Here is an 85,083-nt window from a genome sequence, read left to right as displayed (position 1 = left end):
GGCCAACTCCACGGCTTGGTGCTTGAACTCATCGGTGTAGCTACGACGGGTGATACGGGACATAAGGGGCCTCCAAGTGCGATCAAAGTATCGCTTCTTGGCGTCCGCTGACGGGGGGCCAGATCAGTCCGCGGCATGGATGCCGCGGCCAAGCCCCCAAGGATGGGTTTACGGCGTCCCCCGCAACCGGACCCACCCCGCCAACCCACGGAATGTGGGCCTCTGCTCTTGATGTTGCCGGCCAGCGGCCGGCACTACCGCGGGTGCCGGGTGCAACCCGGCCGATACCCTCCCGGTGCTACGCTGTGACCACCGACAACCACGGAGGCGGGATGGGGGCGATCGTGTTGTTGCCGCTGTGCGTGGACGATGCCGCGCTGGACCGCTGCCTGGCCGCACTGGATGCCGGCACCGCGCCGGGCACTGCGGTCTGGCTGGCCGACGACGCGCAGGCAGGGCCGCGTGCGCAGGCCGTGGTCGAGCACTGGTTGGCGCATACGCCGCTGCAGGCCGAGTACACCCGGCGCGCGCGCCCACTGGGCGAAGTTGCCCATCTGGACGAGATGCTCCGCGCCTGCGACGGCCTGGACGTGGCCGTGCTGGCGCCGGACAGCGTGCCGTCGCCCGGTTGGTTGCAGCAGTTGCAGGATGCCTTCGCCCGCGATGCCGCCATCGCCACTGCGACCCCCTGGTGCAATGCCGGCGAGACCGCGGCGTGGCCACGGCTGGGCGAGATCAATCCCGAACCCCATGACCCGGCCTTGCTGGCGCATACCTGCGCCACGTTGCCGACGCTGCACCCGGAGCTGCCATCGGCGGTCACCCACGCGGTGCTGGTACGTGGCAACGCGCGCCGCCGTGCCGGTGGCCTGGACGTGGACAGCTATGCCGGCTGGAATGCCGCGCTGGTCGACCTCAGCCTGCGCATGGCGGGCCTGGGGTGGCGCAACGTGTTGTGCGAGACCGCGTTCGTCAGCCGGGCAGGGGAGGCGGTCAGCCGCGATGGCGACCTGGAGGCCCTGGCGGCACGCTGGCCGGCCTGGGTGCCGCGGCTGGCCGATTTCCTGATGCACGATCCACTGCACGGCCTGCGTGCCGACCTGCAGCAGCGCATGCGGCAGGCGATAATGCCGAAGGAACAGGGCGACCTGTTTGTCCCGCCCGCGCCGGAGCCTCCCGTTTGAAAGCAGCCATTGCCGCCATCGTCGTCACCTACCAGAGTGGCAGCACCATCGATGCCTGCCTGTCGCGCCTGCGCCAGGGGCAGGATATCGCCGAGATCCGGGTGATCGACAATGGTTCGATGGATGGCACGCTGGACATCGTGCAGCGGCACGCCAGCCATGACCCGCGCGTGCGCTTCGTCGGCAATCCGGACAATCCCGGCTTTGCCGCCGCCAACAACCAGGGCGTGGCCGACTCGCACAGCCCGTGGCTGGCCTTCATCAACCCGGACCTGATGGTCGAGCCGGACACCCTGACCGAACTGCGCAGCCGTGGCGAGGTGCTGGGCGATTGCCTGCTCGGCGTCGAGCAGGTGGACGAGCACGGCCACGCCGATGAAGCGGTGCGCCGTCGCGATCCGGATTTCCTGCTGATGCTGCGCTCGCCGGGCAAGGGCTCGAAGCTGGCGGTGCCGCGTGACCCGCAGCAGGTGCTGCAGCGGGTGCCGGCGCTGTCCGGTGCGCTGCTGATGATGCCGCGTGCCCTGTTCGAGCGCATCGGTGGCTGGGATGCGGGTTACCGCCTGCATGCCGAGGACCTGGATCTGTGCCGCCGCGCACGCGAGGCCGGCGCGGTGGTGGCGATCGCCAACGATCTGCATGTCACCCACGTGCGCGGCGTTTCCAGCCGCTCGCGGCCATTCTTCGTGGAATGGCACAAGCACAAGGGCCTGTGGCGCTACTTCCAGAAGTTCGAGGCGAAGCAGCGGTCGCTGCCGGTACGCGTTGCGGTGTGGGCCGCGATCTGGGCGCATGCGGCGATGCTGGTGCCGCGCCTGCTGCGCAGGTCGTTGTAGAGCCGGGCCCACGGTTCACGCCGCCGGGCGCATAATCCGCCCCATGCCTATCATCCAGTCCCTGCTCGACACCGACCTGTACAAGTTCACCATGATGCAGGCAGTGCTGCACCAGCACCCCGGTGCCCAGGTGCAGTACCGGTTCAAGTGCCGTACGCCCGGCATCGACCTGGCCCGCTACATCGACCAGATCGACGAAGAAATCGACCACCTGTGCAGCCTGCGCTTCAGCGACGCGGAGCTGGACTACATGCGTGGCCTGCGCTTCGTGAAGCCGGATTTCGCCGATTTCCTCGGCCTGTTCCACCTCGACCGCAAGTACATCCAGCTGCGCGCGTCGACGGCCGTGCCCGGCGAGATCGAACTGGACATCACCGGCCCGTGGCTGCACACCATCCTGTTCGAAGTGCCGCTGCTGGCGATCATCAACGAAGTCTGGTTCCGCAACACCACCACGGCCGACTTCGCCGAAGGCGAGCGCCGGCTGCAGGCCAAGGCCGCGCTGCTGCGCGATACCCCCGGCTTCGAGCAATGCCGCATTGCCGACTATGGCAGCCGTCGCCGCTACTCGCGTGACTGGCACGCGCGGCTGCTGCCGCTGCTGCGCGATGCACTCGGCCCGCAGCTGGTCGGCACCAGCAACGTCCACTTCGCGCGCCTGTACGGCATGACCCCGCACGGCACCATGGCCCACGAGTACCTGCAGGCGTTCCAGGCGCTCGGCCCGCGCCTGCGTGATTCGCAGGTGGCGGCACTGGAATCGTGGGCGCGCGAGTACCGCGGCGACCTCGGCATCGCGTTGTCCGACGTGGTCGGCCTGGACGCGTTCCTGCGCGACTTCGACATGTATTTCTGCAAGCTGTTCGACGGTGTGCGCCATGATTCCGGCGATCCGTTCGACTGGGGCGACCGCATGCTGGCGCATTTCCAGCAGCGCCGGGTCGATCCGCGCAGCAAGGTGCTGGTGTTCAGCGATGGGCTCGACATCGCCAAGGTGATGCGCCTGTACGACTACTTCCGTGGCCGCTGCCAGGTCGCGTTCGGCGTCGGCACCCACCTGACCAATGACCTGGGCCCGACGCCGCTCAACATCGTCATCAAGATGGTCCGCTGCAACGGCCAGCCGGTGGCCAAGCTCAGCGATTCGCCGGGCAAGAGCATGTGCGACGACCCGGGCTACCTGGCCTACCTGCGCCAGGTCTTCGAGCTGCCGCCGGCGTAACCCCGCCGGCCCTCAACGGCGCTTACAGGTAGTCGACCACCACCAGGTAGGCGCCCTGCAGCGGCTGCTGCTTCGAAGCCTGCACGCTGTAACGCTCGGAGAAGGCGATATCGCCGGCGCGCATTGCGCTGGCCGACACCGACAGCTTCTGGCCCTGGCGCTTGCCATCGCGCAGCGTCGCGGCCTGGCCATCGGCCAGTGCCGTCACTTCCACCGTCGAGCCCTTGGCCGACGGCGGGCAGGCCGCCAGGCTCAGCTCACCCTGGGACAGGTTCGTCGTGCAGCCCGGCTCGGCGATGCGGCCGCTGAAACGGATGCTGCCGCTGCTGGCATGGGCCAGCGCACTGACGGACATCAGGGCCACGCACAGCAGAATGGAGTTCCTCATGACACGTTCTCTGGTTCGGTGTGTCCTAGTTAGCGACAGGTTCGATCAGCCTTTAATAGGACGATTCCGAATCTGCTAGGGCCATCACCAAGAAAGAGTGATGCGCATCAAACAAAGCGATTTCCGCCTGAAAAAAGCCTGTTTTCGTGCACGCCGAACGCGTCAGCCATTGCGTCATTTACGGTCGCTTGTGACCCGCCCATGGCTGCGTCAATTCTCCCGCGCGCCCAGGGGGCGCGATTTCGCCTATCACGTCACATTTAGGGCGTCAATGAATTGGCGTTCAGAAAAATAATGAGACTTTCATCACAGTTGTGCATATACTTGCGTCACGGATTCAGGGAGAGGTACGTCCGAGTCCGGCCACAGGTGAGACGCAAGGATGGGTCTTGTTAGCCCGGCAGTGCTCCTTGCTTCCTCCTCTACTTCTCATCTCTTCAGTAGGGTTAGGTAAAAGCGAATGCACAAGATCAACCTCATTGCCGCTCTGATGCTGGCCGCCGCTCCGATGGCCGCCAACGCCGCCGACGGCACCATCACCTTCAATGGCAAGGTGACCGACAAGACCTGCACCATCTCGACCCCGGGCGGCAAGGACTTCGCCGTGACCCTGCCGACCGTGTCGAAGAACACCCTGGCTACCGCCGGTGCCGTTGCGGGCCGCACCCCGTTCGCCATCAACCTGACCAAGTGCAGCGCCGGCAACGTCGCCACCTACTTCGAGCCGGGTTCGACCGTCGACTTCAACAGCGGCCGCCTGGTCAACCAGGCCTCGGCCAACGCTGCCACCAACGTGCAGCTGCAGCTGCTGGGCTCGAACAACCAGTTCCTGCCGATCAAGGCTGCCGGCGCTGGCCTGGCCCAGACCAACTCGCAGTGGGTCACCGTCGGCACCGACGGCTCGGCCGACCTGAACTACTACGCTGAGTACTACGCCACTGCCGCCGCCACCCCGGGCGACGTCACCAGCAGCGTCAAGTACACGATCATCTACAACTGATCGTAGCCGTACCCGCATTGGCCGGCGTACGCGCCGGCCAGTGCTCCGCGGCCCCTGGCCACACCCCTCGAGCGTAGTACTTCCGATGAAAGCACTCTTTCCCCGGGCGCTGCTGCTGGCAGCGTTCACGCTGCCCCTCTGCCAGAACGCACTGGCCGGCGTGGTGGTCAATGGCACGCGGGTGATCTACCCGGCACAGGCGCGCGAAGTCACCGTGCAGGTGGACAACGTGGGCGACTCGCCCGCACTGGTCCAGGCCTGGATCGACAGTGGCGACGCCAACCAGACCGCCGATACCAGTGATGCTCCGTTCGTGCTGACGCCGCCGATCGCGCGCGTCGAGCCGGGCCGCAGCCAGGCGCTGCGCCTGATCTTCTCCGGCGCGCAGCTGCCGACCGATCGCGAGACGGTGTTCTGGCTCAACGTGCTGGATGTACCACCGTCGCCGGACAACGCCGACAGCGGCGAGCAGAATTACCTGCAGGTCGCGTTCCGTTCGCGCCTGAAGCTTTTCTACCGGCCGCAGGGCCTGAAGGGCGTCGCCAACGACGCACCGGCAGCGCTGCGCTGGACCCGCAATGGCGACCGCCTGCGGGTGGAAAACCCGAGCCCCTTCCACGTCACCCTGGCCGAAGTGCATGCCGTGACCGGCAGCAGTGAAAAGGCCGTCGAAGACAAGGGCGCGATGGTCGCGCCGAAGCAGAGCCTGGAGTTCGCCGCACCGGCGGGCACGCAGCAGGTGCGCTTCATCACCATCAATGATTACGGCGGCCGGGTCGAGCACACCGTCCGCCTCGACAGCACCGGGGGCTGAACGCGCCGCGCCGGCCATGGGCCTGCGCATCCCGCCACCGCCGCCGTGCGGCGAATTGAAGGAATGTCAGTGTGATCGGAAACAGATTGACATTGTCGATCCATCAGGCGCTTTGCCTGCTGGTTGTTGGCGCGGCCTGCCCAGGATGGGCGCTGGCGGCACCGGCCAATCTCGGCGAACAGGCGCTGATGGCGCAGAGTGGTGCGGCCAACGCGCGCGCACCGGAATCGGCCCAGTTCAATTCCAGCTTCCTGTCGGGCCAGGCCAAGCAGGTCGACCTGGCGGCCTTCAGCAACGGCAACCCGATGGTCGCCGGCAACTACCGTGTCGACGTCTACGTCAACGGTGCCTGGCAGGGCCGTCGTGACCTGCAGTTCAAGGCCGATGCACAGGGCCGTGTCGACGCCTGCCTGCCGCTGCCGATGCTGGAGGAAATGGGCGTGGACAGCGAGGCCGTGCTGCTGCAGCAGGACCCGACGCTGCCGACCGACACCACCAGCTGCGTGCCGGTGCAGCAGCGCATGGCCAATGCCTATGGTGTCTACGACAGCGGCAACCTGCGCTACGACCTCAGCATCCCGCAGGTGTTCCTGCGCCGCGAGGCGCGCGGCTACGTCAACCCGGCGCTGTGGGACCGTGGCATCAATGCCGGCTTCGTCGGCTACAGCTTCAATGCCATCGACAGCAACAGCCGTGTCGAAGGTGGCCAGCGCAACCGCAGTGCCTATCTCGGCCTCAATGCCGGCCTCAACCTGGGCGGCTGGCAGTTGCGCCACGACTCCAACCTGACCTGGTCCGAGGGTGACGGCCGCCATTGGCAGAGCATCGCCACCTACGCACAGCGCGGCATCCCGCAGGTGCGCGGCATGCTCACCATCGGTGAGGCCTACACCACCGGCGAACTGTTCGACTCGATCGGCTACCGCGGTGCCAGCCTGGCCAGTGACGACCGCATGCTGCCCGATTCGCTGCGTGGTTACGCGCCGGTCGTGCGCGGCATCGCCGAGACCAACGCACGCATCGAAGTGCGCCAGAACCAGCAGCTGATCTACTCCTCCACCGTTTCGCCGGGCAACTTCGTCATCGACGACCTGTACCCGACCGGCTACGGCGGCGACCTGGAAGTGAGCGTGATCGAGGCCGATGGCCGCCGCCGCGAATTCAAGGTGCCGTTCGGCTCGGTGCCGCAGATGCTGCGCGAAGGCGTGTCGCGTTACTCGCTGACCGCCGGCCAGGTGCGCAACAAGCTGCTGGCCGACGAACCCTGGCTGGTGCAGGGCACCTACCAGCGCGGCATCGGCAACCAGCTGACCCTGTACGGCGGCAGCGCGCTGAGCGATGGCTACCTGTCGCTGCTGTACGGTGTCGGCCTGTCCACGCGGGTCGGTGCCTTCGCGGCAGACGTCACCCATGCACGCACCTCGTTCGACCACTACGGCAGCCACACTGGCGCCAGCGTGCGCTTGAGCTACAGCAACATGATCGGCGAGACCGGCACCAACCTGACCCTGGCTGCCTACCGCTACTCGACCGAAGGTTTCTACAGCCTGCAGGATGCGCTGTATGGCCGTGACTCGGACAAGCGCGGCATCGATCCGACCACCCGTGGTCGCCAGCGCAGCCAGTTCCAGGTGACCTTGAACCAGCCGCTGGGCCGTCGCGGCGGTGCGCTGTACGTGACCGGTTCGGTGCGTGACTTCTATGACCGCTCCGGCACCTCCAAGCAGTACCAGGTGGGCTACAACAACGCCTGGCGTTCGGTTAACTACGGCTTCTCGGCGCTGCGCACCGAAGAAGGCGTGCTCGGCCGTTCCGACACCCAGTACCTGCTGTCGATGAGCGTGCCGCTGGGCCGGGGTACCCACCCGGTGTCGTTCAGTGCCGATCTCGGCGTGCGCGACCGCGGTGGCTACGACAACAGCCGCGTCGGCATCACCGGTTCGGCCGGCGTCGACAACAACTTCAGCTACGGCGTGGCCCTGTCCGATTCCCGCGAGGGCGGCACCACGGCGGTCGGCAATGCCGAATACCGCAGCCGCTACTCTGCGTTGAATGCCACCTACAGCCACTCGCGTGATTTCCGCCAGGCCTCGGTCGGTGCCAACGGCAGCGTGGTGGTGCATCCGGGCGGCTTCACTTTCACCCCGCAGCGGGGCGACACCATGGTGCTGGTCGAGGCACCGGGCGCGCGCGATGCGATCGTCAGCAACGCCCCGGGCCTGCGCGTCGATGGCCGCGGCTACGCCGTGGTGCCGTACGTGTCGCCGTACCGCCTCAACACCGTCACCCTCGATCCGCAGGGCATGGCCCACGACGTCGAGCTGGAAAGCACCAGCCAGTCGATCGCACCGTTCGCCGGTGCCATCAGCTACCTGCGCTTCGATACCCGCAAGGGCAACGCGTTGCTGATCCAGGTACGCAACCCGGATGGCCGCAGCATGCCGTTCGGTGCACAGGTCAAGGATGAGCAGGGCCAGCCGGTCGGCATGGTCAGCCAGGGCGGCCGCCTGTACGTGCGCAGTGAAAAGAACCAGGGCCGCCTGCTGGTGGAGTGGGGCGCCGGTGCCGACCAGCGCTGCACCATCGATTACCAGGTTCCGGCGGGCGCCGATGCGTCCAAGACCGGCTTCATCCCGCTGGAGGCAGCATGCCGATGATTTCTTCCCGTGGCCGCAAGGCTCTCACGGCCCTTGCACTGCTGGGCGGCGCGTTGCTGGCACAGCAGGCCAGCGCGTCGTGCCGCATCCAGTCCAGCTGGTTCACCGCGCAGGACGTGACCATGGACATGGGCCAGATCGTGATCCTGCCCAGCACGCCGGTCGGCGGCGTGATCAAGGAGATCAGCGAGCCGATCAACCAGCAAAACAGCGTGGCGCGCTGCGACTGGTCCGGTGGCCGTTCCATCGGCGAGTACGTCAACGCCGCGCAGAAGCGTCCGGTGGCCGGCTTCTCGAACGTCTATGAAACCGATGTGGCGGGCGTGGGCATCCGCCTGTACCGCGACTCCGGCGCGATCCAGACCTACTATCCGCACACCATCAACTTCGCCAGCAACGCCACCATCTCGCTGGTCGGAGGCACGTTCCGCATCCAGCTGATCAAGACAGCGGCACAGACCGGCTCGGGCGTGATCGCACCGAACGGTCGCTTCACCACGTACTACTTCGACGGTGATGGCGCCGGTCGCCCGGTGCTGACCTCCACCTTCAAGGGCTCGGGCACCACCGTGGTCAGCCCGACCTGCGAAGTGCAGGCCGGCAGCCGCAACATCGCCGTCGACTTCGGCAGCGTGCCCAACACCACCTTCACCGGTGTCGGTTCGCGCGCGGTCGACCGCGATTTCGAGATCCGCCTGAACTGCCAGGGCAGCAACGTCGCCGCCTACCAGAGCAAGATCGGCATCCGCCTCGATGCCGACCAGGACAGCTCGAACATGCCGGGCGTGCTGAAGCTCAGCGCGGCTGCCAACAGCGCCACCCGCATCGGCATCCAGATGGTCCAGCGCGATGGCACCACCGAGCGCGAAGTGCGCTTCGGCCAGACCATCAACGTCGGCACCACGGCGCCGGGGACCAGCGTCATGGCGCTGCCGCTGCGCGCGCGCTACGTGCAGACCCAGGCCGGCACGGTGGGCGCGGGTGTCGCGAACGGCCAGGCCACCTTCACCATCCAGTACGAGTAAGGCCGCCCGGGCGGCTGCCCCTGCGGGGTTCCGCCGCAACGTCGCCCGTCCCACGGGCGGCGTTGACTGCGTCTTGATCTCCCAACGATGAAGATCAGTGCCACGACGCACGTACCATCAATCGAATGTGATGGACGTCGCGAATTTGGAGTTTCCTCATGAGGTGACCGTCTCCTGCCTGCGGGCATTGGACGGTAACGCCGAAAGGATCCAGACGTGGCTACCGCTCCTGGCATTCTCCAGCACCGTCCTTCCGGAGCACCCCGGTGAAGGTCCTGTCGGTGTTCGGCACCCGACCGGAAGCAATCAAGATGGGGCCGCTGGTGCGCGCCCTGGCCCAGGCCGCGGACATCGAATCGGTGGTCTGCATCACCGGCCAGCACCGGGCGATGCTCGACCAGGTGATGTCGCTGTTCGAGATCACCGCCGACCATGACCTTGATGTCATGGTGCCCAACCAGACCCTCAATGGCCTGTGTTCCAGGCTGTTCGAGCGGCTTGACGCGCTCTACACGCAGGTCCGCCCGGATCGCGTGCTGGTGCACGGCGATACCACCACCGCGATGACCGCCGCTCTGGCCGCGTTCCACCACCGCATTCCGATCGGCCATGTCGAGGCCGGCCTGCGCACCGGCGACATCGACCGGCCATGGCCGGAGGAAATGAACCGGCGGGTGATCGACGTGGTCGGTCATCAGCTGTACGCACCCACTCCCGGCTCGCGCGCCAACCTGGCCCGTGAGCATCTGGGCGGGCAGATCCTGGTCACCGGCAACACCGTCATCGATGCCCTGCAGCAGACCGTGCAGCGCCTGGATGCCGATCCGGCACTGCGTGCCCAGGCTGACGAGCCCTTCCACATGCTCGACCCCGGGCGCCGCCTGCTGCTGGTCACCGGCCATCGCCGCGAGAGCTTCGGCCAGGGCTTCGAGGATATCTGCCGTGCGCTGGCCGAGCTGGCCCGACGGCCGGACCTGCAGGTGCTGTACCCGGTACACCTCAATCCGAACGTGCAGGGCCCGGTCAACGCACACCTGGGCAACCTCGACAACGTTCACCTGGTGCCGCCGCAGGACTACCTGCGCTTCGTGCGCCTGATGCAGCGCGCCGACGTCATCCTCACCGACTCCGGTGGCGTGCAGGAGGAAGCGCCGGCCCTGGCCAAGCCGGTGCTGGTGATGCGCGACGTCACCGAGCGCCCGGAGGCGGTCGAGGCCGGTGTGGTGACGCTGGTCGGAACCACGCCGTGGCGCATCGTCGAGGGGGTCAATGCGGCTCTGGCACAGCCACCGCAGCCGACCCACTTCGACCCCGATGCCAGTCCCTACGGTGATGGCCGCGCCAGCGCGCGCATCGTCGCCGCGCTGCGCGGCATGCCCCTTCCCGAGTTCACGCCCGGTCTCCGCAGTGGCGGTGCCGCCCAGCCCCTTCCGCATGAAGTGACGCCATGACCCTGACCGGCCGCTCCCCCCTGTTTGCCTCCGCCGCCGCGTTCGTGCTGTCGGGCGTGGTCGGTACTGCCCATGCCGCTGACACCGTCGCCGGCCAGTTCACCGAATGGAGCAGCGACAGCACGGTGAGCCGGCAGATGACCCTGCGCGAACTCGGCTTCCGCCAACCGCTGGTACTCAGTGGGCAGGAGAGCCAGCGCGAGGTCTACCTGCCGGTGCCGGCCGGTGTTGCCACCCGCGATGCGCAGCTGCAGCTCGATGGGCGCTATGTACGCGGCCACGCTGGGCGCACTTCAGGCCTGTGGTCGGTGGATGGCGATCCGATCGCCGCGCGTTCGATCACCGATGCCCAGGGCGATGCCAGCCAGCTGCTGGCCATCGATGGCGAACCCCGCCAGAACGGCTTTGTGCGGGTCGGTGTCGGCTGGTGGTCGATCGTGTCCGACTATCAATGTGCCGACCAGAGCGCGCCGGCCAATGTGCTGCGGTTGTCGCCGGATTCGCGCTTCAGCTACCGCTTCGATGGGCGTGCCGTGGATACCGTGGCCAAGGCCTGGGGCGCGCTGCCACCGCAGGTGCGCCTGCTGGTGGATGGCAAGGCGCTGCAGGCGCCAACCTATGATGCCGCCTGGCGCATTGGTACCGCGTTGCAGGCCGCCGGCAAGCAGGTGCAGGTGGTGGCGCTGCCCAAGGTCGGCGACAGCGTCGACCTGGCCGGCATCAGCATCCCGGCCAGCCTGCAGGGCGTGCCGGCCTACGCCGCACTGGCCACGGGCGAGCGCGCGCATGCGATCAAGGACCTGGCTGAAGTCGGCGCGCTGCTGTCGTTGCGTGACAGCGGACCGCTTGCCGCCGATGTGATGATCGGCAGCGATGCATTGCGCGCCGGCGTACGCGCGGCGATGGATGCGCTGGCCGCACAGGTCGGTGCGGCGGGCGCTGATGCGGGCACGGCGTTCGCCGCGTGGCGCGGCACCGGCATGGGCGGCCTGGAGAAGCCCGCCGCCAACACGTCGGTCAGCGTGGTGGCCGTGGCCGGGCGTCCGACGCTGGTGGTTGACCCGGCAGCGGCGGGCAAGGTCGCCGGGTTGTTCGCCGAACAGTGGCGCATCTATGCGCTGGGCCGCAGCCTGCAGGTCAGCGCAGCAGGTACGCCCAAACTTGACGGTGACCAGGTACTGCTGAGCCGGCTCGGAAACATCGCCGGGACCATGGATGTGGTGACCCGTGCCGACCGCAGTGCCAGCTTCGATCTGGGTGCGCTGTCGGCCGATGGCCGCCTGCCCGAGCAAGTGGTGATCGATGTCTCGGCGGCCCCCAACGCGGCCGGTCAGGGCGCAGTGGCCACGATCTACCTCAACGACTACCTGCTGGGCGGCAAGGTGCTGTCGGCCAACGGCCAACCGCAACGGCTGGTGGCCAGGATACCGGCCTACGCGCTGTCGGCGCGCAACGAGATCCGTGTCAGCTTCCTGCGCCAACCGGCACGCCCCTACTGCCACGATCCAGCCACCGGCTACCCGGTCTCGATCCTGCCCAGCAGCCACCTGACCTTGGCCAAGCGCTCGCTGGGCAATGATTTCGTCGGTGCCAGCAGCCAGCTGTCACGCGGCAACCAGGTATTCGTGCCCGGCGCGTGGCTGCAGGACGCGCCGGCCTCGCTGGGCAAGGTCATCGCGGTGGCCAGTGCAGTGGGCGCTTCGCCGGAGGCGTCGGAACTGAAGGTGGTCGACGCCGGTGCCGCGGTCAGCCCGGGCGCGCCATGGCTGGCCTTCGGCGTGGCACCGGCCGGTGTCGATGTGGCCGGCCTGAAGGACGGCCACCTGCGGGTCGGTGGCATGTCGCAACCGCTGCTGGATGTCAGCGGCCTGGATCACGCCGCGGTGGTGCAGGTGGGATCGTCCGGCGGCCAGTTGGGCGTTCTCTACAGCGACCTTGGCGCACAGGCACCGTCGTTCGGCGTGCCGTTCCGGTTGCTGCGCGGCGATCTGGCCGTGCTTGATGGCACTGATGTCGTGCGCGAATTCGACCGCCAGGATCCCTATGGCACGCGCCTCGCGCACGACGGCAATCCGCAATCGAAGTGGGAACGGCACATGGTCTGGTTGCTGCTGCTGGTCGGCGTGATCGTGTTCGCGCTGCTGGCCGCCCGCGTCACCCAGGTGCGCCGCCGCAAGTCCGCCAACACAGGGCACTGATCCGCCGTGGACGGTCTGTTCTGGAACATCCAGCTGGCCAACTACTACGCCGCTCTGGAAACCACGGCGGCGGCGGTGGCCGTGCTGATCCTGATCTCCAGCCTCGATGACCTGTTCATTGATGTCTGGTACTGGGTGCGCGAGAGCTGGCGCGCGCTGACCATCAAGCGCCGCGACGCGTACCGGCCACTGACCCAGGAAGACCTGCTGCAGCGGCCGGAACAGCCGCTGGCAATCATGGTGCCGGCGTGGATGGAGTACGACGTCATCGCGCAGATGGTCGAGAACATGATCAACGTGCTCGACTACCGCGAGTACGTCGTGTTCGTCGGCACCTATCCCAACGACCAGCAGACCATCGACGAAGTCGAGCGCATGCGCCGACGCTACAAGCGCCTGCGCCGCGTGGAGGTGCCGCATGACGGACCGACCAGCAAGGCCGACTGCCTGAACTGGCTGATCCTGGCGATCTTCGACTACGAGAAGCGCCACGACATCGAGTTCGCCGGGGTGGTCCTGCACGACAGCGAGGACGTGCTGCACCCGATGGAACTGCGCTTCTACAACTACCTGCTGCCGCGCAAGGACATGATCCAGCTGCCGGTCACCTCGCTGGACCGTGAGTGGTACGAACTGGTGGCCGGCGTCTACATGGACGAATTCGCCGAATGGCACGCCAAGGATCTGGTGGTGCGCGAGAGCGTGTCCGGGATGGTGCCGTCGGCCGGTGTTGGTACCTGCTTTTCGCGGCGTGCGCTGCTGGCGCTGAGCGCGCAGACCGACAACCAGCCCTTCAACACCGACAGCCTCACCGAAGATTACGACGTCGGTGCGCGGCTGGCAGCCATGGGCATGCAGTCGATCTTCGCCCGCTTCCCGGTGCAGTTCCGCGTGCGTCGGCCGTCATGGTTCGGCTGGGGGCCGGTGCGCGAGCGCACCCAGCAGATGGCGCTGTGCGTGCGTGAGTACTTCCCCGACAACTTCCGTGCCTCGTACCGGCAGAAGGCGCGCTGGGTGCTGGGCATCGGCCTGCAGAGCTGGGAGTCGCTGGGCTGGCGAGGCTCGCTGGCCACCAAGTACCTGCTGGCACGCGATCGCAAGGGCATCATCACCTCGTTCGTCAGCATCATCGCCTACCTCATCTTCCTGCAGCTGCTGCTGTTCTGGCTGTTGAAGATGACCGGGGTGTGGACGATGCAGTTCCCCAGCGTGTTCCAGGCCGGCACCTGGCAGATGAATGTCGCGCTGCTGACCACGGCGGCGCTGGCGACCCGCGTCGTGCAGCGCTTCTACTTCGTCAACCGTTTGTACGGCTGGGAGCATGCGCTGATGTCGATCCCGCGCATGGTGGTCGGCAACATGATCAACTTCATGGCCACCGCCCGTGCATGGAAGGTGTTCCTGGCCTACCTGCTGTTCGGCAAGCGCATGGTCTGGGACAAGACCATGCACGACTTCCCCGATGCGGCACAGCTGGTGCAGACCCGCAAGCAGCTCGGTGAACTGTTGACCACCTGGCAGGCGGTGGAACCGGAGCGGCTGCAGCAGGCGCTGGCGCAGCAGCATGCCGGCCGGCGGCAGCCGCTGGGCCGCATCCTGCTGACCCAGGGCTGGCTGGATGATGAAACCCTGGCCGAAGCCATCGCCTTCCAGGGCGATCTGCCGCGTGCGGTCATCGACGTCGATTACCTGCGCGCGGGCTCATTCCCGGTCAGCGCCGATGCCTGCGTGCAGTGGCGCATGCTGCCGCTACCGCCGCGGCAGCAGGAGACACTGCGGCTGGCCGTGGCCAGTCCATTGCCCGAAGACGCGCTGGCGTTGCTGAAGCAGGAAACCCACAGCGCGCACATCGAACAGAGCATCGCCCGCGAAAGCGAAATCAACGCAGGCCTGCGCCTGATCGGCGGCGACCAGCACTGGCAGCTGGACGACGTGCCTTTGCTGGGCGACCTGCTGGTGGAGATGCGCCTGATCGACCACGCGCGCTTCGAGATTGCACTGGATGCGTACAAGCCGCAGCGCGATGGCCGCATTGGCGATTACCTGGTCAAGCAGGGCATCACCACCGAGGAGGCCGTGGCCCAGGCCATGCAGGAGCAGCGCCGGCGTGCGGCCGCGCTGCAGTCCCCGCCTCCCGGAGCCTTGCCGGCATGAAGACCACGCTGCTGTCCACCGTCATTGCCGTGGCACTGGCCACGGCCGCCGCGCCGGCACAGGCGCTGGCGCAGGCCGATGCGCCGCTGCCGCTGTCCGGTGCGGCCTACCGCGTCGCCGAGCAGGCATTCGCCGCTTACGAGCGCGGCGACTATCAAGCGGCTTACCAGCAGTCCAGCGAAGCGATCCGGTTGCGCCCGGACGTGGTGCGGCTGCGCCTGCTGCAGATCTACGCGCTGCAGAAACTGGGCCGGCCGGCGGACGCGCAGCAGCAGGCGCGCCGTGCACTGGATGCCGGGATGAAGGATCCGGCCTTGCCGGCATTGGCCGCTGCCACCGCTGCGCGCAGCACGCCCCCGGATGCCAGGGGCGGGCGCGCACCCACCCCACCGCGCGCGGCCGGCAGCGGCGCAGACCGCGCCAGGCAGCAGGCCTACGCGCTGGCCACCGAGGCCTATGCTGCCTATGACGCCGGGCGCATGGGGGAAGCGGCCAGCAAGGCCGAGCAGGCCTTCCGCCAGCAGCCGAAGCAGGGCGCCTGGGCGATGCTGTGGGTGGCGGCGCTGGAAGCACAGCAACAGGCCGAACGGGCCGACGCGGCCATCGGCACGGCGCTGCAGCTGGGCGCACCGAACGTCGAGGAGCTGCGCGCGCGGCGCGTGGCGCTGGCCCGCCAGCGCGCGCTGCTGCAGGCCCAGCAGGCCTACCAGTCGCTGTCCACGCAGAACGATGCGGCGGCCGTCGCGCAGGCGCGGGCCGCCGTCGAACTGGCGCCGGATGTTGCTTCGTACCGGTTGCTGTTGATCACCGCGCAGCTGCAGCAGGGGCAGCTGGCCGACGCCGAGCGCAGCGCCGACCAGGCGCTGCAGGCCGACGGCGGGGATCTCAATGCCCGGCTGATGCGTGGTTATCTGCGCCAGCGCCAGGGCAAGACCCTGCTGGCCAATGAAGACTTCGACTTCGCACTGGCCGCGCCGGGGTCAACCATGCAGCAGCGCAACGTGCGCCTGCTGGCCGTGGATGCGGCCCTGGCTGCTGGGGACCGCACACGTGCGGCTGCACTGCTGGCGCCGCTGCAGGCGGCGTTGCCCACGGATGTGGGCGATGCACGCGCGCAGCAGCTTCTGCAGCAGGGCATCGAGCAGCGCGCCAGGGCGACCGGGTCCAGTCGCGAGCTTCCGCGCATGAGTGCGCAGACCTATCCGGCGCCATTCCAGCACTGCCAGCCTGCTGACACCGGTGGTGCCTGCACGCTGATGCCGGTCGACCTGCAGGGCGACGGTGGTGCCGCACAGCGTGCGTATGCGGCCTACGCGCGGCAGGACTACGCCGAGGCGATCGGCGAGGCGCGGCAGGCCGCGCAGCTCGCACCGGAGGACGCGAGCCTGCAGGGGTTGCTGACCACCACGCTGGCGGCAGGCAACCGCAGCCAGCAGGACGAAGCGCGGCTGCGCCTGGAGGCGACGCTGGCACAGCACCCTGATGACGCGGTGGCGCTGATGCAACGCGGCTACCTCAACCAGAAGGCCCGTGAACCGGCGCGCGCACTGGCCGACTTCCGTGCCGCCGAGGCCACCGGCAGGGCACCCAGGAGCGTGGTGATCGACCAGGCGTATGCGAGTGCGGCCAACGGCGATCATCCGCAGGCGGTGACGCTGCTGCGTAGCGCCATTGATCGCGCCGACGCCGGTGAGCTGCCTCTGGATGCGCATCAGCGCTACAACGTGCGCAATGCCATCGCCAACTATTCGCGCGAGTGGGGCGTGATCGTTTCGGCCGGCTTCCGCGGCGCGCGTCAGGCCGCGACCAATGTCGGCGGCGCTGCGATCAGTACGCCGGGCGATTCGGTGTTCAGCACGCTGGAGGCGTTCTGGCGACCCCCGGCGTTCAACGACCAGCATGGCACGCTGGAGCTCTACACCCGGCTGCTCAACACCCTGTACGACGAGGGCGGCACCTACGAATCGATCCGCGCGGTGGACCCGTGCACCGGCGAATCGACACCCGACGCACGTGCACGCGCCGACCGTCTCAGCCGTTCGCGTTCCACCACCGGCTGGCCGTCCACCATCGCCTCGTTCGGCCTGCGCTATGCCTTCGGCCAGACCGGCCTGAGCGCCGGCATCGAGCGCCGCCAGTTCCTCGGCAGTGCCACCCGTTCGGGTGATGTCTATCCGGCATCGGCGGCCGTGCAGTGCCGCCTGCAGCTGGCCCTGAACCCGCCACTGGAAGCCAGCACGCTGGCCCGCTACCGCCTGGCCAGCGGTTCTGGCGGCTGGATGTCCTACCTGACCTATGGCTATTACCACGGCACCGACCTGCGCACCGACGTCAACCAGTGGTGGATGGTCAGCGGCTACGCCCAGGGCGGTTACACCTGGGACGACAACAGCGCCCACTTCACGCTCGATGCGCTGGATGCCAACGGCACGCCGGTGCGGCGGATCGGCGATGCCCACGGGCGGTTGCATCGCGAGCAGTGGTTCGCTGCCGCTGAACTGCGTGCCGGGCGCAGCTTCCGCTTTGGCGCCGGGCAGACCCACTGGGTGGCCACGCCGTATGTGGTGGTGGGGGCGGACTGGCTGGACCAGCGCTCGCGCGTTCGCGACATCCGTTACCCGCTGTTCCCGGCGCAGTCGTTCGCGCTCAACGATACGCAGCGCAGCTGGTCACTCGGCGCAGGACCGGGCGTGGGCGTGCGCTACTGGTTCCGCGAGGACCACTACAACACCCCGCGTTCCTACCTGGACCTGACCGTGCAGTACCGCTTCGCGATCGGCGGCGGAGATACACAGCGCGCCAAGGGCCTGTTCGCCACCGCCATCCTCTATTACTGAGGCAGCCCCCACCGCCGCCGCAGCGCCGCCGCCTGCGGCGTGTCCTGGGTCAGCCACGGCTCCAGCGCATAGACCAGCACGTGCTGCGCACCGCTGTCGCGTGCCCACGCCAGCTGCCGTTGGATCCGTGCGGCATCGGCAGTCTCGCCCTTGAACCCGCTGCCATCAGCGGCGTTGCCGGGCAGTTCGCGGAACAGCTCGACGATGGCATCGAAGCCGATGTCGTGCGCGTGGAAATGATCGAGCAACGGCTGAAGCTGCTGCACGTTGCCGGCGCCGGCAACGCCCACGCCGTCCTGCACCATCGGTCGCAGCGTGGCGTTGGCCAATATCGCCTGCCATAGCGTGACCAGGTCGCCATCGGACTGCAGGCGGCTGAAGTAAAAGGAGATCGCGCAGTCACCGCCGCGCGCGCCGGTGGCGTCTGCCAGCCCGTGCAACCATTGCGCCAGCCATTGCTGGCGGGCCGGATCGGCCCAGTGGTACTGCTCCAGTTCGTAGGGCAGATACCAGCCCCCGAAGGCCGGCTGCTCGGCCCACGGCGCCTGTGCCAACCAGCTGCGCGCGTGCGCCAGGCTGTCGGCCAGGAACGCCTGCAGCGTGGCGTCGTCGGCGCCGATGGCCTGCCACCAGCGTTGCTGGAAGGGCAGGCCAACGCGGATGCGGATGTCGTTCTCGCGGGCCGCAGTGAACAGCTGCTGCAGGCTGCCGTCGGGCAGCGACCAGTCGCCATCACTGCCACCGACGATGCCGGTCCATTGCAGCACCAGCTGCCGGCAGCCCAACGCATGGGCCAGCTTCAACGAGCGTTGCCAGTCGACCAGGCCCCATAGCAGATGGCTGCGCCACGGTTGCAGGAAGGTGCCGTCGACCTGCACCGGCGGCGAACAACCGGGCAGGGTGGCGAGCGTAGCGGCCAACGGCGCCAGCACTGCCGCGCGCAACAGGCGGCGGCGCAACGGCGAAGACGGATCTGCGGGAAGGACGGGCGCAACCATGCCCGCATCATCCCAGAGCACCGTGCGCAGCAGGTGAACCCAGCGACTGGTAGTGCCGGCCGCTGGCCGGCATCGCGCCCCGGGTGGCAGGTGAATCACCACCTGGTAGTGCCGGCCGCTGGCCGGCATCGCCCCCCGATTATTCCAACGCGTAGCGCAGCGCGAACAACACCGCCACCAGCCACACCGCCGGATGCACCTCGCGCCAGCGCCCGGTGCCTGCCTTCAGCGCCGCATACGCGATGAAGCCGAATGCCAGGCCGTTGGCGATCGAATAGGTGAACGGCATCGCCAGTGCACACAGCGCGGCCGGCACCGATTCAGTCAGGTCGCTCCAGTCCACTTCCACCAGTTCGCGCAGCATCAGGCCGGCCACGAACAGCAAGGCGGGTGCGGTGGCATAGCTGGGCACCATTGCCGCCAGTGGCGAGAACAGCAACGCGGCCAGGAACAGTGCCGACACCACCAGAGCAGTCAGGCCGGTACGCCCGCCCACCTGCACGCCCGAAGCGCTCTCGGCGAAGGCCGTGGTGCTGCTGGTGCCCAGCAGCGAACCGGCGACGATCGCCGTGCTGTCGGCCAGCAACGCGCGGCCGAAGCGCTTCTGCGCGCCCGGCAGCTTCAACAGGCCGGCGCGGCCGACCACGCCGTACAGGGTGCCGGTGGCATCGAACACTTCCACCAGCACGAACACCAGCACCACCTGCAGCAGCACCGCGATCGGTGCGCCGCCGTCATGGTGCAGCAGGCCCGGCAGGTCCAGCTGCAGGAAAGTCGGTGCCAGGCTCGGCGGCAGCGAAACCAGGCCCTGGTACTGCACGTCGCCCAATGCCCAGCCCGCACCGGTCACCGCCAGGATGCCGATCAGGATCGCGCCGCGGATCCGGCGTGCTTCCAGCACTGCGATCAACAGGAAACCGGCCAGCGCCAGCAGTGGCGGCGCCGTGTTCAAGGGGCCCAGCGCCACCAGCGTGTCTTCGTTGCCGACGATCACGCCGGATTTCTGCAGCGCGATGATCGCCAGGAACAGGCCGATGCCGGCCACGATCGCCGAGCGCAGCGACGAAGGAATGCCCGACACCAGCCATGCCCGCACACCGGACAGCGACAGCACCAGGAACACCAGGCCGGAGATGAACACCGCCCCTAGCGCCTGCTGCCACGGCAGACCGGCAGCGCCGACCACGGTGAACGCGAAGAATGCGTTCAGGCCCATCCCCGGTGCCATGCCCACCGGGAAGTTGGCCGCCAGCGCCATCACCGCCGAACCCAGCGCAGCGGCCAGGCAGGTGGCCACGAACACCGCACCCGCATCCATGCCGGTGGTGCCGAGGATTTCCGGGTTGACGAAGACGATGTAGGACATCGTCAGGAAGGTGGTGACACCGGCCAGCAGCTCGGTACGCACGGTGGTGCCGTGCTGCTGCAGCTGGAACATGCGCTCGAACAGGGACATGGGGGCGCTCATTGGTAGATGCCGGCCGCTGGCCGGCATGCATGGACCGGGTGTGATGGGTACCGACCCCTGGTCGGTACATTTCGAGTCACGACCAACGGTCGTGACCCACCAGAAGGAGAAAGGCCGCGCGAGCGCGGCCTTTCCGGTTGCCTTACTTCAGCGCCTTGAAGCGCAGGCGCTTCGGCGCAGCGTCGTCGCCCATGCGGCGCTTCTTGTCTTCCTCGTACTCGCGGTAGTTGCCCTGGAAGAATTCCACGTGCGAGTCGCCTTCGAAAGCGATGATGTGCGTGGCGATGCGGTCCAGGAACCAGCGGTCGTGCGAGATCACGAAGGTGTTGCCCGGGAACTCCAGCAGCGCGTCTTCCAGCGCACGCAGGGTTTCGATGTCCAGGTCGTTGGACGGTTCGTCGAGCAGCAGCACGTTGCCACCCTGCAGCAGGGTCTTGGCCATGTGCAGGCGGCCACGCTCACCACCGGACAGCGAGCCGACCATCTTCTGCTGGTCCTGGCCCTTGAAGTTGAAGCGGCCGATGTAGGCGCGCGACTGGATCTCGATGCCGTTGATGTTGAGGATGTCCAGGCCACCGGCGATTTCCTGGAAGACGTTGTGGTTGCCTTCCAGCTTGTCGCGGCTCTGGTCCACGTAGGACAGCTGCACGGTCGGGCCGATCACGATCTCGCCCGAATCCGGCTTTTCCTGGCCGGTGATCATCTTGAACAGGGTCGACTTGCCGGCGCCGTTCGGGCCGATGATGCCGACGATCGCGCCCGGCGGAATCAGCATCGACAGGTTGTCGATCAGCAGGCGGTCGCCGAACTTCTTGGAGACGTTCTTGAACTCCATCACCATGTTGCCCAGGCGCTCGCCCGGCGGGATGAAGATCTCGTTGGTCTCGTTGCGCTTCTGGTAGTCCTGCGACTGCAGCTCTTCCAGGCGGGCCAGACGGGCCTTGCCCTTGGAACGGCCGCCCTTGGCGTTCTGGCGCGACCATTCCAGTTCCTTCTGGATCGCCTTCTGGCGGGCCTTTTCCTGGTTTTCTTCTTGCTTCAGGCGTTCATCCTTCTGCACCAGCCATTCGGTGTAGTTGCCCTTCCACGGAATGCCGCGGCCGCGGTCCAGTTCCAGGATCCACTCGGCGGCGTTGTCCAGGAAGTAGCGATCGTGGGTGACGGCCACCACGGTGCCGGTGTAGCGCGCCAGGAACTGCTCCAGCCATTCCACCGACTCGGCGTCGAGGTGGTTGGTCGGTTCGTCCAGCAGCAGCATGTCCGGCTTCTGCAGCAGCAGGCGGCACAGTGCCACGCGGCGCTTTTCACCGCCGGACAGGTTGGCGATCTTGGCATCCCACGGCGGCAGGCGCAGCGCATCGGCAGCCACGTCCAGCTGGTTTTCCAGGGTGTGCGCATCACCGGCGGCCAGGATCGCCTCCAGGCGCTCCTGCTCCTTGGCCAATGCGTCGAAGTCGGCGCCTTCCTCGGCGTAGGCGGCGTACACCGCCTCCAGCGCGGCCTGGGCCTGCAGCACTTCGCCCACGCCTTCCTCGACCGACTCGCGCACGGTCTTGTTCGGGTCCAGTTCCGGTTCCTGCGCCAGGTAACCGACCTTGATGCCGGGCTGCGGACGGGCTTCGCCCTCGAAATCGGTGTCCACGCCGGCCATGATCTTCAGCACGGTGGACTTGCCGGCGCCGTTCAGGCCCAGCAGGCCGATCTTGGCGCCCGGGAAGAAGGACAGCGAGATGTCCTTGATGATCTGCCGCTTGGGCGGGACCACCTTGGACACGCGGTTCATGGTGTAGATGTATTGCGAGGACATGAGGTCTCCGTAGGCGCGGCCCTGCGCCCGGCCCATCACGGGAACATCCCGTTGTGGCAGCGGGCACAGACTGGAAAGGAATACCGCCAATTATAGCCGGAACCGGTTCCGGGCCGCGCCGGGCAGGCGCCGTCGGCTGGCCGTGGGCTGAATACTGCGTCACAGTCCTGCAGCGGGAAGCGTTTCCAGCCGGAAACGGTTCAGATCGGGTGCGCAATATGGGCTCACCACCACCCAAGCAGAGGTCTGACATGCGCATCAATCGAGTAATGGCCAGCGCCGTGGCCTCTGTGCTGGCGCTCGGCGCGGTGGCCCCCGCCTTCGCCGACAACGACCACCGCCGCGGCCATGACCGCCGCGAGTGGCGCGAGGACCGTCGCGAATGGCGACAGGACCGCCGTGACTGGGAACGCGATCGCCGCGAGGCCCGGCGCGACTGGGAGCGCGACCGCCGCGACTGGCACCGCGACCACGACCGCTACTACCGTCCGGCCCCGCCGCCGCCGCGCGTGGTCTACCGCCCGGCCTACGGCCCGGGCTACGGCTGGAAGGTCGGCCACCGCTACCGCGACTACTACCGCGGCCCGATCTATGTGGTGAACGACTACCCGCGCTACCACCTGCGCCGCCCGCCATATGGGCACCACTGGATCCGCGACGACCGCGGCAACATGCTGCTGGTGGCGGTGGCGACCGGCATCATCGCCGACTACATCATCAACAGTCGCTGAGGATCGCGGCCGGGGTCGGATCCCTTTCCAACGGAAAGGGCTCCGCCCCCACAACATCCCTCGAAACCATACGGGGCCGGATTCCTTCGGGAGTGCCGGCCCCGGCCTTTTCGGCCCCGGCAGGCCGGTGCGGGGCTACAATCAGGGGCTGAGCCGTACCCCTTTCCCTGCCTGCTGGAGTACCCGATGTTCCCGCGTGACGTCCGCATCGAAACCTACGATCCCGAACTGGCCAAGGCCATCGCCGCTGAGACCCAGCGCCAGGAAGACCACGTCGAGCTGATCGCCAGCGAGAACTACACCAGCCCGGCGGTGATGGAAGCCCAGGGCAGCCAGCTGACCAACAAGTACGCCGAAGGTTACCCGGGCAAGCGCTACTACGGTGGCTGCGAATACGTGGACATTGCCGAGCAGCTGGCGATCGACCGCCTCAAGCAGCTGTTTGGTGCCGACTACGCCAACGTGCAGCCGCACAGCGGCTCGCAGGCCAACCAGGCCGTGTACTTCGCCCTGCTGCAGCCGGGTGACACCATCCTCGGCATGAGCCTGGCCCACGGCGGCCACCTCACCCACGGTGCCAAGGTGAATGCCTCGGGCAAGCTGTTCAACGCCGTGCAGTACGGCGTGAACGACCAGGGCCTGATCGATTACGACGAAGTCGAGCGCCTGGCCCTGGAGCACAAGCCGAAGATGGTCGTTGCCGGCTTCTCGGCCTATTCGCAGGTGATCGACTGGGCGCGCTTCCGCGCCATCGCCGACAAGGTCGGTGCCTACCTGTTCGTCGACATGGCCCACGTGGCCGGCCTGGTCGCCGCTGGCGTCTACCCGAGCCCGCTGGAACACGCCCACGTGGTGACCTCCACCACCCACAAGACCCTGCGCGGCCCGCGTGGCGGCATCATCATCGCCAAGGGCGCCGACGAAGACCTGGTCAAGAAGCTGCAGTCGATCGTGTTCCCGGGCATCCAGGGCGGTCCGCTCATGCACGTCATCGCCGGCAAGGCCGTGGCCTTCAAGGAAGCGCTGGAACCGGCCTTCAGGACCTACCAGCAGCAGGTGGTGAAGAACGCCCAGGCGATGGCCAACACGCTCATCGCGCGCGGCTACAAGATCGTCTCCGGCGGCACCCAGAACCACCTCATGCTGGTGGACATGATCGGCAAGGACGTGTCCGGCAAGGACGCGGAAGCCGCGCTGGGCAAGGCCCACATCACCGTCAACAAGAACTCGGTGCCGAACGACCCGCGTTCGCCGTTCGTGACCTCGGGCCTGCGCCTGGGTACCCCGGCGGTGACCACCCGTGGTTACGTCGAACAGGACTGCGTGGACCTGGCCAACTGGATTGCCGACGTGCTCGATGCACCGAACGACGACGCTGTCATTGCCCGCGTGCGCGACGCCGTCAGCGCGCAGTGCCGCAAGTACCCGGTCTACGGCTGATCGAAACAGGGGTCGGATCCCTTCCCGCAGGGCAGGGCTCTGACCCCGGCATTGCAGCGATCGCGCATGGATGAGCGCCGCCTCAAATACCTGTACGCCACCCTGGCCGTGCTGTTCGGCCTGCCCAGCCTGGTGGCCGGCGGCTTTGCCGCACTGATGCTGCTGCTGACGGGGCTGGGCCAGTTCGGCCATGGCACGCTGGCTGCGGTGACCGTGATGCCGCTGTGGGGCCTGGCCGGCATTGCCGGCTGCCTGGCTTGGTTGTGGCTCAGCGCCGGGTATCTGCTGCAGGGGCGTGCCGGGCTGCAGGTGCATCGCCTCTGGTGGTGGATGCTGCTGGCCGGCGGTCTTGCCGCCGTGCCCCCGCTGGGGCTGGCGCTGTGGTGGAGCAGCACCGTCCACGCCGAAGGCATCGCCCTGCTGCTGTTGGGCCCGTCGATGCTGGTGCCGGCTGCGATGCTGGTGTGGATCAAGCGCCGGGCATGACGTGGCCCATGGAAGGACATCGAACGCATGGATGAGCGCCTGCACAAGCGCTGGATGGCGATCGCCGGCCTGCTGGTGGGCCTGCCCACCGTGGCGGCAGGCGGCACGGGTGCCGTGCTGGGGCTGATGGCCGTATGGGACGGCAAGTACCTGACAGGCGACGAGTACACGCTGTTGCTGCTGTGGTCGTCGGCCGGCATCATCGGCCTGCTGTCGTGGCTGTGGCTGAGCGGGCTGTTCCTGTGGCGCGGTGTTGCCGGCCTTCGCCAATCACCGGTCATGGCCTGGGTCGGCCTGGCGTTGGGTGGCTTGGCCGCGTCGGGCGTGGTCGTCGCCACGCTGTACTCCACGATCAGCAATGGCGAGATCTCGACATTGGGCTTCCTCGGGTTTGGCCCGCCGCTACTGGTGATGTCCGGGCACTTGGCGTGGCTGCGCTGGGCACGCATGGCATCGCCGCCACCCGCACCCGGTTGAGCCGGGCATCCGAACTCGCCGGACACGCCGGGTAGCCAGAATGCAGGCGCTTCCGCGCAGGCAGCATTTGCTGCGGCGCCCTTTCTCAGGTACCTTTGCGACGCTGCCATGACCATGGCAATTGCTCCCTGAGCCAGGCGTTCCATGCATTGCCCCTTCTGCCAACATGCCGATACCCGGGTCATCGACTCGCGCGTCTCTGAAGACGGCGCGACGATTCGCCGTCGGCGGGAATGCGAAGCCTGCGGCGAGCGCTTCAGCACCCTGGAAACGGTCGAGCTGAAGCTGCCGGCCATCGTCAAGAGCGATGGCACCCGTGAAGCGTTCGACCAGCGCAAGGTCCGCGCGGGGTTCGATCGCGCGCTGCAGAAGCGCGCGGTGCCCGAAGAAAAGATCGAAGCAGCGGTACGTGCGGTGGTGCACCAGCTGCGTATCAGCGGCGAGCGCGAAGTGCCCTCGATCAAGGTTGGCGAGTTCGTCATGAACGAACTGCGCAAGCTCGACCACGTGGGCTACGTGCGCTTCGCTTCGGTGTACCGCAGCTTCGAGGACGTGGCCGATTTCCGCGAGGAGATCGAGAAGCTCGAGCGCGAGCTGCCGGCCAGTACCGAACAGCTGCAGCTGCTGGGCGATGTGATTGCCCTGACCAAGAAAAAGAAAGGCTGACTGCCTCTGCCTTGGGGGTGCCAACCTTGGGGGGCCCGGTGGCCGCATTCACTGGTGGGTGCCAACCGTTGGTTGGCACTGACGGCATGGATCCACACCGGCGGCGTTACCATGGCCGCATGACCACCCCGTTCTCCGCCCTCGACCACCTGCACATGGCCAACGCGCTGCGCCTGGCCGTGCGCGCTGCCTACACCACCCGTCCCAACCCGATGGTCGGCTGCGTCATCGCCCATGGCGAACGCGTGGTCGGGCAGGGCTGGCACCAGCGCGCCGGTGGCCCGCATGCGGAAGTGTTCGCGCTGCGCGAGGCCGGCAGCGACGCCCGCGGTGCCACCGCCTACGTCACCCTGGAGCCCTGCGCCCACTACGGGCGCACGCCGCCGTGTGCGCTGGCACTGATCGAAGCGGGCGTGTCGCGAGTGGTCGCGGCGATGCGCGATCCGTTCCCCAAGGTCGATGGCGGTGGCTTCGATCTGCTGCGCAATGCCGGCATCGAAGTTGTCGAAGGGCTGATGGCGGCACAGGCGCGCGAGCTCAACAAGGGTTACCTGTCGCGCGTGGAGCGCAATCGCCCATGGCTGCGGGTGAAGCTGGCCGCCAGCCTCGATGGCCGCACCGCGATGGCCGATGGCAGCTCCAAGTGGATTACCGGGCCGGCCGCGCGCGAAGACGTGCAGCACTGGCGCGCACGTGCGGGTGCAATCCTGACCGGCGCCGACACCGTGATTGCCGACGACCCGATGCTGACCGTGCGCCTGGCCGATACCGAGGTGATGCCACCGCTGCGCGTGGTGCTTGATTCGCGCCTGCGTTCGCTCGAATGCAGCCGCGTGCGCGAAGGCGGGGCCCCGACGCTGTACCTGCACGATGCGGCGGTGAGCGCGCCGGATGCGGCCGACGCCGAATTCGCCAGCGTGCCCAGCGCAGAGGGACGGTTGGATCTGGGCGCGGTGCTGGCCCTGCTGGCCGAACGCGGCATCAACGAAGTGCATACCGAAGCCGGCGCGACGCTGGCCGGTGCCTTGCTGCGCGGCGGCTGGGTGGACGAGCTGCTGCTGTACCAGGCCCCCACACTGCTGGGCGACGGCGGACGCCCGTTGCTGACCGGCCTCGGCATCGATGCCATGGACCAGCAGCGCCGCCTGCGGGTGGTTGACCAGCGCCAGGTCGGCGAGGACATCAGGCTGCTGCTGCGGCCGTGAGGGAATGGCGGTATCTCCGGCGTCTTCAGGTGCCCTCGTCCTCGTCTTCGTAGGCGGGGCACTGTTCTTTCCACTGCTGCTTCCACAGCACGTGCAGGTCGCGGCAGTAGGCACTGAACGCTTCCCCCGCCAGCTCTGTCGACTTCGACCGTAGTCTGCGGCGGCTGATGCCGTCGTCGTACTCGTCCGGCAGGACCGTCGGTGCACATCGATCGTGGTACTGCAGGAAGGCGCGGCAGTCGTCGTTCTCGCTCAGCTGTGCATCGATGTCCCTGTCACGTAGCTGGTTCGACTCGAAGGCAACCGATGGACGGACGATGAAGGTCTTGGGTCTGTACGCTTCGGCCTGCCCACTCACCATCAGCGCCAGCAGCATGACGGTAGTCGACGTCGTACGATGTTTCATGCGGTTGCCCCGGTGGAAGAGGGCAACAGCATTGACCATGCGGGCCGCGCAAGGCCATGCAACGGTTCTGAAAGTGCGCTCGCCGTTGCCGCAGGTAACGATGAGCCGAGCGTGGACCCGGCTCTAGCTCGCGCTTACGCGCATTCGTCGGTCCACATCATTTCGGCGATCGGGCGCAGCGCCTTGCACTCCTGCGTCATCTCATCGGCTGACTTCACCTGCGCCTTGGCCTTCAGTTCCTCGGCCATCGCATCCACGCCGCTGATCTGGTCCGGCGCGATCTTCGCCACGCAGGCGCGGTGCTGCTGCAGCAGCAAGTCGCAGCCCGGTACGCCGGTTACTTTCGGCGCGCTGGCGGCCTGTGCATCCTGCATCCAGTCCTCGAACGGCGCCAGCGCACCGGCTACGGTGCCCACCAGATCGTCAAAATTACCGCTGTACCAGTAGCCGTTGTCCTTGGCCGGGTACAGGGTGAAGGTGCCGTTGACCGGCACGCGCATGCCACTCAGCAGTGCCTGGGTATAGGCATCGGTGAACTGCTTGCGCGCGGCCGGGCTGGCATCGTCGGCCAGGCTGGCGGCGAACAGCGGGCGGACCTTGCCCAGGTCGGGCACCTGGCAGCTGTAGCTGATCCGCGCCAGCTTCTGGTCTTCAACGTATTCGTTGTCTTCGATCACGCTCTTGGTCGCGCGGCACTTCGAATCGCGCAGCGCCTTGGCATACAGCGCTTCGGTGCCCGCAGCGTCGACCTTGGCGCCGGTGCTGGCCAGTACCGTCTGCCAGGGTTCGGCCAAGGCCTTGGCCAGCGCACCCGGGTTGGGGGTCACGGCATCCTGGCCCTCGAACGCCGGCTTCAGTGCGTCGTTGAGCGTGCGCGTGGCGGTGGCATCGTCCTCCAGCAGCACGCGCGCATACAGGTCGAAGGCCTGCTCGGGTGCCAGTTGGGCCGGTGCAGCGCTGGCAATCAGCGGGGCGCACAGCAGCACGCTGGCCAGAAGGGTACGGGTGGGGGTCTTCATGACGGCGTTTTACTGTTCCAGAGGCGCGCAAGCCTAGCGCATCTACCCACACTTTCGATGGCGCGATGCAGCCAGGTGACGGTGTGCAGCGGACAAAAAACGGGCCCCTTGCGGGGCCCGTTCGATCGCACGACGAGGAGCGATCGTTGGATCAGAAGCTGGCGCGGACGCCGGCCGAGTACTGGGTGACGTCGCGGTAGCCGGAGATCTCGCCCACCAGACCCCAGGTCCTGGTGAAGTTGATCTGGCCGCCGACGGTGCCGACCCAGGTGCCCTTGAAGTTGTTGCCGCCGTCCATGTAACCGGCCTTGACCCAACCTTCGGTCATGCGCGACGGCTTGCCACGGATGCCCATGGTGACGCGGCCCAGGTTGGTGTGGTCCTTCTGGCTGAAACGCAGGCCGTCGTAGCGGACGGTGGCTTCGGCGTTCTGGCGCACCCATGCGGCATCGGCGGTGAAGTCCAGGCGGTCGGTCCAAGGCATGTGGTAGCCGATGCCGAGCTCCGGCTGGTTCAGTTCCAGCTTCAGCGAATCATTGCCGTAGTGATTGGTCTTGCTGGTGCGCGACCAGCCACCGAACACGTAGACCTGTTCGGCGATGGCCACGGAGCCACGCAGGTAGCCGCCGTCGACCTTGGGGTCGTCCAGTGCGTTGTCGTCAACCTTGACCTGCGTCCAACCGCCTTCGACGTAGGTGTAGCTCAGGGCGTCGGCCGAGGCCGAGAGCGGGGCGGCGGCCAGCAGGGCGGCCACGATCAGCATCTTGCGCATGGGAATTCCTGTGAATTTCAGTCCATTGGCGGGCCAGCCCTCTCGGCTACCCGTGGGCGACCTCATGTCGTCCGCTGCGAATTTTAATGAAAGTTTTACAAATTGCGAGCGACGGCCGTCACAGCTGTGGCATCCAGCCCCGTTCAGCCCGGGCTGGTACACTGGCCACGCCGGTTCGCCGGTACACAAACGTCTTCAGGGCGGGGTGCGATTCCCCACCGGCGGTAGGTGCGCAAGCACGAGCCCGCGAGCGCCCCGGTCCATGGCCGGGGGTCAGCAGATCCGGTCCAATGCCGGAGCCGACGGTCATAGTCCGGATGAAAGAAGACGGTGCCACAGGGCCTTTGCGGCCCTGCGCCCGCCTGTTTGCCTTGCGGCGTTTTTCGCTCACTTTCCGCGGAGAACGTTTCTTGTTTACTGGAATCATCGAAGGCGTCGGCCGTCTGGCCGCACGCGAAGCCATCGGCGGCGATGTCCGCTTCACCTTCAACGTCGGCAACCTGCCGTTCGAACACGTGCAGATGGGCGAGAGCATCGCCATCAACGGTGTCTGCCTCACCGTCATCGCATTCGACGCCAGCAGCTTCCAGGCCGATGCCTCCACCGAGACCCTCGGCCTGACCACGCTCGGCGAGCTGGCTGAAGGGGCCGTCATCAACCTCGAACGCGCCATGCGCCCGACCGACCGCCTCGGCGGCCACCTGGTCAGCGGCCACGTCGATGGCCTCGGCCAGGTCCTGTCCATCCACGAAGATGCACGTGCCCAGCGCTGGCGTTTTGCCGCGCCGGCCGCGCTGCGCCGCTACATCGCCAAGAAGGGCTCGATCTGCGTGGACGGCGTCAGCCTCACCGTCAACGAAGTGGACGATGAGGGTTTTGAAGTCGCCCTGATCCCCCACACGGTGGCCAATACCGCCTTCTCCGCCACCGGCGTGGGCAACGCGGTCAATCTGGAAATCGATCTGGTCGCCCGTTACGTGGAGCGGCTGATCAGCGTGCCGACCAACGGTCAGCACCCCCAGGGAGACGTCGCATGAATTTCGCCCCGATCCCGGAAATCCTGGAAGACATCCGCCAGGGCCGCATGGTGGTCATCGTCGATGACGAAGACCGCGAGAACGAAGGCGACCTGATCATGGCCGCCGAGCTGGTCAAGGCAAGTGACATCAACTTCATGGTCACCCACGGCCGCGGCCTGGTGTGCCTGCCGCTGACCCGCACCCGCGCCGCCGACCTCGGCCTGGCGCCGATGGTGCAGGCCAATACCGCGCAGTTCCAGACCAACTTCACGGTCAGTATCGAGGCCGCCGAGGGCGTCACCACCGGCATTTCGGCACATGACCGCGCGCACACCATCCGCACCGCGGTGAAGCCCAACGCCAAGCCGTCGGACCTGCACCAGCCGGGCCACATCTTCCCGCTGATCGCCCAGCCGGGCGGCGTGCTGACCCGCGCCGGCCACACCGAAGCCGGCGTTGACCTGGCCATGCTGGCCGGGCTGGAGCCGGCTGGCGTGCTGGTGGAGATCCTGAACCCGGATGGCAGCATGGCGCGCCGCCCGGAGCTGGAAGTGTTCGCCCGCGAGCACGGCCTGAGGATGGGCTCCATCGCCGACCTGATCGCCTACCGCCTGGCCACCGAAAAGACCGTTGAACGTGTCGACGAGCGCGAGATCGACACCGAATTCGGCCCGTTCAAGCTGGTGACCTACCGCGACCGCATCGCCCACGACCTGCATTTCGCTCTGGTCCGCGGCACCCCGGACGCGGACACCCCGACCCTGGTACGTGTGCAGGTGGAAAACCCGCTGGCCGACCTGCTGCACTGGCGCCGTGACGACTTCGGCGTGGCGGCCACCGATGCCCTGCGTGCGATCGATGCCGAAGGCGCGGGCGTGATGGTGGTGCTGTCGGCCCCACGCGACGGCGAAGCCCTGCTGGCCCGCCTGCGCCAGCAGCCGGCACCGGTGGTGCCGGGCAAGGACAAGGATGTGGGCCAGTGGCGCCGCAACGGTGCCGGCGCACAGATCCTGTCCGACCTGGGCCTGGGCAAGCTGCGCGTGCTGGGCACCCCGCGCCGCCAGATCGGCCTGGCCGGGTACGGCCTGGAAGTGGTGGAGACGGTCACCCTGTAATGGGTAGTGCCGGCCGCTGGCCGGCAACCGCATTCCCTGGGATTGCCGGCCAGCGGCCGGCACTACCGGTGGGTGCCGACCATGCCCTACCTCGGGTGGGTGCCGACCGTTGGTCGGCACAGCCCTGGGCCTCCGCCAGCCACGGCCGGGGCCCATCCACGCTAGAATTACCCCCTTATCGAGTCCCCAAGCCGCATATGAGCCACTTCGAAGGCGATCTTCGCACTCCCGAATCGGCGCGCTTCGCCATCCTGGCCAGCCGCTGGAATGCCCGCATCACCGACACGCTGGTCGCTGGCGCCCGCCAGAGCCTGGCCGGCAACGGCATCACCGAAGCCAACATCGACGTGATCCGCGTGCCGGGTGCCTGGGAGCTGCCGCTGGTGGCCGCGCGCCTGGCCGCCGCCCACGAACACGCCGCCATCCTCACCCTGGGTTGCGTGATCCGTGGCGATACCCGTCATTACGAACACGTGGCCGACCGCTGCGCCGAGGGCCTGATGCGCGTGCAGCTGGATTTCGGCGTGCCGGTGCTGAACGGCGTGCTGGCGGTGGAACGCGTTGAAGACGCCGAGGCCCGCGCAGGCGGCAGCCACGGCAACAAGGGCGAGGAAGTCGCACTCGCCGCATTGGAAATGGTCAATCTTCTGGAGCAGCTGCCATGAACAAGAACACCCAGGGCAAGCCCTCCGGTAAACCCGTCCGTCGCGATGGCGTCGATCCGGTGCTGCGCTCGCGCGCCCGCCGTCGTGCCGTGCAGGCCATCTACGCCTGGCAGATCTCCGGCGGCAACGCACAGTCGCTGATCGCCCAGTTCGCCCACGAGCAGGCCCGCGAAATTGCCGACCTGGCCTACTTCGAGGCGCTGCTGCACGGGGTGCTCGACAACCGTCGCGACATCGACGAAGCGCTCGGCCCGTACCTGGACCGTGGCATCGAAGAAGTGGACGCGATCGAACGCGCCGTGCTGCGCCTGGCCGCCTACGAGCTGCGCTACCGCCTGGACGTGCCGTACCGCGTGGTGATCAACGAAGCCATCGAATCGGCCAAGCGTTTCGGTTCCGAACACGGCCATACCTACGTCAACGGCGTGCTGGATCGTGCCGCCGTGGAATGGCGCAAGGTCGAATCGGGTCACTGACCCGATTCCTGTAGAGCCGAGCCATGCTCGGCTCACCGTGCAGCGCACGGTTGCGTCCGGCAGTGCGGCGCGTGATCGAACTGCAGCCGAGCATGGCTCGGCTCTACATGAAAGTAGAACGCCCCATGTCCCTGGCCGAATTCGCCCTCATCGAACGCATCCGCGCCCGTACCCTCGAGCGCGACGACATCCTGCTCGGCATCGGTGACGACGCCGCGCTGCTGCAGCCGCGCGCCAACGAGCAACTGGTGGTCACCGCCGACACGCTCAACAGCGGCGTGCACTTTCCGGTGGAAACCCCGGCCTTCGACATCGGCTGGAAGACCCTGGCGGTCAACCTGTCGGACCTGGCCGCGATGGGCGCGCGCCCGGCGTGGTGCACGCTGGCGTTGTCGCTGCCGGAAGCGTCTGAAGACTGGATCGAGGCCTTCGCCGATGGTTTCTTTGCCCTGGCCGACCAGCACGACATCGCGCTGATCGGCGGCGATACCACGCGCGGTCCGCTGTCGCTGTCGGTGACTGCGATGGGCCAGGTCGGGCGTGGCCAGGCGCTGCGCCGCGACCGCGCACAGGCGGGCGATGACATATGGGTGAGCGGCACGCTGGGTGATGCCGCCGGCGCGCTGCGCCTGTGGCAGCAGGGTGCGCTGAACGTGGCCACCGCGACCCTGCTGGCCGACTACGAAAGCCTGCGCCTGCGCCTGCTGCGGCCGACGCCGCGCGTGACCCTGGGCCTGCGCCTGCGGGCCTTCGCGCACGCGGCGGTGGATGTGTCCGACGGCCTGCTGGCCGATCTGGGCCACATCGCCGCACGCAGCAACGTGGCCGCGCATGTGGATGCCGATTCGCTGCCGATCTCGCACGCGCTGCGTGAGCTGCTCGGCCGCGACGATGCACGCGATTGCGCATTGCGTGGTGGCGACGACTACGAGCTGTGTTTCACCGCGGCTGCCGACCAGCGCGATGCGCTGCACTACCTGGCCGAATCGCTGGACGTGGCGCTCACCCGCATCGGCCGCATCGCCGAAGGGCAGGGCGTGCACGTGGACGGCGAAGCCGCCGACGGCGGATACCAGCACTTCGCGTAGCCGCAGCGGTCCTGCTCTGGTGGGTGCCAACCTTCGGGGTGGGGTCAGATTAATGTTGCTCTGGTAGGTGCCAACCTTGGTTGGCACGAATGTGTCAGCCGCCCGTGGCAACACCGTGTCGACCAAGGTCGACACCTACCGAGGTCGAGTGTATCGGCATCGCTCAGTGCTTCGTCGCGTGCAACTGCAGATCCACATACTCTGCCAGCCCACGGCAGGCCAGCAACAGCCCTTCGCGCGCGCCGTCATCCATGTGCTGGTCGATATCCCCGTCCACGCGGGCGCGTTGGTGGCGTGCAGCAGTTCCAGCAGGAAACTCAGCCCCGCATTGGCGCGGTCGATGCGCGCCAACGCCACGCGCTGCCCGGGTGTACGGTTGCTGCCGGGCCCACGCTCGGCTCATCGCGATCAGCACGAAGAGCAGCCGAGCATGGCTTGGCTCCGCTGTCGCTCACAGGCTGGATCGAACCTAAACACCTACCTGCTCTGTCGCGATCGTCCATTGAATGAGTGCGGCAGCGGTGGTGATGCTGTCGGACCGTTTTCCGCTCGTTGCCTGCATGTCCCCTTCCAAACGTTCGCACAACGCTGCCATCGACGGCCTGCGTGCACTGGCGGTGCTGGCCGTCGTCGTCTTCCACACCAACGCCACGTGGCTGCCCGGGGGGTTCACCGGCGTGGACCTGTTCTTCGTGGTGTCCGGCTTCGTGATCAGCCAGTCGCTGGCCTCCCGCACGCATGCGTCGCTGGGCGCGATGCTGCTCGACTTCTACCGGCGCCGCGTGCTGCGCCTGTTGCCGGCGCTGCTGGCGATGTTGATGGCCACCTTCGTGCTGTCGGCACTGTTCATTCCCCGCGCGTGGCGCAATGAGCAGTTCGACCAGACCGGCTGGGCCGCGCTGGTCGGCCTCAGCAACATCGTGCTGGCCGGCCAGCAGGACGACTATTTCTCGCCCGGTGCGGAACTCAATCCGTTCCTGCACACGTGGACGCTGGGCGTGGAGGAGCAGTTCTATCTGGTCTTCCCGCTGCTGTTCTTCGTCTGGCTGCGCGGGCGTGAGCGCTGGCCGTGGTCGCGTTGGCTGTTGCCGGTGCTCACCCTGCTGTCGCTGGCGTGGGCAGGCTGGCAGGCGCAGACGGCACCGGCGGCAGCGTTCTACCTGCTGCCGGCGCGGTTCTGGGAGCTGGCTGCGGGCGCGCTGCTGTACCAGTGGATGCGCACGCGTACGCTGGGCCGGAACGGTGATGCGGTTGCAGTGATCGGTCTGGTGCTGCTGGGTGCAGGCGTGGTGATCGCACCGCAGCTGGCGATGCCGGTTCCGGGCGTGCTGGCCACCGTGGCCGGTACGTTGATGCTGTTGGCGAGCGTGTCGGCACCGGGTACATCGCGCATTGGGCGCGCGCTGGGCTACGCACCGTTGGCCCACCTGGGCCGGCTGTCCTATTCGCTGTACCTGTGGCATTGGCCACTGCTGGTGCTGCTGCGCTGGACGTATGGCCTGCATGGCGTCGCGCTGTGGCTGTATCCGGTGCTGCTGCTGGCGGTCTCCGCTGTGTCGTATCACTTCATCGAGCGTCCACTGCGGAATGCGGCACCACTGCTGCGCCTGGCGCCGGCCAAGGTGCTGGCGATGGCGCTGCCGCTGGTGGCGCTCTGTGGTGCGGGTGCCTGGGCCGCCGTGGAGTACCACGAGCAGGTCTCGCTGAGCGTCACCCGCGACGGCTATGCATGGCAGGCACGCCGCTACCCGGCGTGGCGCCCGCTGGAGCCGGTGAGTGCGCCGGCGCTTGAAGGGCGGCGTCTGTTCGTGGCTGGCGATTCGCACGCGGCGGCGTATCGCACCATGACCAGCATGGTCGCGCGGCAGACCAGCATGGAGGTGCACCAGCAGGATCGCGGCGGCTGCAGCTTCGTCAATCTGCTGCGGGCGAGCCCGGCTGATTGCCAGGACTTCATTGAAGGCACGCTGTCGACCATCGAGCGTGAGGCACGCCCGGGTGACATCGTGCTGCTTGCGGCATTGCGCATGCCGGAGCTGCGCGGATTCGACTGGCAACAGCAGGATGCGCAGCAGGTCTATCGTCAATTGCTTGCCGAGCGTACCCCGACCGATGCGCAGGCCGCGCGCGATGAGGCTGATCATGTTCTTGGGCGTTTGCAGACGCTGGGCGTACACGTGGTGATCGACGCACCGCTACCGCTGTTCAAGGCAGGTGCATACCGCTGTTCGGACTGGTTCAATCGCCGCAATCCGGCTTGTGCCGGCGGTCTGAGCATGCCGCGTGCGGATCTGGAAATGCTGCGCGTGCCGCAGATGGCACTGCTGGCGGACCTGGCCGCAAGTTACCCGTCACTGACCGTGTGGGATCCGCTGCCGTTGCTGTGCGGGCCAGACACCTGTTCGGCGGTGGAAGACGGTGATCCCCTGTTCTTCGACAATGACCATCTGAGCGGGCACGGTAATCGCGTGCTGTTGCCCAGCTTCCGCCAGACCCTCATCGACAGCGTAGGCAGCGCGCCCCGGTAGCGCCGGGCATGCCCGGCGGCGTTCACACCGGCGGCAGCACCTTGCCCGGGTTGAGAATGCCGTCCGGGTCCAGCGCGGCCTTGATCGCGCGCATCGTCGCCAGCGTTTCCGGGGTAAAGGCCTGCGCCATGAAATCGCGCTTGGCCAGGCCAATGCCGTGCTCGCCCGACAGCGTGCCGCCCAGTGCCAGGGTCAGCTCGAAGATCTTCGGCAGCGCGGCATGCGCGCGCGCGTTTTCGTCGGCATCCTCCGGATGGTAGAGGATGTTGACGTGCAGGTTGCCGTTGCCGGCATGGCCGAAGGTGACGATGGTGAGTCTGTAGTCACGCGCCAATGCCTGCACGCCAGCCACAAGCTCTGGAATGCGCGACACCGGCACCACCACGTCTTCATTGATCTTGCCCGGCGCGACGCTGCGCAGTGCCGGCGACAAGGCCTTGCGTGCGGCCCACAGCTGGTCGCGTGCGCGCCCTTCCATCGCCACGTCCAGTTCGATCATGCCGTCACCTTCAGCGGCGCTGGCCAGCGCCTGCAGCAGATAGGGCAGGGTGTCGTGGTCACCATCGGCTTCCACCAGCAGCATCGCGCCAGCGTCGGGTACTTCCGCACCGTTGAGACGTAGCAGCTCAAGGCTGCGGGCATCCATGAATTCCAGGCGCGTGGGTACCACCGGCTGCGACATCAGCCGTGATACGGCGGCCGCGGCCGCATCGGCATCGCGGTACAGCACACGCAGGCCGGCCTGGCTGACTGGCAGCGGGGTGAGCTTGAGGGTGGCTTCCACGATCAGTGCCAGCGTGCCTTCGCTGCCGACCAGCAGGTGGGTGAGGTCGTAGCCGGTGGAATCCTTGGTGTAGGCACCACCGCAGCGGATCACCTCACCGGTGCCGGTCACCGCCACCAGGCCGAGTACGTTGTCGCGGCTGGTGCCGTACTTCACCGCGCGTGGGCCACCGGCGTTGCAGGCCAGGTTGCCGCCCACACTGCAGATCTCCGCGCTGGACGGGTCCGGCGCCCAGAACAGGCCATGCGGGGCCAGCGCCTGCTGCAGGGTTCCATTGAGCACGCCCGGCTGCACCACCGCGCAGCGATCACCGGCGAGGATCTCCACGATGCGGTCCATGCGGGTGAACGACAGCACGATGCTGCCCGGCAACGGCACGGCCGCGCCGGTGGTGCCGGTGCCCGCGCCGCGCGCGACCAGTGCCACGCCATGCGCACGGCAGGCACGCACCAGCGCCTGCACCTGTTCGATGCTGGCGGGCAGCGCGACGGCGGCAGGGCGCTGGTGGCGCCACGAGTTGTCCTGTGCGTTCGCCTCCAGCGCGTTGTCATCCATGCGCCAGCCATCGGCACCCAGCACGGCGGACAGTTCGGCAACCAACGCGGCGGGCAGGACAGTACTCATGATGGATCTCGCGGGACAGCAGGGGCGGGTTGGATCAGTTTCCAGGCAACAACGGCGCCGGCCAGCGGCAGCCAGACCCAGCGCAGTTCAGAGAGCAGGGTGGCGATGCCGCGCGCGCTGAAGAACTGTGGCGCGAACGGTGACACGCGGATCGGTCGCCACGGTGCGAAGAAGCGTTGTTCGCTCCACGGCCAGGCGAGGGCAACGCCGAGGCCACCGGAGGTCATCGCATCCAGCAGTGGATGGCTGGCGGCGCAGACGAAGACGAATGCAGCGGCTTGTACGGTAGACGCCAACCTTGGTTGGCACAGAAACGCCGACCAAGGTCGGCGACTACCGGAGCTGTGCTGCGCCGACCATGGTCGGTCGCTACCAAAGAACGCCAACACCGCGGCCAATGCAGCCAGCACGCCGGCAAACAGCAGTGAATGACTGGCGCCACGATGGCCGAACGCATCGGCATAGGGAATGTGCAGCGCAAAGGCCAGTACATCGGCATCGGGCAGCATGGCGGCCATCACGCCGGCCGCAAGCAGGCGCGGCGGGATGCGGCCACGATCAGCGGCGCACCACAGCGCCAACGGCACAGCGGCATGGGTGATGATCGAAGGCATCAGTCACGCACCGTGGTAGTGCCGGCCAGGCTGCGCGCTGGTAGGTGCCAACCTTGGTTGGACAGAAGCGCCGACCAAGGTCGGCCTCTGCCAAAGGGGACGGTAGGCATCAGCAATCATCCAACCGGAACGCATCGCGCAGCCACTGCAACTGCGGCGGCTCGCCCGTGGCGTCGACCACATCAAAACGGCAGGGTGCATTGGCCAGCGCCGGGTGGTCCTGCAGGTACAGCTGCGCGGCATGGGCCAGGCGCCGGCATTTGCGCGCATCGACTGAAGCGGCGCCGCCACCGAAATCGGATCGCGCGCGGTAGCGCACTTCCACGAACACCACGGTGCCGGCATCGTCCATCACCAGGTCCAGTTCGCCGCCGCGATAGCGCACATTGCGCGCACGCGGCTGCAGTCCGGCCTGTTGCAGGTGCTGCTCGGCGGCGGCTTCCACCGCCGAGCCCCGTTGGCTGCGCTCAGCGACCACCGACGATCGGCATCGGCCGGCCGCCACTGAAGGTCGACCAGGCCGGCTGGCGCAGGATGTTGCCGTTGCTGTCCAGGAACAGGGTGCCGGTGGCACCGTCCAGGCCGCCTTCGTTGGACAGTTTGTCCAGGTAGGCGGTGATCTTCCAGGCGTCGGCACCGAAGGCGAACAGGCGGCCGGCCGCACCGCGTGCGCTCGGCAGGGTGCTGGCCACCTGGCTGGCCGACGGCAGGCCGGACACGCTGCGCACGTTCCAGGCTTCGTTCGGATAGACGATGCCGTCCAGCGCCACGTCTTCTTCCACCTTGCCGCTGCCAACGGTCAGCTGCGAGGTGCCGACGCGGGTCGCGCCGCCTGCACCGGCCAGCGCCAGCTGCGGCGCCAGCAGGCGCGCCTGCGGCGCGCGCACGGCGAGGAACACGGCATCGACCTGGCCGGCGTTACGCACCTGCGCGCCGACATCGCCGACGGCATCGGTGACGCCGATCGTGGCCACCACCTGGCCACCGCGCTGCGCGAAGCGCTGGGCGAAGGCGGCGGCGGCACGGCGGCCGGTGTCGTCAGCGCTGTTGATCACCAGCGCCTTGCTGCGCTCGCGGCCACGCAGGTACTCGGCGGCGACGATGCCGTCGTCTTCCGGTGCGAGCGAAAAGCCCGCACTGCCGGCCGGCGGTGCGTCCTTGCCGCGGTTCAGGGCCAGCACCGGCACCTGCAGCTGCTGGCGGCCGTACACGGCGTCCACTTCGTCGCGGCCCAGCGGACCGACCACGAAGTCGGCACCGGAGGCGACGGCCTTGTCATAGGCGGCCAGGGCACCGGCCGGGGTGCCGGCGGTGTCGAAGAAGTTGATGTCCGGGCGGCGGCGGCTTTCACCGTAATAAGCGCTCAACAGGCCATCGCGCACCGGCTGTGCGGCGGTGGCCAGGCGGCCGCTGAGCGGCAGCAGCACGGCCAGCTTGGCCGGCGGGCGGTAACCGTCGCTCATTGCCGGCGGGCGCTTGCTGGTGTCGAACTGGGCCGCGCCATCGCGGTCGAACGGGCGCGGCAGCGGCAGGCCGCGCGCGATCAGTGCACGGCCGGCGAAGTTGTAGAGCGGGTCGTTGGCCGGCAGGGCGGCGGCACGGCTGCGCAGGGTGGCATCGTCGAGGGTACCGAGCAGGCCGGCAATGGCGGCCTGGTTCTCGCTGCGCGCGCTGCCGGTCAGGCTGGAATGGGCGCGGGCGCGCTCGGTGGCGGCACCGAAGGCATCGCCGGTGCCCTGCAGCGCACTGGCACGGGCCAGGTACCAGCGCGTGCGCAGGGCCGGCAGCACGTTGTCGCCGTGGTCCTTCAGCAGGGCCAGCGCCTGCGCCGGCTGCTTGTCGGCCAGGGCCAGCTCGGCACTGGTCAGCTGGTAGCGCTGCAGGCTGGCGCCGGACAGCTGACGTGCAGTGAGCTGGCCGAGCAGGCTGCGCGCGCGGGCACTGTCACCGGCGAGGTGCCAGGCCCAGGCCGCATCGGCCAGTGCGTTGCTGCGGGCACCGCCGCGCAGGGTGGAGGCCAGGCCTTCCAGCTGCAGCGCGGCATCGCGCGGCTTGCCCTGTTCGATCAGCGCCAGCGCCTGGCTCTGGGCCGGCGAATCGGGCGTGCTGGTCAGGCTGGTGGTGGCACAACCGGCCAACAGCATCAGCGACAACGACAGGGCGGAGATCCGTGCGGCGGGCTTGTTCATGATCGGGTCCATGCGATGAGGGCAGCGGCCTTGGCCGGGTACACGCTACGATTCTACCCTTGCCCCGTGAGTACCGCTGAAATGAGTGTGCCAACCCTGTACGTCGTCGCCACCCCGATCGGCAACCTGGCCGATCTGAGCCCGCGCGCGCAGGAGGTGCTGCGTTCGGTGGCGGCCATCTGTGCCGAGGACACCCGCCGCAGCGGCCAGCTGCTGTCCCATTTTGGCATCCAGCAACCGCTGGTGGCCCTGCACGAACACAATGAAGAGGCCCTGGCGCAGCGCCTGGTCTCGCGTCTGCAGGCAGGCGAGTCGCTGGCGCTGGTCAGCGATGCGGGTACCCCGCTGGTCAGTGACCCCGGTTTCCGCCTGGTGCGTGCCGCGCGCGCGGCGGGTATCAAGGTCAGCCCGGTGCCCGGCGCCTGCGCCGCCATCGCTGCCCTGAGCGTGGCCGGCCTGCCCAGCGACCGTTTCAGCTTCGAGGGCTTCCTGCCGGCCAAGGCCAGCGGCCGCCGCGACCGCCTGCAGGCGCTGGCTGGCGAAGTGCGCACGATGGTGTTCTACGAATCCTCGCACCGCATCGCCGAGTCGCTGGCCGACATGGCGGCGATCTTCGGCGGCGAGCGCCCGGCGGTGCTGGCCCGCGAGCTGACCAAGCTGTTCGAGACCGTGCTCGATGGTGACCTGGCGGGGCTGCTGGCCCAGGTCGAGGCGGACGACAACCAGCGCAAGGGGGAGTTCGTGGTGATGGTGCAGGGTGCTGGTGACGACGAGGAAGCGCAGCTGGCGCATGGTCGCCGTGTCTACGCGAAGCTGAGCGAGCACCTGCCGCCGTCGACCGCTGCCAAGCTGGCTGCTGAGTTGACTGGCGCACCGCGCAAGGCGCTGTACGGGAGTTGATGGATCGTGCGGACCAAGGTCCGCACCCACCAGAGCGGAATCCGCACCACCAGAGCGGTGCGGGTTTCGTCGGCCCTGTCCAGTGAATCGGTAGAGCCACGCCACGCGTGGATGAACCGGATGCCGCGATCGGCACGGCAGGACGGGCGTGCGTAGGCTAGAATGTGCGCTGGCGGAGCCGGCCAGACAGTCGCGTCATCCCTTCGGGGGTGCCGAGGAAAGTCCGGGCTCCATAGGGCAAGGTGCCAGGTAACGCCTGGGCGGCGCAAGCCGACGGAAAGTGCAACAGAAAGATACCGCCTACGTCTTCTTCGGAAGGCCGGTAAGGGTGAAATGGTGCGGTAAGAGCGCACCGCGAGTCTGGCAACAGACCGGCACGGCAAACCCCACCTGGAGCAAGACCAAATAGGGATCCTTTGGCGCGGCCCGCGTTGGATCCGGGTAGGTTGCTTGAGCGTTGCGGTGACGTAACGCCTAGAGGAATGACTGTCCACGACAGAACCCGGCTTATCGGCCGGCTCCGCCTCTTTCTTCCATAGGCATGGACCGCGCATCGGTAGTGCCGGCCTCTGGCCGGCAGCTTCACGATGCCCGCAGCGGCGGACAGAGTGCCGCCGGCCAGCGGCCGGCACTACCTCGACGTCGCGCGGTCCTCAGCCCGGCGTACGGTACTGCCCGGCGGAAATGAACTGCGAGAAGCGCTCGCACCACACCACGACGGTGGTGTAGTCGTCCACGTCCACGTTCGCGGGCACCTCAACCAGGAAGCGGTTGAAGGTCTTCACTTCGCCGATGCGCTGGGCCTGCGCCTTGATCTTCAGGAAGTCGGCCTTGTTGTCGACGAAGTCGCGCACCAGGTACACCTTGTAATCCGGGCCCGGTCCCATCTTCCCGTCGAAGGCGACCTGGGTGGCGCTGACGCTGATCTTGCCTTCGGCCCAGTGCACTGCGTCGCTGCCCTTCAGGTCGCGGCGGAAGGTGGTGCGGTAGGCGGCGTCTTTCATCGCGGCCTGTACCTGGGTGGTCGGCGGGTCATCGGGGGCGATCAGGAGCGGCAGGAAGTAGACGCCCAGGCCGAAGCCCAGGCCGAGGGTGAGCAGGTGGGTGGCGAGCAGAATGAGGATGCGGCGCATGGGGCCTCCTTGTGGTTGCGGTCGATCGCGCGGCGTGCTGCCGGGCGCGACCACCCTGGGAGGTTGCGGGCGGCATTTATAGACACAGTGGCAGACGCAAAAAGGGCACAGTGGGATGGCCGCGGTGGCGCAGGCCCTGTGGTGCGGGCGAGAAGGCGCTGCGCCGGGAAGCTGAATGACGCCGTTGGCAGTCCTGGAGCGGGTAGTGCCGGCCGCTGGCCCGCAGCTGTGTGGCCTGCCTGAAGATCCGGAGGTTGCCGGCCAGCGGCCGGCACTACCCTGCTGGAAAGAGATGCCGGCCAGGGGCTGTCATGACCGGGTCAGAAAATGACGTGGCTCTGTCCGCTGGGGACGCCCTGCGGGCCGAAGCGGCGTTCGTGGATCTCGCCGTGGCCGTCGGCGTCGATCAGCAGTACGGTGCTGGCGCGGGTGCCGTAGTCGTCGCCGCGGATGAAGGCCGGGCTCAACCAGCGCTCGCGTTCCAGGCCGATGCCGGTGTCGGGCAGGTCGCTGTCGGCGGGGCGGTGTTCATCGGCCAGGGCATTCCAGAGCGGGGTCAGGTCTGGGGTCAGATCCCTCTCGCGTTGCGAAAGGGATCTGCCCCCGTCTTTCTGCAGCCAGGCTTCAAGTGCCGCCATCAGCCGCCGGGTCTTCGGCCAGGGGGCGTCCAGCGCGCCGTTGGACATGCCGTGTACGCCCGGGCCAAGCGTCTGCCGTTCGGCGGGATGGTTGCCCAGGTATTCCAAGCTGTCGCTATCGGCCAGCAGGAGATTGAACGGGGCGTAGGCGCCAGCCACGGTCGCCAAGCGGTCGATATGCACGGCCGCCGGGTCGCGGCCGCGCAGGAAGTCGGCCACCAGCGCGCCCCGCGATGGGCCGGTCTGGGCCGCCAGCGGGTCGCGGACGTTGGTGACCACCGCCATCCGGCCCGACGAGGCGCCAACCCCGGCCCAGCCTCCGCCGGAGCGCAGATCGCGACCGCCGATGACAGACGTCTCATCCTGCCAGGGGGCCAGCGCCGCCGTCGGGCGGGCGTGGAACTCATCACGGTTGCCGGCCATCACCAGCCGCCAGCGCGGGTGGTGCATCCAGCCAAGAGCGAGCAGGCACATGGCTTCATTGTGCACGGTTTGCGCAGTCTGGCGCCGTTTCCGGCCCGCTCCGGATGAATGCGCGGCTGATGTTTCACGCCCTGTCCACGCCCCTGAACTTCCGTTCAATCTCAAAAATTGAGACGGATCAGCAACTTGTGGATAAGCCTTGAACAATTCTCTAAAGGTTGTTGCAAGCCATTGATGCGGCTGGCGATTTCCCTGCTGAAAAGTTGTTGACAACCCTCCGCCCGCTGCTAAGGTGGGCATCAGAGGGAAATCCGGGTGTTTTGTGGGTTTTCGTGGTTCAATGTTTCACCGGGCGAAGGACAAGGTGCAGGCGTCGTGTTCCAGGGCGAGACGGCCATCACAGTTGACGACAAGGGGCGCATGGCGGTTCCCACCGCTTACCGCGACCTCGTCGCGCGCGCCAGCAACAACCGTCTCGTGCTGACCTACAACCCGTTCGAAGCCGGCTGTCTGTGGCTGTACGCAGAGTCGGAATGGGAGCGGGTCCGCGACGATGTGATGTCCAAGCCCAACACCCAGCGCGTCGTGCGCCTGTTGCAGCAGAAGCTGGTCGGCTCGGCCGCCCATCTGGAACTGGACGGCAACGGTCGCATCAGCATCCCCGCCAGCCACCGCGGTGCGGTGGGCATTGAGAAGAAGGCGGTATTGCTCGGCATGGGCGACAAGTTCGAATTGTGGAGCGAGCAGGCGCATCGGGCCCTGATCCAGCAGACGTTGTCTGACGAGGATCTGGGTGATGGGTTGCTCGACCTGAAGTTGTGAGCCGGGGTGCCCGGATGCGCCCAGAAGCGCAGGCCGGTCACCTTCCGGTGTCGCAGTCGCCGGCGGTGCACCTGCCGGTCCTGTACACCCAGGTCCTTGAAGGCCTGAGGGTGATCGAAAACGGACGTTATCTGGATGGCACGTTCGGTCGTGGCGGTCATGCACGTGGCGTGCTCACCCAGCTCGGTCCCGAGGGGCGCCTGCTGGTCATGGACAAGGATCCGGAAGCCATCGCCGTTGCCGAGCGCGATTTCGCGCCGGACCCGCGCGTGTCCATCTTCCGTGGCAGCTTCGCCCAGCTGCTGCAGTGGGATGCGACGGCCGAAGGCCTGGACGGCGTGCTGTTCGACCTGGGCGTGTCGTCGCCGCAGCTGGACGTGGCCGAACGTGGCTTCAGCTTCGGCAAGGACGGCCCGCTGGACATGCGCATGGACCCGGACAGCGGTGAAAGCGCCGCGCAGTGGATCAACCGCGTGGAAGAGCGCGAGATCGCCGACGTGCTGTGGACCTACGGCGAAGAGCGGCAGAGCCGGCGCATCGCCCGCGCCATCGTGGCCCGCCGCGAGAAGCAGCCGTTCTCCCGCACCGCCGAACTGGCCGAGCTGATCGCCTCGGTGATGCCGCGTGGGAAGGACAAGATCCACCCGGCCACGCGCAGCTTCCAGGCCATCCGCATCCACATCAACCGCGAGCTGGCCGATCTGGAAGCCGGTCTCGATGCGGCCGTGGAACGGCTCAAGCCCGGCGGCCGCTTGGCGGTGATCAGCTTCCACTCGTTGGAAGACCGCATCGTCAAGCAGTACATGAACCGCCTGGCCAAGGCGCCGCCGGCCAACCGCCGCCTGCCCGAGGCCGTTGCATTCGTGCCGACGCTGGACCTGATCGGCGGCGCCATCAAGGCCACCGACGAAGAGCTGGCCGCCAACCCGCGCGCCCGCAGCGCTGTGCTGCGCGTGGCCCAGAAGCGGGAGGCCGACGCATGAGCCGGCTGCTGCTGATCATCCTGCTGGCCTGCACCGTCGCCTCGGCGATCGGCGTGGTGTTCGTGCGCCACCGCCACCGGCAGACCTTCATCGAGCTGTCGCGTGCCGAGCGCAAGCGCGATGACATCAATCTTGAGTTCGGCCGCCTGCAGCTGGAACAGGCCACCCTGGCCGAAGCCAACCGCGTGGACCGCATCGCCCGCGAGAAGCTCGGCATGAAGTTCCCCGAGGCCGCCGACATCGTGGTGGTGCGCCCATGAGCAAGACCGGCCGCAACCGCCCGCGCAACGCCTTCAACCTGCGCCAGCGCCTGCGCTGGGTCGCGTTGGCGCTTGGCCTGTGCTCGGTGTCGCTGGTCGGCCGCGCGGCCTACGTGCAGATCATCAACAGCGACTTCTACCAGCGCCAGGGCGAGGCCCGCTACCTGCGCGAGCTGCCGATCAAGACCTCGCGCGGCATGATCACCGACCGCAACGGCGAGCCGCTGGCGGTGTCCACGCCGGTTGCCTCGATCTGGGTCAACCCGCAGGACCTGCTGCGTTCGCCCGAGCGCATCCCCGAGCTGGCCCAGGCGGTCGGCATGTCGGTGGATGAGCTGAGCAGCCGCCTGTCGCAGAAGTCGGACAAGGAATTCATGTACCTGCGCCGCCGGATCAACCCGGACGAGGCAGAGAAGGTGGTGGCGCTGAAGATTCCGGGCGTGGCCGCACAGCGCGAGTTCCGCCGCTTCTACCCGCAGGGTGAGGCGATGGCGCACGTGCTGGGCTTCACCAACATCGACGACCGCGGCCAGGAAGGCCTGGAGCTGGCGTTCGACGAATGGCTGCGCGGCAAGCCGGGTGCCAAGCGGGTGATCCGCAACCGCAAGGGCGAGACCGTCGAAAGCGATCTGCTGCGCGCCGCCGAGCCGGGCAAGGACCTGACCCTCAGCATCGACCGCCGCATCCAGTACCTGGCCTTCAAGGAACTGCGCAACGCGCTGGTGGCCAACAAGGCGGCCGGCGGTTCGATGGTGATCATGGACGTGACCACAGGCGAGATCCTGGCCATGGTCAACCTGCCGACCTACAACCCGAATTCGTTGACCGGCGCGATCCCTGATACGCGCCGCAACCGCGCGGTGACCGACCTGGTCGAGCCGGGTTCGACGATGAAGCCGCTGACCATCGCCACCGCGCTGCAGGCCGGTGCGGTGACCAAGGACACCATCATCGACACCAACCCGGGCTACATGACGCTGGGTCGCTTCACCATCCGCGACGTGCCACGCAACAACGGCGTGCTGAACGTGACCGGCGTGATCACCCGCAGTTCGAACGTGGGTGCAGCCAAGGTTGCGGCGAAGATGCCGGACCAGACCTTCTATGACGGCGTGCGCCGCTTCGGCTATGGTTCGGCGCCGCACAGCGGTTTCCCGGGTGAATCGGCCGGTGTGGTGATGCGTCCGGCGCGCTGGTCGGGGACCACCAAGACCACCATGTCCTACGGCTACGGCCTGTCGGTCACGCCACTGCAGATTGCCACCGCGTACTCGGCGCTGGCCAACGGCGGGCGCCTGATCGCGCCGACTTTCGTCAAGGGCCAGCGCAACGAAGGCCAGCAGATCATCGACGAGAACGTCGCCAGGCAGGTGGTGGCGATGATGGAAACGGTGGTCACCCAGGGCGGCGCCAAGCAGGCGGCGGTGCTGGGCTACCGCGTGGCCGGCAAGACCGGCACCGCACGCAAGGCCGGTCCGGGCGGTTACGAGCGCGGCCATTACAACGCGCTGTTCGCCGGCGTGGTGCCGGCCACCAACCCGCGCTTCGCCACCGTCATCGTCATCAACGATCCGCAGGCCGGCAAGTTCTACGGTGGCCTGGTGTCGGCGCCGGTCTATCACAACGTGATGGAAGGCACCCTGCGCTTGATGGACGTGCCGCTGGATGACCTGCAGTCGTGGCTGGCCGCACAGCAGTCGGGCAAGGTCGGCCATTCGGCCTCGATCCTGCCCGCACCGCCGGCCGAGACCGCGCTGCCGGTCGATGCCGCCGCTGAATTCGATGCCGCGCTGCCGAGCGCGCAAGCCCAGACGCCGCCCGCTACGGGAGGCACGCAATGAGTCCTTCGATGTTGCTTTCGCAGTTGCTTCCGGATGTGGCCCTGGCGGGCCATGATCCCGTTCTGACCGGCCTGGTGCTGGACAGCCGCGCCGTGCGCCCCGGCAATGCCTTCGTCGCCATCGCCGGTTTCGGCGCGCATGGCCTGGGCTTTGTCGAGCAGGCCCGTGCGGCCGGTGCCAGCGCCATCCTGTTCGAGCCACCGGCACCGGCCGAGCTCCCGGCGCCGGCCGATGCGATCGCCGTGCCGGGCCTGCGGGCGCGCATGGGGGCGATGGCCGACCAGTTCCACGGCGCGCCGTCGCGGGCGATGGCGATGGTCGGGGTGACCGGTACCAACGGCAAGACCTCCACCGTGCAGCTGCTGGCCCAGGCCTGGCACCTGCTCGGAACGCCCAGTGGCAGTATCGGCACGTTGGGCGCCGGACTTTATGGTGCGGTCGAGCCGACCGGATTCACCACGCCGCTGGTACTGCAGATGCATGCGCTGCTGGCACAGTTGCGCGACGCCGGCGCGCGCGCGGTGGCGATGGAAGTCAGCTCGCACGCGCTGGACCAGGGCCGCGTGGATGCCGTGCACTACGACGTGGCGGTGTTCACCAACCTCACCCGCGACCATCTGGACTACCACGGTGACATGGCCAGCTACGGCGCGGCCAAGGCGCGGCTGTTCCATCGCCCGGGCCTGAAGGCGGCGGTGGTGAACCTGGACGACGCCTTCGGTCGCCAGCTGTTCGCCGGCCTGCCTGCCGGCGTGCAACCGATCGGCCTGAGCTCGCGCGGTGCCACTGACGCCAGCGTGCGCGCGGAAGCGCTGCAGCTGGATGGGCGCGGTATTGCCTTCGAGCTGGTCATCGACGGCCAGCGTGCCGCGGTGCAGTCGCCGCTGCTGGGCCGCTTCAACGTGGACAACCTGCTGGCCGTGGCCGGCACCCTGCACGCGCAGGGCCAGCCGCTGCCGCGCATCGCCGAGGTGCTGTCGGCGCTGCAGCCGATCCGTGGCCGCATGAACCGCCTCGGCGGCGAAGACGGCCTGCCGACCGTGGTGGTCGACTACGCGCATACCCCGGACGCGCTGGAACAGGCGCTGGACAGCCTGCACGGCCATCTGCAGGGCACGCTGTTCTGCGTGTTCGGCTGTGGTGGCGAGCGCGATACCGGCAAGCGTCCGCAGATGGCGGCGATTGCCGAGCGCCTGGCCAACCAGGTCATCGTCACCGACGACAACCCGCGTGGCGAAGACGGCGACGTGATCGTGGCCGACATCCTGGCCGGCTTCCAGCGCGCTGATGCCGTGACCGTGCAGCGCAGCCGCGCGCGTGCGATCGGCCTGGCGGTGAAGCGTGCCGGCGCCGGCGACATCATCCTGATTGCCGGCAAGGGCCATGAGCCGTACCAGGAAGTGAATGGCGTGCGCCATGACTTCGACGACACCGAAGTGGCTGCCGCTGCACTGGCGGCCAAGGCCGGTGTCCTGCAGGCACAGGCCGGGGAGGGCGCCGCATGAAGCGCACCCTGCTTTCGCTGATCGCACACTGGGCCGGTGGCGAGATCCACGGCGACGACGTGGCCATCGATGCGGTCAGCAATGACACCCGCAACCTGGGCCCGGGCAGCCTGTATGTGGCGCTGCGCGGCGAGCGTTTCGACGGCCATGACTTCGCGGCCGACGCGCAGGCGCGCGGTGCCAGTGCGCTGCTGGTCGAGCGCCTGCTGCCGATCGAACTGCCGCAGGTGCTGGTGGCCGACAGCGAACTGGCGCTGGCGAAGATCGCTACCGGCATGCAGCGTGACCGTAGCACCGAGGTGTTCGCGATCACCGGCAGCAATGGCAAGACCAGCGTGAAGAGCCTGCTGCTGTCGATCCTGCAGCAGGTGGCCCAGCACGCGCACAAGGTGGTCTACGCCAACCCGGGCAACCGCAACAACGAGATCGGCCTGCCGCTGGCGGTGATCGATGCCCCGGAAGACGCCGACTACGCCGTCTACGAGATGGGCGCCGGCAAGCCGGGCGACATCGCCTACCTGACCGATATCGCCCGCCCGCGCTATGCGCTGGTCAACAACATCGCCCCCGCCCACCTGGAGCGGATGGGCAGCCTGCTCGGGGTGGCGGTGACCAAGGGCGCGATCTATGCCGCGCTGCCGGCCGATGGCGTGGCGGTGATCAACGCCGACGATGCCTACGGCCGCTGGTTCGAACAGCACTTCGTCGGCACTCCGGCGCGTTGCCGCGTGCTGCGCTATGGCCTGGAACACTCGGCGGACGTGACCGCGCGCGACATCCGCGCCGGTGCGCAGGGCAGCCAGTTCACCCTGGTCGCGCCGACCGGCGAGGCCCGCGTGGTGCTGGGCCTGCCGGGTCGCCACAACGTCAGCAATGCGCTGGCCGCCGCCAGCCTGGCGCTGGCGGCCGGTGTCGATCTGGCGCTGATTGCGGCCGGACTGGCCGAGGCGCAGCCGGTACCGGGACGCCAGATCGCCCATCAGCTGCGCAACGGCGCGGTGCTGGTGGACGACAGCTACAACGCCAATCCCGGCTCGCTGGCTGCGGCCATCGATGCCCTGGCCGCTGCCCCGGAAGAGGGCTGGCTGGTGCTGGGTGACATGCGCGAGCTGGGCCCGGACGGCGAGGCGCTGCATGCGCAGGCCGGCATCCGGGCACGCGCCGCCGGCCTGAAGCGGCTGTATGCACTGGGTCCGCTCAGTGCCGCCGCTGCGGCCGCCTTCGGTGAAGGCGGACGCCATTTCGCTACCCATGGTGCGCTGTCACAGGCGCTGCAGGACGAGTTGCACGCTGGTGTGCGCTGCCTGGTCAAGGGTTCCCGTGGCAGTGCCATGGACCTGATCGTCAAAGCGCTGCTGGCGCAAGGAGAGGAATCCCCGCATGTTGTATGAACTGGCTCGATGGTTGCAGCAGTTGGAGAGCCTGTTCGGGCTGTTCAACTACCAGACGTTCCGCGCCATCCTTGCCGCGCTGACGGCCCTGTTCCTGTCGCTGTGGCTCGGCCCGGCGATGATCCGCAAGCTGGCCCAGTTCAAGGGCGGCCAGCCGATCCGCCAGGACGGTCCGCAGACCCATTTCTCCAAGGCCGGCACGCCGACCATGGGCGGTTCGCTGATCCTGCTCACCATCACCCTGTCGGTGCTGATGTGGGCGGACCTGCGCAACCGCTACGTGTGGCTGGTACTGGCGGTGATGCTGTGCTTCGGCGCCATTGGCTGGTATGACGACTGGATCAAGATCGTCCGCCGCGACCCGAATGGCCTGAAATCGCGCTGGAAGTACCTGCTGCAGTCGATCTTCGGCCTGGCTGCGGGCCTGTTCCTGTTCTACACGGCCGACGTGCCGGCAGCGCTGACCTTCTACATCCCGATGTTCAAGTCGGTCGCGCTGCCGCTGGCCGGCATCGGCTTCGTGGCCATCGCCTACTTCTGGATCGTCGGCTTCTCCAACGCGGTGAACCTGACCGACGGCCTGGACGGCCTGGCGATCATGCCGACCGTGCTGGTGGCCTGCGCGCTGGGCGTGTTCGCCTACGCCTCGGGCAACGTGGTGTTCGCCAACTACCTGCAGATCCCGCAGATCCCGGGCGCCGGCGAACTGGTCATCATCTGCGCGGCCATCGCCGGTGCCGGCCTGGGTTTCCTGTGGTTCAACACCTATCCGGCCATGGTCTTCATGGGCGACATCGGTGCGCTGGCGCTGGGCGCGGTGCTGGGCACGATCGCGGTGATCACCCGCCAGGAACTGGTGCTGGTGATCATGGGTGGCGTGTTCGTCATCGAAACGCTGTCGGTGATGATCCAGGTCGCTTCGTTCAAGCTGACCGGCAAGCGCGTGTTCCGCATGGCGCCGATCCACCACCATTTCGAACTGAAGGGCTGGCCGGAGCCGCGCGTGATCGTGCGCTTCTGGATCATCTCCGTCGTGCTCGTGCTGATCGGCCTGGCCACGTTGAAGGTGCGCTGAGATGAACGACCTGTCCCGCCAGGCAACACGCCTTGAAGCCATCGAAGGCAGCTACGACAAGTGGCTGCTGGGCGCGATCATCGCGCTCACCGGCGTGGGCGTGGTGATGGTGGCGTCCAGCTCGATCGCCTTGATGAGCAGCCCGTTCTACTACCTCAACCGCCACCTGATCTTCCTGGCGGTGGGTATCGTGCTGGCGGTCATCGCCGCCCGCACCGAGCTGAAGTCCATCGAGCAGTACAACCAGATGCTGCTGCTGGGCTGCTTCGTGCTGCTGCTGGCGGTGTTCGCGCCGGGCCTGGGCAGCACGGTCAACGGCGCACGCCGCTGGATCAACCTGGGCATCTCCAAGTTCCAGACGGTCGAGGCGGTGAAGGTGCTGTACATCGTCTGGCTGTCCAGCTACCTGGTGCGCTTCCGCGACGAGGTCAATGCAACCTGGCCGGCGATGCTCAAGCCGCTGGGCGTGGCCGGTGCGCTGGTGGTGCTGCTGCTGCTGCAGCCGGACTTCGGTTCTTCGACCCTGCTGCTGGCGATCACCGCCGGCATGCTGGTGCTGGGCGGGGTGAACATGCCGCGCATGTCGATGCCGGTGGTCATCGGCCTGGTCGGCATGAGCGCACTGGCGATCATCGAGCCGTACCGCATGCGCCGCATCACCTCGTTCCTGGACCCGTGGGCCGACCAGCAGGGCGACGGCTACCAGCTGTCCAACGCGCTGATGGCAGTGGGCCGTGGCGAGTGGACCGGCGTCGGCCTGGGCAATTCGGTGCAGAAGCTGTACTACCTGCCCGAAGCGCACACCGACTTCATCTTCTCGGTCACCGCCGAGGAATTCGGTTTCCTGGGTACCTGCGTGATCGTGGCGCTGTATGCGCTGCTGGTCGGCCGCACCTTCTGGCTGGGCATGCGCTGCGTGGAAATGAAGCGCCACTTCTCCGGTTACATCGCCTTCGGCATTGGCCTGTGGATCAGCATGCAGACCTTCGTTTCCATCGGCGTGAACCTGGGCATCCTGCCGACCAAGGGGCTGACCCTGCCGCTGATCTCCTCCGGCGGCTCGTCGGTGCTGATGACCTGCGTGGCGATGGGCCTGCTGCTGCGCGTGTCCTACGAGCTCAAGCGCGCCGAGCGTCGCCAGGCCGTGCGCATCGGTGGCGCCGAAGAAGCCACTGCCGAGCCGATGGACGCCGCCGCCACGCCGGCGGCCGCCAGCGTGCCGGTGAGCGCCGAGCCGACGGCTGCCGCGGCGGCGAACGCCGCGCGCGGCACCAGCCGCCTGCAGTCGCGCATCGAACCGACCTTCGGGAGGCTGTCATGAATGCAGCCGACGAGAAGGGGCGCCCGGTGATGATCCTGGCCGGTGGCACCGGCGGTCACATCTTCCCCGGCCTGGCCGTGGCCCGCGTGCTGCGCGAGCGCGGCGTGCCGGTCACCTGGATGGGCGCCGAAGGCGCGATGGAAACCCGCCTGGTGCCGCAGCACGACATCGCCATCGACACGCTGGCGATCACCGGCCTGCGCGGCAAGGGCAAGCTGGCGCTGCTGGCGGCGCCATGGCGGCTGATGCGCGCGCTGCGCGCGGCCGGCATGATCATCCGCAAGCGCCAGCCGCGTGCCGTGGTGGCCTTCGGTGGCTTCGCCTCCGGCCCTGGTGGCATGGCCACGCGCCTGCACCGGATGCCGCTGATCGTGCATGAGCAGAACCGTGCGCCCGGCCTGACCAACCGCATCCTGTCGCGCTATGCGCGCCGGCTGCTGACCGGCTTCCCGGGTACCTTCGCCCAGCGCGAGGAATTCGTCGGCAACCCGGTGCGTGCGGAAATCGCCGCCATTGCGCCGCCGGACCAGCGCTTCGCCGACCGTCACGGCCCGCTGCGCGTGCTGGTGGTCGGGGGCAGCCAGGGCGCGCGTGCACTCAACACCGGCGTGCCACAGGCGATCGCCGCGCTGGGCGCCGGCGTGCCGGTGCAGGTGCGCCACCAGAGCGGCGAGAAGATGCATGCCGAAGCGGTCGAGGCATATGCCAAGGCCGGCGTGCAGGCGGAAATCACCCCGTTCATCGCCGACATGGCCGAGGCTTTCGCCTGGGCTGACCTGGTTGTCTGCCGCGCCGGCGCGTCGACCCTGGCCGAGCTGTGCGCGGCCGGTGTCGGCAGCGTGCTGGTGCCATTCCCCGCTGCCGTCGACGATCACCAGACCCGCAACGCGGAGTACCTGGTCGAGCGCGGCGCGGCGGTGTTGCTGAAGCAGGACGGAACGCTGGCCGACGGCATTGCCGCACTGCTGCGCGATCTGTCCGAAAATCCCGCCCGCCGCATGCAGATGGCGCAAGCCGCGCGTGCCCTGGCCAAGGTCGATGCCGCCGAGCGCATCGCCGATATCATTCTCGAGGAAGCTGTATGAAGAAGGCATGCCACCGCGCCTGCCCTGCGCGAGGCCGCGCATGATCCGTCGCCTGCACGACACCAACGACCTGGTGCGCGCGTTCCCGCGCGTGCATTTCGTCGGCATCGGCGGCACCGGCATGAGCGGTATCGCCGAAGTGATGCTGACGCTGGGCTATGAAGTGTCCGGTTCGGACAACGCCGACAACGTGGCAACCCGCCGCCTGGCCAGCCTGGGGGCGCGCATCATGCGCGGCCACTCTGCAGCCAACGTGCTGGGCACCGACTGCGTGGTGGTCTCCAGTGCCATCCGCGAAGACAACCCGGAACTGATGGAAGCGCGCAGCCAGCGCATTCCGATCATGCCGCGCGCGGCGATGCTGGCCGAGCTGATGCGCTTCCGCCGCGGCATCGCCGTGGCCGGTACCCATGGCAAGACCACCACCACCAGCCTGACCGCGGCGGTGCTGAGCGAAGGTGGCCTGGACCCGACCTTCGTGATCGGTGGCCAGCTGCTGGCTGCCGGTGCCAACGCCAAGCTGGGCGGTGGGCAGTGGCTGGTGGCCGAGGCCGACGAAAGCGATGGCAGCTTCCTGCGCCTGAACCCGCTGATGTCGATCATCACGAACATTGATGCGGATCATCTGGAAAACTACGGCAACGACTTTGCCCGCGTGCAGGCGGCGTTCGCCGAATTCCTGCAGCGCCTGCCGTTCTACGGCCTGGCGGTGCTGTGCATCGACGATCCGGAAGTGGCCGCGCTGGCCGCCAAGACCCCGCGCCACGTGATGAGCTACGGCATGAGCCCGCAGGCCGACGTGCGCGCCGAGAACGTGGTGCAGGAAGGCTCGCGCATGCGCTTCACCCTGCGCCTGCCGCAGGGCACCAGCCAGGAAGTGGTGCTGGCGCTGCCGGGCAGGCACAACGTACTCAACGCGCTGGCTGCCGCCGCGGTGGGCTGGCAGCTGGGCGTGGCACCGGACGCGATCGCGCGCGCGCTGGAAGGCTTCGCCGGTGTCGGTCGCCGCTTCAATGATCTGGGCGAAGTGACCACCGCCAGCGGTGCCAAGGTGCGCATCATCGACGACTACGGCCATCACCCGAGTGAGCTGGAGGCGGTATTCGCCGCCGCCCGCGGCGGCTGGGCTGACAAGCGCCTGGTGGTGGCCTTCCAGCCGCACCGCTACAGCCGTACCCGCGACCAGTTCGACAAGTTCGCCGCGGTGCTGTCCAGCGTCGACGCTCTGGTGCTGAGCGAGGTCTATCCGGCCGGTGAGGAACCCATTGCCGGTGCCGACTCGCATGCGCTGGCCCGCGCCATCCGCGCACGCGGCCGCAGCGAGCCGGTGGTGGTGGGCAAGGCCGCCGAGCTGGCCAGCGTGCTGCCGGATGTACTGCAGGACGGTGACCTGCTGCTGATGATGGGGGCCGGCGACATCGGTGCCGTGGCTACCCACATCGCCGTGGAAGGCTTCCAGGGGGAGGGCCAGGCGTGAGCGCGCTGACCTTCCCGCCGCTGCGCGTGACCGACCCGGCCGAGTTCGGCCGCGTCGCCGTGCTGCTCGGCGGCAGTTCCAGTGAACGCGAGGTGTCGCTGGATTCGGGCCACAACGTGCTCGAAGCCCTGCAGTCGCGCGGCGTCGATGCCTTCGCCGTCGATGGCATTCCGGCGCTGGCCAGCGCGCTCGCCGCCGGTGGCATCGACCGCGTGTTCAACATTCTCCATGGCCACAACGGTGGCGGTGAGGACGGCGTCGTGCAGGGCCTGATGGACGCCTTCGGCGTGCCGTACACCGGCTCGGACGTGCTGGGCTCGGCGCTGAGCATGGACAAGATCCGCACCAAGCAGGTGTGGCTGTCGCTGGGCCTGCCGACCCCGCAGTACCGCAAGGTCGACGCGTCGAACGTGCATGCGCTGGCCGCCGAGCTGGGCCTGCCGGTGGTGGTGAAGCCGGCCAACGAAGGCTCCAGCGTGGGCATCAGCCGGGTCACCGACGAGGCGGGCCTGGATGAGGCCGTGGCCCTGGCCGCGCGCTACGACGGCCAGCTGCTGATGGAACAGATGGTGGTGGGCGATGAGCTGACCGTGGCCATCCTTGGCGACGTTGCGCTGCCGTCGATCCGCATCGTGCCCAAGGGCCAGTGGTACGACTACAACGCCAAGTACATCGCCGAGGACACCCAGTACCTGTGCCCGGGCCTGAACGGTGGCGACGAAGACGAGATCCGCCGCATCGCGCTGGCCGCATTCCGCGCCGCCGGCTGCCGTGGCTGGGGCCGCGTGGACGTGATGCGTGACCGGGCCAGCGGCCGTTTCTTCCTGCTGGAAGTGAACACCGCGCCGGGCATGACCAGCCATTCGCTGGTGCCCAAGGCGGCCGGCCAGGCCGGCATCGGTTTCGAGGAACTGGTGTGGCGCGTGCTGGAACAGACCCTGGAGGCCGCGCACGCATGAACGCGCTGCTGCGCATCTTCGTCTGGCTGTTGGCACTGTCGGTGGTTGCACTGCCGGTGGTGGCCGTGGTCAATGGCTGGGTCGGCGCCGAGCGCTGGCCGCTGGCGAAGCTGCGCGTGCATGGTGAGTTCAAGCGGGTGCCGGCCGAACAGCTGCAGCAGGTGCTGCTGCCGTACGCGCGCGCCGGCTTCTTCGCAGTCAAGCTGCAGGATGCGCAGGACGCGCTGGAAAAGCTGCCGTGGGTGGAAAGCGCGCAGGTACGCAAGCAGTGGCCGGATGTGCTGGAAGTGACCCTGGTCGAGCACAAGCCGTTCGCACGCTGGGGCAACGACCGCCTGGTCTCCGAGCAGGGCAAGCTGTTCCCCACGCCGAAGAAACTGTCCGACCTGGAACTGCCGGAGCTGGATGGCCCGGACAGCCAGACCCAGGAAGTGATGAAGCTGTACAGCGACTCGCGTGCATTGTTCGCACCGGCCGGCGTCGACGTGCGCCGGGTGACGATGGATGCACGCGGCAGCTGGTCGCTGGTGCTGAGCAACGGCACCGAAGTGGTGGTCGGTCGTGACGACGCGCGCTCGCGCATGCAGCGCTTCGTCAAGGTGCTGCCGCAGCTCAACCGCCAGGATGCGCCGATCGAGCGCGCCGACCTCCGTTACACCAATGGTTTCACGCTGAGCTGGGGTACCCCGGCCACGCCGGCGAAAGCGCCGGCGACCCCGGCCAGAAGCACGCAGGAAAGGACATGAATCGCAAGGGTGACAAATCGCTGATCGTTGGCCTGGACATCGGCACCTCCAAGGTGGTGGCGCTGGTGGGCGAGTATTCGCCGGGCAACCCGATCGAAGTGATCGGCATCGGTTCGCACGAATCGCGCGGGTTGAAGCGTGGCGTGGTGGTGGACATCGAATCGACCGTGCAGTCGATCCAGCGCGCGGTGGAAGAAGCCGAGCTGATGGCCGGCTGCGAGATCCGTTCGGTGTACGCCTCGATCTCCGGCAACCACGTGCAGTGCAAGAACTCGCCGGGCATCGTGCCGATCCGCGACGGTGAAGTAACCTGGGGCGACCTGGATCGCGTGCTCGACGCAGCCAAGGCGGTGGCGATCCCGGCCGACCAGAAGATCCTGCACGCGATTCCGCGCGAGTACGTGCTGGACGATTCGCAGGAAGGCATCCGCAACCCGGTCGGCATGACCGGCGTGCGCCTGGAAGTGCATGCGCACCTGGTGGTGTGCGCGCAGTCGGCGGCGGCCAACATCAGCAAGTGCGTGCAGCGCTGCGGCCTGCAGGTGGACGACCTGGTGCTGTCCTCGCTGGCCTCCAGCGTGGCGGTGTTGACCGCCGACGAGCGCGAGCTGGGCGTGGTGCTGGTCGACATGGGTGCCGGTACCACCGACATCGCGGTGTTCGTGCAGGGCGCGATCTGCCACACCGCCTCGCTGCCGATCGCCGGCGACCACGTCACCAATGACATCGCGCACATGCTGCGCACGCCGACCCCGGAAGCCGAGCAGATCAAGGTGCGCTATGCCTGCGCCCTGGCCCAGCTGGCCACGGCCGAGGAGAGCATCCAGGTGCCGTCGGTCGGCGACCGCCCGCCGCGCCGCATGCCGCGCCACTCGCTGGCGCAGGCCGTGCAGGGCCGCTACGAGGAAATCTTCGAGATGGTGCAGGCCGAACTGCGCCGCTCCGGCTTCGAGGAACTGGTACGCGCCGGCATGGTGCTGACCGGTGGCGCGTCGAAGATGGAAGGCGTGGTCGAACTGGCCGAGGAAATGCTGCAGATGCCGGTGCGCGTGGGCATCCCGCAGCACGTCACCGGCCTGGGCGAAGTGGTCGGCAACCCGGTGCACGCCACCGGCGTGGGCCTGCTGCTGATGGGCAGCCAGATCGAGCACCCGCGGCGGCCGTCGTTGCCGACCGGGCGCGCTGGAAGCATGTTCAAGAAACTCAAGACCTGGTTCCGCGGCGAGTTCTGACGCGGAACCCGCAACTCCGGGCCCGGCCCGGCGCAACACCCGCAGTACCCGCATCACAACGCAACAACGCACTACACAACCCACACAGCCGCAACGGCAACATGACACGCGAAGGCAGGAGGCCCGACCGTCCATGCCACCGACAAGCGGATACAACGAGGACACGGACATGGCGCATTTTGAACTGATCGAAAAGATGGCACCCAATGCGGTGATCAAGGTGGTTGGCGTGGGCGGCGGCGGCGGCAATGCCGTGGCGCACATGGTCAACTCGGCGGTGGACGGCGTGGAGTTCATCACCGCCAACACCGACTCGCAGGCCATCAAGAATTGTGGTGCCAAGCTGCAGCTGCAGCTGGGTACCAACGTGACCAAGGGCCTGGGCGCAGGCGCGAACCCGGAAGTCGGCCGCCAGGCCGCGCTGGAAGACCGTGAGCGCATCATGGACGCGCTGCAGGGCGCGGACATGGTGTTCATCACCGCCGGCATGGGCGGCGGCACCGGCACCGGCGCTGCGCCGGTGGTGGCGCAGCTGGCCAAGGAAATGGGCATCCTGACCGTGGCCGTGGTCACCAAGCCGTTCCCGTTCGAAGGCCGTCGCCGCATGCAGGTGGCGCTGAAGGGCATCGAGGAACTGAGCCAGCACTGCGACTCGCTGATCACGATCCCGAACGAGAAGCTGATCACCGTGCTGGGTCGCAACGCGACCATGATCCAGGCCTTCCGCGCCGCCAACGACGTGCTGCAGGGCGCCGTGCAGGGCATCGCCGACCTGATCGTGCGTCCGGGCCTGATCAACGTCGACTTCGCCGACGTGCGCACCGTCATGTCCGAAATGGGCCTGGCGATGATGGGTACCGGCACCGCACGGGGCGATGACCGCGCCCAGGCCGCTGCCGAATCGGCGATCCAGAACCCGCTGCTGGACGATGTGAACCTGGCCGGTGCCAACGGCATCCTGGTCAACATCACCGCCGGCGCCGACTTCACCATGGCCGAGTTCGACGAGATCGGCCGCACCATCGACGGCTTCGCTTCGGAAGACGCCACCGTCGTGGTCGGCACCGTGCTGGACCCGGACATGCAGGACGAAGTGCGCGTGACCGTGGTGGCCACCGGCCTGAACCGCGTCTCGGCCAGCAAGACCCAGCGTCCGGGCGAGCGTGCACCGATCAAGCTGGTCCGCAACGCCACCACCGGCCAGCCGGAGTTCGGCGAGTTCGACAACGGTGGCGACGCCGTGTCCAAGGCCGTGGGCGGCATGGGCCTGGGCCTGCGCCGTGCCAGCAGCGATACCGCGGCGGCGTCCGCCCCGTCGGCCCCGTCGGCTTCGGCCCCGGCAGCGGCGGAACTGCCGAACGACTACCTGGACATCCCGGCCTTCCTGCGCCGCCAGGCGGACTAAGCGGGGCGGCCCGGGGTTGTCCTCCCCGGGTTGCGCCACCATGTCCTGAAAATGCGGGCGCCGGGCCAGGATGGGCCCGGCCGCCCTGCTTTAAGCGCTTCCCCAGCGGCGTGCCGGTGTGTCGTGCCGGTGGCTGTCACTGGCGTTTCAGCCAGGGTAGGGGAGTGCGCGTGTTAATCTAATGTGTCACTTCCGGTCCATCCCCATGATCCAGCAACGCACCCTCAAGAACACGATCCGCGCCACCGGCGTTGGCCTGCACAGTGGTGACAAGGTCTACATGACCCTGCGCCCGGCACCGGTCAACCATGGCATCGTGTTCCGCCGCGTGGACCTGGACCCGGTGGTGGAAGTGCCGGCCAAGGCCGAACTGGTCACCGAAGTGACCCTGTGCACCGGCCTGACCTGCAACGACGCCAAGATCCAGACCGTCGAACACCTGATGTCGGCGCTGGCCGGCCTGGGTGTGGACAACATCATCGTCGAGCTGTCCTCGGCCGAGTTGCCGATCATGGACGGTTCGGCGGGCCCGTTCGTGTTCCTGCTGCAGTCGGCCGGCATCGTGGAACAGGATGCGCCCAAGCGCTTCATCCGCGTGCTGAAGACCGTGGAAGTGACCGAGGGCGACAAGGTGGCCCGCTTCACCCCGTACGAGGGTTACAAGCTGGGCTTCACCATCCAGTTCGACCACCCGATGATTCCGGCCAAGCAGTCGCGCCAGGAAATCGAGTTCTCGACGCTGGCCTACACCAAGGAAATCTCCCGCGCGCGCACCTTTGGTTTCATGCGCGACCTGGAGTACATGCGCGAGCGCAACCTGGGCCTGGGCGGTTCGATGGACAACGCCATCGTGCTGGACGAGTTCCGCGTGCTCAACGAAGACGGCCTGCGCTACGCCGACGAATTCGTGCGCCACAAGATCCTTGACGCCATCGGCGACCTCTATCTGGCCGGTGGCCAGGTGTTGGGTGCGTACGAGGGCTTCAAGTCCGGCCACGCGCTCAACAACAAGCTGGTGCGGGCCCTGATGGCCGACGCCAGCGCCTGGGAATGGGTCAGCTTCGACTCGCCGGCCACGCCGGATCCGGTGGAATACGCTACCCCGGCGTACGCCTGATTCCGTAGGCTATTGAATTTAAATATAAAAACGCCGCCTTCCCGGGCGGCGTTCTTGTTTCCGGCGTCGGCGACGCATTCAGCGTGCTTGAAAGACGTCAAGGCTGGTTCAAGGTCACGGTTTTGTGAACCTGTTGGATCAGAAGCCTGAATTTAACGCCGTTTTAACAGCAATCTAACGACAGGCCCCCGGATGGCCGCTAGGATGCGACCCGGCCCCCGAAATGTTTCACGCCGTGGTGACACGCGCGACGGGGAGCGGAGCCGGATGCTCCGTTGCCATCAGGATCGTTTCTTCGGCTTCGAAGGAACGTCCTGCAGGCAAGCCAAGGCGTCGCGTAGCCCTTTGTGCGTGGCGGCTGAAACTGCGTGGGGTCCATTCCGGTTGTCGAGCGCTGGGGAGCGCGTGGGAGTGGGAGACGCAGTCTTGATGGTCACCCTGGTGGCCTTCAGCCCGATGGAACGGGCCGCGTCGAGCAGCTGGGCTTCGGCAAGCCGCAACTTGGCATGCCAGACCGGGGACTCGACGAGAAAAACGAGGTGTTCCCCGTCCACATTGGCCAGCCGGCAACGGCTGCGCAGAGGTGGCGGCAACTGGGGGCGCAACTGACGGTCCAGCGCGTCGAGCCACAAGGCACGCCGCAGCGGGTTGCCGCTTTTGTCCGCCATTACCGCATCCAGCGCCGGTTTCGGTGCCGACGCGGGGCGAACGCTGGATTTCGGCTCAGACATGAAAACTCACTGATGGCATTCAAAAAGATCGTAATCAAAACGCGTGAAGGACAGGCCAAGTCGTCGCCGATCGCGCGTTTGCGGTTCTATTTCGAGGACCGCCCCCGTGCCCTGCTGGGCAGCGTGCTCGGGGTAGGCTGCATTATCGGCCTTGCTGGCGGCATTGGCGCCAGCGCGCTGAATGATTCCCGGCTGCAGGCCAAGGTCGAGCGCCAGGATGCGGAACTGGCCAAGGTCAAGCGTGATGCGCAGACCCAGGTCAACGCGCTGGCGGCTCGCCTCGGCGAGCTGCAGGCGCAGGCGACCCGCCTCAACGCCCTCGGCGAACGGCTGACCCAGATGGGCAAGCTGGAGGACGGCGAGTTCGACTTCAACGAGACCCCCGGCCTCGGTGACGGTGACGCAGGCGGCCCGACCAGCGACATCCCGGTCAAGGACGTCAACGCCGACTTACAGGTGCTGGAGCAGCGCTTCGCTGCTTCAGGCCGCCAGTTGTCGGTGATGGAATCGCTGATGTTCGACCACCAGCTGCAGCAGAACGCCGTGCCGTCGCGCATGCCGATCCGCAACAGCTACGTGACGTCCGGTTTCGGCACCCGTGCTGACCCGTTCGGCCGCGGTGCCGCCACCCACAAGGGCATGGACTTCCACGCAAAGGTCGGTGACCCGGTGATGGCCGTGGCCGAGGGCGTGGTCAGCTTCGCCGGCGTGAAGGGCGGCTACGGCAATGTCGTCGATGTCGACCACGGCAATGGCTATGTCACCCGCTATGCGCACAATTCGCGCCTGGTGGTGAAGGCCGGTGACCTGGTCCGTGCCGGCCAGGAAGTGGCCAAGGCCGGTTCCACCGGTCGTTCGACCGGCGCCCACGTGCACTTCGAGGTGTGGGAGAACGGCAACGTGGTCAACCCGCGCAAGTTCCTCGGCGACGGCGGCAACACGCCGGTCGGCCGGGTCAGCCGCGGCTGATGCCGGGTCGGATCCCTTCCGCGCCGCGGGAGGGCTCTGACCCGATGCGGTTGATCTGGTAGTGCCGGCCGCTGGCCGGCAACCTCATGATCTTCGGCAGCATCGCGGATCACCGGCCAGCGGCCGGCACTACCCCTCGGGGTTGAAACCCCTCGCGCCCGTCCCAAGCTACAATGGGTGTTGCCATCGACAGGGCGCCAGGCGCCCTGTTTCGTTTGCGGCGGACGGATCCCCAGGGGGAGGCCGGGCGTCGTGTCCATCCAACCCGGTTCCTTCAATGATCAACAGCCTGCTTACCCGCGTATTTGGCAGTCGTAACGAACGACAGCTGCGCCAGCTCAACCGCATCGTCGCCAAGATCAATGCGCTGGAGCCGGAGATCGAGAAGCTGTCCGACGAGCAGCTTCAGTCCAAGACGCCGGAGTTCAAGCAGCGCATCGCTGACGGTGAAGCCCTGGACAAGGTGCTGCCGGAAGCGTTCGCGGTCTGCCGCGAAGCCGGTCGCCGCGTGCTGGGCATGCGCCACTACGACGTGCAGCTGATCGGCGGCATGGTGCTTCACCTGGGCAAGATCGCAGAAATGCGCACCGGTGAAGGCAAGACCCTGGTGGCGACCCTGCCGGTGTACCTCAACGCACTGGAAGGCAAGGGCGTGCACGTGGTCACCGTGAACGACTACCTGGCCCGCCGCGACGCCGCGCAGATGGGCAAGCTGTACAACTGGCTGGGCCTGAGCGTGGGCGTGGTGTACCCGGGCATGCCGCACAGCGACAAGCGCGACGCCTACGCTGCGGACATCACCTACGGCACCAACAACGAATTCGGTTTCGACTACCTGCGCGACAACATGGCGCTGTCCAAGGCCGACCGCTACCAGCGCGGCCTGCACTACGCCATCGTCGACGAAGTCGACTCCATCCTGATCGACGAAGCGCGTACCCCGCTGATCATCTCCGGTCCGGCCGACGATTCCCCGGAGCTGTACATCCGTGTCAACCGCGTCGTGCCGCACCTGGTCAAGCAGGAGAGCGAGGACGGCGAAGGTGATTTCTGGGTCGATGAGAAGGGCAAGCAGGTGCACCTGTCCGAAGCGGGCATGGAGCACGCCGAGCAGCTGCTGGTTGAAGCCGGCATCCTCAACGGCGAAACCGAAGGCCTGTACGCGGCGCAGAACCTGACCGTGGTCCACCATCTCAACGCCGCCCTGCGCGCGCACGCGATCTACCAGCGCGACGTTGACTACATCGTGCGCGACGGCGAAGTGGTCATCGTCGACGAGTTCACCGGCCGTACCCTGGCCGGCCGCCGCTGGTCCGACGGCCTGCACCAGGCGGTGGAAGCGAAGGAAGGCGTGCCGGTGCAGCGCGAGAACCAGACGCTGGCGAGCATCACCTTCCAGAACCTGTTCCGCATGTACAAGAAGCTGTCCGGCATGACCGGTACGGCCGATACCGAAGCGTTCGAGTTCCAGAGCATCTATGGCCTGGAAGTGGTGGTGATCCCGACCAACCGCCCGACCATCCGCAAGGACAGCCCGGACCAGGTGTTCCTCAACCGCAAGGGCAAGTTCAATGCGGTGCTGGCCGACATCGAAGAGTGCGCCAAGCGCGGCCAGCCGGTGCTGGTCGGTACCACTTCGATCGAAACCTCGGAAATGCTGTCCGAGCACCTGAGCAAGGCCGGCGTGAAGCACGAAGTGCTCAACGCCAAGCAGCATGACCGCGAAGCGACCATCGTCGCCAACGCGGGCCGCCCGGCGGCGGTGACCATCGCCACCAACATGGCCGGCCGTGGTACCGACATCGTGCTGGGCGGCTCGCTGGAAGCCGAGATCCACGCCCTGGGCGAGGACGCGACCGACGAGCAGAAGGCGGCGGTCAAGGCCGAATGGCAGAAGCGCCACGATGCAGTGAAGGCCGCCGGCGGCCTGCACATCGTCGGTACCGAACGCCACGAATCGCGTCGTATCGACAACCAGCTGCGTGGCCGTTCGGGCCGCCAGGGTGACCCGGGTTCGTCCCGTTTCTACCTGTCGCTGGAAGACAACCTGATGCGCATCTTCGCCTCCGACTGGGTGCAGAAGGCCATGCGCATGATGGGCATGAAGGAAGACGACGTCATCGAGGACCGCCTGGTCAGCCGCCAGATCGAAAAGGCGCAGCGCAAGGTCGAGGCCCACAACTTCGACATCCGCAAGAACCTGCTGGACTTCGACGACGTCAACAACGACCAGCGCAAGGTGATCTACGCCCAGCGCGACGAGCTGCTGGACGCCGAGTCGGTGAAGGCCAACGTCGACGGCATCCGTGACGACGTGATCTTCGACACCGTGGCGCGCTTCGTGCCGCCGAACTCGATCGACGAGCAGTGGGACCTGCGTGGCCTGGAAGCGACCCTGGAGTCGGACTTCGGCCTGCAGATGTCGCTGACCGACCTGGTCAAGCAGCATGAGGAACTGGACGCCGAGGCCATCGCCAGCAAGGTCCAGGAGCGCGTCAACCAGCACTTCGCCGAGAAGGAAGCCAGCCTGGGCGAAGAGACCATGCGCGCGCTGGAGAAGCACGTGATGCTGACCGTGCTGGACCAGAGCTGGAAGGAGCACCTGGCGCGCATGGATTACCTGCGCCAGGGCATCTACCTGCGTGGTTACGCGCAGAAGCAGCCCAAGCAGGAATACAAGAAGGAAGCCTTCGAGCTGTTCTCGGACATGCTGGAGAACGTCAAGCGCGAAGTGGTGACCCTGCTGGCCCGCGTGCGTATCCGCAGCGACGAGGAAGTGCAGGCCCTGGAGGCCGCCGAGCGCCAGCAGGCGCAGGCGCGCCTGAGCCAGTCGCAGTTCCAGCACCAGGATGCGGGCGGCTACAGTGCCGACGAGGAAGCCGCGCAGGTGGAAGCCGCCCAGCAGGGTGTGGCCACGCTGCAGCGCGACGAGCCGAAGATCGGCCGCAATGATCCATGCCCGTGCGGCAGTGGCAAGAAGTACAAGCACTGCCACGGCCAGCTGAGCTGACCCCGGAGGGCCCCGCGCAAGCGGGGCCTTCTGCTTTGCAGCCGGCGTCCGGCCCGGATCCGTGATTGCGCTGGTCGCCCTGTTCTGGGCATGCTGCCCCCATGCATTCCCCCACCCGATCGATCCACGTCGTGGCCGCCGTCATCACCGACGCCCGGGGCCGCGTGCTGCTCAACCGCCGTACCGAGAACCGCGACATGGCCGGCCTGTGGGAATTCCCCGGCGGCAAGCGCGAATCCGGCGAGACCTCCGAACAGGCGCTGGCGCGTGAACTGCGCGAAGAGCTGGGCATCGAGGCCGATGTCGGGCCCTGGCTGATGGATGTGCCGCAGCGCTATCCGGACAAGCACCTGACCCTGGAAGTGCGCCATGTGCGCAGCTGGAAGGGCACCCCGCGCGGCCGCGAAGGCCAGGCGATCACCTGGGTGGCGCAGGACAAGCTGGGCCGCTATTCGATGCCGCCGGCCGACCTGCCGGTGGTGGCCGCACTGCGCCAACCGGACCGCTACCTGATCACCCCGGCGCCGGCTGACGGCATCGGAGGCGTGCAGCAGTGGCACGAGCAACTGTTGCGGGCAGTAGCCGCAGGGCAGCAGCGCATCCAGCTGCGCCTGCCACCGGAACACCCGCAACGGCAGGCCATGATCGAACAGGCCGTGCGCGCGCATCGTCGCGGCGTGCAATGGCTGCTCAACCGCGATGTGGCGCTGGCACGCGCACTGGGCGTGGGTGTGCACCTGGGCAGCGAGCAGCTGCAGGACCTGCAGGAACGGCCGTTGCCGGAAGGGCAGCTTGTCGCCGCGTCCTGCCACGACCTGGAGCAGCTGCAGGCGGCGCAGCGGCTGGGCTGCGACTTCGCGGTGCTTGGCCCGGTGCAGGCCACGGCCAGCCATCCCGATGCGGAGCCGCTGGGCTGGGAGGCCTTCGCCGCGCTGCGCGCGCAGGTGTCGCTGCCGATCTACGCGTTGGGTGGGATGGCCGCCGGCCATATCGCCGAAGCCCGCCGCCATGGTGGGCAGGGTATCGCTGCGATCGGCGGGTTGTGGCCGGCGTGAGCCCTCCCGGTCACAACGTGATCCAGAAACACCCATACTGCCGACGCAACCCCAGCACCGTCGAAGCGCGCGACACGCTGCCGGGCAGCGTCTGTTCCAGGCGCAGGCCGACCGGATGCCGCACGGCCGACGGCTCCGGGTCGGATCCCTGCGCCGCAGCGCTCTGATCCTCATCCTGCGATTGCGGCAGCGCCTGCGAGGCATACACCGGTACCACGTCTACCAGCGGCCGACGGACCAATGATTCCAGCTGGCCGAGGATGCGCTGCGCACCGGCATCGGAGACTGCGCCCCACAGGTACAGCGACGACAACCGGTTCACATCGTTGCTGAGGATGCCGACGCGCAGTGCGTCCACCAGCTCGCTCAGGCGCCGTGGGCAGCGCGCCCCCAGGGTGTCGCGCGGCAGGGTGCTGCCGGTGGGCGCGGGCGGTGGCAATCGCGATCGGGCGCCGACACTGTCGCAGGGGCGGTCGGTGTACACGCTCTGCCCCCGCGCATCAGTGCAGCGGTTCAAGCGTGGGGACTGCGCATGGACCACGCTCGACGCCGAGCACAATGACAGCAGCAACAGCAGGAAGGAAAGCCGGTTCATCGACGCAGGGTAGCGCCGATCGCGGTGGCATGGCGTGCTTTCAGCCGTGCAGCAGCTTCAGCACCGACGTGGTCGGCCTGGCCAGGTTCAGGGTGTAGAAGTGCAGGCCCGGCGCGCCGCCCTCGACCAGCCGCTGGCACAGCTTGGCCACCACTTCCGTACCGAACGCCCGCACCGATTCGGCGTCATCGCCATAGGCCTGCATCTTGCGGCTGATCCAGCGCGGGATTTCCGCACCGCACTGCTCGGAGAAGCGGCGTAGCTGGCTGAAGTTGGCGATCGGCATGATGCCGGGCGTGATCGGTACCTGCACGCCGAGCCGGCGCACGGCATCGACAAAGTGGAAGTACGCATCCGGGTTGTAGAAATACTGGGTGATCGCCGCGTCGGCGCCGGCATCGATCTTGGCCTTGAAGTGCTTGAGGTCGGCCAGTGCATCGGAGGCCTGTGGGTGGGTCTCCGGGTAGGCGCCCACTTCGATGCGGAACGCATCGCCGTGTTCGGCGCGGATGAACTCGATCAGCTCGGCGGCATAGCGCATGTCGCCGGGGAAGCCCATACCGGAGGGCAGGTCGCCACGCAGCGCAACCAGGCGATGGCAACCGATGGCGCGGTACAGCTTGAGCAGTTCGCGGATCTCCTGGCGGGTGCCGCCGACGCAGGACAGATGCGGCGCCGCCTCGAAGCCATGGTGCTGGTTGAGATGGCGCACGGTCTCGGAGGTATAGCTCAGGGTCGAGCCACCGGCGCCGAAGGTACACGACACGTATTCGGGGGCGTAGTCCTTCAGCTTGGCCGCAGCACGGTCCAGCTGGCTGCGCTGTTCGTCGGTCTTGGGCGGATAGAACTCGAAGCTGATGGCAGTCATGGCGCGGATGGCGGCGGTCGGGGCGGGTGAGTATATCGCTTCATCAAGATGGATGTTCAATGATTCTGTGTGCGGGCGCCGCGAGCGTACGGCCGTGCAGGCGCTGCCAGCGGTTACTCTGTGCGGCGGATTCCCAGATCGCGCCGCACCATGTCCATCGTCCTTACCGATTTCGCCCGTCCCCGCCTGTTCCCGCGCATGCCGCGCGGCAACACCATCCAGGACTGCACTGCCGAACAGTTCGAGGCGTACCTCAATGCCCATGAACCGATGAAGGTCCTGCAAGGTTATGCCCCCTTCTGCAAACTGTTCGTCTATGAGAACTGGACCAGCACCCGGTGCCTGACGGTGCCGATCACCGAGGCCAACCGCCATCTGCTGCGCAGTGGTTACGAGGCGCGCAACCGGGAAGAACTGCCGGTACTGGTGCGCTGGTTCGAAGGCGTGGAAGCGCCGCGCGCCAACTATCTGGTCGTCATCCTGTACAGCGCGGAGCAGCTTGCGAAGGAAGGCTCGCCGATCGGGGCTGAGTGGGGCATCGTCGGCTGCATCTACACCGCTGAGCCGGACGAAGTGCCGATGGCCCCGATCACGATGATGCGCAATGCGCTGGGCGTGGAAGAGGGCGGTTCCGGCGTGCCGCTGGACCGCGAGGCGTACCGGCGTGCGGTGGAATTCTGGGAGAACAACGCCAATTGGCGGCCGTAAGGGAAGGACAGGCCAGTACAGCCACGCCATGCGTGGCTGCTTCATCGTTCGACGGTTTTCCACTCCCACCAGGGGTAGTGATACTCGCGGTCGATCGCCTGCCAGTGTTGGCCGCAGTGGGTGCAGGCGACGCGATGGCAGTCGCCCCAGCCATCCTCCGCTGCGTCGAGCGACAGCAGCTGCATCTGCCCGTGTTCGATCAGCCGACGGGGGTCGAAGAACGGATAGCCGGGGTTGAGCGCACACAGGCAGCCGGTGCCCGCGCGCCAGAAGCGCAGCCGCTGCAGCGCCGCCTTCAGGTGCGCCTGGTTGCTGACCAGCATGCCGCCCAGCGCTATGCCTGCGCTGTGCTGCTCGATCAACGTCACGTGCGGTGCCAGCGCATCCAGCGGCGCCGCATCGAACAGTCGGGCGAGCGTACGCGCGGCGTCGGTGATGCGCCCGCCGTCGCCTGACAGCAGGTCCTGCAGCAGCGCCTGGGCGTGGGCATCGTTGAGCATGGGCGTCGCAGTCCAGGGCCAGCGCATCAGCGTGCCTTGCCGATGGCGGCGAAGTGTCCGCCGGTGAGCTGCAGCAGATCGCCCGGTGCCAGTTCCACTTCCAGGCCACGACGGCCGGCGCTGACATGCAGTGTGTGCAGGGATTCCGCACTGGAATCAAGAAAGGTGCGCAGGCGCTTTTTCTGGCCCAGCGGGCTGATGCCACCGACCAGATAACCGGTCGCACGCTGTGCGGCGTCAGCGGCGGCCATCTCGCATTTCCTGCAGCGGGCGGCTTCCGCCAGCGCCTTCAGGTCCAGCTGGCCGGCGACCGGCACGATGGCCACCAGCAGTTCGTGGGTGTCGGTGCTGGCCAGCAGGGTCTTGAACACCTGCGCCGGGTCCAGGCCGAGCTTTTCCACGGCTTCGCCACCATAGGAGGCGGCATGGGCATCGTGCACGTAGCTGCGCACGCTGTGGGCGATGTTCTCGCGCTTGAGCAGATTGATGGCGGGGGTCATGCGCGCATCGTAGCGCGCAGGGAACAACCTGCCTTGACCGAGGCTGCTGGAGGGCCCCTGCGATAATGCGCGCTGTACACCGTCTGGAATCTCATCATGCGCGCACCGCCCCTGCTTCATGACCTGACCCTGGATAGCGAACCGTGCGCGGGTCCGTACCCACCGCAGGGCTTCTGGCCGATCGCCGAAGGTGCACTGGGCAACGGTGATCAGTTCGGTCTGTACTGGCCACTGGGTCGGGAGGCTGAGCCGCCCGTGGTCTGCGAAATGTTCCATGACGAGGGGCGCATGGTCTTCCGCCATTCCTCGTTGGATGTCTTCGCGCAGTGGCTGGATGCCGGTGGCGCGGAACAGGACGACGATGACGGCTGCGAGCCGCGTGAGCACGCGGTACCGGATGCGGGATCGCCGTTGCCCTTGATCGAGCGCGCGCAGCGGCATGTACAGGCCGCCGAACCGGCCCAGGCAATTGCGTTGCTGGAGGACGCCTGCAGCCGCTTTCCGGAACTGCCGCGCGCGTGGGCCCTGCTGGCAGGGCAGCAGATGCGCCTGGGCCAGCACGCGGCGGCCGTGGCGGCGGCACGTGCGGCGATCCTGGCCAACTGGGCTTTCGGCATTCCCGAGCCCGGCGTGCTGCGCATGCTGCGGACCACCGATGCGGCCGGCGATCCTGTGCTGGCGATGGCGCAGCAGATGGGGTTCGCCTTCGGCGGCGCCAAGACCAACCCGGACTATGCGCTGATGCAGGCGTGCATCGATCAGTGCTGGGATGCGGGAGATACGTTGGCGGCACTGCGCGTGAGCCAGAACCGCTGCTACGTGTTGAGCAGCGAGACTGTTTCCTTCCAGCAGCGCGAAGGCTTCGATCTGGAGGCCTGGCGGCGCGACTTCGCCGCACGGTGCCAGCGTGCGCTGCACGACGACCGGCAGCGCATGTAGCTCCGGGCCATGGGGCCGGAGCCCTTTCCCTTGGAAAGGGATCCAGCCCCGCGACGCGGGATCAGCGCGACATCGATTGCTGCGTCTGTATCTGTTCCTGGGTCTGCCGCTGTGACAGCTCGTTGTCCAGCGCCTGGCTCTGCCGCGTGCTGTCCTGCAGGTTCTGGTTCACCGCCTGCGACAGGTCGACGTAGGTGCGGTGCATGGCGGGATCGCCGAGCTGGCCCTGCACCGCGAACACGCCCTGGTTGTCCGGCCGCGCCAGCACGGTATCGACCTGGCTCATGCCGGCTACCTTGGATTCGTAGGCTACCTGGCCTGCGGCGTTCTCGAGCTGGCTGCGGTCATTGAACAGCGGCGACAGGCCGCCCTGGCGACGCTGTTCTTCCAGTGCTTCCAGCTTGTCCACGACCTGCTGGTAGCGTGGGTGGTCGGCGTGGCCCGGGGTGGCCATGGTCGGCTCGGCCGCCTGTGCACGCTGCTGGGTGGCCGCCTCCAGCGCCCCCAGGGTTGCGCCGCCGGCCTTGCCGTCAACGGTGAGCTGGTGGTCACGCTGGAACTGCTTGACCGCTTCCACGGTGCCGGGGCCGAAATCGCCATCGGCCACCAGCGGCTTGCCGTCCTTGCCCAGATAGCCCAGGTCGGACAGCTTCTGCTGCATGGCCTGCACCTCATCGCCCTTGCTGCCGTTGACCAGCACGCCGTTGCCCGCAGGCGTGCCCGGTGACCCGTGCGAGGGAGCATGGGTGGGGGTGATGCCGATCTGGACCATGGCCCGGTCGAAGCGCTCATCGCGGCTGGCTACGGCGGCCTGCGACTGGATGCCGTACTTGGTGGCATCGACGAAGTTCTGCACGTCGCCGCGCGTCGGCGGATTGCCGGCCTGGACGGTGCCGCCCTGCAGCTTTTCCGCATTGCCGGCCAGATAGCTGATGAACTGCGGGCCCATGCTGCCGAACTGGTTGTCATAGTCCGCCATGGCCAGCTGCAACTCCGGGTTGGCGGCGATGGCATCGGCCGCGGCCGGATTGGTTGCACGCACCTTGGCGATGGCCTGATCGACACGCTCGATGGCGCTGTCCAGCTTGGCGTTGGTGAGCTCATCCATCCTGGCCTGCGGAATGGCCTGCAACTTGGCGTCGAGCGCCGCCAGCTGCTGGGTGCTTAATCCTCCCTGCTGGGACAACAGTGCGATGTCACCATCGGTGAAGCCGTTGTCGCGCAGGAAGCGCCTGGCCTGCGGATTGCCGCCCACATCGAACTGCACCAGCCCGAACGAGTAGGTGCTTGCGCCTTTCTGTGCGTATGAGAAGTGGTCCAGGTGGCGGGTGTTGCCGCCCAGCTCGGTGTTGAGGAACAGCGTGGACAGCTGTTCGCGCGTAATGGTGGAATCCGTTGCCATGGTCATCGTCCTTCAATGAGGGTAAAGCGCCGGGCGTGCCCGGCGATTGTCAGCCCGCGCAGTGCTGCTGGGTGAAGCGGAGCAGCTGGCGGATGGCCTGGGTACCGTAAGCAGCCGGCGCCGGTTCGAGGGCGAACTGGCCAACCATCTGGTTGCTGCACAGCTGCACGTTGCGCCTGCCGGCGGAGGTTTCCTGGGTGCAGTTGGCTGCGAGCAGGGCGTTGGGGCCGCCGCCCATGTTCGTGGCAGCCGTGCAGCCCAGCAGGCGGCCTTCCTGGCCGTTCTCACCCAGCAGCGTGTTGAAGTTCGCCAGCTGGCTGTTGGGATCGCGCAGCACCAGCAGGTCCACGCATTGCTGCTGGCCGTCAGGGGCTTCGCATGCATCCTGGTCGATCAGGCCGTCACGCGTGGCGGACAACACCTTGAGGCGATCGGTGTACACCTGCTGCAGGCACTGTGCATCGGTGCACAGGTCGCGGGTGTGCTCCTGCCAGCGCTGCTGTTCGGCGTGCAGCTTGCTCTGCCCTGCTGCATCGAGTGTGGCCTGTGCGGCAGTGACCGCCTTGCCCACGTCCGCATCCAGGCCGGTCAGGGTCGGGTCCCTGCAGACCAGGGTCTGTGCCGGCGACGCTGCATCGGCGCAGCCAGCGCTCGTGTCGGCGACCGTGGCGGGCGCGTCGGCGGCCTTGCCTGCGGGGCTGGCCTGTCCGCTGGCCGCAGCCGGAGCCGTAGCGCCGGCTTCGCCGGCAGGTGGGGTGCAGGCGGCCATCAGGGCCACCCAGCACAGGGTCATCAGGGGCTTCATGGCCCGGTTCAGTCGTTCACGGTTGCGCGGCATGTCCTGTCCTTTGGTGTCTGCGTCCCGGCGCATGGCCTGCCGTTGGCAGCCCACGCGGGCGTAAAGCCTAGCAAGCGGCTTCTTAGTGCTCCGTGACAGGGTGCGCGGATCGGTTGCCGGGTGCCGCAACGCAGAACGGGCGCCCGAAGGCGCCCGTCCTGTCTGCATACGTTGCCGGGGTCAGAGCCCTTTCATGCGGAAAGGGATCCGGCCCCGCCTGCACCGGTAGTGCCGGCCGCTGGCCGGCACCCCGCAGGCATCAGTAGCGGTAGTGGTCCGGCTTGAACGGGCCTTCCACCGGCACGCCGATGTAGTCGGCCTGGTCCTGGGTCAGGGTGGTCAGCTTCACGCCGATCTTTTCCAGGTGCAGGCGGGCCACTTCCTCGTCCAGCTTCTTGGGCAGCAGGTAGACCTTCTTCTCGTAGCTGTCCTTGTTCGCCCACAGGTCGATCTGGGCCAAAGTCTGGTTGGCGAAGCTGTTGGACATCACGAAGCTCGGGTGGCCGGTGGCGCAGCCCAGGTTCACCAGGCGGCCTTCGGCCAGCAGGAAGATCGCGTTGCCGTTCGGGAAGATGTACTTGTCCACCTGCGGCTTGATGTTGACGTGCTTGATGCCCGGGTACGACGCCAGTGCGTCGACCTGGATCTCGTTGTCGAAGTGGCCGATGTTGCAGACGATGGCCTGGTCCTTCATCGCGCTCAGGTGCTCGATGCGGATGATGTCGCGGTTGCCGGTGGTGGTGACATACAGGTCGGCACGGCCCAGGGTCGACTCGATGGTGTTGACTTCATAGCCTTCCATCGCCGCCTGCAGCGCGCAGATCGGGTCGATCTCGGTGACGATCACGCGCGCGCCGTAGGCACGCAGCGACGCGGCGCAGCCCTTGCCGACGTCGCCGTAGCCGCAGACCACGGCCACCTTGCCGGCCAGCATCACGTCCATCGCGCGCTTCAGGCCGTCGGCCAGCGACTCGCGGCAGCCGTACAGGTTGTCGAACTTGCTCTTGGTGACCGAGTCGTTGACGTTGATCGCCGGGATCAGCAGGGTGCCGGCCTGGGCCAGCTGGTACAGGCGGTGCACGCCGGTGGTGGTCTCTTCGGAGACGCCCTTCCAGTCCTTCACCACGCGGCCCCAGTAACCCGGGCGCTCCTTGGCCACGCGCTTGAGCAGGTTCTTGATGACCTGTTCTTCGTGCGAGGCAGAGGGGGTGTTGACCCAGTCGCTGCCGTTTTCCAGTTCGTAGCCCTTGTGGATCAGCAGGGTCACGTCACCGCCGTCGTCGACCACCAGTTCCGGGCCGGTCAGGGTGCCGTCGGCCAGGGTGAAGGTCAGCGCGTCCAGGGTGCAGTCCCAGTACTCTTCCAGGGTCTCGCCCTTCCAGGCAAACACCGGGGTGCCGGTGGCGGCGATGGCGGCAGCCGCGTGGTCCTGGGTCGAGAAGATGTTGCACGAGGCCCAGCGCACATCGGCGCCGATGTCCTTCAGGGTCTCGATCAGCACCGCGGTCTGGATGGTCATGTGCAGCGAGCCGGTCACGCGCACGCCCTTCAGCGGCAGCTCGGCCTGGTACTTGCGGCGGATCGACATCAGGCCCGGCATTTCGTGCTCGGCGATGTCCAGTTCCTTGCGGCCCCAGTCGGCCAGCGTGATATCGCGGATCTTGTAATCACCTTCGGTGGAGAAGGTCTTGGCAACAGCGTTCATTCGTGTGCTCCGGTTGTGGGCGAGCGGGTGCTCGCATCTAGCCGGGCGCCGTTGTTACAAAGCCACCTTACCGAGCCTGGCCGGGCCTCGTCGGATCCGGTCGCAGCGCCCCTCGGCAGGGGAGAACCCCCATTATATCGCGGCCCCGGCGTGACATCGGCATGACCCAACCATCGGCAGATGGGGCCGCGTGCATGGCCTGTTAAGGTCGGTGTTTTCACGCATCACACAGGTGGAACGATGAGCATGCACGCGCGCCGTACGCGGCGGTGGACCGGCCTGGTCCTGTCGATGGGACTGCTGGCGGTGGCCCCGCTGGCCTGGGCGGCAGCGCCGCAGCCCGTTGCCGCGCAGGCGCAGGGCGTCAACGGCTACGAACTGCCGTCGGCCGCGCTGCAGGCAGTGGTCGATGCCCCGCGCGCGCCGTCGCTGTTTTTGTCGCCGCGCCGCGACGTGGCCGCGATGATGCAGATGCCGTCGCTGCCGTCGATCCAGGTGGTGGCGCAGCCGGAACTGAAGCTGGCCGGCCTGCGCATCAACCCGCGCACGTTCTCCGACAGCCGCTTCAGCTTCGGCGAGAAGCTGTGGCTGATGAACGTGGCCGACGGCAAGGAGCGGCCGATCACCGGCCTGCCGGCCACGCTGTCGATCGCCAGCGTGATGTGGTCGCCGGACCAGAAGTGGCTGGCCTTCAACCAGGTCGACGCTGCCAGTGGCGCCAATGAACTGTGGCTGGTGGATGTGGCCGGTGGCAGTGCCCGTCGCCTGGTTGCCGGCCTGAACACGGTGATCGGCAGCGGCTACCAGTGGCTGCCGGACAACCGCGGGCTGGTGGTGTTCACCCGCCCGGCCAACCCGGGGCCAGCCCCGGCCGCCGACGGCGTCCCGACCGGCCCGGCCGTGCAGCAGACCAGCCAGGGCGGCGGCGTGGTGTCGATCCGCACCTACCAGGACCTGCTGAAGAACGAGGCCGACGCCCGCCAGTTCGATTACTACGCTACTACCCAGCCGATGGAAGTCGGCCTGGATGGCAGTACCCGCGCGATCGGTGCAGCCGGCATCTTCATGGGCTTCTCGGTGTCGCCCGACGGCCGCTTCGTGCTGCGCCAGCCGGTGCAGCGCCCGTACTCCTACGTGGTGCCGGTGAGTAGTTTCCCGCGCCGCATCGAAGTGATCGACCGTGCCAGCGGCAAGCTGGTGCATACCGTGGCGGTGCGCCCGCTGGTGGAAGGCCTGCCGACCGGCAACGATGCCGAAGTGACCGGCGTGCGCGACATCAGCTGGCGCGGTGATGCCGACGCCACCCTGGTCTGGGCCGAAGCGCAGGACGGCGGCGACCCGAACCGGGAAGCCAGGGTGCGCGATGCGGTGCTGATGCAGGCCGCGCCGTTCGACAAGCCGCCGGTGACCCTGGCCCAGCTTGGCAGCCGCCTGAGCGGCATCAACTGGGGCCGTGGCGACCTGGCCCTGCTGACCGAGTCGTGGTGGAAGACACGCAAGACCAAGACCTGGCTGATCGCCCCGGATGATGCCGGTGCCGAGCCGCGCCTGCTGTGGGATCGTGACGCGCAGGACCGTTATGCCGATCCGGGGCGGCCGCTGCTGGCCAGCGATGAACGTGGTCGCTCGCTGCTGCAGACCAGCCCCGATGGTGGCAGCCTGTACCTGGCCGGTGCCGGTGCTTCGCCGGAAGGTGACCGTCCGTTCGTGGACCGTTTCGACATCGCCACGGGCAAGGCGACGCGCCTGTTCCATTCGCAGGCGCCGAGCTATTCGCTGCCGGTGGCATTGCTGGACAACCAGGGCAGCTCGCTGCTGCTGAGCCGTGAGAGCCCGGATGAGCCGGCCAACTTCTACGTGCAGTCGCTGGCCGATGCCAGCGCCGCACCGCGCGCGCTGACCCACTTCGCTCATCCGCTGCCGCAGCTGAAGGGCGTGCAGAAGGAGCAGATCCGCTACAAGCGCAAGGATGGCGTCGATCTGACCGCGACCCTGCTGCTGCCGCCGGGCTACGACCCCAAGCGCGACGGCCCGCGCCCGCTGCTGATGTGGGCCTACCCGGGCGAGTTCAAGAGCGCGGCCGCGGCCAGCCAGGTGACCGATTCGCCGTACCGCTTCAACGCGGTCAGCTACTGGGGCCCGCAGGCGTTCCTGGCCAAAGGGTACGTAGTGCTGGCCAGCCCGTCGATGCCGATCATCGGCGAGGGTGACAAGGAGCCCAACGACACCTACATCGAACAGCTGGTGGCCAACGCGCAGGCAGCCGTGGATGAAGTGGTGCGGCGTGGCGTGACCGATCGCGACCACATCGCCATCGGTGGCCATTCCTACGGTGCGTTCATGACCGCCAACCTGCTGGCGCATACGCGCCTGTTCAAGGCCGGCATCGCGCGCAGCGGCGCCTACAACCGCACGCTGACCCCGTTCGGCTTCCAGGCCGAGGAGCGCAACTACTGGCAGGCGCAGGACGTCTACCAGAAGATGGCGCCGTTCAACTACGCCGACAGGATCAAGGATCCGATCCTGTTCATCCACGGCGTGGACGACAACAACTCCGGTACGTTCCCGATCCAGAGCGAGCGCATGTTCGCCGCGGTGAAGGGCCTGGGTGGCACCGCACGGCTGGTGATGCTGCCGAACGAATCGCATGCCTACCGCGCACGCGAATCGATCATGACCATGCTGGCCGAGAGCGAGCGCTGGCTGGAGCAGACCATCGGCCCGGCCGGGCAGGGCACGGCGAAGAAGAAGCGCTGACCGGACCGGGTAGTGCCGGCCGCTGGCCGGCAACCTCATGGACCCACGCAGCCTGAGGTTGCCGGCCAGTGGCCGGCACTACCAGATGAAACCATTTTTGCATCGCAGCACGCTGCCCGTTCTGGTTTAGGCTTGGGGTCTGGATCCGTTGACCGAGGCCTGTGCGTCGCCGATGAACGAGTACCGCAGCAGCATCGAGTTTGCTTCCCCCGATCTTCCGCTTCGCGATGACGTGCGCCGGCTCGGCGCACTGGTCGGTGACCTGTTGGTCGAGCAGGTATCGGCGGCCTTCCTCGACGATGTCGAAGACGTGCGCACCCGCGCCATCGCCCGTCGCGAGAACCAGGCGCCGCTGTCGGAGCTGGCCGAAGGGCTGGCCGGGCGCACGCCGCAGCAGGCCGAGACCATGGTGCGGGCCTTCAGCACCTACTTCCAGGTGGTCAACATTGCCGAGCGCGTGCATCGCATCCGCCGCCGCCGTAACTACCAGCGTGCCGGTACCGCAGGCGCGCAGCCCGATGGCCTGCAGGATGCGCTGCAGCACCTGAAGGCGCAGGGCGTGACGCTGGACGAACTGGCGCAGTGGCTGCCGCGCATCGACATCGAGCCGGTGTTCACCGCGCATCCCACCGAAGCCGTGCGCCGTGCGCTGCTGGAGAAGGAGCAGCTGATGGTGGCCAGCCTGGTCGACAACCTCGACGGCCAGCGCACGCCGGGGGAAGCGGCCGCCGATGCTGCGCGCTTCCGCATGGCGCTGACCGCGTCGTGGCAGACCACTGATTCCTCGCCGGTGCGGCCCACCGTCGATGACGAGCGCGAGCACGTCGGCTTCTATCTGGTGCAGGTGCTGTACCGGGTGATTCCGGTGCTGTACGAGTCGCTGCAGCAGGCGCTGCGCGACACCTATGGCGAAGAACTGCCGCTGCCGCGCCTGCTGCGCTTCGGCACGTGGGTCGGCGGGGACATGGACGGCAACCCGAACGTGGATGCCCACACCATCCGCACGACGCTGGACGCGCAGCGGCAGGCCGTGCTGGGTCGCTACCAGAAGGAACTGCTGCAGCTGGCCAGCCTGCTCAGCCAGTCCACCGAGCGGGTGGGCGTGAGCGAGGCGCTGCAGGCGCGGGTGGCGTACTACCAGCAGCAGCTGCCGCAGGTGCAGTCGCGCCCGCGCCATGCCGACATGCCCTACCGCCTGCTCAACGATCGCATGCGCGCGCGCCTGCAGGCCACGCTGGATGACGGCGAGGGCGCTTACGCCGGTCCGGACGAACTGATCGACGACCTGCAGCTGATCCTCGACAGCCTGCGCGCGAACCGCGGCGAACATGCCGGTGGCTTTGCGGTGCAACGCCTGCTGTGGCGGGTGAAGACGTTTGGCTTCCACTTGGCACGGTTGGACGTACGCCAGGAGTCGAGCGTGCATGCACGCGCGCTGGCCACGGTGCTGGGCGGCGACGCGGCCTGGGACGGTCTGGATGCCTTGGGTCGCGCGCGCCTGCTGGCACCGCATGCCAGTGGTGAGGTGCCGTTGCCTAAGGGCGACGACGAAGGCAACCGGCGGCTGGACGCCGTGTTCGCTGCACTGGCCGATGCGCGCGCGCGCCACGGCGGCGACGCGCTGGGCAGCTACATCATCTCGATGGCACACGACCGCAGCGACGTGCTGGCGGTGCTGGCGCTGGCGCGTCGTGGTGGCCTGGTGGAAGAGGGCGGTTCGGTGCCGCTGGATATTGCGCCATTGTTCGAAACCGTGGACGACCTCAAGCGTGGCACCGCCACCCTGCGTGACCTGCTGGCCGACCCGATCTATCGCGCGCACCTGCAGGCACGCGACGACGTGCAGATGGTGATGCTGGGTTATTCGGACAGCAGCAAGGACGGCGGCATCGCCGCTTCGCGCTGGGGCCTGCAGCGTGCACAGGTGGAACTGCTGGAGGTGGCGGCAGAGGCGGGCATCCGATTGACCTTCTTCCATGGCCGGGGCGGTTCGATCAGCCGCGGTGGCGGCAAGACCACGCATGCGGTCGATGCGTCGCCGCGCGGCAGCATCGATGGCCGCCTGCGGGTGACCGAGCAGGGCGAGGTGATCCATCGAAAGTACGGCATCCGGGCGCTGGCCCTGCGTTCACTGGAGCAGGCCACCGGCGCGGTGCTGCGCGCCAGCCTGCGCCCGCGCGCCGCCGAGCCGCGCGAGGACGGCTGGCGGCCGGTGATGGATGCGGTGGCTGCGGCCAGCAGCGAGGTGTATCGCGCGTTCGTTGGCCAGCCCGGTTTCATGGACTACTTCCGCACCGCTACGCCGATCGACGTGATCGAGCGGATGACGCTGGGCTCGCGGCCGTCGCGTCGTCTCGGCCAGGACGCCGCACTGGGCAACCTGCGTGCGATTCCCTGGGTGTTCGCCTGGAGCCAGGCACGTGCGGTGATTCCCGGCTGGTACGGCGTGGGCAGTGGCCTGCAGGCCGCGGTCGATGCCGGCCACGAACAGGCCCTGCGCGATATGGCGCGGGACTGGCCGTTCTTCCGTACGTTCCTGGACGACATCGCGATGGTGCTGTCCAAGGGCGATATCACCATCGCCGAGCAGTTCTCGCTGTTGTCGGGTGAACTGCACGGGCGCTTCTTCCCGCAGGTGCAGCGCGAACTGGAGCTCACCCGGCGCTGGCTGCTGGCGTTGATGGACCAGAAGACGCTGCTGGACCACGACGCACGGCTGGCGCTGTCGATCCGCCTGCGCAATCCTTACGTCGATCCGATCAGCGTGCTGCAGGTGGACCTGCTGCAGCGCTGGCGGGCCAGCGGGCGCGAGGATGACGATCTGCTGCGCGCACTGGTGGCGTGCGTGAACGGCGTTTCGCAGGGTGTGCAGAACACCGGTTGATCCGCATCCGCCGGGCATGGCCCGGCGAATTCGAAAGGGTAGTGCCGGCCGCTGGCCGGCAACCTCATGATGTCCGGCAGCACGCGCGAGGTTGCCGGCCAGCGGCCGGCACTACCTCATTCCTCCGGCGACGGCGGGTTCGATGCCAGCAGTTCCAGGTGGCGCTGTTCCATTTCCTGGCGCAGCTGGCGGCGGATCTGTGCTGCGGCCTGGCGGCGCTTTTCGTCGGACGTTGCCGGCTGCAAGGGCGGGACAGGCGTCGGTCGGCCTTCTTCATCCACTGCGACCATCGTGAAGAAGCAGCTGTTGGCGTGACGCACGCTGCGCTTGAGGATGTCCTCGGCCACCACCTTGATGCCGATCTCCATCGATGAGGTGCCGGTGTAGTTCACCGAGGCCAGGAAGGTGACCAGCTCGCCCACCGCGATGGGCTGGCGGAACATCACCTGGTCCACCGACAGGGTGACCACGTAGCTGCCGGCATAGCGGCTGGCGCAGGCGTAGGCCACCTGGTCAAGCAGGCGCAGGATGGCGCCGCCATGGACCTTGCCGGAGAAATTGGCCATCTCCGGCGACATCAGCACGGTCATGGACAGCTGGTGGGTTTTCAGTTCGGTCGACATGCGGCGATTGTATCGGCAACCGGTGGTGCCGGACGCTGGCCGGCAACCACGCGGTTGTTTCCGGAGGCCATGAAAAAGCCGGCCAGCGGCCGGCTCTACCAGAAGCAGAAGGGCCGCGTGAGCGGCCCTTCGTGTTGCTTACTTCAGCTTCGCATCGGCGCGCAGGGCGGCGGCGCGGTCGGTCTTCTCCCAGGAGAAGGCCGTGGCGTTGACGGTCTCGCCTTCGCCGTTGAGGTAGCTGAACTCCTTCGGCTTGCGGCCGAAGTGGCCATAGGCCGCGGTCTGCTGGTACATCGGGTGGATCAGGTCCAGCATCTTGATGATGCCGTACGGGCGCAGGTCGAAGTGCTTGCGGATCAGCTTCTCGATCTTGTCGTCGCTGATCTTGCCGGTGCCGAAGGTGGTGACCGAGATCGAGGTCGGCTCAGCCACGCCGATGGCGTAGGAGACCTGCACTTCGCAACGGTCGGCCAGGCCGGCGGCAACCACGTTCTTGGCGACGTAGCGGGCGGCGTAGGCGGCCGAACGGTCGACCTTGGACGGGTCCTTGCCGGAGAACGCGCCACCACCGTGACGGGCCCAGCCGCCGTAGGTGTCGACGATGATCTTGCGGCCGGTCAGGCCGCAGTCGCCCACCGGGCCGCCGATCTCGAACTTGCCGGTCGGGTTGATGTGGAACTTGGTGCCCTTGTGCAGCCACTTGGCCGGCAGCACCGGCTTGATGATCTCTTCGCGGACGGCCTCGATGAGGTCCTTCTGCTTGATGCCCGGGGCGTGCTGGGTCGACAGGACCACGGCGTCGATGGCCGAGACCACGCCGTTTTCATAGCGCAGGGTGACCTGGCTCTTGGCGTCCGGGCGCAGCCACGACAGCGGCGAGTTCTTCTTCTTGCGGATCTTGGCCTGCTGCTCGACCAGGCGGTGCGACAGGTGGATCGCGGCCGGCATGTAGCTGTCGGTCTCGTTGGTGGCATAGCCGAACATCAGGCCCTGGTCGCCAGCGCCCATTTCTTCCGGCTTCTTGCGGTCCACGCCCTGGGCGATGTGCGGCGACTGCTTGCCGATCAGGTTCAGCACGCCGCAGGTGGCGCCGTCGAAGCCGACGTCGGAGCTGTCGTAGCCGATGTCCGTGATGACCTTGCGGGTCAGCGCTTCCAGGTCGATCCAGGCGCTGGTGGTGATTTCACCGGCCACGATGGCAACGCCGGTCTTGACCATGGTCTCGCAGGCCACGCGGGCGCGCTGGTCCTGGGTCAGGATCGCGTCCAGCACCGCATCGGAGATCTGGTCGGCAACCTTGTCCGGATGGCCTTCGGAGACCGACTCGGAGGTGAAGAGATAGCTGGACATCAGGCGTAATATCCCTTGATTCGGATGGAAAGATGGGCGCGCATGATACACGGGGTGCGCCGCCTGTGCATTGTGAACCCGTACCGGTTGCCGGTGGTTAAGCCCGCGTAGGCCCGGCAGCGGCCGTCATGACGGGATTGGGGGCCAGCCTCGAGGCCCAGTGTTCCACCAGCGTGACAACAGACGGGGGCTGGCCAACCCCCGACCGCGCAGGCCGCGACCCGGCCGTCAAGGCGGGGGCCGGCCGTCATCGTTCTGCCCCGAAACCGCCATCTGGCTGCCGCCTGCCGCGCGCAGGCTGTCGGCCAATCCGGCCGCCGGGCATCCGTGGATCCGCCATGCAGGAACTCGAACAGCGTCTCCAGCAACGTTTCCCCGATTGGTTCCATGGCCGCCGTGGTCAGCTGGCACGGCCGCTGCTGCGCAGCGTCGGCCGCTGGTCGCGCCTGGACCAGATCGAGGCCTTCCTGCAGCGCAGTGCAGGATTGCGCGGATTCGGCTTCGTCGCCGCCGGCCTGGAGTTCCTCGGCGGCCAGTACCAGGTGGATCCGGCCGCGCTGGCGAAGATCCCGGCCACCGGTCGCCTGCTGATCGTCGCCAACCACCCCTCCGGAGCGCTGGATGCACTGGCCCTGCTGGACGCGGTCGGCCGTATCCGCCGCGATGTGCGGATCGTGGCCAACGACCTGCTGGGCGCGATCGCGCCGCTGCAGGATCTGCTGTTGCCGGTGCGCATCCTGGGTGGCAAGGCGCAGCGCGGCAGCCTGCACGCGGTGGAGGAAGCATTGGCCGCCGAGCAGTGCGTGATCGTGTTCCCGGCCGGCGAGGTCTCGCGCCTGTCGCTGCGCGGCATCCGCGATGGCCGTTGGCAGCGGGGATTCGTCCGCTTTGCCCGCGCGGCCGGTGCGCCGGTGCTGCCTGTGCGGGTGGAAGCGCGCAACTCGGCGCTGTTCTACGGCGCCTCGACCCTGTTCAAGCCGGCCGGCACCGCGCTGCTGGCGCGCGAGATGTTCACCCGTCGTGGCCGCCCGCTGCGGCTGAGCATCGGCGAGCCGATGCAGCTGGGCAAGGGCGGTGACCCGGGCGCACAGCTGCTGGCGGTGCGCCGCGCGCTGTACGCGCTGGGCCGCAACGGCGCGGCCGGCAATGCCGCTGCGTGCGCAGGCCCTGAGCCGCTGGCCGCCCCGGTGCCACCTTCGCAGGTCGCCGCTGGAATCGCTGCCGCCACCCAGCTGGGCCAGACCGCCGACGGCAAGCAGATCCTGCTGGCCACCTGCACTGCCGATTCGCCACTGCTGCTGGAACTGGGCCGCCTGCGCGAACTGACCTTCCGCCAGGTGGGTGAGGGCACCGGCCGCAGCCGTGACCTCGACAACTACGACCCGCAGTACGAGCACATCGTGATCTGGGACGCCGCCGCGCAGCGCATCGCTGGCGCGTACCGGATCATGCGTGGTGCCCACGCGTTGGCCCGGCACGGCCTGTCCGGGCTCTACAGCGCGTCGCTGTTCCGCTATTCCGACGATGCCATCACCCACATCGCCGAGGGCCTGGAACTGGGCCGCAGCTTCGTGGTGCCCGATTACTGGGGCAGCCGCAGCCTGGACTACCTGTGGCAGGGCATTGGTGCCTACCTGCAGTGCCGGCCGGGGATCCGCTACCTGTTCGGCGCGGTGTCGATCAGCGCGGCCCTGCCACGCGACGCACGCGAGCAGCTGGTGGCGTACTACCAGCGCTACTACAGCGGTAGCGCGGGCCTGGCCGAATCGAACCGCCCCTTCCAGTACTTCGCTGCGCCGCCGAGTTTCGGCGAGCTGGATGCGGGTGCCGCATTCGATGTGCTCAAGGCCAACCTGGCCGCACTCGGCACCGGCGTGCCGACGCTGTACCGCCAGTACACCGATCTGTGCGAACCCGGCGGCGCGCGCTTCCTGGCCTTCGGTGTGGACCCGGACTTCAGCGATTCGATCGATGGCCTGATCGAGGTGGACCTGTGCGCGGTCCGGCCGAACAAGCGCAAACGCTACCTGCGCGGCGCGGGGACGCCGGCATGAGCATGCTGGCGAACCTGTCGCCGAACCGGCGCGCGGTGTTCGTCTCCGATGTGCACCTGGGCTCGCGCCATTGCCATGCCACCGAGCTGGCGCGATTCCTCTCGCAGCTGCGCTGCGAACGGCTGTACCTGGTGGGCGACATCATCGACCTGTGGTGGATGGCGCACCGCCGTGCGACCTGGCGGCAGTCGCACAGCGAGGTCATCCAGGCGCTGCACGCGCTGCGCCGTGCCGGCACCGAGATCATCTACATTCCGGGCAACCACGATGCTTCGCTGCGCCAGGTCTGCGGTCTGATGCTGCCGGCGATGCAGGTGCGCCGCCGCGCCATCCACGTGACCGCCGATGGCCGCCGGCTGCTGGTCGCGCACGGCGACGAGTATGACGGCGTGACCCACTTCGGCGGCCTGCAGGAAAAGTTCGGCGACTGGCTGTACTACCGCATCCTCACCGGCAACCAAGCCTTGAATGCAGTGCGGCGACGGCTGGGCATGCGCTACTGGTCGCTGTCGGAGTTCCTGAAGAAGCGCAGTGGCGCCGCTGAACGCTACATCGAGCGTTTCGTGCAGGCCGGGCTGGACGACGTGCGCCGCCGTGGCCTGGACGGCATCGTCTGCGGCCATATCCACCGCGCGGCGCTGATTGAACGCGATGGCCTGGTCTATGCCAATGACGGCGACTGGGTGGAGAGCCTGACCGCACTGGCCGAAGACCACGATGGCGCGCTGCGCCTGCTCGACCACAGCGGCCAGACCCTGCTGGAACTGCCCGGCGCGCGGTTGTCGCAAGCGGCATAACGCGCGTCTGTCCTACTGTAGAGCCGAGATCCTATGTTCGTGGTCAAGCCTGCTGGAAGCAGGTTTGACCCACTTTCAGCATGGCCGGGTCAAAGTCCCGGCCGCTCTTGAAGACGCCCCAAGCGATCCTGGCCAGCTTTCT

At 67.6% G+C, this 85,083-nt stretch carries 70 protein-coding genes, 1 other RNA gene, 2 pseudogenes and 2 riboswitches; of the genes and pseudogenes, 49 read left to right on the top strand and 24 right to left on the bottom strand.

The features are described 5' to 3' along the window. Positions 1-332: 332 nt before the first annotated feature. From KXV01_RS18815 to pncB, 3 genes are read left to right on the top strand one after another with little or no spacing between them, the layout of a single operon-like run. Complete coding sequence (locus KXV01_RS18815) at positions 333-1,184, top strand: glycosyltransferase (protein WP_049439791.1); 852 nt, start codon at positions 333-335, stop codon at positions 1,182-1,184. Then, positions 1,181-2,020 (top strand): glycosyltransferase family 2 protein, encoded by an 840-nt coding sequence (locus KXV01_RS18810; protein ID WP_099495964.1) that lies wholly within the window; start codon positions 1,181-1,183, stop codon positions 2,018-2,020. The genes KXV01_RS18815 and KXV01_RS18810 overlap by 4 nt, the downstream gene beginning before the upstream one ends. A 43-nt stretch (positions 2,021-2,063) precedes the next feature. Further along, positions 2,064-3,242: a nicotinate phosphoribosyltransferase gene (pncB, locus tag KXV01_RS18805; RefSeq protein ID WP_005415236.1), complete on the top strand. Its 1,179-nt coding sequence runs from the start codon at positions 2,064-2,066 to the stop codon at positions 3,240-3,242. Positions 3,243-3,264: 22 nt separating this feature from the next. Here pncB and KXV01_RS18800 read toward each other — a convergent pair whose 3' ends face one another. Then, on the bottom strand, positions 3,265-3,630 hold the full coding sequence (locus KXV01_RS18800) for a hypothetical protein (protein ID WP_049439792.1): 366 nt from the start codon (positions 3,628-3,630) through the stop codon (positions 3,265-3,267). A gap of 460 nt (positions 3,631-4,090) precedes the next feature. Between KXV01_RS18800 and KXV01_RS18795 the strand changes: the two genes are divergently transcribed. From KXV01_RS18795 to KXV01_RS18760, 8 genes are all read left to right on the top strand, one after another. Further along, entirely contained in the window at positions 4,091-4,630 is a 540-nt protein-coding gene (locus tag KXV01_RS18795; protein WP_164283310.1) for a fimbrial protein, read from the top strand. An 85-nt stretch (positions 4,631-4,715) separates the two neighbouring features. Next, positions 4,716-5,444 carry a molecular chaperone gene (locus KXV01_RS18790; protein ID WP_049414539.1) on the top strand — a complete coding sequence of 243 codons (729 nt, stop codon included), beginning with the start codon at positions 4,716-4,718 and terminating at the stop codon, positions 5,442-5,444. 92 nt (positions 5,445-5,536) lie between these two features. Next, positions 5,537-8,101: a fimbria/pilus outer membrane usher protein gene (locus tag KXV01_RS18785; RefSeq protein ID WP_111096759.1), complete on the top strand. Its 2,565-nt coding sequence runs from the start codon at positions 5,537-5,539 to the stop codon at positions 8,099-8,101. Then, positions 8,092-9,126 (top strand): fimbrial protein, encoded by a 1,035-nt coding sequence (locus tag KXV01_RS18780; RefSeq protein WP_049414541.1) that lies wholly within the window; start codon positions 8,092-8,094, stop codon positions 9,124-9,126. The genes KXV01_RS18785 and KXV01_RS18780 overlap by 10 nt, the downstream gene beginning before the upstream one ends. A gap of 266 nt (positions 9,127-9,392) precedes the next feature. After that, entirely contained in the window at positions 9,393-10,577 is a 1,185-nt protein-coding gene (gene wecB / locus KXV01_RS18775; RefSeq protein WP_164283312.1) for a UDP-N-acetylglucosamine 2-epimerase (non-hydrolyzing), read from the top strand. Next, positions 10,574-12,775: a cellulose biosynthesis cyclic di-GMP-binding regulatory protein BcsB gene (locus KXV01_RS18770; protein WP_164283314.1), complete on the top strand. Its 2,202-nt coding sequence runs from the start codon at positions 10,574-10,576 to the stop codon at positions 12,773-12,775. The genes wecB and KXV01_RS18770 overlap by 4 nt, the downstream gene beginning before the upstream one ends. A gap of 6 nt (positions 12,776-12,781) precedes the next feature. Beyond that, entirely contained in the window at positions 12,782-14,929 is a 2,148-nt protein-coding gene (locus KXV01_RS18765) for a glycosyl transferase family protein (protein WP_099495960.1), read from the top strand. Continuing rightward, positions 14,926-17,766 (top strand): hypothetical protein, encoded by a 2,841-nt coding sequence (locus tag KXV01_RS18760; RefSeq protein WP_111096755.1) that lies wholly within the window; start codon positions 14,926-14,928, stop codon positions 17,764-17,766. The genes KXV01_RS18765 and KXV01_RS18760 overlap by 4 nt, the downstream gene beginning before the upstream one ends. Here the strand turns inward: KXV01_RS18760 and KXV01_RS18755 are convergent. From KXV01_RS18755 to ettA, 3 genes are all read right to left on the bottom strand, one after another. Next, positions 17,760-18,764, bottom strand: a complete 1,005-nt coding sequence (locus KXV01_RS18755) for a DUF4434 domain-containing protein (protein WP_065426563.1) — start codon at positions 18,762-18,764, stop codon at positions 17,760-17,762. The genes KXV01_RS18760 and KXV01_RS18755 overlap by 7 nt on opposite strands. Positions 18,765-18,903: 139 nt before the next feature. Continuing rightward, entirely contained in the window at positions 18,904-20,220 is a 1,317-nt protein-coding gene (locus KXV01_RS18750; protein WP_049439804.1) for an NCS2 family permease, read from the bottom strand. A gap of 154 nt (positions 20,221-20,374) precedes the next feature. Continuing rightward, entirely contained in the window at positions 20,375-22,039 is a 1,665-nt protein-coding gene (gene ettA, locus KXV01_RS18745) for an energy-dependent translational throttle protein EttA (RefSeq protein ID WP_005415249.1), read from the bottom strand. Positions 22,040-22,290: 251 nt separating this feature from the next. Here ettA and KXV01_RS18740 point away from each other — a divergent pair, with 251 nt between their 5' ends. From KXV01_RS18740 to ribD, 6 genes are all read left to right on the top strand, one after another. Then, entirely contained in the window at positions 22,291-22,770 is a 480-nt protein-coding gene (locus KXV01_RS18740; protein ID WP_049414548.1) for an RcnB family protein, read from the top strand. A gap of 186 nt (positions 22,771-22,956) precedes the next feature. Further along, positions 22,957-24,210, top strand: a complete 1,254-nt coding sequence (gene glyA, locus KXV01_RS18735) for a serine hydroxymethyltransferase (RefSeq protein ID WP_111096754.1) — start codon at positions 22,957-22,959, stop codon at positions 24,208-24,210. 66 nt (positions 24,211-24,276) lie between these two features. Next, on the top strand, positions 24,277-24,696 hold the full coding sequence (locus tag KXV01_RS18730) for a hypothetical protein (RefSeq protein WP_111096753.1): 420 nt from the start codon (positions 24,277-24,279) through the stop codon (positions 24,694-24,696). Between the two features lie 27 nt (positions 24,697-24,723). Then, positions 24,724-25,173 carry a hypothetical protein gene (locus KXV01_RS18725; RefSeq protein WP_021204335.1) on the top strand — a complete coding sequence of 150 codons (450 nt, stop codon included), beginning with the start codon at positions 24,724-24,726 and terminating at the stop codon, positions 25,171-25,173. 144 nt (positions 25,174-25,317) lie between these two features. Further along, entirely contained in the window at positions 25,318-25,839 is a 522-nt protein-coding gene (gene nrdR, locus KXV01_RS18720) for a transcriptional regulator NrdR (protein ID WP_019661036.1), read from the top strand. Between the two features lie 119 nt (positions 25,840-25,958). Then, positions 25,959-27,044: a bifunctional diaminohydroxyphosphoribosylaminopyrimidine deaminase/5-amino-6-(5-phosphoribosylamino)uracil reductase RibD gene (gene ribD, locus KXV01_RS18715; RefSeq protein ID WP_111096752.1), complete on the top strand. Its 1,086-nt coding sequence runs from the start codon at positions 25,959-25,961 to the stop codon at positions 27,042-27,044. Positions 27,045-27,069: 25 nt separating this feature from the next. On the opposite strand, the gene KXV01_RS18710 is transcribed toward ribD, so the two are convergent. The 3 genes from KXV01_RS18710 to KXV01_RS18700 form a co-directional block, all read right to left on the bottom strand. Continuing rightward, positions 27,070-27,450 carry a hypothetical protein gene (locus KXV01_RS18710; protein ID WP_240458959.1) on the bottom strand — a complete coding sequence of 127 codons (381 nt, stop codon included), beginning with the start codon at positions 27,448-27,450 and terminating at the stop codon, positions 27,070-27,072. 134 nt (positions 27,451-27,584) lie between these two features. Next, complete coding sequence (locus tag KXV01_RS18705) at positions 27,585-28,469, bottom strand: hypothetical protein (protein ID WP_111096750.1); 885 nt, start codon at positions 28,467-28,469, stop codon at positions 27,585-27,587. 151 nt (positions 28,470-28,620) lie between these two features. Further along, positions 28,621-29,241, bottom strand: coding sequence for a hypothetical protein (locus KXV01_RS18700; RefSeq protein ID WP_111096749.1), 621 nt, complete (start codon positions 29,239-29,241; stop codon positions 28,621-28,623). Between the two features lie 187 nt (positions 29,242-29,428). Then, positions 29,429-29,574: riboswitch (FMN riboswitch) on the top strand. 77 nt (positions 29,575-29,651) lie between these two features. Between KXV01_RS18700 and KXV01_RS18695 the strand changes: the two genes are divergently transcribed. The 5 genes from KXV01_RS18695 (at position 29,652) to thiL (ending at position 33,604) form a co-directional block, all read left to right on the top strand. Next, on the top strand, positions 29,652-30,278 hold the full coding sequence (locus tag KXV01_RS18695; RefSeq protein WP_111096748.1) for a riboflavin synthase: 627 nt from the start codon (positions 29,652-29,654) through the stop codon (positions 30,276-30,278). Next, positions 30,275-31,375: a 3,4-dihydroxy-2-butanone-4-phosphate synthase gene (gene ribB / locus KXV01_RS18690; RefSeq protein ID WP_111096747.1), complete on the top strand. Its 1,101-nt coding sequence runs from the start codon at positions 30,275-30,277 to the stop codon at positions 31,373-31,375. The genes KXV01_RS18695 and ribB overlap by 4 nt, the downstream gene beginning before the upstream one ends. 197 nt (positions 31,376-31,572) lie before the next feature. Next, positions 31,573-32,040, top strand: coding sequence for a 6,7-dimethyl-8-ribityllumazine synthase (gene ribH / locus KXV01_RS18685; RefSeq protein WP_005408061.1), 468 nt, complete (start codon positions 31,573-31,575; stop codon positions 32,038-32,040). Next, the gene (gene nusB / locus KXV01_RS18680; RefSeq protein WP_005408062.1) at positions 32,037-32,516 is read left to right on the top strand and encodes a transcription antitermination factor NusB; all 480 of its coding nucleotides are present in this window, start codon (positions 32,037-32,039) and stop codon (positions 32,514-32,516) included. The genes ribH and nusB overlap by 4 nt, the downstream gene beginning before the upstream one ends. Before the next feature lie 125 nt (positions 32,517-32,641). Then, on the top strand, positions 32,642-33,604 hold the full coding sequence (gene thiL, locus KXV01_RS18675; RefSeq protein ID WP_111096819.1) for a thiamine-phosphate kinase: 963 nt from the start codon (positions 32,642-32,644) through the stop codon (positions 33,602-33,604). A gap of 163 nt (positions 33,605-33,767) precedes the next feature. On the opposite strand, the pseudogene KXV01_RS18670 reads toward thiL, so the two are convergent. Beyond that, positions 33,768-33,991 (bottom strand): annotated as a pseudogene (locus KXV01_RS18670) (hypothetical protein); the annotation flags it as partial. A gap of 119 nt (positions 33,992-34,110) precedes the next feature. Here KXV01_RS18670 and KXV01_RS18665 point away from each other — a divergent pair. Further along, positions 34,111-36,132 carry an acyltransferase family protein gene (locus KXV01_RS18665; RefSeq protein WP_111096818.1) on the top strand — a complete coding sequence of 674 codons (2,022 nt, stop codon included), beginning with the start codon at positions 34,111-34,113 and terminating at the stop codon, positions 36,130-36,132. Positions 36,133-36,154: 22 nt separating this feature from the next. Here KXV01_RS18665 and KXV01_RS18660 read toward each other — a convergent pair whose 3' ends face one another. From KXV01_RS18660 to KXV01_RS18645, 4 genes are all read right to left on the bottom strand, one after another. Further along, entirely contained in the window at positions 36,155-37,540 is a 1,386-nt protein-coding gene (locus KXV01_RS18660) for an FAD-linked oxidase C-terminal domain-containing protein (RefSeq protein ID WP_164283318.1), read from the bottom strand. Continuing rightward, positions 37,537-38,154 carry a metal-dependent hydrolase gene (locus KXV01_RS18655; protein WP_111096816.1) on the bottom strand — a complete coding sequence of 206 codons (618 nt, stop codon included), beginning with the start codon at positions 38,152-38,154 and terminating at the stop codon, positions 37,537-37,539. Before KXV01_RS18655 ends, KXV01_RS18660 begins: the two co-directional genes overlap by 4 nt. Positions 38,155-38,263: 109 nt before the next feature. After that, positions 38,264-38,632, bottom strand: a complete 369-nt coding sequence (locus tag KXV01_RS18650; RefSeq protein WP_164283320.1) for a YraN family protein — start codon at positions 38,630-38,632, stop codon at positions 38,264-38,266. Beyond that, entirely contained in the window at positions 38,622-40,343 is a 1,722-nt protein-coding gene (locus KXV01_RS18645; RefSeq protein ID WP_100477576.1) for a penicillin-binding protein activator, read from the bottom strand. The genes KXV01_RS18650 and KXV01_RS18645 overlap by 11 nt, the downstream gene beginning before the upstream one ends. An 81-nt stretch (positions 40,344-40,424) precedes the next feature. On the opposite strand from KXV01_RS18645, the gene rsmI reads away from it, so the two are divergent. After that, entirely contained in the window at positions 40,425-41,243 is an 819-nt protein-coding gene (gene rsmI / locus KXV01_RS18640; protein ID WP_065178763.1) for a 16S rRNA (cytidine(1402)-2'-O)-methyltransferase, read from the top strand. A gap of 174 nt (positions 41,244-41,417) precedes the next feature. Further along, an RNA gene (rnpB, locus tag KXV01_RS18635) (RNase P RNA component class A) lies at positions 41,418-41,769 on the top strand. A gap of 127 nt (positions 41,770-41,896) precedes the next feature. Here the strand turns inward: rnpB and KXV01_RS18630 are convergent. Together KXV01_RS18630 and KXV01_RS18625 are read right to left on the bottom strand one after the other, a co-directional pair. Continuing rightward, positions 41,897-42,376, bottom strand: coding sequence for a DM13 domain-containing protein (locus KXV01_RS18630; RefSeq protein ID WP_111096813.1), 480 nt, complete (start codon positions 42,374-42,376; stop codon positions 41,897-41,899). A 320-nt stretch (positions 42,377-42,696) separates the two neighbouring features. Continuing rightward, positions 42,697-43,488 carry an NRDE family protein gene (locus KXV01_RS18625; protein WP_164283322.1) on the bottom strand — a complete coding sequence of 264 codons (792 nt, stop codon included), beginning with the start codon at positions 43,486-43,488 and terminating at the stop codon, positions 42,697-42,699. 324 nt (positions 43,489-43,812) lie between these two features. On the opposite strand from KXV01_RS18625, the gene mraZ reads away from it, so the two are divergent. The 15 genes and pseudogenes from mraZ to lpxC all read left to right on the top strand — a co-directional run bounded on the left by mraZ (position 43,813) and on the right by lpxC (position 60,656). Then, positions 43,813-44,259, top strand: coding sequence for a division/cell wall cluster transcriptional repressor MraZ (mraZ, locus tag KXV01_RS18620; RefSeq protein ID WP_004143635.1), 447 nt, complete (start codon positions 43,813-43,815; stop codon positions 44,257-44,259). Positions 44,260-44,273: 14 nt separating this feature from the next. Beyond that, a complete protein-coding gene (gene rsmH / locus KXV01_RS18615) occupies positions 44,274-45,242 on the top strand; it encodes a 16S rRNA (cytosine(1402)-N(4))-methyltransferase RsmH (RefSeq protein ID WP_049468237.1) in 969 nt (322 codons plus the stop codon). Then, positions 45,239-45,502 carry a cell division protein FtsL gene (gene ftsL / locus KXV01_RS18610; protein ID WP_005415286.1) on the top strand — a complete coding sequence of 88 codons (264 nt, stop codon included), beginning with the start codon at positions 45,239-45,241 and terminating at the stop codon, positions 45,500-45,502. The genes rsmH and ftsL overlap by 4 nt, the downstream gene beginning before the upstream one ends. Then, positions 45,499-47,343 carry a penicillin-binding transpeptidase domain-containing protein gene (locus KXV01_RS18605; protein ID WP_049406060.1) on the top strand — a complete coding sequence of 615 codons (1,845 nt, stop codon included), beginning with the start codon at positions 45,499-45,501 and terminating at the stop codon, positions 47,341-47,343. The genes ftsL and KXV01_RS18605 overlap by 4 nt, the downstream gene beginning before the upstream one ends. Beyond that, the gene (locus KXV01_RS18600) at positions 47,340-48,848 is read left to right on the top strand and encodes a UDP-N-acetylmuramoyl-L-alanyl-D-glutamate--2,6-diaminopimelate ligase (protein ID WP_111096811.1); all 1,509 of its coding nucleotides are present in this window, start codon (positions 47,340-47,342) and stop codon (positions 48,846-48,848) included. Before KXV01_RS18605 ends, KXV01_RS18600 begins: the two co-directional genes overlap by 4 nt. Then, complete coding sequence (murF, locus tag KXV01_RS18595; protein ID WP_111096810.1) at positions 48,845-50,239, top strand: UDP-N-acetylmuramoyl-tripeptide--D-alanyl-D-alanine ligase; 1,395 nt, start codon at positions 48,845-48,847, stop codon at positions 50,237-50,239. Before KXV01_RS18600 ends, murF begins: the two co-directional genes overlap by 4 nt. Continuing rightward, a complete protein-coding gene (gene mraY / locus KXV01_RS18590; protein ID WP_005415291.1) occupies positions 50,229-51,314 on the top strand; it encodes a phospho-N-acetylmuramoyl-pentapeptide-transferase in 1,086 nt (361 codons plus the stop codon). The genes murF and mraY overlap by 11 nt, the downstream gene beginning before the upstream one ends. 1 nt (position 51,315) lies before the next feature. Continuing rightward, the gene (ftsW, locus tag KXV01_RS18585; RefSeq protein WP_049413122.1) at positions 51,316-52,635 is read left to right on the top strand and encodes a putative lipid II flippase FtsW; all 1,320 of its coding nucleotides are present in this window, start codon (positions 51,316-51,318) and stop codon (positions 52,633-52,635) included. Then, entirely contained in the window at positions 52,632-53,720 is a 1,089-nt protein-coding gene (gene murG, locus KXV01_RS18580; RefSeq protein WP_111096809.1) for an undecaprenyldiphospho-muramoylpentapeptide beta-N-acetylglucosaminyltransferase, read from the top strand. Before ftsW ends, murG begins: the two co-directional genes overlap by 4 nt. A 40-nt stretch (positions 53,721-53,760) precedes the next feature. After that, the gene (gene murC, locus KXV01_RS18575) at positions 53,761-55,197 is read left to right on the top strand and encodes a UDP-N-acetylmuramate--L-alanine ligase (RefSeq protein ID WP_049439314.1); all 1,437 of its coding nucleotides are present in this window, start codon (positions 53,761-53,763) and stop codon (positions 55,195-55,197) included. Further along, positions 55,194-56,156 carry a D-alanine--D-alanine ligase gene (locus KXV01_RS18570; RefSeq protein WP_111096808.1) on the top strand — a complete coding sequence of 321 codons (963 nt, stop codon included), beginning with the start codon at positions 55,194-55,196 and terminating at the stop codon, positions 56,154-56,156. The genes murC and KXV01_RS18570 overlap by 4 nt, the downstream gene beginning before the upstream one ends. Then, a pseudogene (locus tag KXV01_RS18565) lies at positions 56,153-56,830 on the top strand (cell division protein FtsQ/DivIB); the annotation flags it as partial. The gene KXV01_RS18570 and the pseudogene KXV01_RS18565, both read left to right, overlap by 4 nt. A 68-nt stretch (positions 56,831-56,898) precedes the next feature. Further along, positions 56,899-58,134: a cell division protein FtsA gene (gene ftsA / locus KXV01_RS18560; RefSeq protein WP_005408083.1), complete on the top strand. Its 1,236-nt coding sequence runs from the start codon at positions 56,899-56,901 to the stop codon at positions 58,132-58,134. Between the two features lie 169 nt (positions 58,135-58,303). Continuing rightward, positions 58,304-59,539, top strand: coding sequence for a cell division protein FtsZ (ftsZ, locus tag KXV01_RS18555; protein WP_111096806.1), 1,236 nt, complete (start codon positions 58,304-58,306; stop codon positions 59,537-59,539). A 205-nt stretch (positions 59,540-59,744) separates the two neighbouring features. Continuing rightward, a complete protein-coding gene (gene lpxC, locus KXV01_RS18550) occupies positions 59,745-60,656 on the top strand; it encodes a UDP-3-O-acyl-N-acetylglucosamine deacetylase (protein WP_008267619.1) in 912 nt (303 codons plus the stop codon). A gap of 281 nt (positions 60,657-60,937) precedes the next feature. Here lpxC and KXV01_RS18545 read toward each other — a convergent pair whose 3' ends face one another. Next, positions 60,938-61,387 (bottom strand): DUF721 domain-containing protein, encoded by a 450-nt coding sequence (locus KXV01_RS18545; protein WP_049413132.1) that lies wholly within the window; start codon positions 61,385-61,387, stop codon positions 60,938-60,940. Between the two features lie 12 nt (positions 61,388-61,399). Between KXV01_RS18545 and KXV01_RS18540 the strand changes: the two genes are divergently transcribed. The 3 genes from KXV01_RS18540 (at position 61,400) to KXV01_RS18530 (ending at position 66,421) form a co-directional block, all read left to right on the top strand. Next, the gene (locus KXV01_RS18540; RefSeq protein WP_033834438.1) at positions 61,400-62,356 is read left to right on the top strand and encodes a M23 family metallopeptidase; all 957 of its coding nucleotides are present in this window, start codon (positions 61,400-61,402) and stop codon (positions 62,354-62,356) included. Between the two features lie 277 nt (positions 62,357-62,633). After that, positions 62,634-65,366 carry a preprotein translocase subunit SecA gene (gene secA, locus KXV01_RS18535; protein WP_111096805.1) on the top strand — a complete coding sequence of 911 codons (2,733 nt, stop codon included), beginning with the start codon at positions 62,634-62,636 and terminating at the stop codon, positions 65,364-65,366. Between the two features lie 101 nt (positions 65,367-65,467). Continuing rightward, a complete protein-coding gene (locus tag KXV01_RS18530; protein WP_049413137.1) occupies positions 65,468-66,421 on the top strand; it encodes a Nudix family hydrolase in 954 nt (317 codons plus the stop codon). Positions 66,422-66,431: 10 nt separating this feature from the next. On the opposite strand, the gene KXV01_RS18525 is transcribed toward KXV01_RS18530, so the two are convergent. Both KXV01_RS18525 and metF read right to left on the bottom strand, forming a co-directional pair. Beyond that, positions 66,432-67,016, bottom strand: coding sequence for a DUF4124 domain-containing protein (locus tag KXV01_RS18525; protein WP_111096804.1), 585 nt, complete (start codon positions 67,014-67,016; stop codon positions 66,432-66,434). Between the two features lie 40 nt (positions 67,017-67,056). Beyond that, on the bottom strand, positions 67,057-67,884 hold the full coding sequence (gene metF / locus KXV01_RS18520) for a methylenetetrahydrofolate reductase [NAD(P)H] (protein WP_049439325.1): 828 nt from the start codon (positions 67,882-67,884) through the stop codon (positions 67,057-67,059). 150 nt (positions 67,885-68,034) lie between these two features. Between metF and KXV01_RS18515 the strand changes: the two genes are divergently transcribed. Continuing rightward, the gene (locus tag KXV01_RS18515; protein ID WP_099495689.1) at positions 68,035-68,592 is read left to right on the top strand and encodes a DUF3228 family protein; all 558 of its coding nucleotides are present in this window, start codon (positions 68,035-68,037) and stop codon (positions 68,590-68,592) included. 41 nt (positions 68,593-68,633) lie between these two features. Here the strand turns inward: KXV01_RS18515 and KXV01_RS18510 are convergent, their stop codons facing one another. Further along, entirely contained in the window at positions 68,634-69,119 is a 486-nt protein-coding gene (locus tag KXV01_RS18510) for a hypothetical protein (protein WP_099495688.1), read from the bottom strand. After that, the gene (gene ybaK / locus KXV01_RS18505; protein ID WP_072167860.1) at positions 69,119-69,592 is read right to left on the bottom strand and encodes a Cys-tRNA(Pro) deacylase; all 474 of its coding nucleotides are present in this window, start codon (positions 69,590-69,592) and stop codon (positions 69,119-69,121) included. Before ybaK ends, KXV01_RS18510 begins: the two co-directional genes overlap by 1 nt. A 96-nt stretch (positions 69,593-69,688) precedes the next feature. On the opposite strand from ybaK, the gene KXV01_RS18500 reads away from it, so the two are divergent. After that, positions 69,689-70,531 (top strand): tetratricopeptide repeat protein, encoded by an 843-nt coding sequence (locus KXV01_RS18500; RefSeq protein WP_111096803.1) that lies wholly within the window; start codon positions 69,689-69,691, stop codon positions 70,529-70,531. Positions 70,532-70,592: 61 nt separating this feature from the next. Here KXV01_RS18500 and KXV01_RS18495 read toward each other — a convergent pair whose 3' ends face one another. From KXV01_RS18495 to ahcY, 3 genes are all read right to left on the bottom strand, one after another. Beyond that, complete coding sequence (locus tag KXV01_RS18495) at positions 70,593-71,933, bottom strand: peptidoglycan-binding domain-containing protein (RefSeq protein ID WP_240458961.1); 1,341 nt, start codon at positions 71,931-71,933, stop codon at positions 70,593-70,595. A gap of 49 nt (positions 71,934-71,982) precedes the next feature. Beyond that, positions 71,983-72,771, bottom strand: a complete 789-nt coding sequence (locus KXV01_RS18490; RefSeq protein ID WP_111096801.1) for a hypothetical protein — start codon at positions 72,769-72,771, stop codon at positions 71,983-71,985. Positions 72,772-73,030: 259 nt separating this feature from the next. Further along, positions 73,031-74,476 carry an adenosylhomocysteinase gene (gene ahcY, locus KXV01_RS18485; RefSeq protein ID WP_111096800.1) on the bottom strand — a complete coding sequence of 482 codons (1,446 nt, stop codon included), beginning with the start codon at positions 74,474-74,476 and terminating at the stop codon, positions 73,031-73,033. A gap of 36 nt (positions 74,477-74,512) precedes the next feature. Then, positions 74,513-74,596: riboswitch (S-adenosyl-L-homocysteine riboswitch) on the bottom strand. 120 nt (positions 74,597-74,716) lie between these two features. On the opposite strand from ahcY, the gene KXV01_RS18480 reads away from it, so the two are divergent. Both KXV01_RS18480 and ppc read left to right on the top strand, forming a co-directional pair. After that, a complete protein-coding gene (locus tag KXV01_RS18480; RefSeq protein ID WP_263468002.1) occupies positions 74,717-77,233 on the top strand; it encodes a prolyl oligopeptidase family serine peptidase in 2,517 nt (838 codons plus the stop codon). A gap of 172 nt (positions 77,234-77,405) precedes the next feature. Continuing rightward, positions 77,406-80,117 carry a phosphoenolpyruvate carboxylase gene (gene ppc / locus KXV01_RS18475; RefSeq protein WP_111096798.1) on the top strand — a complete coding sequence of 904 codons (2,712 nt, stop codon included), beginning with the start codon at positions 77,406-77,408 and terminating at the stop codon, positions 80,115-80,117. Between the two features lie 116 nt (positions 80,118-80,233). On the opposite strand, the gene KXV01_RS18470 is transcribed toward ppc, so the two are convergent. Together KXV01_RS18470 and metK are read right to left on the bottom strand one after the other, a co-directional pair. Then, positions 80,234-80,740, bottom strand: coding sequence for an acyl-CoA thioesterase (locus tag KXV01_RS18470; RefSeq protein WP_005415314.1), 507 nt, complete (start codon positions 80,738-80,740; stop codon positions 80,234-80,236). Positions 80,741-80,878: 138 nt separating this feature from the next. Beyond that, positions 80,879-82,090: a methionine adenosyltransferase gene (metK, locus tag KXV01_RS18465; RefSeq protein ID WP_005408103.1), complete on the bottom strand. Its 1,212-nt coding sequence runs from the start codon at positions 82,088-82,090 to the stop codon at positions 80,879-80,881. 338 nt (positions 82,091-82,428) lie between these two features. Between metK and KXV01_RS18460 the strand changes: the two genes are divergently transcribed. Both KXV01_RS18460 and KXV01_RS18455 read left to right on the top strand, forming a co-directional pair. Continuing rightward, positions 82,429-84,144: a lysophospholipid acyltransferase family protein gene (locus tag KXV01_RS18460; protein ID WP_111096797.1), complete on the top strand. Its 1,716-nt coding sequence runs from the start codon at positions 82,429-82,431 to the stop codon at positions 84,142-84,144. Next, positions 84,141-84,941, top strand: coding sequence for a UDP-2,3-diacylglucosamine diphosphatase (locus tag KXV01_RS18455; protein WP_049414057.1), 801 nt, complete (start codon positions 84,141-84,143; stop codon positions 84,939-84,941). Before KXV01_RS18460 ends, KXV01_RS18455 begins: the two co-directional genes overlap by 4 nt. Positions 84,942-85,083 lie beyond the last annotated feature (142 nt).

It is taken from the genome of Stenotrophomonas sp. Ps181, assembly GCF_025697425.1.
Lineage (GTDB): Bacteria > Pseudomonadota > Gammaproteobacteria > Xanthomonadales > Xanthomonadaceae > Stenotrophomonas > Stenotrophomonas sepilia.
This window is presented reverse-complemented; position numbering and strand designations above follow the sequence as displayed.

Bases quoted from the DNA above. Each gene is read 5' to 3' on its own strand.
- KXV01_RS18660 (WP_164283318.1), bottom strand. From the start codon at position 37,540: ATGAGTACTGTCCTGCCCGCCGCGTTGGTTGCCGAACTGTCCGCCGTG.
- KXV01_RS18545 (WP_049413132.1), bottom strand. From the start codon at position 61,387: ATGTCTGAGCCGAAATCCAGCGTTCGCCCCGCGTCGGCACCGAAACCG.
- nusB (WP_005408062.1), top strand. From the start codon at position 32,037: ATGAACAAGAACACCCAGGGCAAGCCCTCCGGTAAACCCGTCCGTCGC.
- ftsZ (WP_111096806.1), top strand. From the start codon at position 58,304: ATGGCGCATTTTGAACTGATCGAAAAGATGGCACCCAATGCGGTGATC.
- KXV01_RS18510 (WP_099495688.1), bottom strand. From the start codon at position 69,119: ATGCGCTGGCCCTGGACTGCGACGCCCATGCTCAACGATGCCCACGCC.
- mraY (WP_005415291.1), top strand. From the start codon at position 50,229: ATGTTGTATGAACTGGCTCGATGGTTGCAGCAGTTGGAGAGCCTGTTC.
- KXV01_RS18500 (WP_111096803.1), top strand. From the start codon at position 69,689: ATGCGCGCACCGCCCCTGCTTCATGACCTGACCCTGGATAGCGAACCG.
- KXV01_RS18530 (WP_049413137.1), top strand. From the start codon at position 65,468: ATGCATTCCCCCACCCGATCGATCCACGTCGTGGCCGCCGTCATCACC.
- KXV01_RS18470 (WP_005415314.1), bottom strand. From the start codon at position 80,740: ATGTCGACCGAACTGAAAACCCACCAGCTGTCCATGACCGTGCTGATG.
- KXV01_RS18655 (WP_111096816.1), bottom strand. From the start codon at position 38,154: ATGCCTTCGATCATCACCCATGCCGCTGTGCCGTTGGCGCTGTGGTGC.
- KXV01_RS18645 (WP_100477576.1), bottom strand. From the start codon at position 40,343: ATGAACAAGCCCGCCGCACGGATCTCCGCCCTGTCGTTGTCGCTGATG.
- ftsW (WP_049413122.1), top strand. From the start codon at position 51,316: ATGAACGACCTGTCCCGCCAGGCAACACGCCTTGAAGCCATCGAAGGC.
- ribH (WP_005408061.1), top strand. From the start codon at position 31,573: ATGAGCCACTTCGAAGGCGATCTTCGCACTCCCGAATCGGCGCGCTTC.
- KXV01_RS18710 (WP_240458959.1), bottom strand. From the start codon at position 27,450: ATGAAACATCGTACGACGTCGACTACCGTCATGCTGCTGGCGCTGATG.
- ribB (WP_111096747.1), top strand. From the start codon at position 30,275: ATGAATTTCGCCCCGATCCCGGAAATCCTGGAAGACATCCGCCAGGGC.
- KXV01_RS18725 (WP_021204335.1), top strand. From the start codon at position 24,724: ATGGATGAGCGCCTGCACAAGCGCTGGATGGCGATCGCCGGCCTGCTG.
- ribD (WP_111096752.1), top strand. From the start codon at position 25,959: ATGACCACCCCGTTCTCCGCCCTCGACCACCTGCACATGGCCAACGCG.
- KXV01_RS18770 (WP_164283314.1), top strand. From the start codon at position 10,574: ATGACCCTGACCGGCCGCTCCCCCCTGTTTGCCTCCGCCGCCGCGTTC.
- KXV01_RS18705 (WP_111096750.1), bottom strand. From the start codon at position 28,469: ATGAAGACCCCCACCCGTACCCTTCTGGCCAGCGTGCTGCTGTGCGCC.
- murG (WP_111096809.1), top strand. From the start codon at position 52,632: ATGAATGCAGCCGACGAGAAGGGGCGCCCGGTGATGATCCTGGCCGGT.
- KXV01_RS18480 (WP_263468002.1), top strand. From the start codon at position 74,717: ATGAGCATGCACGCGCGCCGTACGCGGCGGTGGACCGGCCTGGTCCTG.
- KXV01_RS18795 (WP_164283310.1), top strand. From the start codon at position 4,091: ATGCACAAGATCAACCTCATTGCCGCTCTGATGCTGGCCGCCGCTCCG.
- KXV01_RS18800 (WP_049439792.1), bottom strand. From the start codon at position 3,630: ATGAGGAACTCCATTCTGCTGTGCGTGGCCCTGATGTCCGTCAGTGCG.
- KXV01_RS18780 (WP_049414541.1), top strand. From the start codon at position 8,092: ATGCCGATGATTTCTTCCCGTGGCCGCAAGGCTCTCACGGCCCTTGCA.
- KXV01_RS18455 (WP_049414057.1), top strand. From the start codon at position 84,141: ATGAGCATGCTGGCGAACCTGTCGCCGAACCGGCGCGCGGTGTTCGTC.
- ahcY (WP_111096800.1), bottom strand. From the start codon at position 74,476: ATGAACGCTGTTGCCAAGACCTTCTCCACCGAAGGTGATTACAAGATC.
- KXV01_RS18740 (WP_049414548.1), top strand. From the start codon at position 22,291: ATGCGCATCAATCGAGTAATGGCCAGCGCCGTGGCCTCTGTGCTGGCG.
- rsmH (WP_049468237.1), top strand. From the start codon at position 44,274: ATGCGCCCAGAAGCGCAGGCCGGTCACCTTCCGGTGTCGCAGTCGCCG.
- metF (WP_049439325.1), bottom strand. From the start codon at position 67,884: ATGACTGCCATCAGCTTCGAGTTCTATCCGCCCAAGACCGACGAACAG.
- KXV01_RS18815 (WP_049439791.1), top strand. From the start codon at position 333: ATGGGGGCGATCGTGTTGTTGCCGCTGTGCGTGGACGATGCCGCGCTG.
- KXV01_RS18790 (WP_049414539.1), top strand. From the start codon at position 4,716: ATGAAAGCACTCTTTCCCCGGGCGCTGCTGCTGGCAGCGTTCACGCTG.
- murC (WP_049439314.1), top strand. From the start codon at position 53,761: ATGATCCGTCGCCTGCACGACACCAACGACCTGGTGCGCGCGTTCCCG.
- secA (WP_111096805.1), top strand. From the start codon at position 62,634: ATGATCAACAGCCTGCTTACCCGCGTATTTGGCAGTCGTAACGAACGA.
- KXV01_RS18600 (WP_111096811.1), top strand. From the start codon at position 47,340: ATGAGTCCTTCGATGTTGCTTTCGCAGTTGCTTCCGGATGTGGCCCTG.
- KXV01_RS18525 (WP_111096804.1), bottom strand. From the start codon at position 67,016: ATGAACCGGCTTTCCTTCCTGCTGTTGCTGCTGTCATTGTGCTCGGCG.
- KXV01_RS18665 (WP_111096818.1), top strand. From the start codon at position 34,111: ATGAGTGCGGCAGCGGTGGTGATGCTGTCGGACCGTTTTCCGCTCGTT.
- KXV01_RS18750 (WP_049439804.1), bottom strand. From the start codon at position 20,220: ATGTCCCTGTTCGAGCGCATGTTCCAGCTGCAGCAGCACGGCACCACC.
- KXV01_RS18730 (WP_111096753.1), top strand. From the start codon at position 24,277: ATGGATGAGCGCCGCCTCAAATACCTGTACGCCACCCTGGCCGTGCTG.
- ybaK (WP_072167860.1), bottom strand. From the start codon at position 69,592: ATGACCCCCGCCATCAATCTGCTCAAGCGCGAGAACATCGCCCACAGC.
- KXV01_RS18630 (WP_111096813.1), bottom strand. From the start codon at position 42,376: ATGCGCCGCATCCTCATTCTGCTCGCCACCCACCTGCTCACCCTCGGC.
- rsmI (WP_065178763.1), top strand. From the start codon at position 40,425: ATGAGTGTGCCAACCCTGTACGTCGTCGCCACCCCGATCGGCAACCTG.
- KXV01_RS18460 (WP_111096797.1), top strand. From the start codon at position 82,429: ATGCAGGAACTCGAACAGCGTCTCCAGCAACGTTTCCCCGATTGGTTC.
- thiL (WP_111096819.1), top strand. From the start codon at position 32,642: ATGTCCCTGGCCGAATTCGCCCTCATCGAACGCATCCGCGCCCGTACC.
- ettA (WP_005415249.1), bottom strand. From the start codon at position 22,039: ATGTCCTCGCAATACATCTACACCATGAACCGCGTGTCCAAGGTGGTC.
- nrdR (WP_019661036.1), top strand. From the start codon at position 25,318: ATGCATTGCCCCTTCTGCCAACATGCCGATACCCGGGTCATCGACTCG.
- metK (WP_005408103.1), bottom strand. From the start codon at position 82,090: ATGTCCAGCTATCTCTTCACCTCCGAGTCGGTCTCCGAAGGCCATCCG.
- KXV01_RS18700 (WP_111096749.1), bottom strand. From the start codon at position 29,241: ATGCGCAAGATGCTGATCGTGGCCGCCCTGCTGGCCGCCGCCCCGCTC.
- KXV01_RS18755 (WP_065426563.1), bottom strand. From the start codon at position 18,764: ATGGTTGCGCCCGTCCTTCCCGCAGATCCGTCTTCGCCGTTGCGCCGC.
- KXV01_RS18625 (WP_164283322.1), bottom strand. From the start codon at position 43,488: ATGTGCCTGCTCGCTCTTGGCTGGATGCACCACCCGCGCTGGCGGCTG.
- KXV01_RS18495 (WP_240458961.1), bottom strand. From the start codon at position 71,933: ATGGCAACGGATTCCACCATTACGCGCGAACAGCTGTCCACGCTGTTC.
- KXV01_RS18760 (WP_111096755.1), top strand. From the start codon at position 14,926: ATGAAGACCACGCTGCTGTCCACCGTCATTGCCGTGGCACTGGCCACG.
- KXV01_RS18540 (WP_033834438.1), top strand. From the start codon at position 61,400: ATGGCATTCAAAAAGATCGTAATCAAAACGCGTGAAGGACAGGCCAAG.
- ppc (WP_111096798.1), top strand. From the start codon at position 77,406: ATGAACGAGTACCGCAGCAGCATCGAGTTTGCTTCCCCCGATCTTCCG.
- glyA (WP_111096754.1), top strand. From the start codon at position 22,957: ATGTTCCCGCGTGACGTCCGCATCGAAACCTACGATCCCGAACTGGCC.
- pncB (WP_005415236.1), top strand. From the start codon at position 2,064: ATGCCTATCATCCAGTCCCTGCTCGACACCGACCTGTACAAGTTCACC.
- KXV01_RS18490 (WP_111096801.1), bottom strand. From the start codon at position 72,771: ATGCCGCGCAACCGTGAACGACTGAACCGGGCCATGAAGCCCCTGATG.
- KXV01_RS18605 (WP_049406060.1), top strand. From the start codon at position 45,499: ATGAGCAAGACCGGCCGCAACCGCCCGCGCAACGCCTTCAACCTGCGC.
- ftsL (WP_005415286.1), top strand. From the start codon at position 45,239: ATGAGCCGGCTGCTGCTGATCATCCTGCTGGCCTGCACCGTCGCCTCG.
- KXV01_RS18515 (WP_099495689.1), top strand. From the start codon at position 68,035: ATGTCCATCGTCCTTACCGATTTCGCCCGTCCCCGCCTGTTCCCGCGC.
- ftsA (WP_005408083.1), top strand. From the start codon at position 56,899: ATGAATCGCAAGGGTGACAAATCGCTGATCGTTGGCCTGGACATCGGC.
- lpxC (WP_008267619.1), top strand. From the start codon at position 59,745: ATGATCCAGCAACGCACCCTCAAGAACACGATCCGCGCCACCGGCGTT.
- murF (WP_111096810.1), top strand. From the start codon at position 48,845: ATGAAGCGCACCCTGCTTTCGCTGATCGCACACTGGGCCGGTGGCGAG.